The sequence below is a fragment of the Curtobacterium sp. MCLR17_054 genome (genome assembly GCF_003234335.2).
GTDB lineage: Bacteria > Actinomycetota > Actinomycetes > Actinomycetales > Microbacteriaceae > Curtobacterium > Curtobacterium flaccumfaciens.
This window is the reverse complement of the sequence record NZ_CP126263.1, coordinates 2,272,188-2,387,530: the sequence shown is the minus strand read 5'-3', so window position 1 is coordinate 2,387,530 and position 115,343 is coordinate 2,272,188. Positions and strand designations below refer to the sequence as shown.

At 70.8% G+C, this 115,343-nt stretch carries 103 protein-coding genes, 1 other RNA gene and 1 pseudogene (2 of these 105 cut by a window edge); 59 read left to right on the top strand and 46 right to left on the bottom strand.

Annotated elements, in window-relative coordinates:
* Positions 1-274 carry the 3' portion of a TerC family protein gene (locus DEJ08_RS11335; protein WP_110859106.1) on the top strand. 752 nt of this gene lie to the left of the window's left edge, so the window shows 274 of its 1,026 coding nt (coding positions 753-1,026); its start codon lies beyond the left edge, outside the window; it ends in the stop codon at positions 272-274.
* Between the two features lie 78 nt (positions 275-352).
* On the opposite strand, the gene lipA is transcribed toward DEJ08_RS11335, so the two are convergent.
* Together lipA and lipB are read right to left on the bottom strand one after the other, a co-directional pair.
* Entirely contained in the window at positions 353-1,336 is a 984-nt protein-coding gene (gene lipA / locus DEJ08_RS11330; protein WP_111029146.1) for a lipoyl synthase, read from the bottom strand.
* Entirely contained in the window at positions 1,333-2,064 is a 732-nt protein-coding gene (lipB, locus tag DEJ08_RS11325; protein WP_111054742.1) for a lipoyl(octanoyl) transferase LipB, read from the bottom strand. The genes lipA and lipB overlap by 4 nt, the downstream gene beginning before the upstream one ends.
* An 84-nt stretch (positions 2,065-2,148) precedes the next feature.
* Between lipB and DEJ08_RS11320 the strand changes: the two genes are divergently transcribed.
* Together DEJ08_RS11320 and ffh are read left to right on the top strand one after the other, a co-directional pair.
* Positions 2,149-2,832 carry a VOC family protein gene (locus DEJ08_RS11320; protein WP_181439005.1) on the top strand — a complete coding sequence of 228 codons (684 nt, stop codon included), beginning with the start codon at positions 2,149-2,151 and terminating at the stop codon, positions 2,830-2,832.
* A gap of 44 nt (positions 2,833-2,876) precedes the next feature.
* Entirely contained in the window at positions 2,877-4,427 is a 1,551-nt protein-coding gene (gene ffh, locus DEJ08_RS11315; protein ID WP_027465889.1) for a signal recognition particle protein, read from the top strand.
* Positions 4,428-4,502: 75 nt separating this feature from the next.
* Here the strand turns inward: ffh and DEJ08_RS11310 are convergent, their stop codons facing one another.
* The 3 genes from DEJ08_RS11310 to DEJ08_RS11300 all read right to left on the bottom strand — a co-directional run bounded on the left by DEJ08_RS11310 (position 4,503) and on the right by DEJ08_RS11300 (position 8,294).
* Positions 4,503-5,750, bottom strand: coding sequence for an ATP-binding protein (locus DEJ08_RS11310; RefSeq protein WP_111054695.1), 1,248 nt, complete (start codon positions 5,748-5,750; stop codon positions 4,503-4,505).
* Positions 5,751-5,836: 86 nt separating this feature from the next.
* Positions 5,837-6,940: a tetratricopeptide repeat protein gene (locus DEJ08_RS11305; RefSeq protein ID WP_146248502.1), complete on the bottom strand. Its 1,104-nt coding sequence runs from the start codon at positions 6,938-6,940 to the stop codon at positions 5,837-5,839.
* A 214-nt stretch (positions 6,941-7,154) separates the two neighbouring features.
* On the bottom strand, positions 7,155-8,294 hold the full coding sequence (locus tag DEJ08_RS11300; protein WP_175330811.1) for a glutamate--cysteine ligase: 1,140 nt from the start codon (positions 8,292-8,294) through the stop codon (positions 7,155-7,157).
* 119 nt (positions 8,295-8,413) lie between these two features.
* Between DEJ08_RS11300 and aroA (DEJ08_RS11295) the strand changes: the two genes are divergently transcribed.
* The 8 genes from aroA (DEJ08_RS11295) to trmD all read left to right on the top strand — a co-directional run bounded on the left by aroA (DEJ08_RS11295) (position 8,414) and on the right by trmD (position 18,038).
* Positions 8,414-11,695, top strand: a complete 3,282-nt coding sequence (gene aroA, locus DEJ08_RS11295; RefSeq protein WP_111054696.1) for a 3-phosphoshikimate 1-carboxyvinyltransferase — start codon at positions 8,414-8,416, stop codon at positions 11,693-11,695.
* Positions 11,692-12,870: an acyl-CoA dehydrogenase family protein gene (locus DEJ08_RS11290; protein WP_111054697.1), complete on the top strand. Its 1,179-nt coding sequence runs from the start codon at positions 11,692-11,694 to the stop codon at positions 12,868-12,870. The genes aroA (DEJ08_RS11295) and DEJ08_RS11290 overlap by 4 nt, the downstream gene beginning before the upstream one ends.
* Before the next feature lie 83 nt (positions 12,871-12,953).
* Positions 12,954-13,817, top strand: a complete 864-nt coding sequence (locus DEJ08_RS11285; RefSeq protein WP_111029153.1) for an SDR family oxidoreductase — start codon at positions 12,954-12,956, stop codon at positions 13,815-13,817.
* Between the two features lie 4 nt (positions 13,818-13,821).
* The gene (locus DEJ08_RS11280; protein ID WP_111054698.1) at positions 13,822-15,957 is read left to right on the top strand and encodes an oxidoreductase; all 2,136 of its coding nucleotides are present in this window, start codon (positions 13,822-13,824) and stop codon (positions 15,955-15,957) included.
* A 164-nt stretch (positions 15,958-16,121) separates the two neighbouring features.
* Positions 16,122-16,535 (top strand): 30S ribosomal protein S16, encoded by a 414-nt coding sequence (gene rpsP / locus DEJ08_RS11275; RefSeq protein WP_027465884.1) that lies wholly within the window; start codon positions 16,122-16,124, stop codon positions 16,533-16,535.
* Between the two features lie 3 nt (positions 16,536-16,538).
* Positions 16,539-16,775, top strand: coding sequence for an RNA-binding protein (locus tag DEJ08_RS11270; protein ID WP_017888258.1), 237 nt, complete (start codon positions 16,539-16,541; stop codon positions 16,773-16,775).
* Between the two features lie 19 nt (positions 16,776-16,794).
* Positions 16,795-17,340, top strand: a complete 546-nt coding sequence (gene rimM, locus DEJ08_RS11265) for a ribosome maturation factor RimM (protein ID WP_171907871.1) — start codon at positions 16,795-16,797, stop codon at positions 17,338-17,340.
* A 5-nt stretch (positions 17,341-17,345) separates the two neighbouring features.
* Positions 17,346-18,038, top strand: a complete 693-nt coding sequence (trmD, locus tag DEJ08_RS11260; RefSeq protein WP_027465882.1) for a tRNA (guanosine(37)-N1)-methyltransferase TrmD — start codon at positions 17,346-17,348, stop codon at positions 18,036-18,038.
* Between the two features lie 149 nt (positions 18,039-18,187).
* Here the strand turns inward: trmD and map are convergent, their stop codons facing one another.
* The gene (map, locus tag DEJ08_RS11255; RefSeq protein WP_111054699.1) at positions 18,188-18,979 is read right to left on the bottom strand and encodes a type I methionyl aminopeptidase; all 792 of its coding nucleotides are present in this window, start codon (positions 18,977-18,979) and stop codon (positions 18,188-18,190) included.
* Positions 18,980-19,147: 168 nt separating this feature from the next.
* Here map and rplS point away from each other — a divergent pair, with 168 nt between their 5' ends.
* From rplS to DEJ08_RS11215, 8 genes are all read left to right on the top strand, one after another.
* The gene (gene rplS, locus DEJ08_RS11250; RefSeq protein ID WP_017888254.1) at positions 19,148-19,504 is read left to right on the top strand and encodes a 50S ribosomal protein L19; all 357 of its coding nucleotides are present in this window, start codon (positions 19,148-19,150) and stop codon (positions 19,502-19,504) included.
* A 123-nt stretch (positions 19,505-19,627) separates the two neighbouring features.
* Positions 19,628-20,371, top strand: a complete 744-nt coding sequence (gene lepB, locus DEJ08_RS11245) for a signal peptidase I (protein WP_027465880.1) — start codon at positions 19,628-19,630, stop codon at positions 20,369-20,371.
* A complete protein-coding gene (rnhB, locus tag DEJ08_RS11240) occupies positions 20,368-21,075 on the top strand; it encodes a ribonuclease HII (RefSeq protein ID WP_111047084.1) in 708 nt (235 codons plus the stop codon). Before lepB ends, rnhB begins: the two co-directional genes overlap by 4 nt.
* Positions 21,076-21,120: 45 nt before the next feature.
* Positions 21,121-21,444 (top strand): DUF2469 family protein, encoded by a 324-nt coding sequence (locus tag DEJ08_RS11235; protein ID WP_017888251.1) that lies wholly within the window; start codon positions 21,121-21,123, stop codon positions 21,442-21,444.
* A gap of 117 nt (positions 21,445-21,561) precedes the next feature.
* Positions 21,562-21,912, top strand: coding sequence for a histone-like nucleoid-structuring protein Lsr2 (locus DEJ08_RS11230; RefSeq protein ID WP_017888250.1), 351 nt, complete (start codon positions 21,562-21,564; stop codon positions 21,910-21,912).
* A 151-nt stretch (positions 21,913-22,063) separates the two neighbouring features.
* Positions 22,064-22,453 (top strand): YraN family protein, encoded by a 390-nt coding sequence (locus DEJ08_RS11225; RefSeq protein WP_111054700.1) that lies wholly within the window; start codon positions 22,064-22,066, stop codon positions 22,451-22,453.
* Positions 22,450-23,973, top strand: coding sequence for a YifB family Mg chelatase-like AAA ATPase (locus DEJ08_RS11220; RefSeq protein WP_111054701.1), 1,524 nt, complete (start codon positions 22,450-22,452; stop codon positions 23,971-23,973). The genes DEJ08_RS11225 and DEJ08_RS11220 overlap by 4 nt, the downstream gene beginning before the upstream one ends.
* A complete protein-coding gene (locus tag DEJ08_RS11215) occupies positions 23,973-24,779 on the top strand; it encodes a DNA-processing protein DprA (RefSeq protein WP_111054702.1) in 807 nt (268 codons plus the stop codon). The genes DEJ08_RS11220 and DEJ08_RS11215 overlap by 1 nt, the downstream gene beginning before the upstream one ends.
* A gap of 581 nt (positions 24,780-25,360) precedes the next feature.
* Here the strand turns inward: DEJ08_RS11215 and DEJ08_RS11210 are convergent.
* From DEJ08_RS11210 to DEJ08_RS11175, 8 genes are all read right to left on the bottom strand, one after another.
* Positions 25,361-26,971 (bottom strand): hypothetical protein, encoded by a 1,611-nt coding sequence (locus DEJ08_RS11210; RefSeq protein WP_111054703.1) that lies wholly within the window; start codon positions 26,969-26,971, stop codon positions 25,361-25,363.
* A gap of 481 nt (positions 26,972-27,452) precedes the next feature.
* The gene (locus DEJ08_RS11205) at positions 27,453-27,824 is read right to left on the bottom strand and encodes a DUF7169 domain-containing protein (protein WP_111054705.1); all 372 of its coding nucleotides are present in this window, start codon (positions 27,822-27,824) and stop codon (positions 27,453-27,455) included.
* 72 nt (positions 27,825-27,896) lie between these two features.
* Positions 27,897-28,235, bottom strand: a complete 339-nt coding sequence (locus DEJ08_RS11200) for a hypothetical protein (RefSeq protein ID WP_111054706.1) — start codon at positions 28,233-28,235, stop codon at positions 27,897-27,899.
* The gene (locus DEJ08_RS11195) at positions 28,232-28,630 is read right to left on the bottom strand and encodes a hypothetical protein (RefSeq protein ID WP_146248504.1); all 399 of its coding nucleotides are present in this window, start codon (positions 28,628-28,630) and stop codon (positions 28,232-28,234) included. Before DEJ08_RS11195 ends, DEJ08_RS11200 begins: the two co-directional genes overlap by 4 nt.
* Before the next feature lie 917 nt (positions 28,631-29,547).
* Positions 29,548-29,814: a hypothetical protein gene (locus tag DEJ08_RS11190; protein ID WP_111054708.1), complete on the bottom strand. Its 267-nt coding sequence runs from the start codon at positions 29,812-29,814 to the stop codon at positions 29,548-29,550.
* The gene (locus DEJ08_RS11185) at positions 29,811-30,488 is read right to left on the bottom strand and encodes a hypothetical protein (RefSeq protein WP_146248505.1); all 678 of its coding nucleotides are present in this window, start codon (positions 30,486-30,488) and stop codon (positions 29,811-29,813) included. The genes DEJ08_RS11190 and DEJ08_RS11185 overlap by 4 nt, the downstream gene beginning before the upstream one ends.
* Before the next feature lie 943 nt (positions 30,489-31,431).
* Positions 31,432-32,070, bottom strand: a complete 639-nt coding sequence (locus DEJ08_RS11180) for a hypothetical protein (protein ID WP_111054711.1) — start codon at positions 32,068-32,070, stop codon at positions 31,432-31,434.
* 655 nt (positions 32,071-32,725) lie between these two features.
* A complete protein-coding gene (locus DEJ08_RS11175) occupies positions 32,726-33,376 on the bottom strand; it encodes a DUF308 domain-containing protein (RefSeq protein WP_111054712.1) in 651 nt (216 codons plus the stop codon).
* A 135-nt stretch (positions 33,377-33,511) separates the two neighbouring features.
* Between DEJ08_RS11175 and DEJ08_RS11170 the strand changes: the two genes are divergently transcribed.
* Complete coding sequence (locus DEJ08_RS11170) at positions 33,512-34,342, top strand: TIR domain-containing protein (RefSeq protein WP_111054713.1); 831 nt, start codon at positions 33,512-33,514, stop codon at positions 34,340-34,342.
* Between the two features lie 26 nt (positions 34,343-34,368).
* Here DEJ08_RS11170 and DEJ08_RS11165 read toward each other — a convergent pair whose 3' ends face one another.
* Positions 34,369-35,853: a recombinase family protein gene (locus DEJ08_RS11165; protein WP_111054714.1), complete on the bottom strand. Its 1,485-nt coding sequence runs from the start codon at positions 35,851-35,853 to the stop codon at positions 34,369-34,371.
* 28 nt (positions 35,854-35,881) lie between these two features.
* Here DEJ08_RS11165 and DEJ08_RS11160 point away from each other — a divergent pair.
* The 3 genes and pseudogenes from DEJ08_RS11160 to DEJ08_RS11150 all read left to right on the top strand — a co-directional run.
* Positions 35,882-36,085, top strand: a pseudogene (locus tag DEJ08_RS11160) (DNA-processing protein DprA); the annotation flags it as partial.
* A complete protein-coding gene (locus DEJ08_RS11155; RefSeq protein ID WP_349775360.1) occupies positions 36,083-36,343 on the top strand; it encodes a DprA-like winged helix domain-containing protein in 261 nt (86 codons plus the stop codon). The pseudogene DEJ08_RS11160 and the gene DEJ08_RS11155, both read left to right, overlap by 3 nt.
* Before the next feature lie 25 nt (positions 36,344-36,368).
* Positions 36,369-37,301 carry a tyrosine recombinase XerC gene (locus tag DEJ08_RS11150; protein ID WP_111054716.1) on the top strand — a complete coding sequence of 311 codons (933 nt, stop codon included), beginning with the start codon at positions 36,369-36,371 and terminating at the stop codon, positions 37,299-37,301.
* A gap of 66 nt (positions 37,302-37,367) precedes the next feature.
* Here the strand turns inward: DEJ08_RS11150 and DEJ08_RS11145 are convergent, their stop codons facing one another.
* On the bottom strand, positions 37,368-37,943 hold the full coding sequence (locus tag DEJ08_RS11145) for a murein hydrolase activator EnvC family protein (RefSeq protein WP_181439007.1): 576 nt from the start codon (positions 37,941-37,943) through the stop codon (positions 37,368-37,370).
* Between the two features lie 319 nt (positions 37,944-38,262).
* Here DEJ08_RS11145 and DEJ08_RS11140 point away from each other — a divergent pair, with 319 nt between their 5' ends.
* The 10 genes from DEJ08_RS11140 to DEJ08_RS11095 all read left to right on the top strand — a co-directional run bounded on the left by DEJ08_RS11140 (position 38,263) and on the right by DEJ08_RS11095 (position 47,076).
* A complete protein-coding gene (locus DEJ08_RS11140) occupies positions 38,263-39,705 on the top strand; it encodes a sugar porter family MFS transporter (protein WP_258367097.1) in 1,443 nt (480 codons plus the stop codon).
* 322 nt (positions 39,706-40,027) lie between these two features.
* Positions 40,028-40,945, top strand: a complete 918-nt coding sequence (rpsB, locus tag DEJ08_RS11135; protein WP_027465874.1) for a 30S ribosomal protein S2 — start codon at positions 40,028-40,030, stop codon at positions 40,943-40,945.
* 88 nt (positions 40,946-41,033) lie between these two features.
* Entirely contained in the window at positions 41,034-41,861 is an 828-nt protein-coding gene (gene tsf / locus DEJ08_RS11130) for a translation elongation factor Ts (RefSeq protein ID WP_027465873.1), read from the top strand.
* Between the two features lie 127 nt (positions 41,862-41,988).
* The gene (pyrH, locus tag DEJ08_RS11125; protein ID WP_071406376.1) at positions 41,989-42,708 is read left to right on the top strand and encodes a UMP kinase; all 720 of its coding nucleotides are present in this window, start codon (positions 41,989-41,991) and stop codon (positions 42,706-42,708) included.
* Positions 42,709-42,755: 47 nt separating this feature from the next.
* Complete coding sequence (gene frr / locus DEJ08_RS11120) at positions 42,756-43,310, top strand: ribosome recycling factor (protein ID WP_027465871.1); 555 nt, start codon at positions 42,756-42,758, stop codon at positions 43,308-43,310.
* 65 nt (positions 43,311-43,375) lie between these two features.
* Positions 43,376-44,320 (top strand): phosphatidate cytidylyltransferase, encoded by a 945-nt coding sequence (locus tag DEJ08_RS11115; RefSeq protein ID WP_111054744.1) that lies wholly within the window; start codon positions 43,376-43,378, stop codon positions 44,318-44,320.
* An 84-nt stretch (positions 44,321-44,404) separates the two neighbouring features.
* Positions 44,405-44,953, top strand: a complete 549-nt coding sequence (locus DEJ08_RS11110) for a DivIVA domain-containing protein (RefSeq protein ID WP_071406375.1) — start codon at positions 44,405-44,407, stop codon at positions 44,951-44,953.
* A gap of 186 nt (positions 44,954-45,139) precedes the next feature.
* Positions 45,140-46,015 (top strand): aggregation-promoting factor C-terminal-like domain-containing protein, encoded by an 876-nt coding sequence (locus DEJ08_RS11105; RefSeq protein WP_258367099.1) that lies wholly within the window; start codon positions 45,140-45,142, stop codon positions 46,013-46,015.
* Between the two features lie 12 nt (positions 46,016-46,027).
* The gene (locus DEJ08_RS11100; protein WP_111054717.1) at positions 46,028-46,330 is read left to right on the top strand and encodes an Rv1322 family protein; all 303 of its coding nucleotides are present in this window, start codon (positions 46,028-46,030) and stop codon (positions 46,328-46,330) included.
* A complete protein-coding gene (locus DEJ08_RS11095) occupies positions 46,327-47,076 on the top strand; it encodes an alpha/beta hydrolase (protein WP_111054718.1) in 750 nt (249 codons plus the stop codon). The genes DEJ08_RS11100 and DEJ08_RS11095 overlap by 4 nt, the downstream gene beginning before the upstream one ends.
* A gap of 87 nt (positions 47,077-47,163) precedes the next feature.
* On the opposite strand, the gene DEJ08_RS11090 is transcribed toward DEJ08_RS11095, so the two are convergent.
* Positions 47,164-49,005 carry a coiled-coil domain-containing protein gene (locus DEJ08_RS11090; protein WP_111054719.1) on the bottom strand — a complete coding sequence of 614 codons (1,842 nt, stop codon included), beginning with the start codon at positions 49,003-49,005 and terminating at the stop codon, positions 47,164-47,166.
* A gap of 184 nt (positions 49,006-49,189) precedes the next feature.
* Here DEJ08_RS11090 and DEJ08_RS11085 point away from each other — a divergent pair, with 184 nt between their 5' ends.
* Positions 49,190-50,932 (top strand): DUF8094 domain-containing protein, encoded by a 1,743-nt coding sequence (locus tag DEJ08_RS11085; RefSeq protein ID WP_111054720.1) that lies wholly within the window; start codon positions 49,190-49,192, stop codon positions 50,930-50,932.
* A complete protein-coding gene (locus tag DEJ08_RS11080; protein ID WP_111054721.1) occupies positions 50,929-51,939 on the top strand; it encodes a tetratricopeptide repeat protein in 1,011 nt (336 codons plus the stop codon). The genes DEJ08_RS11085 and DEJ08_RS11080 overlap by 4 nt, the downstream gene beginning before the upstream one ends.
* A 211-nt stretch (positions 51,940-52,150) precedes the next feature.
* On the opposite strand, the gene glgB is transcribed toward DEJ08_RS11080, so the two are convergent.
* The 3 genes from glgB to DEJ08_RS11065 all read right to left on the bottom strand — a co-directional run bounded on the left by glgB (position 52,151) and on the right by DEJ08_RS11065 (position 58,983).
* Positions 52,151-54,712: a 1,4-alpha-glucan branching protein GlgB gene (gene glgB, locus DEJ08_RS11075; protein ID WP_111054722.1), complete on the bottom strand. Its 2,562-nt coding sequence runs from the start codon at positions 54,710-54,712 to the stop codon at positions 52,151-52,153.
* Entirely contained in the window at positions 54,709-56,709 is a 2,001-nt protein-coding gene (locus DEJ08_RS11070) for an alpha-1,4-glucan--maltose-1-phosphate maltosyltransferase (RefSeq protein ID WP_171907870.1), read from the bottom strand. The genes glgB and DEJ08_RS11070 overlap by 4 nt, the downstream gene beginning before the upstream one ends.
* 174 nt (positions 56,710-56,883) lie before the next feature.
* On the bottom strand, positions 56,884-58,983 hold the full coding sequence (locus DEJ08_RS11065; RefSeq protein ID WP_111054723.1) for a glycogen debranching protein: 2,100 nt from the start codon (positions 58,981-58,983) through the stop codon (positions 56,884-56,886).
* Positions 58,984-59,042: 59 nt separating this feature from the next.
* On the opposite strand from DEJ08_RS11065, the gene DEJ08_RS11060 reads away from it, so the two are divergent.
* From DEJ08_RS11060 to DEJ08_RS11050, 3 genes are all read left to right on the top strand, one after another.
* On the top strand, positions 59,043-60,224 hold the full coding sequence (locus tag DEJ08_RS11060; RefSeq protein WP_111054724.1) for a cysteine desulfurase family protein: 1,182 nt from the start codon (positions 59,043-59,045) through the stop codon (positions 60,222-60,224).
* Positions 60,225-60,366: 142 nt separating this feature from the next.
* Positions 60,367-61,131, top strand: coding sequence for a hypothetical protein (locus DEJ08_RS11055; RefSeq protein ID WP_146248506.1), 765 nt, complete (start codon positions 60,367-60,369; stop codon positions 61,129-61,131).
* Positions 61,132-61,757: 626 nt separating this feature from the next.
* Entirely contained in the window at positions 61,758-62,255 is a 498-nt protein-coding gene (locus DEJ08_RS11050; protein WP_111054726.1) for a hypothetical protein, read from the top strand.
* On the opposite strand, the gene DEJ08_RS11045 is transcribed toward DEJ08_RS11050, so the two are convergent.
* Positions 62,248-62,883: a hypothetical protein gene (locus DEJ08_RS11045; protein ID WP_111054727.1), complete on the bottom strand. Its 636-nt coding sequence runs from the start codon at positions 62,881-62,883 to the stop codon at positions 62,248-62,250. The two genes, DEJ08_RS11050 and DEJ08_RS11045, sit on opposite strands and share 8 nt — an antisense overlap.
* 151 nt (positions 62,884-63,034) lie before the next feature.
* Here DEJ08_RS11045 and DEJ08_RS11040 point away from each other — a divergent pair, with 151 nt between their 5' ends.
* Positions 63,035-63,529: a GNAT family N-acetyltransferase gene (locus DEJ08_RS11040; RefSeq protein WP_209050578.1), complete on the top strand. Its 495-nt coding sequence runs from the start codon at positions 63,035-63,037 to the stop codon at positions 63,527-63,529.
* Between the two features lie 143 nt (positions 63,530-63,672).
* Here DEJ08_RS11040 and DEJ08_RS11035 read toward each other — a convergent pair whose 3' ends face one another.
* On the bottom strand, positions 63,673-64,695 hold the full coding sequence (locus tag DEJ08_RS11035; protein WP_111054729.1) for a LacI family DNA-binding transcriptional regulator: 1,023 nt from the start codon (positions 64,693-64,695) through the stop codon (positions 63,673-63,675).
* 68 nt (positions 64,696-64,763) lie between these two features.
* Between DEJ08_RS11035 and DEJ08_RS11030 the strand changes: the two genes are divergently transcribed.
* The 8 genes from DEJ08_RS11030 (at position 64,764) to DEJ08_RS10995 (ending at position 71,682) form a co-directional block, all read left to right on the top strand.
* Positions 64,764-65,651 (top strand): sugar phosphate isomerase/epimerase family protein, encoded by an 888-nt coding sequence (locus tag DEJ08_RS11030; protein WP_111054730.1) that lies wholly within the window; start codon positions 64,764-64,766, stop codon positions 65,649-65,651.
* A gap of 2 nt (positions 65,652-65,653) precedes the next feature.
* Positions 65,654-66,649: a Gfo/Idh/MocA family oxidoreductase gene (locus tag DEJ08_RS11025; protein ID WP_111054731.1), complete on the top strand. Its 996-nt coding sequence runs from the start codon at positions 65,654-65,656 to the stop codon at positions 66,647-66,649.
* A 45-nt stretch (positions 66,650-66,694) separates the two neighbouring features.
* Positions 66,695-67,804 carry a peptide chain release factor 2 gene (gene prfB, locus DEJ08_RS11020; protein WP_110863996.1) on the top strand — a complete coding sequence of 370 codons (1,110 nt, stop codon included), beginning with the start codon at positions 66,695-66,697 and terminating at the stop codon, positions 67,802-67,804.
* Positions 67,805-67,865: 61 nt separating this feature from the next.
* On the top strand, positions 67,866-68,621 hold the full coding sequence (gene ftsE / locus DEJ08_RS11015; protein WP_017888215.1) for a cell division ATP-binding protein FtsE: 756 nt from the start codon (positions 67,866-67,868) through the stop codon (positions 68,619-68,621).
* Positions 68,618-69,532 (top strand): permease-like cell division protein FtsX, encoded by a 915-nt coding sequence (gene ftsX / locus DEJ08_RS11010; RefSeq protein WP_027465852.1) that lies wholly within the window; start codon positions 68,618-68,620, stop codon positions 69,530-69,532. Before ftsE ends, ftsX begins: the two co-directional genes overlap by 4 nt.
* 130 nt (positions 69,533-69,662) lie before the next feature.
* The gene (gene smpB, locus DEJ08_RS11005; protein WP_027465851.1) at positions 69,663-70,139 is read left to right on the top strand and encodes an SsrA-binding protein SmpB; all 477 of its coding nucleotides are present in this window, start codon (positions 69,663-69,665) and stop codon (positions 70,137-70,139) included.
* A 95-nt stretch (positions 70,140-70,234) separates the two neighbouring features.
* Positions 70,235-70,611, top strand: a transfer-messenger RNA (tmRNA) gene (ssrA, locus tag DEJ08_RS11000).
* A gap of 162 nt (positions 70,612-70,773) precedes the next feature.
* Positions 70,774-71,682 (top strand): hypothetical protein, encoded by a 909-nt coding sequence (locus DEJ08_RS10995; protein WP_284180462.1) that lies wholly within the window; start codon positions 70,774-70,776, stop codon positions 71,680-71,682.
* Between the two features lie 16 nt (positions 71,683-71,698).
* On the opposite strand, the gene DEJ08_RS10990 is transcribed toward DEJ08_RS10995, so the two are convergent.
* From DEJ08_RS10990 to DEJ08_RS10970, 5 genes are all read right to left on the bottom strand, one after another.
* Positions 71,699-73,003: an LLM class flavin-dependent oxidoreductase gene (locus DEJ08_RS10990; protein WP_111054733.1), complete on the bottom strand. Its 1,305-nt coding sequence runs from the start codon at positions 73,001-73,003 to the stop codon at positions 71,699-71,701.
* Positions 73,004-74,389, bottom strand: coding sequence for an O-acetylhomoserine aminocarboxypropyltransferase/cysteine synthase family protein (locus tag DEJ08_RS10985; RefSeq protein ID WP_111054734.1), 1,386 nt, complete (start codon positions 74,387-74,389; stop codon positions 73,004-73,006).
* 88 nt (positions 74,390-74,477) lie between these two features.
* Positions 74,478-75,191: a M50 family metallopeptidase gene (locus DEJ08_RS10980; protein WP_181438148.1), complete on the bottom strand. Its 714-nt coding sequence runs from the start codon at positions 75,189-75,191 to the stop codon at positions 74,478-74,480.
* 162 nt (positions 75,192-75,353) lie between these two features.
* A complete protein-coding gene (gene glmS, locus DEJ08_RS10975; protein WP_071406356.1) occupies positions 75,354-77,168 on the bottom strand; it encodes a glutamine--fructose-6-phosphate transaminase (isomerizing) in 1,815 nt (604 codons plus the stop codon).
* 491 nt (positions 77,169-77,659) lie between these two features.
* Positions 77,660-80,359: a helix-turn-helix transcriptional regulator gene (locus tag DEJ08_RS10970; protein ID WP_111054736.1), complete on the bottom strand. Its 2,700-nt coding sequence runs from the start codon at positions 80,357-80,359 to the stop codon at positions 77,660-77,662.
* Between the two features lie 525 nt (positions 80,360-80,884).
* Here DEJ08_RS10970 and DEJ08_RS10965 point away from each other — a divergent pair.
* Positions 80,885-82,471: an MFS transporter gene (locus DEJ08_RS10965; protein WP_111054737.1), complete on the top strand. Its 1,587-nt coding sequence runs from the start codon at positions 80,885-80,887 to the stop codon at positions 82,469-82,471.
* Positions 82,472-82,489: 18 nt separating this feature from the next.
* Here DEJ08_RS10965 and DEJ08_RS10960 read toward each other — a convergent pair whose 3' ends face one another.
* The 4 genes from DEJ08_RS10960 to aroA (DEJ08_RS10945) all read right to left on the bottom strand — a co-directional run bounded on the left by DEJ08_RS10960 (position 82,490) and on the right by aroA (DEJ08_RS10945) (position 87,250).
* Positions 82,490-83,278 carry an inositol monophosphatase family protein gene (locus DEJ08_RS10960; protein ID WP_084741405.1) on the bottom strand — a complete coding sequence of 263 codons (789 nt, stop codon included), beginning with the start codon at positions 83,276-83,278 and terminating at the stop codon, positions 82,490-82,492.
* A gap of 19 nt (positions 83,279-83,297) precedes the next feature.
* Positions 83,298-84,470 carry an ABC-2 transporter permease gene (locus DEJ08_RS10955; RefSeq protein ID WP_146248507.1) on the bottom strand — a complete coding sequence of 391 codons (1,173 nt, stop codon included), beginning with the start codon at positions 84,468-84,470 and terminating at the stop codon, positions 83,298-83,300.
* 344 nt (positions 84,471-84,814) lie between these two features.
* Positions 84,815-85,861, bottom strand: coding sequence for a ribosome small subunit-dependent GTPase A (gene rsgA / locus DEJ08_RS10950; protein ID WP_071406353.1), 1,047 nt, complete (start codon positions 85,859-85,861; stop codon positions 84,815-84,817).
* Between the two features lie 3 nt (positions 85,862-85,864).
* Positions 85,865-87,250 carry a 3-phosphoshikimate 1-carboxyvinyltransferase gene (gene aroA / locus DEJ08_RS10945; protein ID WP_111054739.1) on the bottom strand — a complete coding sequence of 462 codons (1,386 nt, stop codon included), beginning with the start codon at positions 87,248-87,250 and terminating at the stop codon, positions 85,865-85,867.
* A gap of 81 nt (positions 87,251-87,331) precedes the next feature.
* Here aroA (DEJ08_RS10945) and DEJ08_RS10940 point away from each other — a divergent pair, with 81 nt between their 5' ends.
* Both DEJ08_RS10940 and DEJ08_RS10935 read left to right on the top strand, forming a co-directional pair.
* Positions 87,332-88,183, top strand: a complete 852-nt coding sequence (locus DEJ08_RS10940) for a sigma-70 family RNA polymerase sigma factor (protein WP_110864006.1) — start codon at positions 87,332-87,334, stop codon at positions 88,181-88,183.
* Entirely contained in the window at positions 88,180-88,422 is a 243-nt protein-coding gene (locus tag DEJ08_RS10935; RefSeq protein WP_027465838.1) for a zf-HC2 domain-containing protein, read from the top strand. Before DEJ08_RS10940 ends, DEJ08_RS10935 begins: the two co-directional genes overlap by 4 nt.
* Before the next feature lie 50 nt (positions 88,423-88,472).
* Here DEJ08_RS10935 and DEJ08_RS10930 read toward each other — a convergent pair whose 3' ends face one another.
* Together DEJ08_RS10930 and DEJ08_RS10925 are read right to left on the bottom strand one after the other, a co-directional pair.
* Positions 88,473-89,921: a LamG-like jellyroll fold domain-containing protein gene (locus DEJ08_RS10930; protein ID WP_111054740.1), complete on the bottom strand. Its 1,449-nt coding sequence runs from the start codon at positions 89,919-89,921 to the stop codon at positions 88,473-88,475.
* A gap of 74 nt (positions 89,922-89,995) precedes the next feature.
* Entirely contained in the window at positions 89,996-90,577 is a 582-nt protein-coding gene (locus DEJ08_RS10925) for a hypothetical protein (protein WP_111054023.1), read from the bottom strand.
* Between the two features lie 114 nt (positions 90,578-90,691).
* Between DEJ08_RS10925 and DEJ08_RS10920 the strand changes: the two genes are divergently transcribed.
* Positions 90,692-91,132, top strand: coding sequence for a GNAT family N-acetyltransferase (locus DEJ08_RS10920; RefSeq protein ID WP_027465835.1), 441 nt, complete (start codon positions 90,692-90,694; stop codon positions 91,130-91,132).
* A gap of 76 nt (positions 91,133-91,208) precedes the next feature.
* On the opposite strand, the gene DEJ08_RS10915 is transcribed toward DEJ08_RS10920, so the two are convergent.
* Positions 91,209-94,985 carry a multifunctional oxoglutarate decarboxylase/oxoglutarate dehydrogenase thiamine pyrophosphate-binding subunit/dihydrolipoyllysine-residue succinyltransferase subunit gene (locus tag DEJ08_RS10915; protein ID WP_181438939.1) on the bottom strand — a complete coding sequence of 1,259 codons (3,777 nt, stop codon included), beginning with the start codon at positions 94,983-94,985 and terminating at the stop codon, positions 91,209-91,211.
* 178 nt (positions 94,986-95,163) lie between these two features.
* Here DEJ08_RS10915 and guaB1 point away from each other — a divergent pair, with 178 nt between their 5' ends.
* Entirely contained in the window at positions 95,164-96,603 is a 1,440-nt protein-coding gene (guaB1, locus tag DEJ08_RS10910; protein WP_111054022.1) for a GMP reductase, read from the top strand.
* Positions 96,604-96,767: 164 nt separating this feature from the next.
* Here guaB1 and DEJ08_RS10905 read toward each other — a convergent pair whose 3' ends face one another.
* From DEJ08_RS10905 to DEJ08_RS10890, 4 genes are all read right to left on the bottom strand, one after another.
* Positions 96,768-97,805 (bottom strand): hemolysin family protein, encoded by a 1,038-nt coding sequence (locus DEJ08_RS10905; protein WP_111054021.1) that lies wholly within the window; start codon positions 97,803-97,805, stop codon positions 96,768-96,770.
* Positions 97,802-99,184 (bottom strand): hemolysin family protein, encoded by a 1,383-nt coding sequence (locus tag DEJ08_RS10900; protein WP_027465831.1) that lies wholly within the window; start codon positions 99,182-99,184, stop codon positions 97,802-97,804. The genes DEJ08_RS10905 and DEJ08_RS10900 overlap by 4 nt, the downstream gene beginning before the upstream one ends.
* 156 nt (positions 99,185-99,340) lie before the next feature.
* On the bottom strand, positions 99,341-100,423 hold the full coding sequence (locus DEJ08_RS10895) for an NADH:flavin oxidoreductase/NADH oxidase (protein WP_111054020.1): 1,083 nt from the start codon (positions 100,421-100,423) through the stop codon (positions 99,341-99,343).
* 9 nt (positions 100,424-100,432) lie between these two features.
* Positions 100,433-101,065: an HAD family hydrolase gene (locus DEJ08_RS10890; RefSeq protein ID WP_071244826.1), complete on the bottom strand. Its 633-nt coding sequence runs from the start codon at positions 101,063-101,065 to the stop codon at positions 100,433-100,435.
* A 24-nt stretch (positions 101,066-101,089) separates the two neighbouring features.
* Here DEJ08_RS10890 and DEJ08_RS10885 point away from each other — a divergent pair, with 24 nt between their 5' ends.
* Entirely contained in the window at positions 101,090-101,950 is an 861-nt protein-coding gene (locus tag DEJ08_RS10885) for an ADP-dependent NAD(P)H-hydrate dehydratase (protein ID WP_111054019.1), read from the top strand.
* 264 nt (positions 101,951-102,214) lie between these two features.
* Here the strand turns inward: DEJ08_RS10885 and DEJ08_RS10880 are convergent, their stop codons facing one another.
* Positions 102,215-102,925, bottom strand: a complete 711-nt coding sequence (locus DEJ08_RS10880) for a YceI family protein (RefSeq protein WP_111054018.1) — start codon at positions 102,923-102,925, stop codon at positions 102,215-102,217.
* A gap of 83 nt (positions 102,926-103,008) precedes the next feature.
* Here DEJ08_RS10880 and DEJ08_RS10875 point away from each other — a divergent pair, with 83 nt between their 5' ends.
* Complete coding sequence (locus DEJ08_RS10875) at positions 103,009-104,322, top strand: glycosyltransferase 87 family protein (protein ID WP_111054017.1); 1,314 nt, start codon at positions 103,009-103,011, stop codon at positions 104,320-104,322.
* Positions 104,319-104,627: a thiamine-binding protein gene (locus DEJ08_RS10870; RefSeq protein WP_017888186.1), complete on the top strand. Its 309-nt coding sequence runs from the start codon at positions 104,319-104,321 to the stop codon at positions 104,625-104,627. The genes DEJ08_RS10875 and DEJ08_RS10870 overlap by 4 nt, the downstream gene beginning before the upstream one ends.
* Before the next feature lie 3 nt (positions 104,628-104,630).
* On the opposite strand, the gene DEJ08_RS10865 is transcribed toward DEJ08_RS10870, so the two are convergent.
* Positions 104,631-104,819, bottom strand: a complete 189-nt coding sequence (locus DEJ08_RS10865; protein ID WP_146248451.1) for a hypothetical protein — start codon at positions 104,817-104,819, stop codon at positions 104,631-104,633.
* Positions 104,820-104,947: 128 nt separating this feature from the next.
* Between DEJ08_RS10865 and DEJ08_RS10860 the strand changes: the two genes are divergently transcribed.
* Together DEJ08_RS10860 and DEJ08_RS10855 are read left to right on the top strand one after the other, a co-directional pair.
* Positions 104,948-105,127, top strand: coding sequence for a hypothetical protein (locus DEJ08_RS10860; protein WP_111054015.1), 180 nt, complete (start codon positions 104,948-104,950; stop codon positions 105,125-105,127).
* A gap of 124 nt (positions 105,128-105,251) precedes the next feature.
* Positions 105,252-106,517: an MFS transporter gene (locus DEJ08_RS10855; protein ID WP_111054014.1), complete on the top strand. Its 1,266-nt coding sequence runs from the start codon at positions 105,252-105,254 to the stop codon at positions 106,515-106,517.
* A gap of 168 nt (positions 106,518-106,685) precedes the next feature.
* Here the strand turns inward: DEJ08_RS10855 and DEJ08_RS10850 are convergent, their stop codons facing one another.
* The 6 genes from DEJ08_RS10850 to DEJ08_RS10825 form a co-directional block, all read right to left on the bottom strand.
* On the bottom strand, positions 106,686-107,357 hold the full coding sequence (locus tag DEJ08_RS10850) for a response regulator transcription factor (protein ID WP_017888182.1): 672 nt from the start codon (positions 107,355-107,357) through the stop codon (positions 106,686-106,688).
* A gap of 87 nt (positions 107,358-107,444) precedes the next feature.
* A complete protein-coding gene (locus tag DEJ08_RS10845; protein WP_111038591.1) occupies positions 107,445-108,767 on the bottom strand; it encodes a hypothetical protein in 1,323 nt (440 codons plus the stop codon).
* Positions 108,764-109,921 (bottom strand): sensor histidine kinase, encoded by a 1,158-nt coding sequence (locus DEJ08_RS10840; RefSeq protein ID WP_111054013.1) that lies wholly within the window; start codon positions 109,919-109,921, stop codon positions 108,764-108,766. The genes DEJ08_RS10845 and DEJ08_RS10840 overlap by 4 nt, the downstream gene beginning before the upstream one ends.
* 132 nt (positions 109,922-110,053) lie before the next feature.
* The gene (gene metX, locus DEJ08_RS10835; protein WP_111054012.1) at positions 110,054-111,256 is read right to left on the bottom strand and encodes a homoserine O-acetyltransferase MetX; all 1,203 of its coding nucleotides are present in this window, start codon (positions 111,254-111,256) and stop codon (positions 110,054-110,056) included.
* A 271-nt stretch (positions 111,257-111,527) separates the two neighbouring features.
* Complete coding sequence (locus DEJ08_RS10830; RefSeq protein ID WP_111054011.1) at positions 111,528-112,859, bottom strand: bifunctional o-acetylhomoserine/o-acetylserine sulfhydrylase; 1,332 nt, start codon at positions 112,857-112,859, stop codon at positions 111,528-111,530.
* Positions 112,860-113,139: 280 nt separating this feature from the next.
* The gene (locus tag DEJ08_RS10825; RefSeq protein ID WP_111038592.1) at positions 113,140-114,228 is read right to left on the bottom strand and encodes an acyltransferase family protein; all 1,089 of its coding nucleotides are present in this window, start codon (positions 114,226-114,228) and stop codon (positions 113,140-113,142) included.
* A 122-nt stretch (positions 114,229-114,350) separates the two neighbouring features.
* Here DEJ08_RS10825 and DEJ08_RS10820 point away from each other — a divergent pair, with 122 nt between their 5' ends.
* Positions 114,351-115,124 carry an SDR family oxidoreductase gene (locus DEJ08_RS10820; RefSeq protein WP_111038593.1) on the top strand — a complete coding sequence of 258 codons (774 nt, stop codon included), beginning with the start codon at positions 114,351-114,353 and terminating at the stop codon, positions 115,122-115,124.
* Positions 115,125-115,251: 127 nt separating this feature from the next.
* On the top strand, positions 115,252-115,343 hold the beginning of the coding sequence (locus tag DEJ08_RS10815; RefSeq protein ID WP_051596753.1) for a phosphoribosyltransferase. It continues 436 nt past the right edge of the window; only the first 92 of its 528 coding nucleotides appear in the window; its start codon is at positions 115,252-115,254; its stop codon lies off the right edge, out of view.

The window sequence follows — 115,343 nt, the reverse complement described above, 5'->3', positions numbered from 1 at the left end:
CATCTACCTGGGTCAGGGCCTGGCCGTCATCCTGGCGTTCATCGGTGTGAAGCTCGTCTTCCACGCCATGCACGTCAACGAGCTGCCCTTCATCAACGGTGGCGAGCACATCGAGTGGGCACCGGAGATCCCGATCTGGTTCTCGCTGGGCTTCATCGCGCTGACGATCGCCGTCGCCACGACCGCGTCGCTGGTGGTCTCGAAGCGCCGCCAGGAGCGCGGGCTCACCCCGACCGGCCAGCCGAAGGAGTCGGTCGAGGCCGACGCGAAGTAGTCGTCACCACCTGACGGACAGGAGGCGCGGTGCCAGCTGGCACCGCGCCTCCCGTCTGTCCGGGTGTCGTCCGGAGCGTCAGACGGCCTGGCGACCAGGGGTCGCGTCGAGCAGGTGGGCCAGGTGCTCGGGAACCGAGCCGCCGCGGGCCACCGTCGCCCGTGCCCAGAGCCGGCCCGCCCGGTACGACGACCGGACCAGCGGTCCGGCGAGCACTCCGGCGAAGCCCATCTGCTCGGCGACCTGGCGGAGCTCGACGAACTCCTCCGGCTTGACCCAGCGCGCGACCGGCAGGTGCCGGGGCGACGGGCGGAGGTACTGCGTCAGCGTGATGATGTCCGTGCCCGCGTCGAACAGGCGCTGCAGGGCGTCCTCGATCTCGATGCGCTCCTCGCCCATGCCGAGGATCAGGTTCGACTTCGTGACGAGTCCGGCGTCGCGGCCCTGGGTGATGACGTCCAGGGAGCGTTCGAACGTGAAGGCCGGCCGGATCCGCTTGAAGATCCGCGGGACGGTCTCGACGTTGTGGGCGAAGACCTCGGGGCGGGCGTCGAACACCGGGCCGAGCTGGTCCGGTCGCCCGTTGAAGTCCGGCACCAGGATCTCGACGCCCGTGCCGGGGGAGTGCTCGTGGATCGCGCGGATGGTCTCGGCGTAGAGCCAGGAGCCGCCGTCGGGCAGGTCGTCGCGTGCGACGCCGGTCACGGTCGCGTACCGCAGCCCCATCTCCGCCACGGAGTCCGCGACCCGGCGGGGCTCGTCGCGGTCGAGCGGTTCCGGCTTGCCGGTGTCGATCTGGCAGAAGTCGCAGCGACGGGTGCACTGCGAGCCGCCGATCAGGAAGGTGGCCTCGCGGTCCTCCCAGCACTCGAAGATGTTCGGGCACCCGGCCTCCTGGCAGACGGTGTGCAGCTGCTTGTCGCGCACCAGGCTCGACAGCTCGCGGAACTCCGGGCCCTGCGTGGCACGGGTCTTGATCCACGCGGGCTTCGTCTCGATCGGGGTCTCGGCGTTCCGGGCCTCGACCCGGAGCATGCGGCGGCCTTCGGGGGCGAGGGTCATACGAGGGTCTCCTGTCGGGCGGGCGCGGTGCTGGTGCTCGTGCTGGTGCTGGGGGTCGTCGTGCTGATCCGGTGGCCGCTGTGCATGCCGTCGACGGCCTGTTGGACGCCGTGCGCGACCAGGGGTGCGAGGTCGTCGACGGTCACGGGAGCGAGCCCCACGTGCGCCGCGGCGGCGCTCAGCGTCGTGACCCCGGCGTCCGCGATGCCGCACGGGACGATCGCGGCGTAGGCGTCCAGGGCGTTGTCGCAGTTGATCGCGATGCCGTGGCTCGTCACGCCCTCGGCGACGTGCAGGCCGATGGCGCCGACCTTGGCGGCGGGGGTGCCGTCCGTGCCCGGCACCCAGGCGCCGCTGCGACCCGCGACCCGTTCGGCGTGCACCCCGACTGCGGCCGCGGCGTCGATGACGACCTGCTCCAGGTCGCGTACCCAGGCGACGACGTCGAGTGGTTCGGCGAGCCGGACGATCGGGTAGGCGACCAGTTGCCCCGGCCCGTGCCAGGTGATGCGTCCGCCACGGTCGGTGTCGACGACCGGGGCGCCGTTCGTCGGCAGGTCGGACGGTTCGGTGCGGCGTCCGGCGGTGTACACGTACGGGTGCTCGCAGAGGACGAGGGCCCCGCGGGAGCGGCCGGCGACGACGTCGGCGTGCAGGTCCCGCTGCAGGGCGAGGCCGTCCGCGTAGTCGAGCAGGCCGTGGTGGCGGACGATCTCGAGTTCCGGCATGCGGCGAGCGTACGACAGTTTCTGGACGGCGTCCAACAACCGGGTGCTTGACCTCAACAATGGTTGAGATGGTCCGATGAGGACATGGACATCCGACAGGTACAGCTCGCCACCCGATCGCTCTCCGACACCGCCCGCTTCTACGAACGACTGGGGTGTCCGGTCGAGATCGTCGACGCCACGGTGCGCGTCGTGGTGGGTTCGTCGCTCCTCGTGTTCCGCGAACTGCCGGAGATGACCGGAGCCCTGCACCTGGCGATCACGATCCCCACGGGGACGTTCGACGCGGCCAAGGCCTGGATCGCCGGACTGACGACGGTGCTCGGTACGGACGACCAGGACGAGTTCGAGGGGCCGCCGAACTGGAACTCGCGGTCGGTCTACTTCGAGGGGCCCGACCAGCAGCTCCTCGAGCTCATCGAGCGGCGGGACCTCGAGTCGGGCGCCCGGCGCGCCGGCGACGGTTCCGGCACCGGCACCGGCACCGGCGCCGTCGTCCCGCTCGTCTCCGTCAGCGAGGTCGGCGTCCCCGTCCCCGACGTCCTCGGCGCCGTCGAGGCCCTGCGACGCGCCGGTCTCGAGCCGTACGCCAACCCGCCGGGGGAGTCGTTCGCGGCGGTGGGCGACGTGGACGGTCTCGTGATCCTGGTGTCGCCCGACCGGCGCTGGTTCCCGACCGGTGACGGGAGCCCGTCGAGCGCCCCGGTGGTCATCGACGTGGGGCTCGGGGCGCCGCTCGAACTGACCGAGGGTGTCCTCCTGCGGTGAACGGGCCGGTGTCGTCGGCGGGAGCCTTGTAGAATCGACGGATCATGGCGCAATTCGGTTCACTCTCCGATCGGCTGACCGAGACCTTCCGCAATCTGCGGAGCAAGGGTCGGCTGACTCCGTCCGACGTCGACGGCACCGTCCGCGAGATCCGGCGGGCGCTCCTCGACGCCGACGTCGCGCTCGAGGTCGTCAAGGCGTTCACCGCATCGGTGCGCGAGCGTGCCCTCTCCGACGAGGTCAACCGCGCGCTCAACCCGGCGCAGCAGGTCGTCCAGATCGTCAACGAGGAACTCGTCGGCATCCTGGGCGGGCAGCAGCGACGGCTCGAGTTCGCGAAGAAGCCGCCGACGGTCATCATGCTCGCGGGTCTGCAGGGTGCCGGTAAGACCACCCTCGCGGGCAAGCTCGGCAAGTGGCTCAAGAAGGACGGCCACACCCCGATGCTCGTCGCGGCGGACCTCCAGCGTCCGAACGCCGTGCAGCAGCTGCAGGTCGTCGGCGAGCAGGCCGGCGTGCACGTGTTCGCGCCCGAGCCCGGCAACGGTGTCGGCGACCCGGTCAAGGTCGCGAAGAACGCCATCAAGGCCGCGATCGACCAGCAGTACGACACCGTCATCGTCGACACCGCCGGTCGACTCGGTGTCGATGCCGAGCTGATGAAGCAGGCCGCGAACATCCGCAAGGCCGTCGACCCGGACGAGGTCCTGTTCGTCATCGACGCGATGATCGGCCAGGACGCCGTCAACACGGCCCGTGCGTTCCAGGAAGGCGTCGACTTCACCGGTGTCGTGCTCTCGAAGCTCGACGGTGACGCCCGCGGTGGTGCCGCCCTGTCGGTGGCCAGCGTGACCGGCCGTCCGATCATGTTCGCGTCGACGGGTGAGTCGCTCGACGACTTCGAGCCGTTCCACCCGGACCGCATGGCGAGCCGCATCCTCGACCTCGGCGACATCCTGTCCCTCATCGAGCAGGCGCAGGGCGCCTTCGACGAGGAAGAGGCGCGCAAGGTCGCGGACAAGATCGCGACCGACAACTTCACGCTGAACGACTTCCTGCAGCAGATGCAGCAGCTCCGCAAGGCCGGCTCCATCAAGGGCATGCTCGGCATGCTCCCGGGAGCCAAGGGCATGCGCGAGGCACTCGACAACTTCGACGAGCGCGAGATCGTCCGCACCGAGGCGATCATCCAGTCGATGACGCCCCAGGAGCGCGAGCTCCCGAAGCTCCTGAACGGTTCGCGTCGTCTGCGCATCGCGCGCGGTGCCGGATCGACCGTCACCGAGGTCAACGCGCTGGTCAACCGCTTCGAGCAGGCCGCCAAGATGATGAAGACCGTCGCCCGCGGTGGCGTGCCGCAGATGCCGGGCATGGGTCCGATCCCGGGCATGCACGGCGGCAAGAAGCAGCAGCAGGGCGGCAAGAAGAAGTCGAAGGTGGGCAACCCCGCCAAGCGCGCAGCCCTCGCGGCCGGCGCGGCGGCTGCGCCGCAGCAGGCCCCGCAGGGGTCCGGCCTCGGCCTCGGGGGCGCCAAGGGCGGCAAGGCACCGACCGAGGAAGAGCTCGCGTCGCTGCAGAAGTTCCTGGGTCGCTAGTCGCGACTCGCGATCCCGACCACCTGACGGACAGGAGGCCCGGTGCCAGCTGGCACCGGGCCTCCCGTCCGTCACTCAGCGCTTGGACTTCTTGAGGTACGCCCGCAGGTCGGCGTACGTCCCGTCGTCCTCGCCGAACAGGACGACGCTCCGCGCCGTCTCGAGCCAGGCGCTCGTGGAGGGTCGGACCTCACCCAGGGCGGCGAGCAGATCCGGCATCCCGATGAGCCGTGCAGTGCCCGTCGTGATGCTGTCCATGAGTGCGTGCTCGGCGGCGACCTCGCACACGTAGGCGATGTCCGCACCGGAGAAGCCCTCGGTCCGCTTGGCGAGCGCTGCGGCGTCGATGCCCTCGACCGGTCGGTCGCGGAGGTGCCCGCGGAAGATCGCTTCGCGTGCCGGGACGTCCGGCGGCAGGACGAGCACCGTCCGGTCCAGCCGACCCGGACGACGGAGCGCGGGGTCGACGTCCCACGGCTGGTTCGTCGCAGCCAGCACGAACACGCCCTCGTTCCCGCCGTCGACGCCGTCGAGTTCGGTGAGCAGCTGGTTCACCATCCCGCGCACGTGCGAGCTGCGGGTCTGGCTCCGTCGCTGGCCGAGCGCGTCGACCTCGTCGAAGAACACCACGCATGGAGCCGCGGCGCGTGCGGCCTCGAAGACCGCCCTGATGTTCTGCTCGCTCGCGCCGAGGTAGGGGTCGAGGACGTCGGTGATGGAGACGCTCATGAAGCGTGCGCCGAGCTCGCCGGCGACAGCCCGGGCGATGAACGTCTTCCCGCACCCCGGAGGGCCGTACAGCAGCAGACCGCCGCGGAGGCTCTTGCCGTACAACGCCCGGAGCTCGGGGTTCGCGAGCGGGGCGAGGAACGCGACGGTGAGCCGCTGCTTGACGGCCTCCATCCCGCCCACGTCCGCAAACCGGACCTCCGACGGCTCGACCGAGAACGCCGACGGCAGGTCCGGGTCGGGAGCCGAGTCCTCGGCGAAGGACGGTTCGACGATGTGCTCGACCTGCTGTTCCGCGGCGTGCCAGTCGAAGTCGGACGGCGCACCAGCGGCGGGAGCGTCGGTCGGCGCGTCCGCGGGGAGTGCCGTGGCGGCACCCGGGCGCAGCACCGCCAGCATGAGCGCGCCCGCCGCGGCGTCGGTCGGCGCGATGGCGAGTGCGGCTGCCGCTTCGGCGGTCGCCTCAGCCGGACGTCCGGCTTCGAGGAGCAGACGACCGAGGTGGACACGCAGTGCGACGTCGTGGGGTGCGCTGTCGACCGCGCGTCGGAGCGCGCCGATCACCGGGTCGTCGTGGACCGGGTCGTCGTTCATCGGGAGTCCTCTCGGAGCGGTCGGTTCGGTGGTGTCGCGCGACGCGGCGTCAGGCCAGGCGCAGTTCGGTCGCGAGGGCGAGCTCGTCACCCGTCGTCATCGTCGTCCTCGTGCACCGCTGGGCGGGTCCTCGGGAAGGCGCGCAGGATGCGCTTCATCAGGACGGACGCGATGACGACCCCGACGAACACGAGACCCTGCGCGACGAGCGCGGCGACCGGTGGGAGGAACAGCCCGGTCGCCGAGATCGCGGTTGCTCCACCGAGGACCAGCGTCACGAGTCCCCAACCCGGTACCGCTCGTCGAGCGACCGAGACGAGGAAGGCGAGGCGAGGCCGTGCCTCGGAGGTGAACCGGAGGGCGATGAAGGCGATCACGGCGAGGGCGGTCACCGGCGGGAAGGTGGTCGCCCAGCGCTCCATCCCCGGATCCCCGCTGTCGATCGTCGCCAGGAAGCCGAGGGCGGTGATCACTGCCGCGCCGCCGAGGGCCACCCTGATGCGGGCGAGTGGGTTGACGACGCCGATCATGAGGTTCCGCAGTGCTGTGGCGTCCGTCGGGTTCGTCGACAGGATGCCCGCGAAGGCCAGCGCGGACTCGCTCTCGTGGCCGTGCCGCAGCCGTGCCACCGCCAGGTTGTGCCGTGCCCCTCGGTCCTCCGGAGCGAGCGCGAGCCCCCGGCGGTACGCGTCCTGCGCTTCCCGTTGCCGTCCGACGGCGAGCAGGAGGTCGCCGTGCTGGCGGTGCACGAACGGTTCGGTGGGAGCCAAGCGGACGGCCTCGAAGCTCGCCCGCATCGCCTCCAAGCGGTTCTGCTCGCCGAGCCAGAGGGCATCGACTCGCGCAGCGTGCGCCTGCCACGATCCCGGGTCCGCGGCGACCGAACGACGGGCGGCCTCGACGGCTCCGATCCGGTCCCCAGAGCGGAGCAGGGCGGTCGACAGCACGCGGAGGGAGGTACTGTCACCCGGCGCGAGAGCGACCGCTCGTCGAGCAGCTTCGCACGCCGCGTCCGGCTGGTCGAGCGCGAGCAGCGCCAGGGCGCGTACGCGCTGTCCGGCGATCGATTCGCCTTCGTCGTGCTCGGCCGCCCTGACCTCGGCGAGTGCCTGTTCCGGTCGACCGGCGTCGACGAGCGCGCCGGCACGGATCACCGTCGCCGGTCCGCGCTGTGCTGCCTCCCCCGCCACAGGGGAACTGTAGCGTTCGCCGTGGACTGCCGATGCCCCCAGGACGGGAGGCCCGGTGCCAGCTGGCACCGGGCCTCCCGTCCGTTCGTGGTCGCGCCGCGACGTTCCTTCCCATCGCACGCGCGATGGAAAGTGGAATCGGGCGTCCCTGGTCGGGAGGAACGACCAGGTACGCCCGATTCGACCAGGTACGCCCGATTCGGGCCGGTCGCGGCTAGAGCGCTTCGCGGAACTCGGTCACCAGGTGGCGGACCACGGCGCGCAGGTCGCCGCCGTTCTCCTGCGCGACCTGCAGCTGCCGCTGGTACGAGGCGCCGCGCTCGATCATCGTGTCGAGGTGGTGCAGTTCGTCCTGGCAGCCGAGCCGTTCGGCGATCGGGTCGAGCCGCTGCACCAGGTCGTGCACCTCGTCGGTCACGAGCCGCTCGTCGCCGGCGACGTTCGTGATGATCTCGGCCTCCATGCCGTAGCGGGCCGCGCGCCACTTGTTCTCGCGGATGAACCACGGCTGCATGGTGGGCAGGGTCTCACCGGCGTCGAGCCGGTCCGAGCAGGCGGTGACCAGGCACTGGACGAGTGCGGTGACGGCGCCGACCTCGTGCAGGGTCGAGATGCCGTCGGAGACCCGGTTCTCCAGGGTGCCCCAACCCGGCGACGGGCGGATGTCCCAGCGCAGGTCCTTCACGCCGTCGATGACGCCGGTGTGCGTGAGGTCGCCGACGACCTCTTCGAAGTTCGCCCAGGCACCGAGCTGCGGCGGGAGCCCGCCGGTCGGGAGCTGCTGGAACATGAGGGCGCGGTTCGAGGCGTACCCGGTGTCGGTGCCGCCCCAGAACGGGCTCGACGCGGTGAACGCCTGCAGGTGCGGGACGTAGGCGAGCATCGCGTTCATGATCGGGACCGCCTTGTCGCGGTCGTCGATGCCGACGTGCACGTGCACGCCCCAGATGAGCATCTGGCGTCCCCACCAGCGGGTGCGGTCGATGAGGGTCGTGTAGTGCTCGCTGTCCGGGGTGATCTCCTGCTGGTCCCACACCGCGAACGGGTGCGTGCCCGAGCACATCACCTGGGCGTCGAGCGGTTCGGCGGCGTCGATGACCTCGCCGATGATGCCGGACAGCTCGCTCGTCGCAGCCCCCACGCGGTCGTGGACGCTCGAGACGACCTCGACCGTGTTGGTCAGCAGCTCCTCGGTGACGCGGTCGTGGTCGCCGAGCCGCTCGTGCACGGCGGCGATGACGGCGGGGGCGCGGGGAGCGAGGTCGCCGGTCGACCGGTCGACCAGGGGGAGTTCCCACTCGACGCCGATGGTCGACGGGCGGGACTCGGTGAAGCGGATGTCCATGCCGTCCATCCTGCCCGGGTCCTTGTCGGACACGCACAACGAAGCGTTGTCCCGATCGTGCGGATCGTCCTGCAACTAGTTCCACTGTGGGCGTACCGTTGAAATGTTCCTACAGGGAAGAGGTACGCATGCAGTTGGTGGTGCGCGGGACGAACGCCCCGCTCGTCGGAGAACTCGACATCCCGGTCTCGAAGTACCACGCGCACCGCGCGCTGGTGCTCGCGTCGCTCGCGAAGGGGACGAGTGTCGTCTCCGGGGTGAGCGCGACGCGACAGGTGGAGTGGACCGTGGGCACGCTCCGCGCCCTCGGCGTCGACGTCAAGCGTCGCGGGAACGCGTACCACGTGACCGGGCTGGGCGGCCGGTACCAGGCGACCGACGTCGTGGACCACGGCTCGCGCGGTGCCGACGGACTGCTCAACATGGGGTCCTCGGGCACCACGCTCTACTTCATGACCGGGCTCGCCTCGCTGGCCGACCGCCCGATGACCCTGTCGGGCATGAAGTACTTCCAGCGCCGGCCGATCAAGGCGCTGCTCACCTCGCTGACGCAGATGGGGGTGGAGCTCGAGGCGACGAACGACTGCCCGCCCGTCACCGTGCAGCCGAAGCGTCCGCGTGGCGGTGACGTGACGATCGCAGGCACCCTGTCGCAGTGGGTGTCCGGGCTGCTGCTCGTGGCGCCGTTCGCCGAGCACGAGACCCGGATCCACATCACCGGCGGGCGGCTCAACGAGCAGCCCTACGTCGAGCTCACCGTGCGGATGATGCGGCAGTTCGGCCTGACGGTGGAGGTCTCCGACGACTGGCTCGAGTACCGGATCCCGGCGGGCCAGCAGGCCACCCCGCACGACTACGTCATCCCGCCCGACATCGGCTCCGCAGCGTTCGGCATCGCGGCGGCCGGCACCCGCGAGTCGAACGTGCTGCTGCGGGGCATGACGGCCACGACGACGGCCGAGACCGACCACCCGGAGAGCGAGTTCCTGGACCTCGCGACCGCGATGGGCGTCCCGATGCGGATCGACGAGGAGACCGGCTTCGTCCGGATCGAGCACGACGGGTCCCCGCTCCGGCCGCTCGACGTCGACTGCCGTCCGATCCCGGACCTGCTGCCCGTGCTGTCGACGATGGCCACCTTCGCCGAGGGCACGAGCCGACTGTGGAACGTGGCGCACATCCGGCTGAAGGAGTCCGACCGCGTGGCGGCGATGCTCCAGCTCAACCGGATGGGCGGCCGTGCCGAGCAGGGTGCGGACGAGCTGCGGGTCACCGGTGTCGGTGCGGCCGGGTTGCACGGTGCGCCGATGTCCTCGTTCAACGACCACCGTGTGCTGATGTCCCTCGCGGTCGCGGCGTCGAGTGCCGACGGGGTGTCTGGCCTGACGTACCCGCGTGCCTACCGGATCTCCTACCCGACGTTCCTCGAGGCGATGAACTCCGTCGGGCTCGACATGTCCGTCGGCGACCGGCTCGCGGCCCAGGCGGCCCGGGACGACCGGATCGACGCCGCCGAGGCCGACGGGGTCCGCACGCACCTGGGCGCGCCCCCGGTCAGCGCGGCAGCCGAGGACCTCGAGACGTCTGCGGCGCCCGAGCCAACAGAGCAGCCGCTCGCGCAGCCCACCGCGCAGCCCACCGCCGCGCAGCCCGCCGCTCCGCAGGCCACCGCCCCGCAGCCCGCCGTCGCCGTGCCCGAGCTCGCCGGCGTCGACGCCGACCCCCTCGTCCTGAGCGAGCGGGTCCGTGCCCTGTCCCAGACCGACCCCGACGGCCTGGCCGTGATCGAGGTCGGCGGTGCGACCCCCGCGAACACCACGTGGAAGGAGCTGCAGGACGAGGCCGACCGGGTCTCCGCCCTGCTGCTCGAACTCGGCGTGCGCACGGGTGAATCCGTCGCGATGCAGCTGCCGAACTGGCGCGAGTTCGTGTCGATCACCCTCGGTGCGATCCAGATCGGCGCCGTCGCGACCCCGATCATGCCGGTGTTCGGCCCCCGCGAGACCACGATGACGCTGGCGCGTTCGAAGGCGCGCGTGGTCTTCCTGCCGAACGTGTTCCGGAAGCGCCGTCCCGCGCTCGAACTCCTCGACGTCATCGACGAGGCCGCCGCGCAGGACCGTCGCCTGTCGCTCGAGCACGTGATCGTGCTCCGCGCCGAGGCCCGCGGGCAGCGGGACACCCCGACGAACCAGCCGCCGCTGCCCGCCGACGCCCTGGAACGGGTCGTGGCGAGCGACTGGCACTGGCGCTACTTCGAGAACGCCCTCGCCGCCGTGCACGTCGACGTCGACGAGATCGCGTCGCACGCTCCCGGCCCGGACGACGTGTGCCAGCTGCTCTTCACCTCCGGCACCACGGGGGAGCCGAAGGGCGTGCAGCACCCGCACCGCACGCTCGGGCTGGCGACCGCCATGCACGTGGCGCAGTCCGGGCTGACCAGCGCCGACCGCATCTACATCCCGTCGCCGCTCGCCCACCAGACCGGGTTCCTGTACGGCATGCTGCTGGCGTTCCGGCTCGGTGCCCCGCAGGTCATCCAGCCGGTGTGGGACGGCCGCGTCGCACTCGAGCAGGCGTTCGGCGTCGCACGGGCGTCCTTCGTGCAGTGCGCGACGCCGTTCCTGACCGACCTCGTCGACCTGGTCGAGGCCGGTGCTCCGCAGCCCGAGTCGCTCCGGATCTTCGTGCCGACGGGCGCCGCGGTGCCCCGCGCACTGGCCCAGCGAGCGAGCACGGTGCTCGGCAGCGCCATCCTCGGCGCCTTCGGGACGAGCGAGACGTGTCTCGGAGCCCTGTCCAGCCCGAGCGACGACCCCGCCGACGCGTACGGTCACGACGGCCGGGCGCTGCCGGGCATCGCGATCCGCATCGTCGACGACGCGGGGATCGAGCTGCCCGCCGGGACCGAGGGCAACTTCGAGCTGCACTCGCCGACGATGTTCGCGGGCTACCTCGACCGCCCGGACCTGACCGACGACGTGTTCACCGCGGACGGCTGGTACCGGACCGGCGACTTGGCGAAGGTCGACGACAAGGGCTTCCTGTCGATCACCGGGCGCGTGAAGGACGTGATCAACCGCGGCGGCGAGAAGATCCCCGTCGTCGAGATCGAGAACCTGCTGTACCAGCACCCGCTGGTCACGGACGTCGCGATCGTGGCGATGCCGGACGAGCGGCTCGGCGAGCGTGCCTGCGCCTGGGTCGTGAACGCCCGCGCGGAGGAGCCGCTCGACTTCGCCGGGATGCAGCAGTACCTCGACACGGCCGGCGTGAGCAAGTACTACTGGCCGGAGCGACTCGAGTACACCACCGAGCTGCCGCGCAACGCGGTCGGCAAGGTCCAGAAGAACATCCTGCGCGAGCAGGCGGCCGCGCTCGTCGCGACGAAGGAGAACGAGACACGATGACGATCGTCGAGCAGACGAGCACGGGCTTCGACGAAGCCGCCTTCCAGCAGCTCAAGGCCGAGGTCACCGAGTGGGTGCGCGGCCCCGGCGAGGAGTGGGCGGACGAGATCGAGCGCACGGGCCGGGTCGCCCCCGAGCTGTTCCAGGAGCTCAAGGAGAACGGGTGGCTCAGCCTCGCCGCCCCGACGGAGCTCGGCGGACGGGCGATCCCGTTCTCGCGCTACCTCGAGATCATGGAGGTCGTCTCCCGCTCGCACGCCTCCATCCGCATGCTCGTGCACGTCATCAACGGCACCTGGCGCGCGATGGCCCCCTACGCGACGCCGGAGCAGATCGAGCAGGTCGTCAAGCCGTCCGTCGCCGGTGACACGCTCGTCGCGTTCACCCTGACCGAGGCCACCGCGGGCACCGGAGCGGACATCCGCACGACCGTCCGGCGCGAGGGCGACACCTACGTGATGAACGGCGAGAAGCACCTCATCACCTTCGGCGTCAAGGCCGACTACTGGCTCATCGCCGCCCGCCTCGAGGGGACGAGCGGCCAGGACGGCACGGTCGCGTTCCTCATGCCGAACAACGGGCTGCCGGGTGCCGAGGTGATCGACGACTCCGACACGATGGGCATCCGCGGTACCGACCACGCCATCCTGCGCTTCACCGACGTGCCCGTGCCGGCGAGCGCACTGCTCGGCGCCGAGGGGCAGGGGCTCGAGGTCGCGCTCGGCGGCTTCCTGCTGCCGAGTCGCGTGTCCGTCGCGATGAGCGCCGTCGGCCTGGCCGAGCGGGCGAACGAGCTCGCCGTGGAGTACGCGAACAAGCGCGAGACCTTCGGCAAGCAGCTCTCCAGCCGACAGGCGATCCAGTTCTACCTGGCCGAGAACTACGCCGACATCGCCGCAGCACGCGCCCTGGTGCTCGAGGCCGCTCGCGCCTACGAGGACGACCGTCCCGACGCCGGCACCCTGTCCAGCGCCTCGAAGATGGTCGCCGTCGACATGCTCGCCCGGGTCACCGACAAAGCCCTGCAGGTGCACGGCGGGCAGGGCTACTGGAAGCGCAACGCCATCGAGCGCGTCTACCGCGACGCACGCGCGCAGCGCTTCGAAGAGGGCACCAACGAGATCCAGAAGCTGATCGTCGGCCGCGCCGTCGTGACCGGCCAGGCCGGGTTCTAGACCGCACCCAACCACCGGACTGGAGGCCCGTGGCGGGCCCGCCCCGCGCCTCCCGTCCGTCCCCACGCACGCAAAGGACCGCAGTGACCGACAGCACCAACGCACCCATCGCGCTCAGCTCGCCCATCGCACTGATCACCGGCGCTTCGCGCGGCATCGGCCGCCTGCTCGCGCAGAAGCTCGGCCAGCGCGGCGTCACCGTCGTGGTGACGTACAAGGGCAACGCCGACCTGGCCGAGGAGTCCCTGGCCGACGTCAGGGCGGCCGGCGGCGACGGCATCACGGCGCAGGTCGACATCGAGCAGCCGGAGTCGATCGACGCCCTGTTCGACCTGGTGCGCGACACCTACGGACGCCTCGACATGTTCGTCGCGAACGCCGCCGCCAGCGCGTTCAAGCCCGTCGCCGACCTCAAGCTGCACCACCTCGACCGCAGCTACGCCACGAACGCCCGCTCGTTCGTGCTCGGCGCCCAGCGCGCCGCGGAACTCATGGACCGGGGTGGCCGCATCGTCGTCGTGACCTCGTACGGATCGCTCCGGGCATTCCCGACCTACGCCGCACTCGGTGCCGCCAAGGCCATGAGCGAGGCGTACATGAAGTACATGGCGGTGGAGTTCGGTCCGCGTCAGATCACGGTCAACGCGGTGAACGGCGGCCTCATCGACACCGACTCGCTCGAGTACTTCTACACGAAGGTCCCCGGCCAGGCGCCGATGGACACCGTGCTCGAGAAGCTCCCGCTGCAGCGCCCCGGGACGGCCGATGACATGGCCGACGCCGTCGACTTCCTGCTGTCGGACAAGGCCGGGTACATCACCGGGCAGGTGCTCTCGGTCGACGGCGGGCTGACGGTCATCGCACCGCCGTACTGGTCGGACACGACGTCGCCCCTCCGCGACGCGGTGCTGCCGGCCGACGCTCCGGCCGCGGACACCGCAGAATAGGCGCATGAGCAGCGTCGCTTCCGCCCCCGTCGTGCCGGAGTCCCTCCGGACCGTCGCGTCACCCTGGACCCTCGGCCCCCTGCACCTGGCGAACCGGGTGGTGATGGGGTCGATGCACACCGGGCTCGAGGTGCACGACGACGGCGGAGCCGGCATGGCCGCCTTCTACCGCGAACGGGCGGCCGGCGGGGCGGCGTGCATCATCACCGGCGGGATCGCGGTGAACGACGAGGCCCGCGGCGGTCCGGACTTCGCGGTGTTCGGCGTCGGGGGAGCCGACGAGCGGTTCCGGGTGGCGGTCGACGCCGTGCACGACGAGGGCGGGACGATCCTCGCGCAGCTGTTCCACGCCGGGCGGTACGCGCTCGCGTCGGGCATGGTCGACCGGCACGGAGACCCGCAGCGGGTGGTGGCGCCCTCGGCCCTGCCGTGGGCGGCCGCCCGCGGTGTGGTGCCGACCGAGCTGACGTCGGCCGAGGTCGAGCGGACCATCGAGGAATTCGCCGCCGCGGCCCGCACCGCCCGCACGATCGGGTTCGACGGCGTCGAGATCATGGCGTCCGAGGGGTACCTGATCAACCAGTTCCAGTCACCGCTGACGAACCTGCGCGACGACGAGTGGGGCGGTGACGCGGAACGGCGTCGGCGCTTCGCGATCGAGGTCGTCCGGGCCGTGCGCGCCGCGGTGCCCGAGCTCGCCGTGACCATCCGGCTGTCCGGCGCCGACCTGATGCCCGGCTCGTCGACCGAGGACGAGGTCGACGCGCTCGTGCACGACCTGCTGCCGCTCGGGCTCGACGGCATCTCGGTCGGCATCGGCTGGCACGAGTCCCGGACCCCGACCGTGCAGGCCTCGGTTCCGCACGGGGCCTGGCTGGCGTACGCGACACGGATCGCCGCGGTGGTGCGCGCGTCCCCGTACCCGGACGTCCGCGTGATCGCCTCGAACCGGATGACGGACCTGCGCGACGGCGAGGCCGTCCTCGCCGACGGGACCATCGACGCCGTCGCCCTCGCCCGGCCGTTCCTCGCCGACCCCGCCATCGTGTCGCGCTCGCTCGCGGGCGGGTTCGCCCTGGTGAACACCTGCATCGGCTGCAACCAAGCGTGCCTCGACCGTTCGATCATCGGCGCACCGGTGTCCTGCCTCGTGAACCCCCGTGCCGCCCGCGAGGTGGCATTCCCCGCCCGCCCGACCACCGACCCGAAGCGCGTCGACGTCGTCGGTGGCGGACCGGCCGGGCTCGCCGCCGCGGTGGACGCCGCCCGCCGGGGCCACGACGTCACCGTCTGGGAGGCGTCCGACCGCCTCGGCGGCCAGTTCGGCCTCGCCGCACTCGTCCCGGGGAAGGAGGACTACGCCGCCACGGTGCGGTCCGCCCGTGCCGAGCTCGCGGAGCGGGGCGCCACGATCCACCTCGGACGCCCGGCCACGGCTCGGGACCTCGTCGACAGCGACGCCGTCGTGCTCGCGGCCGGGGTGGTTCCGCGGAGCATCGACGTCCCCGGCAGCGACCTGCCGCACGTGCTGTCCTACGAGCAGGCCCTGCGGAACGGCGTACCCGAGGGCACCGTCGCGATCATCGGCGGCGGCGGCATCGGCGTGGACACCGCGGCGTTCCTGACCGAGTCGCCGGACGAGGTCGTCCGGGCCGCCGAGTTCGCGGCCCGGTGGGACCTCGACGTGTCCGAGGAGCTCGTCGGCGACGTGCCGCAGCGCCTCCCCGCGGCACGGCGCACCACCCGACCGGGGTCGCAGGTGACGGTGCTCCGGCGTTCGGGCAAGTTCGGCCAGGGGATCGGCATCACCTCGCGCTGGGTCGCGATCGGTCGGCTGCGGGACGCCGGGGTGCGGATGGTCGGCGGCGTGCAGGAGTACCTGCGCATCGAACCCGGGGTGCTCTGGATCCGCGACGAGCACGGGGACGAGGTCGGCGTCCCGGCGGACACCGTCGTGGTCTGCGCCGGGCAGGAGCGCGCGACCGACGCCGAGGGCGACGCGCCTGACGGACTCGTGACGGGCCTCCAGGCCGCAGGCGTGCCGTACGCCGTCGTCGGCGGCGCGCGTGACGCACGGAGCGTGGACGCGGTCCGGGCGACGTCCGAGGCCCTCGAAGCAGTGCGGCGCCTCGCGCCGTAGCGAGTCGGCTCGCATCACGGCCGGGAATCTGCAAGAATGAACGGTCGAATCGCCGCAGCTCGACCCTCTATCCAGCTGTGAGCGATCTCTCTCGAGCTTTCGCCGTGTGTGCCCCCACGCCCGCGGTTCCAGTTCAACCACAACGAAAGCAAACAGGAGCAATTGTGGCTGTCAAGATCCGTCTGAAGCGTCTCGGTAAGATCCGTGCGCCCTACTACCGCATCGTCGTCGCCGACTCGCGCACCAAGCGCGATGGTCGTGTCCTCGAGGAGATCGGTCAGTACCACCCGACCGAGGAGCCCTCGGTCATCAAGATCGAGTCCGAGCGTGCGCTCTACTGGCTCGGCGTCGGCGCGCAGCCGACCGAGCAGGTCGCGGCCCTCCTCAAGCTGACCGGCGACTGGGCCAAGTTCAAGGGCGAGAAGGACACCGAGTCCAAGGTCAAGGTCGCCGAGCCGAAGCCGGCCTTCCAGGTCGACTCCTCGAAGAAGGCCGTGCTCAAGCCGAAGTCGGAGAAGACGGCTCCCGCCGCCAAGGCCGACGACGCCGAGACCGCCGACGAGACGACCGAGGCGTAGTCCTTGCTCGAATCCGCGCTGACGCACCTCGTCAAGGGGATCGTCGATCACCCTGACGACGTGCGCGTCGCCAGCTCCACCTCCCCACGCGGCGAGGTCCTCGAGGTGCGCGTGCACCCCGAGGACCTCGGCCGCGTGATCGGTCGCGCCGGGCGCACCGCCAAGGCGCTCCGCACGCTCGTCACGGCCCTGGCCGACGGCAAGCGCGTGCGGGTCGACGTGGTGGACACCGATTCCTAGGGAGACGACCCAGCTCCGGGTGGGTCGAATCACGAAGGCGCACGGGCTCAAGGGCGGCATCAAGCTCGAGCTCTACACCGACGACCCGGATCGTCGGTTCACCCCGGGCGCCACCTTCACGCTCCAGGTCCCCGACGACTCACCGTGGTCGGGCAAGACCCTCGAGCTGGACGAACTCCGCTGGTACAACGGTCACCCCGTCGCGTTCTTCGCCGGGATCGACGACCGCACCGCGGCCGAGTCCCTGGCGCGCATCATCCTCTGGGTCGAGCAGGACGCCGACGCAGAGACCGGTGAGGACGACGCCTGGTACGACCACCAGCTCGTCGGGCTCAAGGTCCTGCGTGACGGCGTCGAGGTCGGCACCGTCGCCCGCGTGGACCACATGCCCGCACAGGACCTGCTCGCGATCGACACGCCGTCCCGCGGCGAGGTCCTCGTGCCGTTCGTCTCGGCCATCGTGCCCGCGGTCGACATCGCGGCCGGCACCGTCACGGTCACGCCCCCGCAGGGCCTGTTCGAGGACCCCGAGGACACCTCGCGCCCCGAGACGGTCACGGACTAGTCCCCGTGCGGATCGACATCGTCACGATCTTCCCGGAGTTCTTCTCCGTGCTCGACGTGTCCCTGCTGGGCAAGGCCCGCTCCGGCGGGCTGCTCGACCTGCACGTGCACGACCTGCGGTCGTGGACCACCGATCGACACCGCACCGTCGACGACACCCCGTACGGCGGTGGCGCCGGCATGGTGATGAAGCCGGAGCCGTGGGCGCAGGCGCTCGAGGCGCTCTTCCGCCCCGACGGCTCGTCGACCCTGGTGGTCCCGACGCCGGCCGGCACGCCCTTCACGCAGTCGATCGCGCGGTCGCTCGCGTCGACGTCGGAGCACCTCGTGTTCGCCTGCGGGCGGTACGAGGGCATCGACGCCCGCGTCTTCGAGTGGGCGTCGTCGCGCGCCACCGTCGTCGAGCTCTCGCTCGGCGACTACGTGCTGAACGGCGGCGAGGTCGCCGCGATGGCGATGATCGAGGCCGTCGGTCGACTCGTCCCCGGCGTCGTCGGCAACCCCGAGTCGCTGGTCGAGGAGTCTCACGAGGACGGCCTGCTCGAGTACCCCTCGTACACCAAGCCCGCGTCGTGGCGCGGCCTCGACGTCCCCGACGTCCTGCTCAGCGGGCACCACGCCCGCGTCGGTGCCTGGCGGCACGAGCAGCAGCTGGAGCGGACGCGGCGCGTCCGTCCGGACCTGCTGCCGCCTGCCTGATCTGCTGGCGCGTCTGCCGGCTGGACGAGTTTCGGGCTGAGCGACACTCCTCGCGGTTCGTTCCGCGTGAACTGTCGCTGAGCACGAAAACCGGCCCCGCCGTGTCTGCCTGGAGGCACGGGGCGGGCCCGCACCGTGCCTCCAGTCCGTCAGACGGTCAGGTCGGCGCGCTGGGCGCGACGCAGGGTCAGGACCTCGGGGCCGGCCTCGGTGACCGCCACGGTGTGCTCGACGTGCGCGGCACGCGAGCCGTCGACACTGCGCAGCGTCCAGCCGTCGTCGTCCTGGTAGAGCTCGTCGGTGGTCTGCATGAGCCACGGCTCGATCGCGACGACCAGACCCGGCCGGAGCTTCAGGCCGCGACCCGGACGGCCGTCGTTCGGCACGTGCGGGTCCCCGTGCATCGTGCGACCGACGCCGTGCCCACCGAACTGCAGGTTCACGTCGTGACCGGCCTGGTGCGCCACGTGACCGATGGCGTGCGAGACGTCGCCGAGCTTGTTGCCGGGAGCCGCCTGGGCGATGCCGGCGGCCAGTGCCCGTTCGACCGTGGCGATCAGTGCCTGGTCCTCGTCGCGCGGCGTGCCGACCTGGACGCTGACGGCGGAGTCCGCGACCCAGCCGTCCACGCTCGCGGCGAAGTCCAGGCTCACCAGGTCGCCGTCCTGCAGGGTGCGGTCGTGCGGCAGGCCGTGCAGGGCGGCGTCGTTGACCGAGGTGCAGAGGTTCTTGCCGAACGGCGACATGCCGAACGACGGGTGGTAGTCGACGTAGCAGCTCTCCGCCCCGCGTTCGGCGATCATCCGGGCCGCGACGCGGTCGAGGTCGAGCAGGTTGACGCCGACGTCGACGGTCTCGAGCAGCTCGTCGAGGACGTCGGCCACGAACCGACCGGCGACGCGCAGTCCGTCCAGCTCTGCGGGGGTGCGGAGTTCGATCATGGGTCCATCCTCGTCGTTTTGTCTCCCGCGCTCTCTGTGGCAGTATTGAACGCTGTGCCCTGGCTGGACTCTGCCACGGGGGAGTCGCCGACACCGGGCACGCACCACCACTTTCCGAACCTTCGATCCGCGGCGACCCGTGCGCGTCCGCAGAGAGTGAAACCCACCATGAGCCAGCTCCTCGACAACGTCGACGCAGCATCGCTGCGTACCGACGTCCCGGACTTCCGTCCCGGCGACACCATCAAGGTGCACGTCAACATCATCGAAGGCACGCGCTCGCGTATCCAGGTCTTCCAGGGAGTCGTCATCGGCCGTCAGGGCCACGGCATCGGCGAGACCTTCAAGGTCCGCAAGGTGAGCTTCCAGGTCGGCGTCGAGCGCTGGTTCCCGGTGCACTCGCCGATCATCGACCACATCGAGATCGTCACCAAGGGTGACGTCCGTCGTGCGAAGCTCTACTACCTGCGCGAGCTCCGCGGCAAGGCGGCCCGCCGCAAGATCAAGGAGAAGCGCGACGCCTGATCGCCTTCACAGTGAACGTCCGCGAGCCGGACGCCGCTGCGAGCCCCTCGTCCATGTACGGTTGTGCATCGACGGGGGGCTCTTCCCATTTGCGGGGAGTCAGTGGTTCGAACGAGAGCGGAAATGACGGACACGACAGAGGATTCCGGGCGCAGGCCACGTGCCGAGAAGCAACGGAACGGTGTCCTCACATTCCTCCGCGACCTCGTCATCATCTTCATCGCGGCACTGCTCGTGTCGTTCCTGGTGAAGACGTTCCTGATCCGGTCGTTCTACATCCCGTCGGCGTCGATGGAGAACACGCTCCAGATCAACGACCGCGTCATCGTCAACGAGCTCGTCCCCGGCGCCGTGGCGCTGAAGCGGGGAGACGTCGTCGTCTTCAAGGACCCGGGCGGTTGGCTGACCGGGTCCGAGGTGCCGAGCGTCACGCCGGACACCCAGCCCGCGAAGGCCATCGACTGGGCGCTGACCCAGGTCGGTCTCGGCACCGGTGACAGCGACGACCACCTGATCAAGCGCGTCATCGGTCTGCCCGGTGACAAGGTGTCCTGCTGCAACGACCTCGGGCAGATGTCGGTGAACGGTGTGCCGATCAAGGAGCCGTACCTGAAGCTCCCCGCCGGCGCCCCGGCCTCGGCGACCGACTTCTCGGTCACCGTGCCGAAGGGCACCATCTGGGTGATGGGCGACAACCGGAACGACTCGAAGGACTCCCGGTACAACGGCGACACCCCGTCGAAGGGCTTCGTCCCGATGTCCGACGTCACGGGCCGCGCGTTCGTCATCTCGTGGCCGGCGAGCCGTTGGACGTGGCTCGACGACCACCCCGAGGTGTTCGCCGGCGTGGAGGAGCGCGACGAGTGACCGCCGTCCGTCCGTCGCTCCGGGTCGAGAAGCGTCTGCTCGCCGAGGGCCGCGTGACGGTCATCGGCATGGACGAGGTCGGCCGTGGCGCCATCGCCGGTCCGGTCGGCGTCGGTGTGGCCGCGGTGACGCTCGACATCGGTCGTGTGCCCCAGGGACTCGCTGATTCCAAACTGCTCTCCGAAGCGCGCCGCACCGACCTCGTGCCCGTCGTGCAGCGCTGGGCACGCACGGCGGTCGGCATGGCGTCGGCGGACTTCGTCGACCAGCAGGGCATCGTGCCCGCTCTCGGTGCAGCCGGTGCGCAGGCGCTCGGCTCCCTGGTCGCCGACGGGGTGTCCCTTGACGGCGCGGTGGTCGTGCTCGACGGCTCGTTCGACTGGTTGAGCCGCGCCCTGCCCACGTCGCTCCGTCCGGCCGCCGATCCGCTCGAGGTCGTCGTCCGGGTCAAGGCCGATCGCGACTGCGCCTCGGTGGCCGCGGCGTCGGTGGTGGCGAAGGTCGCTCGTGACGCGCTCATGATCTCCGCGCACGACGAGGCTCCGCACTACGGATGGGTGTCGAACAAGGGCTACGGCTCGACGGCGCACTACGACGCGATCCGGGCGATCGGGGCGCACGCGCTGCACCGGAAGTCCTGGTTGCACCAGGCCTCGAGCGTCGCGCTGGACGGGTTCGACGAACTCGACGCCCTCGCCGGTTGAGCCCGTCGTCCGCACGGGCCTCCGTCGCCGTAGACTGTGGGCGCAATGGATGAGGACGAATTCGACGACTACGACCGCGAGGTCGAGCTGGCCCTGTACCGCGAGTACCGCGACGTGGTGTCGCAGTTCCGTTACGTGGTCGAGACGGAGCGCCGTTTCTACCTGGCGAACGAGGTCGAACTCGTGCGCCGTGACACGGAGCACGACTTCTACTTCGAACTGACGATGAACGACGTCTGGGTCTGGGACGTCTACCGTTCCGACCGGTTCGTCAAGGGTGTCCGGGTACTCACGTTCAAGGACGTGAATGTCGAGGAACTCACGACGCGCGAACTCGAACTGCCGAAGGAACTCGCACTCGACGAGTGATCGTCAATTTCCTTTCTCCTGCTTCTTTCTCGGTGAATCGCCGCTGATCCGGACCGTCAGTGAATTGTGCGCGCTATTCTGATGGGGAAATAACCGCCCCACGAACAGGAGCACCCCATGGCACAGAAGGTCACCGTCCAGCTCGTCGACGACCTCGACGATTCCCCCATCACCACCGGTGAAGGCCGGACGGTCGAATTCGCGTTCGACGGCTCGTCGTACGAGATCGACCTGTCGAACGACAACGTCGACAAGTTCCGCGAGGCGATCTCCGACTACATCGCCGCAGCGCGCAAGGTCTCCGGTCGTCGCACCGGCGGCGGTTCCGCGCCGAAGTCCGCCCCGAAGCGCGGCAACTCCGAAGAACTCGGCAAGATCCGCGAGTGGGCCAAGGAGAACGGGTACGAAGTCTCCTCCCGCGGGCGCATCTCGACGCAGGTGCAGGAAGCCTACGCAGCAGCGCACTGACGCTCGTCGCAGCAGGACCCGGGTGATCTCGATCACCCGGGTCCTTCTTCTTTCCTCCACAGGGGCAATTCGCCCGCGCTGATTCCACAGACTCTCCGACTCCGCCGATCGGTGTGTTCGTTCCGGAGATCGTTGTCGTGGAGGCAACGACATGGAACAAGACGTGCAACGAGCACCGGGGCGGTCGCTCCGGAACGGCCGACTCGGACGATTCGGTGAAGAACGAGCGGTGGCCTGGCTCGAAACCCGGGGATTCCGCGTGCTCGAGCGGAACTGGCGATGTGCCCGCGGTGAGATCGACATCGTCGCGTGGGATTCCTGCACGCTCGCATTCATCGAGGTGAAGACCCGTTCCGGTGCCGCCACCGGTCACCCGTTCGAGGCGATCACGGCGGCGAAGCTCACCCGGATGCGACGACTCGTGCCCGAGTGGTTCGACGCGCATCCCGAGGTCTCGGCGCGCGCGGTCCGGGTGGACGTCGTCGCGGTCCACGTCGACGGGCCCCGCACGGTCGTCGAGCACCTGGCTGGTGTCCTGTGACGGGCATCGGTCGCGCTGCCGCGGTCGCGCTGCTCGGGGTCACCGGTCGGCGGATCGAGGTCGAAGCGCACCTGACCAGTCAGCTCCCGGCGTTCAGCATCATCGGTCTGCCCGACACCTCGTTGGGTGAGGCACGGGAACGTGTGCGATCAGCGGCGGCGAACGCGGGGTGTCCGCTGCCCGCCCGCCGGATCACCGTGAACCTGACCCCTGCGGCGATCCCGAAACGCGGTTCGGGGTTCGACCTCGCCATCGCGATGGCCGTGCTCGCCGGTGCCGGTCTCGCGCCGGACGTCTCGGAGCGCATCGTCTACATCGGCGAACTCGGCCTCGACGGGCGGGTGCGTCCGGTCCCCGGCGTGATCCCGATGCTGATCGCCGCGCGCGACGCCGGTGTGGACCGCGTCGTGCTGCCCGTCGGCAGCCTGACCGAGGCCCGTGTGGTCGGCGGGGTCCGGATCCGGGGCGTGGATTCGTTGCGGGCGGCGGCGATCGACGCCGGGGCGCTCCTACCGACGGTCGAGGTCGACCCGGTGCTGCCGGTCCCGGTCACCGCTGTGCCGCGTCCCGTAGCCGAGCTGTCGGACGTCGTGGGGAACCCGGTCGGCGTCCGAGCACTCATCGCCGCGGCGGCCGGGGGACACCACGCACTGCTGCTCGGGCCACCGGGCGCGGGCAAGACCATGCTCGCCGAACGGTTGCCCGGGTTGCTGCCCGACCTCGACGACGAGACCGCGCTCGAGGTCGCCGCGGTCCGGTCCGTCGCCGGGCTGGGTCCCGCGTCGTGGAGCACGAAGCCACCGTGGGAAGCCCCGCACCACTCCGCGTCGGCGGTCTCGCTCATCGGCGGCGGATCCGGGGTCCTGCGCCCCGGAGCCGTGTCGCGCGCCACCGGGGGCATCCTGTTCCTCGACGAGGCACCGGAGTTCCCGCGGGCCGTGCTCGACGCGCTCCGGCAACCGCTCGAGTCCGGGCGGATCACGATCCACCGTGCGGCGGGAGCGGCCGAGTTCCCCGCACGCTGCCAGGTCGTCCTGGCGGCGAACCCCTGCCCGTGCGGCAACGCCGGTGGTGCGCACGGGCAGCCGTGCGAGTGCTCGCCGAGCACCGTCCGCCGGTACCTCGGCCGCATGTCCGGGCCGCTGCTCGACCGGATGGACATCCGGGTGCTGGTGCCCCGGGTGACGACGGGTCGGATGCGGGACGCGGACGGCAGCACCCCGACGACGGCGGTCGCGCGTGCGGCGGTCGCGGCAGCACGAGCCCGCATGGCGGAGCGACTGCACGGCACAGGATGGACGCGCAATGCCGAGGTCACCGGGACGTGGCTCCGAGCCGAGGGGCGCATCGAACCCGGGTCGACGGCTGACCTCGACCGCGCACTCGACCTCGGGACCCTGACGATGCGCGGGTGGGACCGTGTGATGCGACTGGCGTGGACGCTCGCCGACCTCGACGCGGTGGAGCGGCCCACGGGTGCGCACGTCCGCGGCGCCTTGGCCCTGCGGAGCGCGCTGTGATGCCGGCGGGCACGGAGCTCCTCGACACCGTGGCGCGCCTGCTCGGGCCGAGCGGTGCCGCGGTGGATCCGGTGCAGGCCGCGGCGCGGGTCGCGTGGTCGGCCATCGTCGAACCGGGGGACTCCGTCGCCGGAGAGCTCCTCACCGGCCTCGGACCCGAGCGTGCGCTCGGTGCGGTGCTGCTCGCCGCGGACGGAGACTTCGATTCGCTGCTGGGATGCTGCGTCGACGCCGAGGTGCCGGGGGCGGAGGACCCAGCGGTGCTGCTCGGCGTGCTGCAGACCGCGGTGGAACGCTGGCGGCCCCGATTGGCCGCTGTCGAGGTGGGCGACGTGCTCGCGGCGGCTGGCGCGGTCGGTGCCGGACTGCTGGTCCCCGAGAGCGACGGGTGGCCGCCCGCGATGGACGACCTCGGGCCACACGCCCCGGTGGTCCTCTGGACGCGCAGCACGGGTGCACGCCTCGGCGACGGGATGCCGGCGCTCGGGGTCGTGGGGTCCCGGGCGAACACGGTGGCCGGTGCCGAGGCCGCGGCGGAGATCACCTCGACGGCGGCGGACGCGGGATTCCTCATCGTGAGCGGGGGCGCCTACGGGATCGACGCGGTGGCGCACCGTGTCGCCGTCGCCGCCGGGACGCCCACGGTCGCCGTCCTGGCCGGTGGCATCGACCAGCTCTACCCGGTGGGGAATGCGCAGCTGCTCCACAACGTGGCGCGGCAGGGAGCGTTGCTCGCCGAGTCGGCTCCGGGGACGCGACCGACGCGGTGGCGTTTCCTCGCAAGGAAACGCGGGTTAGACGGTTAGCCGCCGGTCTGCCCTTTGCGGTACAGCTGCGAGCTGGCTGCAGCGCTCCGGAAGGCGTGCGAGCTTGCGCCGTTCAGGCGCGCGACACGCCCGACGTGAGGACTAATTTTGAGGCACTTTTTTCGACATGCCCTGTGGCATCGAACAGCGCTCGGAATCAACCAGTAACGCCCAATGTGCTCGCATGGTGCTGTGCGGACGTTTTTCGTGCGGGGTGTGTGGGATCTGCCGCCGCGCAACTTTGACATGGGCATGTCTAAGCGGTCGCGGACGCTACTCAGCCGGACCTAACGTAAGAGAGCCGAACCAACCGGTCCGGCTCTCATACAGGGACCACCGCCTGCCAGCATCAGGTCCCGCAAGCACTCCTGGAGAACGCTTGGGACGTTACGTTACCTCACCCGCACCCCGCTGGGCCGTAGTGCTCGGCGCGGCTACCGCGCTGATGCGCCTGACCGCGTCCGTCGTTGCCCTCGTCGCGGTTCTGCTGCACTAGCAACCCAGCAACGACGAAAGGGCCCCGGCTCGTCGCCCGCATGTAGCGGAGGACGGCCGGGGCCTTTGTTTGTGCGCGGGAAGGGTTACGAGTCCAACGGCCAGGACACGGCGAAGTTGGGGTTGCGCGAGGTGTTGGCTGCGAGCGTGCCGTCCGCACCGACGGGGAAGTCCATCCACACTCCAGACGAGCCGGTCCCGTTCGTCGCCGGCACGCGGATGTTCTGCGACGGCGTGTACTGGGACGGGATGGTGGCGAACGTCGTGGCCGTGGCGTTGGCGCTGTTCAGGTAGCCCTGGAGATAGAACACCCCGGCCTTGATGCGGTATCGCAGGCGCGTGCCGGACTGGTTCGCCCAGCCGTTCTGGAGGGTGAGGTTCTTCCATCCCGTGTCCGAGCTGATTGAACTACCGTCCGCGGTGCGGAAGTCGTCAGCGGTGACGACAACGCCGGAGGAAGTGCCGTCGATCACCAGGACGGGGAGAATGCTGGACGTACGGGTGAATACCCGCGTCGCGAATACGTGCGTCGCGTTCAGACCGTAGTCAAGCGTCATGTTGTACGTGCACGACGGGCCACTGAGCGGCGTGAACGTCACCGCACCGTGCACATTCACGGCTGCAACAGCACTCGTCGAGTCGCGCGCAGTGAGCTGAATTGCACTGGTGTTGTTGTCGGCGCCGGGGATACCGACAACCGACGCGGCAACCGACGCGCCCGCGCCGTAGACGTCAAGTCGCGTCCCGCGCATTTCGAGACGCTGCCCCGAGGCGGCAGACTTGATGACAGCACCAGTGATGGTCTTACCATTCAGCGTGTCCAGGTTGATCTGCGTTGCGGTGATCGTACCAGCGGCGATCTCATTGGCGGTGATCGTGCCCGCTTTGATCTCGCCGGCCGTGATAGTGCCCGCGGCAATCTGCCCGGCGGTAATGGTCTTCGCGGCAATGTTTCCCGCTGCGATCGTTGCGGCGGCGATCTTCGTGCCGGTGATTTCCGCGGCCTTGATGTTCCGCGCGAGAATAGCGTCAGCGCCGATCTCGCGAGAGGTCAGGGTGTCAGCAGCGAGAACCGCGGCGGTGAGTGAGGCCGCGGCGATGCGCTCGGCACCGAGGTAGCCGGACGTGATCGACCCCGCGGAGATATTGCCGAGAACGGAGTCCGTGATCGCTGTCTGGACCCAAGTCGAGGTTGGGCCGTCATAGACGTAGTAGGCAGTGATCTTGTAGTTGCTGTCCCATACGAACCACTGCTGCCCGGGCGTACCGGGGGTGCCGGGCGCGGGCGCAGTGCCGGAGTAGGTCGCACCGCCTCCCGCGGCAGCGGCTGCGTCCAGGGCTTCCTGCGCCTTTTCGAGAGCGTCGTCGGCAGCGGCTGACGCTTCCTCGCCCGCGGCGATACCTGCTGCTTCGGCTGCGTTCGCGAGCTCCATCGCAACGTCGACCGCGTCGAGCGCGGCAGCGACGGCCTCAGAGTTCTCCTGGAGTCGCGCCGTGTTGAGGTCTAGTGCCTCTTGAAGCCCGGGGATTGCGACGGTGGCGACCTCATTGGCCGCGGCCATAACGTCGGAGACAACGAGGGAATCGTCATCGCCGACGTCAATGGTCGAGCTGTCAAGCTGGGTTGCGTTGCGCGAGCCGATCCGGTCTTCGAGCGATTGGATCTTGCGGGCGAGTTGCTCTAATTCGTTAGGCAAGGTTGACTGACCTTTCGGGCATAGGAAACGCCCCTGTGCGGCCCGTAGGGGGCATTTGCACAAGGGCGTGAGTAGTTGGGTGGGACGGCCGGGAAAGGCCGTTAGAGAGCGTCTGAGTCGGTGTCTGACGCCGCGTAGGACTCTGGCCAGGGCTCGCCGGTGCTGTCGTCAATGAGCATTGCGGCGATTTCCTGGAGCGTCGCGTCGCCGGGTTCGGTGGCGAGGATGGCGCGCAATTTGTCGCCAAGGACGGCGTAGAGGAATGTGGCCGGTGGATATCCGGCCTGTGCCATCGGGAGTGCGCGGACGAGTGCAGCGGGGTCGACGTCAATGCGACGACCGCGAACGAATAGCGTGGGCAAGGTTTTGCCCCTTTCGGTACGACAAAGCCCCTGTATCGACGCGTGGGGGCCGATTACAGGGACTTTGATATGGTTTGTTATGGTGGCCGTGAAATGGCCGGAGAATGGCGCTGAGGGCGCTACGCGCCACCGTTCCAGCGGGTCAGGGCAGCGTCGAGAATCGCGGCGGCTTCCTGCATCGCAGCGTGCTGCTTTGCCATCACCCGTTCGGCGTCCTTGACAGCGGCGCGGAGCGCGAGCCGAGCGGGATCAGTCGCCGCGTCGAACGTGGGATCGGTGACGCTGCCGATCACGTGACGCGAGCTTGCAGGCGCTGCGTCGATGATGACTTCCGCGGACGCGTGGTCCGGTGAGATCGTGCGCGAGCGCTGCCACTGCACTTCGGCAGCAGTGCCGAGCAGATAGTGCAGGTTCATGACGAGGTTGGCCGACTGGTGCAGTGTCGGGTTCGTGAGCTTGCCGGGGGCGGCAGCGGTGTCTGTGTTGGTCAAGTGTGTTGGCTCTCTGATGTCTGTACGGTAATATGTTGGCTGGCGCCGTCGAGACAATGCCCCGGCAGCAGGTCAGTGGGTCGCCAGGGCCCGGTCGATGGCGGACGGCTCGCGGCGCATGCGCGCCTGCAAGTCAGCGAGCCCGATGCCGTAGGACGGGTACTCGACGGCTCGGCCGCTGATCATCGCGGCACCGTCGTGGGCGACGAGCGCGCGGTACGCGGCGCGGGCGGTCGCTTCCCAACGCGCGGGTGACGGCGCGTGCTCGTCGGCGTAGGCGAGCGCGGCGGCTGCGGCCTCGTCGCCGCTTCGCGGCTGACGTGCGATCACGAGGTCGGGCAACGGCCCCTTGTTGTCGAGGACGTGGAGCGTAATCGCTCGCTGCGGCAGGGGCCGCTCGTCGCGGATCATCTGTCACCGCGCTGCGGGCCGCGGACGAGGTTGGCGGCACGTCGTGCCTGTGCGGCTGCGGCGTTCGCCGGGTTGAGCTTGGCCAGGATGGCGGCGGCAGCGGTCCGGGCCAAACGAGCTTCGGTGACGGCGGGGTGCACGGTCACCTGCCCGGTGCTGCCGGTGGAGACGAGCCCTGCGGCGCGAGCTACGTCAGCTAGGCCGTCAGCTAGGCTAATTAGCTCGCCGGCCTGCTCTAGCGCGCCAACGTCGCCGCCGTCGAGGTCGGGACGCGCCTTGAGGACGTTGTGCACGGCGTCACGCGCGGCAGGAGTCCAGTGCTCCGGCAGCTGCCACTCGTCCGCGTTGAACACGGCTTCTGGTGCGCCGTCTGTGATGAGAAGTGAGTCGGTCAAGACGTTCCGTTCGGGTGAGGGGTGCTGTGTGCAGGGTTGGGGGCGGCTCGCGGGCCAAAAATGGGCTGCGCTTCGGTGCACACCGGGGCATGCTGTGCCGCTTCGGTCGCGAAGGGGGTGGCCAGGGGGTGTCGCCGGGAATGCCGCCGGTGCAGCCGTGCACAGCGACGCTCATCGTCACGAAGACGATTGATCATTGATCGAATGATGCTTAGGCATCGCCTCTCGCGGTCGCATGGCACCGGCCCACCCCCTATGCCCTATGGCCTAGAGCCCGGCCCCCTGCCTCAGCATGTGACCCACGGCACTGGCCACGTGGTACGCGGTGGCGGGGGTAGTGGGTAGTGCCCGGTGTGGGTGGTGCCGGGGTGTGCACCTGTGTGCACAGGCCACGCACCCCGGGCCCCGACTACCCACGCCGCGGGGATGCGGGGCAGTCGGGGATACGGGGCAGTGCCCGGGGTATGCCGGGGTACCCCGGTGCAAGGGCGTGGGGCCTGACACCGGGGTACCTCGTGTCTAGATGTAGGCGTGGACCTCGGCATCGGGGGCCACCCGTCGTCGCTGCCGCTTGACCGGCGCGGGTCCACAGGTGGCGCACCGCGGGCGACGCACTGGCTTACTCGACGGTGCGTCGGTGAAGCGCCCGCATGCCTCGCACTCGACACGCCAGCTAGTGCGCATCGCGCGCGCACGTGCACGGCCAACCGACTCCGGCTCGGGCTGAGGCTCGGGCTCGGGCTCGGGTGCTGCTGCCTCAGGTCGCGTGCTACGTGCCAGGACGGCAGCGAGCACGTCCGCCGGCATCGCAGGTGCCAAGCCGTTGGGGATGACGTGACGGAGCCGCGGGTCGGACGCTCGGTCCTCTGCGGTGCGCTGGCGCTGCTTCAATGGAGCCCCGTTGCGGTCTGTGCGGCTCACCGGTTGCCTCGAATCTTCGCGACGAGGGCGGCGGCGTCGTCGGAGGCTGCGGACTCAGCGACCGCGCGGTCGTGCTCGGCGCGAGCCTCCGCGACCATCTCGGCGTAGTACGTGTCTACGTCCTTGTCCTGCGCGGCGGCCTGCCCAGCGATGACCTGCTGAGCGCCGTAGCCAAGCGAGGTGAACGGCTTGGGTTCGGCGTACTCGGCCTGCGCGAGAACGGCCCGTGCAATGGCCGCGGCGCGGCTGTTGTCGGCGGTCACTTGCCCATCTCCGATTCGATGCGGCTGCGGCGCGCATACGCCGTCACGAGGGCGTCCTCAACCTTGGGGACAATGTCGGTGAGCGGCTGGAGCACGTTAGTACCTCCACCGAGCACGAAGTCGATGCCCTCGCCGATGGCCCCGCTGAGCACCTGGAGCCGCTGTGCGGCGGCGGCGGCTTCTGCGATCTTGTCGAGGAAGTCCGCGTGCGCGGCATCGCGAGCTGCCTCGATGTCGGCACGAGCCTCGGCGGCGGTCTTGCTCACGTTCCGGCCCTCCCTGAAGGCAGTCCAGGCGGCGCCGTGAGCGCTCGATGCTCGGCGCACTGCGTACTCGGCAGCCTTGTGCTCCTGCACTGCCTTGTCGAACTCCAGGGGATCGACGCCGGGACCGCGCAGCGGCACATGCGGGCCATCGCCGCTGCGGTCGAACTGCGCCGGGTTGCCCTGGAGGGCACGCACCTTGCCGAGCGCGATTCGTTCGGTAGCGTTCGCCGCGTCCAATGCCGCCTTCGCGTCATCGAAGGGCTTGCGGGAGTTGCCGCGCAGGTCTTCCAGCTCGATGGTCGCTTCTGCGCGTGCGTTCGAAATGGTCTCGCGGTAGGCCCGCTTGTTCTGGGTCGCGAGCTTGTCGCGGTCGGCTGCGGTCATGGGCTTGTCGTTGGTCTGAGTCACGGTGGTGACCCCTTTCGCTGGCGTCGCCTCTGTGGGTCGATTCGCCTAGTGGCTCGCAATGGAGTTGCGCGGGAGCACGTCCGCGGCGAGCTGCGCGGACGTGCGGGGAAGGGAAGAGAGAGGGCCGGTGAACCTGTGGGACGACAATCCAAAGAGCACAGGCGCACCGGCCGGGCGGTGGCTGCCTTACCGACGAGACGGCAGCTACCGCGGTGCTAGGCATCGGGCCTGTCAGCGATGCCCAGCGGGTCTTAGGGCTTTCGTCGGGCCTTCTGCGCTGCCGCTGTGCACGCGCGGCACTCGCTAGACGAGCCATCCGGCATCGCGCGGTTGCGGGCGAACGCTTCACGCGGCTTGGCGGTGTGGCAGACAGTGCAGACCTTGAGCCCGCCGGTCGGGGTCCGGAGTCGGAGCCAATCGGCGTCGATCTGCGCGGGCGTGCGCTGGCGGTACGCCGAGCGTGCAGCGGGCACCGTGGCGGCGTTGCGTTCACGATGACAGCGGCGGCACGTGGTCGTGTGACCGGTCAGTTCGCGGCGGCTGCGCACCAGGTCGTCCGGTGCAGTCTCGGTGCCACAGATGCGGCAGACAGCGCCGACGAAGGTGCCGTCGGGCAGGTAGGCACGCCCGCGGGTGACCGTGGCGGTTGAGGGGAATGGCACGGCGCACCTCCGGGGGCGATGTGTTGGGGTTGGGTTGGGTTGGGTTGGGTTGGGTTAGGCGGTGGTCGCGGCCATGCGGTCGGCCAAGCGCTTGTCGCGCTTTGTGAGCCGCTTGTAGCAGGTCGGGCACACCCACATGGGTCCGTGGGCGACCTCGACGCCAGCGAGCCAGATGGAGCCGCTGTACGTGCGCGTGGCCGTGTTGGCTGGCTGCCAGTCGCCGCCAGGCCTCTCGAAGCAGGCCGCGCAGTCGATGTACTGCTCTGAGATGGTGGGTCGGCTCACCGGTCAGTCCCCCAGATCACGAGGTGGATGCCTGCGGCTCGGCGTGAGCGCGAGCACTGCGGTGCGAGGTCGAGCGCGTCGCGTATGTCGCGGCGGCTCGGTCGCACGCCGTAGTTCGCGGCGTAGCTGTCTGCGATCGTGGCGTAGAGGCGGGACAAGAGGATCGGCCGGTCTTTCGGCTGGCGGGCCCGCTCAACAGTTGCGCGGACGTACTGCGTGAGCGTGGGCCGGGGCGCGGGTGCCGCTGCGGTGTCGATCGGTGCGAGGCGGAGCCAGCGGCAGCCGTCACGCCAGAACAGTTGGTACTCACGGTCCGGGTGCGACTCGTGGTCGGTGCCGGCGAGAGCTTCTAAGCGTCGGGTGCGCTCGGCGGGCGAGTAGGCCGCTCGGTGGCCTGCCTGCTGCGTGATGAGGTCTTCGCGCGGGAGCTGGTTGTGCGGACTGTCGAGCATGTCCCGGACATACGACGAGTCGGATGACCACGTGTGCCGTGGGCTGCGGACAAACGCGGCGTTCAGGTTGGCGACCTTCACGACGATGTCCGGGTCATCCTCGAAGTAGTCATCGATGAAGTCCTCGTAGACCATGCGGGCCTCGGCCGCGGCGGTTGCGTCGGCGATCGTCATCGCGGTCATCGGGTGGCACCGATGGTCGCGAGGCGGGTCAGGTCCGCGGCCAGGCGCTGGTCGAAGGCGGCGAGACGAGCGTCAAGCTGTTCGAGGCGTGCGTCTAGGGCGTCAAGTTGGTTCACGGTGGCTGCTCTCTTATGTGCGCTCTCTGGGAAACGCCAAGTAGCCCCGGCTCGCGGATCAGTGCGAGGGGGCTACTTGGCTACGCGGATTGCCGGAGAGCAGACGGCAACCTGCGGTGTGGGCGGCCGCGGCTCGAAGGCCGAGGCAGAACGCCCGCTGACAGGTGAAGCTAAACGCATCACCTATGCACTAATATACTACACCGAGGGGGCCATTACCCTGGGGCCACAGCGAACCCGAGATGGTTGCGCCAGGTGGCGCGGTCGTTGGCGGCGGTCCGGCGCGCTGGAAGTGTAGTTCTCCGGAGGAAGTAGAACCTATGCCCTACTCTTGAAACTTTTTCCTAGAAAGTGGAGACAGGTAGAAAGAGTTTTAGAGTGGTCGGGATAGATACTATGTGGGGGCCAAAACTACACTCCCTCAGGCTCACCCCGCGGATCGCAACCCGCCGCACCGGCAGGCACACCCCGGCGCAACGCGACAAGGCCCCCACGCTCAGTGATGAGCATGAGGGCCTTGTGCTAGCGATTGTACTGATCTAGTCGTTGTAGTCGCAGGACGCGCTCGCGTACTCGCCGCTCGACGTGTTCTTTGAAACCTGCTTGCCATCCACGGAGACCGTGCAAGTGACGGTGCTCCCGGTCTGACCGTTGGTCACAGTGGCCGAACCGAAGGTGCTTCCCTTGACGGTGAACTCCTTGGAGAACGGCAGCGTGGGGTTGGCCACCTCTTCCGACCCGCCATCGGTCGTGTAGCTCAGGTTCGCGTCGGTCGAATCACCCTCGATCTTGATCGTGACCGTGTGCTCCTTGTCGAACGATTCGGCGGACGCCGACGAGAACGCCTCGCCCACGCCGTCCAGCATCGATGAGTACAGCGCCTGCGTCGACAGGCCGACCACGACGGACAGGACGCCGAGCACGAGTCCGGCGATCGCGAGGCCGCGTCGGCGGTACTTGACGATCAGGCCAACGATGGCAAACACCACGGCGATGACGCCGAGGACGATGGACACGTTGTTGACGATCGGGATGGCGCACCCGATGATCGCAACGATTCCGATGATGAGTGCGACGAGCCCAAAGGGGTTGCCGCGGCGGTGCTGGTCCGGGACATGCCCGGGCGGCGGCTGGTACGGGTTCGGCTGTCCGTTCTGGGGGTACTGGTACTGCTCGGGCGCGTTGCTCATGCCGACAAAATGTCAGAGATATGCGAATCTGTGAATCCCCTAAGTAGGGGGCAACCCAGTTGTACCCCGTTGCTCCTGCTATCCCGCCCGCATCGGGGGCCGAGTGCCGGTCATGCCTGAGCTAGAGTCCGTGACGTGCGAGTTTTCGTCAGTTGGTCCAAGAGTGCGAGCAAGACCGTCGCGGAGGTGTTCGCTGACTGGTTGCCGCGGGTGATCCAGGAGTGCGAGCCCTTCATCTCCAGTGACACGGAGAAGGGCGACGTCTGGTTCGACGCCATCGAACGGAACCTCGCAGAAGCACGGGTTGGCGTGCTGTTTCTCACGCCGCAAAATCAGAACTCTGCCTGGTTGAACTACGAGGCCGGAGCGCTTCGAACTCTCCGGCACGGCAACATGAAGAAGCTATGCGCCGTGTTCGTAGGCATGAAGACGGCCGACTATGACGGCCCGATCAAGAACTTCCAGATGACGAACTTCACTGATCAAGCTGACATGTTGAAGCTGTTGAAGGCCATCAACAGTGCGGCTGACAGGCCACTGGACGATCGCCGTCTAGAGGACGAGTTCAACGAGAAGTGGGAACGTCTTGCCACGGACACCGCCAAGGCGGTTGCGGCGGCAGAATCCGGCGGCGAGCCGGCTGCCACCACTCCCAAGAAGACTCGCAGTGCTGACGCGAAGCTTGACGAAGTGCTCGACATGCTGCGAGAGATGCGCTTCGGACAGTCGGTCGTCTCATCTGGTCATCAGGAGCGGGCAGCACGAAACGTGGATCGTCCAAGCCCTATTTCAGAGCTGGAGACAGAGTGGGTCGGGCAGTACTTCCTTGACGAGGGAGGCGTCCGTGGAGAGATAGTCGACGTTTCGCACGAGGGTGGGCGAATTTGGCTCACCACGAACACGGGATTTCGCGTAGTTGGAACGAGGTTGAGTCTGAAGGACTCGATCAGTCCTGCCCCGTTCTAGGCTCGATGCTTGGTTCGCTGAGTCAGTCAGTTGCCAACAACCGCGTCGCTGGGATTGAACTGCTCGGCGAGCAGGTGTTGCACCCGCACCCGTCCCGTGCCGCGCCCGCGGTCGACCTGCACCGTCACGGCGGCACGCACAACCTCGCGTTGCTGATCTAGGTCGAGCGCATCGAAACGCTCCGCTACCTGCTGGCGGATATCCGCCCCCTGGCGGCCCAGCGCTGCGTACGCGGCCGGCAGCCCGTCGAGTAGTTCGGTCGCCAGGCCCACTAGAACCCCCGCGGCGGACTGTTCAGTCCGGAGGCGTTCTAGCGTCACCGTGAGGGCGTCCCGTTCCTCTCTTAATGCGATCAGCTCTTGGACGGCGACAGCCTTGGACAGGAGGCCCATGCGCTCGCGTTCCTGCACCTCGGTCTGGCGGGCCTCGTTGTCGCGCCAGGCTGCAACGGCTTGGGTGAGGCCGGAGGCGTCCGCGGCGCCCTGCACGATGCCCGGGCCACCGGCCGCCATCGCGTAGACGACCTCAGCCCGGACGAACGTTTCGAGCATGGCGGCGCGGATCGTCGGGTGCGCGGAGGCGACTGAGCACCGATAGTCACCGTGGACCTGCTTGAGCCCCGCCCCGCATTCGCCACACACAGCGATGCCACTCAGTAGGTGCCGCCGTGCCGGTCCCGGCGTTGTCCTGCGCGTTGGGTCGCTCAGCACCGCCCGCGCCTGCTCAGCGGTCGTATCGTCGACGAGCGCCGGCACGTTGCCCGCGATCCACGCGGTGGGATCGCGCCGCTGCTGGACACGCTGCCAGCCTTTGAGATCTTCGGTCGTGCCGACGGGAGCGAACACCTGCCCGCTGTAACGGCGATTGAGGATCATGTCCCGCACGCGGGCGGGAAGCCATGACTCGGCGCTGCCCGTTGTGAACGGCACGCCCTCGTCGCGGAGCGCCTTCGCTATGCCGTAGACGGAGCGACCCTCGGCGACATGTTCGTAGACGCGGCGGACGATGGCCGCTTCGGCATCGCGTGGCGTCGTGCCGTCGGTCTCATAGCCGTACAGTCGCCGCCCCGGCGTAAGCCTGCCTTTGAGCCGCCGGTCCTCGTTTGCGCGGCGAGTGCGCTCACCCTTGCGGCGCACCTCGAACCGTGCGAGCGACGCTCCCAGGGAGGCGCGGAACTCGCCGTCGGCCGTGGACAGATCGATTTCACCGTCGACCGTCACGACGGCGAGTTTCAGTTCCATCAGCCGAATGAGGTCGGCCTGGGACCGCACGAGCCGGTCGAGGTCCACGGCGACGACGTGTGTAAACGCTCCGGCCTCTGCGGCAGCGAGCATGGCAGCCCAACCAGACTTCGGCCCGCGGGGCTTAGATGCGCTTACGTCGTTGTCGCTGTACTCCGCCGCGATCTGCCAGTCGCGAGCCTCGGCGAGGGCGCGGGTGCGCCGCACCTGGCGGTCGATGCCTTCGTCGTTCTCCTTGGACTGACGGGCGTATAGAGCGGCGAGGGGCATGGGATCAGCGTAGCCGTCTGTTCGCCGGTTCCTTGCGCGGAACCGGCTGATCGCCGCGCTGGCCGACGTCACGGTCGTGGTCGAAGCGGGCGCCCGGTCCGGGGCGCTCAACACCGCCCACCACGCAGCGCAGCTCGGCCGGCCGGTGTTCGCGGTCCCGGGAGCGTTCGCGTCCTCGGCATCGGTCGGGTGCCACCGGCTCATCGCACAGGGACGGGCGCAGATCGTCGTGCACCCCGGGGATCCGGTCGCGGCGGCGAGACCGGCGACCGGGACGAGCGGGGGAGCGGTGCCGAACGAACCGCTCCTGTCCGGTCGGCAGGACCCCGAGGTGCTCCGGGTGCTCGACGCGCTCGGTCGTCGCGCTCTGCCCGAGGCCGAGATCGCCCGTCGGGCGGGCATGTCGACTGCCGACGTCGCCGACGCGCTCGCCCTGGCGCAGCTGCAGGGACTCGTCGTCGCGAGCGGCGGCGGGTGGGGCCGGGCATGACGGTCGACAGCCGTACGCTGACGTCGTGGTTGCGCGGACGGACGGTCGACTGGTGGTGGCGGTGGACGCCTTCCTCGGGCACGCCCGGCACGCGCGGGGCCTCAGCGAGCAGACCCTGCGCGCGTACGCCAACGACCTCGAGCAGCTCGTGGCCTTCGCGGAGGGTCGCGGCGTTGACCGCATCGCCGACGTCGAGCTCGAGCTCCTGCGTGACTGGCTGTGGGACGCCGACCACCGGGGGCTCGCCCGGTCGACGATCGCTCGGCGGTCTTCGTCCGTGCGGGCGTTCACGCGCTGGGCGAGCGAGACCGGGGTGACCACGACCGACGCCGGGGTCCGGCTCCGTGCACCGAAGGGCGGGGCGCACCTTCCCCGCGTCGTGTCGGCCGACCAGGTGCGCGTCCTGCTCGACGGGCTCGGTGCACGAGCGGCGACGGACGACCCGACGGCGCTGCGGGACCTGGCCCTGGTCGAGCTCCTGTACGCGGCGGCGATCCGGGTCAGCGAACTCGTCGGGATCGACGTGACCGACATCGATCGCGGACGCCTGACCGTGCGGGTGCTCGGCAAGGGCGGCAAGGAACGCGTGGTGCCGTTCGGGGTTCCGGCGCGGGACGCACTCGAGGCGTGGCTCGAGCGCGGACGGCCCGCCCTCGCAGCACGGGCGGAGGGACCGGTAGGCGCGGCGCTGTTCCTCGGCGACCGTGGCGCCCGACTCGGCGTCCGCAGTGCCTACCGCGTGGTGGCGCGCTTGCTCGGTGATCTGCCGGGCGAGGGCCCGAGCGGGCCGCACACCTTCCGGCACACCGCGGCGACGCACCTGCTCGACGGGGGAGCGGACCTGCGCGCGGTGCAGGAGCTCCTCGGTCACGCCAGCCTCGGCACGACGCAGATCTACACGCACGTGTCGTCGGCCCGGCTGCGCGAGGTCTACCGGACGGCGCACCCGCGCGCCTGACGGTGGGCCGACGTGCGTCCCGGTCGGTTCCCGGTCAGCTTCCGATCGGTTTCCGGTCGGCTCGACTCACCCGGGCCAGGCCGACTCGGGCAGGAGCACCGGCCACTCGGCTGGTGGCAGGTACGCCATCGGGTCGACGTAGCGACCGTCGACGCGAGCACCGAGGTGCAGGCACGGTGCCGAGGCCGGACAGTGCCCGACCGAGACACGGCCGACCGGCGCGCCCTGCACGACCTCGTCCCCGGCGGCGACCAGGGGTGTCACCGAGTCGAGCGTGCTGACCAGTCCGTCGCCGTGGTCGATCGTCACGACGGTGCGGCCTCCGACCGCGCCGGCGAACGCCACGGTGCCGTCGTCCACCGCCGAGGCAGTGCTGCCGAGGGCTGCCGGAACGTCGAGGCCCCGGTGGCCGGCGGTGTAGTCCGAGGACGGTGCTTCCCAGGCGCGCTCGACCACCCGCGATCCCGTGGGCCAGATCCAGCGAGACTCGACCCGGCCCGAATCGGTGGCAGTGCCCAGCGACGCCCCGGCGCCCACCGACACCCCGGCTCCCGTCGACGGCGCGGCACCGAACACCGCCGTCCCGCCCAGCACCGCCGCGCACACCACGGACAGCAGGACGGGACGCGCACTCGATCGCATGTCCCCAGCCTGGGCAGTGGAACCCGGCCCCGGGGCGGACGGGGGCGATCCGTGGAGGGGGAGTCGCGCCTCCAGGCCTGGGGAGGAACGTGCCGAGGACGGAAACGAAAGAACCGACGTCGTACGACGGCGACAGTGTCGTTCCGCGTCGGCGCGCAAGCCCCGCGCCGTCCCGATCACGCCCCGGTTATGACCAGATCCCGAGCGAGGAGTACAGTCGGGGCCGCTCCGGAACACGCAACGCCGCTCGGACGGCGAACCAGCCGACCGCCGGGGCACCGTGCTGCACAACTGCACGGCGGCAGAACCCAGGAGCATCGTGTCCACCACGACCACCGGGCACGGCGAAGACCGTGCGTTCAAGGGGAAGGTCACCCTGTTCGCCATCGCGGCGGCGGTCGGTGGCTTCCTGTTCGGCTTCGACTCGTCCGTCATCAACGGCGCCGTCGACGCGATCAAGGGTGAGTTCAACCTCTCCGACGCGGCCAGCGGCTTCGCGGTCGCATCGGCCCTGATCGGTTGCGCGTTCGGCGCCTACTTCGCCGGCCGCCTCGCCGATCGTTACGGCCGCACCCGGATCATGTTCTGGGCCGCCGTGCTGTTCTTCGTCTCGTCGATCGGTTCGGCGTTCGCGTTCGCGACGTGGGACCTCGTGATCTGGCGTCTCGTCGGCGGTCTCGGCATCGGTACCGCCTCGGTCATCGCACCGGCGTACATCTCCGAGGTGTCCCCGAAGGCGATCCGCGGGCGGCTGGCCTCGTTCCAGCAGCTGGCGATCACGCTCGGTATCTTCGCCGCGCTCCTGTCCGACCAGCTCTTCGCCGTCACCGCGGGCAGCGCCTCGGCCGAGGTCTGGGGCCTGGCCGCCTGGCGCTGGATGTTCCTGGTCGGGGTGATCCCCTCGGTCGTCTACGGCGTCCTGGCGATCACGCTGCCGGAGTCCCCGCGCTACCTGCTCACCAAGGGCCGTGCTGACGATGCGCGCGTCGTGATGGGCAAGATCGTCCCGCGCGACACCGTGAACACGAGCCTGGAGGAGATCCAGGACGGCATCAAGAAGGAAGCGAACGAGAAGAAGGGCTCCATCCGGGGCAACCGCTTCGGGCTCCAGCCGATCGTCTGGGTGGGCATCATCCTGGCCGTGCTGCAGCAGTTCGTCGGCATCAACGTGATCTTCTACTACTCGACGACGCTCTGGCAGGCCGTCGGCTTCAAGGAGGAGGACTCGTTCCTCATCTCCACGATCACCTCGGTGGTCAACGTCGCCGTCACCTTCGTGGCGATCTTCCTGGTCGACAAGGTCGGCCGCAAGCCGCTGCTCGTCGCCGGTTCCGCGGGCATGTTCGTCTCGCTCACCATGGTCGCCATCGCGTTCTCGCAGGCGACGATCGTCGACGGCAGCCCGAGCCTCCCCGGCTCGTGGGGCGTCATCGCGCTGATCTTCGCGAACCTCTTCGTGGTGTCCTTCGGCGCAACGTGGGGTCCGCTCATGTGGGTCCTGCTCGGCGAGATGTTCCCGAACCGCATCCGCGCCACGGCGCTGGGCATCGGCTCGGCCGCCAACTGGATCGCGAACTTCATCGTGACGATCTCGTTCCCGGTGCTCTCGGGCTTCAACTTGACGGTCACCTACGGCATCTACGCGCTGTTCGCGCTGCTGTCGCTGTTCTTCGTCATCGCCAAGATCCCGGAGACCAAGGGCCGCTCGCTCGAGGAGATGGGCATCTCCGCCGACGGCGACACGGTGGACGCCAAGGCCTGATCGGCCGGTCGCGTACCGCGTCCGTCCCGCACGGATCGCCGGACAGGAGGCCCGGATCACGTCAGCCGCGAGGCGCGCGTGATCCGGGCCTCCCTTCTGTTAGCATCTATCCAGCAGCGTGCTGATGCGCGCTGACTTCGCGTGTCCACCAGGCCCTCACGGGCTCGGTACCCGACCACCGGTCCCGCTCTCACGAGCGGGCGGTCGCGTGCCAGGACACCAGGGACCACGACCGACGGTCGTGATCGACACAACCGCAACAGGTCCGCAGCGACGTGCGAGAGCACGGCTGCGCGCCGAGAACACAGAAGGAGGACGGCACATGGCCGTCGTCACCATCCGCCAGCTGCTCGACAGCGGCGTCCACTTCGGACACCAGACCCGTCGGTGGAACCCGAAGGTGAAGCGCTTCATCCTCGCCGAGCGCTCGGGCATCCACATCATCGACCTGCAGCAGTCGCTGGCCTTCATCGACCGCGCGTACGACTTCGTCAAGGAGACGGTCGCGCACGGTGGCACGATCCTCTTCGTGGGCACCAAGAAGCAGGCGCAGGGCTCCATCGCCGAGCAGGCGACCCGCGTCGGCCAGCCGTACGTCAACCAGCGTTGGCTCGGCGGTCTGCTCACGAACTTCCAGACGGTCTCCAAGCGCCTCGCGCGCATGAAGGAGCTCGAGGAGATCGACTTCGACGACACGACGAAGGGCTTCACCAAGAAGGAGCTCCTCATCAAGAAGCGCGAGCTGGACAAGCTCCACAAGACCCTCGGTGGTATCCGCAACCTCACGCGGACCCCGAGCGCGCTCTGGATCGTCGACACCAAGAAGGAGCACCTCGCCGTCGACGAGGCGCAGAAGCTCGGTATCCCGATCATCGGCATCCTCGACACCAACTGCGACCCCGACGAGATCACGTACCCGATCCCGGGCAACGACGACGCGATCCGCTCCGTCGGTCTGCTGACCCGCATCGTCGCCGACGCCGCGGCCGAGGGCCTGAAGACCCGCCACAACGGTGGCGACGAGGACGAGGCCAGCGAGCCCCTCGCCGAGTGGGAGCAGGAGCTCCTCGGTGGCGAGACCGCCGCCACGACCGAGGCGCCCGCCGCCCCGGTCGAGGAGAACGACGCTGACGCGCAGGTCGCCGCGAAGGAGATCGGCGAGCCGATCGCCGACGAGGCGAAGAACGCGGAGCCGACGGCCGAGGCCGAGGCAGCCGCGGAGACCACCCCCGCCGAGTGAGTCGCCGGGGCGCCGGACCCCACCGGGTCCGGCGCCCCGACTGCACTCCACTCTCCACACACGTACAGTCCAGAAAGGACTCCAGTCAATGGCAAACTTCACCGCTGCTGACGTGAAGAAGCTCCGCGAGGACCTCGGCGCCGGCATGATGGACGCGAAGAACGCGCTCGTCGAGGCCGACGGCGACTACGACAAGGCCGTCGAGCTGCTCCGCATCAAGGGTGCCAAGGCCGTCGCCAAGCGCGACGACCGTGCCACCTCCGAGGGTGTCGTCGTCGCGACCTCCGAGAACGGCGCCGCCACGGTCGTCGAGCTCGCGAGCGAGACCGACTTCGTCGCGAAGAACGAGAAGTTCACGACCCTCGCCGACAAGGTGCTGGGCGCGGTCGCCGCTGCCGGTGCCGCCGACGTCGCTGCCGCCAACGCCGCACCGCTGGACGGCAAGACCGTCCTCGAGGTCGTCAACGAGTCGGCTGCCGCGCTGGGCGAGAAGCTCGAGGTCCGCACGGTCCGCCGTGTCGAGGGCTCGGCCTTCGAGATCTACCTGCACAAGACCAGCCAGGACCTGCCGCCGCAGATCGCCGTCGTCATCGCGTACGAGGGTGACAACGCCGCCGAGGCACGTTCGATCGCACAGCACGTCGCGTTCGCGAACCCGACGTACCTGACCCGCGACGAGGTCCCGGCCGAGGCCATCGAGAAGGAGCGTGCGACCGTCGAGGCGATCACGCGCGAAGAGGGCAAGCCCGAGGCTGCGCTCCCGAAGATCGTCGAGGGCCGGGTGAACGCCTACATCAAGCAGGTGTCGCTCCTCGACCAGGACTACGCGAAGGACAACAAGATCTCCGTCGCGAAGGCCGCCGAGAACGCCGGCATCACGATCCAGGGCTTCGCCCGCGTCAAGGTCGGCGCGTAACGAACCCGTGACGGGGTCAGGAACCAACCAGGTTCCTGGCCCCGTTTTTCGCGCGCGCCGGCACGACACGCGCGCGACACATCCGCGAGTACATTTCCACGAGACCACGACGAAGGGTGCGGACCAGATGACCGACGAGAAGACCGGACGACGCCGCGTTCTGCTGAAGCTGTCGGGAGAGGCGTTCGGCGCCGGCTCCCTGGGGGTGAACCCCGACGTGATCGGCACCATCGCCAAGGAGATTGCCGTCGCCGCGCGCGAGGTCGAGATCGCGATCGTCGTCGGCGGGGGCAACTTCTTCCGCGGAGCCGAGCTCTCGCAGCGCGGCATGGACCGCGGGCGAGCCGACTACATGGGCATGCTCGGCACGGTGATGAACGCACTCGCGCTGCAGGACTTCCTCGAGCAGGCGGGCGCTGCGACCCGCGTGCAGTCCGCCATCGCGATGACCCAGGTCGCCGAGCCGTACATCCCGCGGCGCGCCGAGCGGCACCTCGAGAAGGGCCGGGTCGTCATCTTCGGCGCCGGGGCCGGACTGCCGTACTTCTCCACCGACACGGTGGCGGCGCAGCGTGCGCTCGAGATCAAGGCGGACGAGGTCCTCGTCGCCAAGAACGGCGTCGACGGCGTGTACACCGCTGACCCGAAGAAGGACGCCACCGCCGAGAAGCTGCACCACGTGACCTACCAGGACGCGCTGCTCAAGGGCCTCAAGGTCGTCGACGCCACCGCGTTCTCGCTCTGCATGGACAACGGCATGCCGATGCACGTCTTCGGCATGGAGGGCGACGGCAACGTCCAGGCCGCGATCCGTGGCGAGCGCATCGGCACCGTCGTCAGCAACTGACCCCCGGCGCTGACTAGACTCGACGCCAGTACCGAAGGAGTAACACCGTGATCAGTGATGTCCTGACCGAAGCCACCGAGAAGATGGCGAAGGCTGTCGAGGTCGCCAAGGACGACTTCTCGACCGTCCGCACCGGCCGCATCAACGCGGCGCTCTTCCAGAAGATCCCGGTCGAGTACTACGGCACGCCGACGCCGCTCGCGCAGCTCGCGTCGCTGCAGACGCCCGAGGCCCGCACGCTCATCGTGACGCCGTACGACAAGACGGCGCTCAAGGAGATCGAGCGCGCGATCGCGACCTTCCCGAACCTCGGCGCCAGCCCGACGAACGACGGCGACATCGTCCGCGTGACGATCCCGGAGCTCACCAAGGACCGCCGCAAGGAGTTCGTCAAGCTCGTGCGGACGAAGGGCGAAGACCACAAGGTCGTCGTGCGGAACATCCGCCGCAAGGCCAAGGACGACCTCGACGCACTCAAGGGTGAGATCTCCGACGACGAGATCTCGCGCGGCGACAAGGACCTCGAGGCCCTGACGAAGAAGCACGTCGACCAGATCGACGAGTCGCTGAAGAAGAAGGAAGCCGAACTCCTCGAGGTCTGATGCGGCGCTCCGACCAGGGCGATGACCGCCCCACAGCAGAGCACGGGCCCGCGTCGAGCGGGCCCGTGAAGAAGGGGCTCCGTCAGGACTTCGATGCGCGCGCACGAGCGGCGCGCACCGACTTCGAGGCGCAGCTCCGCCAGCGCAAGGCCGACTTCGGCGCGCGCAACGAAGCGCTGACCGCGCGGACCGGGCGCAACCTGCCGGCGGCGATCGGCATCGCGCTCGCGTTCGCGGTCGTGATGCTCGGCACGCTGCTCCTCTGGCCGCCGTCCTTCATGGTCGTCGCGGCGTTCCTGCTGGGCGTCGGCGTCTACGAACTCACGAGCGCGATGCGGTTCGCCGGCCGCGACGTCCCGCGGATCCCGAGCGTCGCCGTCGCGATCGCGATCGTGCCGGCGGCGTTCCTGCTCGGCCAGGTGGCGGCGCTGTTCACCCTGCTCGGCGGCATCGTCCTGATCAGCGTCTGGCGACTGCTCGAGGTCGCCGTCGCGCGGCAGAAGCCCCCGGCCGGCAACGTCGCCCGAGACCTCACGAACGGGTTGTTCGTGCAGGCCTACATCTCCCTGCTCGGCGCGTGCGTCGTGCTGCTCTCCGCCCAGCCGGACGGCAACCTCTGGGTGATCGGGTTCATCCTCGTCGTCGTCGCGGTCGACACCGGCGCGTACGCCACCGGGCTGAACCTCGGCAAGCACCCGATGGCTCCCCGCATCAGCCCCAAGAAGACGTGGGAGGGCTTCGCCGGGTCCGTGGCGGCGAGCATCATCGTCGGCATCCTGGTGGCCGTGTTCATGCTCGGGCTGCCCTGGTGGACCGGTGTCCTGCTCGGTGTGCTCATCTCCGGTTCGGCCACGCTCGGCGACCTGACCGAGTCGATGATCAAGCGCGACCTCGGCATCAAGGACATCTCGTCGTTCCTGCCCGGACACGGCGGCCTGCTCGACCGCATCGACAGCATCCTGCCGTCCGCCGCGGTGGCCTACGTGCTGTACCTCGTCGTCAACCACTGACCACTGACCGCTGTCGGGCCGGGCTGAACGCCGCACTCAGCGCGTCCAGGTTGTGCCACGGTCGGGGACTGGCAGAATGACGCCGTGGCCACCACCTTCCCGACCGCAGCCCGTTCCGCCCTCGGTTACGACGTCGACGAAGTCGAGCGTTTCCTCGAGGACGCCCGGCGCGCGTACTCCGCCGACGACAGCGCCCCCGGCATCGAGGCCGCGAAGATCCGCGCCACGGCGTTCTCGATGCGCAAGGGCGGCTACTCCACGTCGCACGTCGACGCCGCACTCGAGCGACTCGAGGACGCCTTCGCGGCCCGCGAGCGTGAGCGGGAGATGAGCGAGGTCGGCAAGAAGGCCTGGTACGCCGAGGCACGGACGAAGGCCTCCGACGTCGTGGCGCGGCTCGAGCGGCCCGACGGGCAGCGGTTCAGCCGGGTCAGCGTGCTCGGTACCGGCTACCACCCGAAGGACGTCGACGCGTTCGCCGCCCGACTCGCCGGGTACTTCCGCGAGGGCAAGCCGCTCAGCCTCACCGAGGTCCGCTCGATCGTCTTCCGCCCGAAGCACGGCGGGTACCGCGAGGCGCAGGTCGACGCGCTGCTCGACGCCGTCGTCGAAGTGATGCTCGCTGTCCGGTGACGACGCGCTGTCCCCAGGTGCTTCGCTTTCCGTGATCGTTCCGTTACCCTGGTCCTACTCATGGGCAGGCACACGGCAGACTCAAGCTCCGACCGCGATACCCGCGAGCACCTCAGCCTCCAGGCTTCCGGTGAGCGCCGCGCGGCAATGCAGCGAACCCGCACGACGGAGACGTCGGCGTTCGGGGTGACCCCGCAGGCAGTGCCCGCGACGACGGGTCCGGTCGCCACGCCGAAGTCGGTGGCGGCGAACCGCGTCTCCGACGAGCGTGTGGCGTCCTTCGCCCACGATGCGCTGGTCGAGGCCGACCAGCGTCCCGCGAAGCAGCGCACCGCGACGGTGCAGCGCCGTGCGACGCCGAAGCTCGCCAAGCCCACCGCGTCGTCGGTGAACGCCGTCGCACGCAAGCGCGCGGTCGCCCCGATGATGTCCTTCGTCGGCGTGTTCCTGTTCGTCGGCGGCTCGCTGTTCAACCCGCTGCAGGCCGACGTGGCACAGGCCGCCGTCGACACCCCGGTGCTCGTGAAGACGCCGCCGGCGCCGCAGCAGTACACCGCGCACGGCACCTACGCCGTGGCCGCTGCCGACCGTGACGGCTACGACGTCACCGTCCCGGCCCCGAAGGTCGTCAAGCCCGTCGTCGAAGAGGACGAAGCCGACGCCGACGCCGAGACCACCGACGACAGCGCGGACGCCGCGGCCACCGAGAACCAGCCGGTCTCGGCCGCCAACACGCTCGCCGCGACCGCTGCGACGCCCGACCCGGGCAGTGCGCAGGCGATCGCCCTGCAGCAGGTCACAGCTCGTGGCTGGGGCACCGACCAGTACAACTGCCTGGTCTCGCTGTGGAACAAGGAGTCCGGCTGGCGGGTGAACGCCTACAACCCCAGCGGTGCGTACGGCATCCCGCAGGCCCTCCCCGGCAGCAAGATGGCCACGGCCGGCGCCGACTGGCAGACCAACCCGGCGACGCAGATCACCTGGGGTCTCAACTACATCGCCGGCGTCTACGGCACCCCCTGCGGTGCCTGGGGACACAGCCAGGCCAACAACTGGTACTGATCGGCTGCTCGGGTGCCGCGCAGCAACCGACCGCGGCACCCCCGTGGTCGCGACGTCGAGCCTGACGAGGAGACCACCCTCGACCGGCTGATGAGCTCGTGGAAGCGCACCGAGGTCCGCCACGGTCGCGAGTACCAGGTGCAGCCGATCTCGGCCGCGTCGGCGCAGAAGGAGTACATCTGCCCGGGGTGCGGCGGAAGCGTCCTGCCCGGCACCGCCCACGTGGTGGTCTGGCGTGCGGACGGCGTGCTCGGCGATGCTGCCGACCTGGCGTCGCGCCGGCACTGGCACAACCACTGCTGGAGCATCGCATGACCGAGCACGACGTGCCGCACGACACCGAGATCCGGTCCGCCACCGTGCTGCCGGCCCGTCGTACCGATGTCGAGCTCGACACGGACGACCACCTGACGCTCGTCGGTGAACTCGCCGAGCCGGCCGACACCCCGGCTCGCGGGACCATCGTCACGCTCCACCCCCTGCCGACCGCGCACGGGTTCATGGACTCGCACGTCCTCAAGAAGGCCGCGGCACGGCTGCCCGCCCTCGCCGACATCGCGGTGCTGCGGTTCAACTTCCGGTCCGTCACGTCGCCGCGCGGCACGTCCGAGGGTGTCTTCGGCGAGGGCGTGTCCGAGGGCTTCGACCTGCGCGCCGCCGTCGCCGAGGTCGTCGACCGCGGCTTGCCGACCCCGTGGCTGGTGGGGTGGTCCTTCGGCACCGAGGTGATCCTCAAGCACGCGCTCGAACACGTCGAGGCCGGCACGGTCGCCGGTGTCGTCCTGCTGTCCCCGCCGCTGCACCGCACCTCGGACGAGGAGCTCGCCCGCTGGGCTGCCGTCGGGGTCCCGGTCGTGGCGCTCGTCCCCGAGCACGACGACTTCCTGCAGCCCGAGGCCGCGGCGGCACGGTTCGCGCTCGCCCCGAACGTCCGGGTCGTGCCCGTCGACGGTGCGAAGCACCTTTGGGTGGGGGAGCGGTACGTGCGGATCGTCCTCGACGCGATCGCCGACCTCGTCGTGCCGGGCAGCGCCCCGTTGCCGACCCACTGGCCCGTCTGAGCACGTCTGTACGACGCCCTGCGGCCTGCCACCTGCACCAGGTGGGACGGCCTGGAGGCGCGGGTCGCGCCTCCAGGCCGTGGACCGTCAGCGGTCGGTCGCGTCCACGTCGTCGTCAGCGTCCGCAGTGGACGCCGCGGCGGGTGCCGTGCCGAGCAGGCCCGTGGCGTTCGTGAGGACCCCGCGGAGGTTCTCCAGGTAGCCCGCGACGGCTTCGCGTTCGGTGCGGATCGCCGCCAGGCGGTCCTCGGCCTCGGCGATGACGCCGGCGGTGCGCTCCTCAGCGTCGGCGACCATCCGGTGCACGCGGTCCTGCGCGTCGGCGACGATGGTGCGGGCGTGCTCCTGGGCCTCGGCCGTGCTGGTGCGCTCGAGGTCGTCGGCATCCTGCTGCAGGCGTTCGGCGCGTTCGCGGGCCTCGGTCGCGCGGCGCGTGGCCTCGGCGAGCTGCAGGTTGGCCTCGTCCAGGTACTTCTGCGTCTCGGTCACCGTCTCGTGGTGCTTCCGCAGGTAGTCCTGCTCGGCGTCGTCGCGGCGGGAGGCGAGTTCCGACTCGAGCGTCGTGCGGGCCTCGTCGCGCTCCCGGGCGATCTCGGCACGGACCTCGTCGCGCTCCTTGACCAGGGCGGCGCGCGCGGTGTCGATCTCCTGCCGCAGGGCGGTGCGCTCGGCCTCGAGCACCCCGAGCTCGGCGGTGCGGCGGTCGGCGATCTCGGTGTCGACCTCGGCGTGCTCGCGCTCGCGTCGAGCGGCGATGGCGTTCTCGTGCTCCCGGACGGCACGCTCGGCTGCCGCATCGGCCTCGGCGCGCTCCTGCGCGATCCGGGCGTCGTGCTCCTCGAGTTCCCGGGCGATCCGGTCGGCGGTCTCCTGCACCAGGCGCGCGTTCTCGACGCGGGTCTGCTCCTCGTCGACGCGGAGCTGCGCCTGGGCCGCCTCGATCTCCTGCTCCAAAGCGGTGCGGGCTGCGGCGAGTTCGCGGTCCCACTGGGCGCGGGCGGCGGCGAGTTCCTCGTCGAGCTCGCGGCGGCGGTCGGCGACCTCGGTGTCGAGCTCGGCGCGTCGGCGCGTGACCTCGGACTCGAGTTCGGCGCGACCGGTCTCGAGTGCCAGCGCGTGTGCCTGCTGCTCCTCGTCACGCTCACGGTGCCAGGCGGCACGGCCCTCGGTGACCTCGCGCTCCAGGGCCTCTCGCCGGGTCGTCTCCTCGCGGTCGAGGTCCTCGGTGCGGCGGGCGTGGTCGGCCTCGAAGACGGAACGGCGGTGCTCGGTCTCGCGGTCGAGCTCGGCGGCAGCGGTGCGGGCGTCGGCGGACTCGCGCTGGGCGATCTCGCGCAGCTCGGCGACCTCGTGCTCGACGTGGGCGCGCAGAGCGTTCGTCTCGCGGATGGCGACGGAACGGACCTCGGCGGCCTCGGTCACGGCTGCCCCGCGGATCGCGGCGGCTTCGTTGCGGGCGTCCTGCGTGAGGAGACCGGCCTCGGCGCGGGCACGTTCGACCGTGTCGGCTGCCTCGGCGCGGGCGCGGGTCAGTTCGTTGGTGGCGCGGGTGCGGGCGTCCTCGAGGGTGTCGCGCGCTTCCTCCTGGGCCTCGCGGACGGTGCGCTCGGCTTCGGAACGGCTCGAGGCACGGAGGCGCTGGGCGTCGATGTCCGCCTGGCTGATGAGACGGGTCGACTGCTCCTCGGCCACGCGCAGGGTGGACTCGAGGCGGGTGCCCAGTCCGCTGTACGTGGGGGTGCCGGCTTCGTCGAGCTCGCCCTGCAGTTCGGAGACCCGGGCCTGCAGGAGACGGATCTCCTTCGCGGCGTCGGCGCGGTCGTTGTTCGACTTGATGAGCTCGCGGCGCAGGTCGTTCAGCGAACGCTCCACCTCGTCGCGGCGGTACCCCCGCAGCTCGGTCCCGAACTCGGCCTCGTCGTTCGCCACGTGTCGCTCCTGGGTGCTCGGCGGAGGGCCCGGATCGGCCCGCGGTCGATTGTAGTGGCGGCCGGAGCGGGTCGTCTGAGTCCGGCGACAGCGCGGATTGATGCGCTGTCCAGCGTTGCTCGCTATCCTGAGTCGCTGATTCGCGCGCCGACATCCCCACCCCGGCGCGGTAGGGAGAGAGTTCGTGCGATTCGTCCTGGCGATCGTCAGTTTCGTCATCGGTCTGCTGCTCGTGGCGCTGGCGGTGGGACAGCGGACCGTGTTCGCGCCGCCGTCCTCGCTCGTGGCCGAGAGCTCGACGACCAGTTCCGCCCCGGTGACCGTGATCCCGGGGACGACGCTCAACGCCAACCCCGGCTACCAGCGCATCAACGTGTCCGGCTCCGGCAAGGTCTTCGCGGCCTACGGCAAGACCGCCGACGTCGACGCCTGGATCGGTGACGCCGAGCACACCACGCTCCGCTTCGACGCCGAGAAGGGCTCGCTGGTCGGGTCGACCTCGGGCAGCGAGACCAGCGTCCCGTCGCCGAAGGGCAGCGACCTCTGGTACCAGGAGTACGACGGTGCCGGGCAGTTCACCGTCCGCCTGCCGCAGGACGTCTCGGTCCTCGTCGTGAGCGACGGCAAGGCCGCAGCACCGAGCGACGTGTCCGTCACCTGGCCGCAGGACACCGCGACGCCGGCGGTCGGTCCGCTGCTCGTGGCCGGCGGCGTGTTCGTCCTCGGAGGCCTCGTGTTGCTCGTCCTCGCCTTCCTGCACCAGCGCCGTGGCCGCGGTCCCCGCCGTCGCAGTGGTGGCAGCCGCCCGCCGCGGGTGCGTGCGTCCCGTCGAGCCGCCGCCGCCGGAGCGCAGGTGCCGCGCCGCGGTCGTCGCGGCACGCGCGCCCTCATCGGCGTCCCGGTGCTGCTCGTCGGTGCCCTGACCCTCGCCGGCTGTTCCTCGGACTACTGGCCGCAGGGCGGCGACCCGTCGCTCGCCACGCCGACCCCGACGGCCACCGCCACGGGGGCTGCTGAGACGACCGAGCCGACGGCTGCGACCAAGCAGCAGATCACCCGCATCGTGCAGCGCACCGCCGCTGTCGCCAAGCAGGCCGACGGGGCGCGCGACCGTGACCTGGTCCGGACCCGGTTCTCCGGCGCGGCGCTCGACCTCCGTCTGGCGAACTACTCGATCCGCGGCAAGGACTCGGACGTCAAGGCACCGCCGGCGATCTCGGCCGCGCAGGTGTGCGTCGCGCTGCCGCAGCAGACCGACACCTGGCCCCGAACGGTCTTCACGATCGTCGCCGAGGACTGTGACGCGAAGTCGGCACCGCAGGCCCTGACCCTGGTGCAGGACACCGCCCGCGATCCCTACAAGGTGGCGTACGACGTCTCGCTCGAGGCCGACGCGAAGATCCCGAGCCTCGCCCCGACGACGATCGGTGCCGCACTGCTCGCGCCGGAGTCGAAGCTCCTGACGATCCAGCCCGACCAGGTCGCGACCGCCTACGGCGACATCCTGTCGAAGGACACCGCCAGCGAGTACGCCGACCTGTTCGCGACCGAGGGCGATGCGCTCCGCACCACCATCGGCAAGGCGTACAAGGACAAGAAGGCCAAGGCCCTGCCGGACACGGCGAAGATCGAGTACTCGTCCGAGGTGCCCGCCGACTCCGCCGTCGCGATCGCGACCGACGACGCCGGCGCCCTGGTCTCCGCCGACCTGGACGAGATCGAGAAGGTGACCCCGACCGCGTCGGGCGCCGAGGTGAACACCGAGGGTGCCGTCAAGGCACTGTCCGGCGTGGACACGAGCAAGAAGGGCATCAGCGCGACCTACAGCGTCCAGCTGCTCTTCTACGTGCCGCCGGTCGCCTCGGATGGCAAAGTGGTCCTGCTCGGGTTCACACAGGGCCTGACCGCAGCGAGTGAGGTGCAATGAGCAACATCCCCCCGACCCCGTCCGGGCTCCGCGGAGCCGTGGACCTGTCGTCCCTCGTCGACCGCGCACAGCGGCCGCCCCAGCCGTCCGGTGCTCCGGCGCCGGCGGGTTCCGCCGGCGGAGCCGTTCCCGGCACCGAGGCTGGCACCGCGAACGGTGCCGACCTGACCGTCCCGTCGCTCGTGATCGACGTCACCGACGCGACCTTCCAGGACGTCCTGGAGCTGTCGAACGTCGTCCCGGTCATCGTGGACATCTGGGCCGAGTGGTGCGGGCCGTGCAAGCAGCTCTCGCCGATCCTCGAGCAGCTCACCGCGGAGTACGACGGCCGCGTGGTGCTCGCCAAGGTGGACGCCGACACGAACCCCCAGCTCGTGCAGGCGTTCCAGGCGCAGTCGATCCCGACCGTCGCAGCCGTCATCGGCGGACGCCCGCTCGGGCTCTTCGTCGGGGCCCTGCCCGAGGCGCAGGTCCGCGACGTCTACGAGCAGGTGCTCCAGGCCGCCGAGCAGAACGGCGTGGCCGGTCGCGTGAGCGTCGACGGCGCTGCGACCGAGGTTGACGCTGAGCAGGGCGAGCCGGAGCCGGAGCCGCTCCCGCCGCACCACCAGGCCGCGTACGACGCGATCGAGCAGGGCGACTACGCCACCGCGATCGAGGAGTACAAGACCGCGATCCTGCAGGACCCGCACGACCAGATGGCCGTGGCCGGGCTCGCACAGGTGTCGCTGCTCGACCGGCTGAACGGCCGGACGGCCGACGAGATCCGTGCGGCCGCTGCCGCCGGCCCGCAGGACGTCCAGGCGCAGCTCGCGGTCGCCGACCTCGACATCTCCGGCGGGCACGTCGACGACGCCTTCGGACGTCTCCTGGACCTGGTGCCGACGGTGTTCGGCGAGGACCGTGAGGCCCTGCGCGTCCGGCTCGTCGAGTACTTCGAGCTCATCGGCAGCGAGGACCCGCGCGTCGTCGCGGCGCGTCGCCGCCTGGCGAACGCGCTGTACTAGACCTGCGGGGTCCGTACGGCGAAGAAGACGCCGTCGTCGCACCGAGACGCCGCCGAATCCGGCGGCGTCTCGGCGTCTCGGGGGCGTCTCGAGGACACGACGGCGTCCCGAGCACAACCGCTCGCCCGGGGCGAGACAGACGGGAGGCCCGGTGCCAGCTGGCACCGGGCCTCCCGTCTGTCCGTCGGTCGCGTCGCGGACGCTGGCCGGGCTACTGGGCGAGGTTGAGCCAGACGGCACCGAGCGGCGGCACCACAAGGTGCGCCGAGGCGGGGCGGCCCGCCCACGGGGTGTCCTCGGCGGTGACGACGCCGAGATTGCCGACTCCGGAGCCGCCGTACTCGGCAGCATCGGTGTTGAGGACCTCGTGCCACTCGCCGGCGGTCGGCAGCCCGAAGCGACGCTCCACCGGCACGCCGGAGAAGTTCACGAACACCGCGACCCGGTCGTCGCCGTCCTTCCGCAGGAACCCGAGGGTCGAGTGCGGTGCGTCGCCGCCCTCGAGCCACTCGAAGCCGTCGGCCGTCGAGTCGTGCGTCCAGAGCGCAGGGGAGTCCTTGTACACGCGGTTGAGCTCCGCGACGAGGTCCTGCACACCGCGGTGGCCGGGCTGGTCGAGGAGCCACCAGTCGAGGCCCTTCGCCTCGGACCACTCGGCGGGCTGCGCGAACTCCTGGCCCATGAAGAGCAGCTGCTTGCCGGGGTGCGCCCACATGAACGCCAGGTACGCACGCACGTTGGCGAGCTTCTGCCACTCGTCGCCGGGCATCTTGCCGTACAGGGAGCCCTTGCCGTGCACGACCTCGTCGTGGCTGATCGGCAGGGTGAACTGCTCGCTGAACGCGTAGACGAACGAGAAGGTGATCTCGTCGTGGTGGTAGCTGCGGTACGCGGGGTCGCGCTGCACGTACTCGAGCGAGTCGTGCATCCAGCCCATGTTCCACTTCTGCCCGAAGCCGAGTCCGCCGGCGCTCGTCGGCTGGGTCACGCCCGGCCACGAGGTGCTCTCCTCGGCGATCATGACGATGCCGGGGTAGCGCTTGTACGCCGTCGCGTTCGTCTCCTGCAGGAACGAGATCGCGTCGAGGTTCTCGCGGCCGCCGTGGACGTTCGGCAGCCAGTCGGTGCGGGAGTAGTCGAGGTAAAGCATCGAGGCCACCGCGTCGACCCGCAGGCCGTCGATGTGGAACTCCTCGAACCAGTACAGCGCGTTCGCGACCAGGAAGTTGCGCACCTGCGGCTGTCCGAAGTCGAACACGTAGGTGCCCCAGTCGAGCTGCTCGCCGCGGCGGGGGTCCGGGTGCTCGAACAGCGCGTAGCCGTCGAAGCGACCGAGCGCCCATTCGTCCTTCGGGAAGTGCCCGGGGACCCAGTCCATGATCACGCCGATGCCGGCGGAGTGCAGGCGGTCGATCAGGTAGCGCAGGTCGTCCGGCGAACCGAAGCGTGCGGTCGGCGCGTAGTACCCGGTGACCTGGTAGCCCCACGAGCCGCCGAACGGGTGCTCGGCGAGCGGCAGGAACTCCACGTGGGTGAAGCCGGTGTACTCCATGTGCCCGATGAGCTGGTCGGCGACCTCGCGGTACGACAGGCCGGGGCGCCACGAGCCGAGGTGCACCTCGTAGACGCTCATCGGGGCGTCGTGCGTGGTGGTCTGTGCGCGGCGCTCCATCCACGCGGCGTCGCCCTCGGACCACGTGTACGTGGACTCGGTGACGACGGAGGCCGTCGCCGGGGCGATCTCGGCCTCACGGGCGAACGGGTCGGCCCGCTCCACCCAGCCGGAGTCGGTGAGGATCTGGAACTTGTAGCGCTGCCCGACGACGGCGCCGGGCCAGAACAGCTCCCAGACGCCGAGGTCGCTCAGACGGCGCATCGCGGTGGTGCGGCCTTCCCATCCCTCGAAGTCGCCGATCACGCGGACGGCGGTGGCCCGGGGTGCCCAGACGGCGAACGCGACACCGTCGACACCGTCGACCGTGCGGGCGTGTGCGCCGAGGTGGTGCCAGAGCTGCTCGTCACGGCCCTCGCCGAACAGGTGCAGGTCGAGCTCGCCGAGCGTCGGGGCGAACCGGTAGGCGTCGTCGGTGGTCCAGGTGGCGTCGTCTTCGTCCGTGGACTCGTCGTAGTCGTACTCCGACTCGACGCGGTAGCGACCGAGGGTCTCGGCAGTGGCGCCGGCCCAGAGCCCGTCGCCCTCGTGCGTGAGTTCGATGTCGTCGCCGTCGGGGCGCACGAGGCGCACCGCGCGGGCCAGGTGCCGGACGACGCGGACGCTGGTGCCGCCGTCGACCGGGTGCGGGCCGAGCACGTCGTGCGGCTGGGACCAGCGGCCTTCGGCCACCTGCAGACGCAGCCAGTCCTCGATCGGAGCCGGACGCGGATCCGTGGCCGTACCGGTGGCGGCAGCGGCGGCCGGAGCCGAGGCAGCAGCCGACGCCGGAGCAGCGGCGCTGGGGGCGACCGGCGCGTCGACGGAGGCCGGACGGACCACGGGTGCAGCGCCGCCGGTCGGGGCCGTCGGGGAGTCGGAAGTCGAGGCGGCTGCGACGGGCGGCTGCCGCGGGTGCGTCGGGTCGGCGGGGTGCCCGGCGAGCGTGGCGGACTCCGCCACGCCGCGGTCGGGCGCCTCGCGCTGCGCCGGTGGAGCGCCGGGCAGGTCCTCGTCGGGCGCGGACACCTTCGGCTCGTACCGCGGCACGGCCGGCGGCGGAGGCGGCACCGGCGGGACGGCCGGTCCGCGCTTCGTGGGGTCGGTCGGTTCGGGGGTCATCGGTGGGGTCCTTCCACGACGAGCAGGTGCACGGGCTCCTGGAACGCGTCCAGGCGGACGTAGTTCGACGCGCCCCAGGTCCAGCGCTGACCGGTCACGACGTCACGGACGTCGAACAGGCCCTCGGTCGGCAGACCGAGTGCGGCGAGGTCCAGGTGCACGGTGGTCTCACGGGCGGAGTGCGGGTCGACGTTGGCGACCACGATCACGGTGTCGGGGCGCCCTGACCGGATGTACTCGCCCGACAGGTGCTTCGAGTAGACGACGATCGCCGGGTCGTCGGCGGCGTGCACGTGCAGGTTCCGCAGCTGTCGCAGCGCGGGGTGCGCCGCACGGAGGCGGTTGAGCATCGTCACGTACGGCGCCAGGGACGCACCTTCGGCCTCGGCCAGGGCGAAGTCGCGCGGCTTGTACTCGTACTTCTCGTTGTCGATGTTCTCTTCCGAGCCCGGTCGGGCGACGTCCTCGAACAGCTCGTACCCGGCGTACATGCCCCACGTCGGCGCACCGGTGGCGGCGAGTGCCGCGCGCACCTTGTAGCCGGCACGGCCGCCGAACTGCAGGTACTCGGTGAGGATGTCGGGCGTGTTCACGAAGAGGTTCGGGCGCAGGTAGTCGCTCGTCTCGTGCGAGAGCTCCGTGAAGTAGTCCTCGATCTCGTCCTTCGTGTTGCGCCAGGTGAAGTACGAGTACGACTGCTGGAACCCGGCCTCGGCGAGCGCGCGCATCATCGCCGGGCGGGTGAACGCCTCGGCGAGGAACACGGTGTCGGGGTGCTCGTCGCGGATCTCACGGATGACCCGTTCCCAGAACCAGAGCGGCTTGGTGTGCGGGTTGTCGACGCGGAAGATGCGGATGCCGAAGGCGATCCAGTGGCGCAGGACCCGCTCGACCTCGGTGACCAGGCCCTCGGGGTCGGTGTCGAACTGGATCGGGTAGATGTCCTGGTAGCGCTTCGGCGGGTTCTCGGCGGTCGCGATGGACCCGTCGGCGCGCTGCGTGAACCACTCCGGGTGCTGCGTGACCCAGGGGTGGTCGGGGGAGCACTGCAGCGCGAAGTCGAGCGCGACCTCCATGCCGGTGTTCTTCGCCGTCTCGACGAAGTCGCGGAAGTCGTCCTCGGTGCCGAGGTCGGGGTGGATCGCGTCGTGCCCGCCCTCGGGGGAGCCGATCGCCCAGGGGCTGCCGGGGTCGTTCGGCCCGGGCGTGAGCGTGTTGTTCGGCCCCTTGCGGGCGGTGGTGCCGATGGGGTGGATCGGCGGCAGGTAGATGACGTCGAAGCCCATCCGGGCGACGGCGGGCAGCCGGCGGGCCGCGGTGCGGAAGTCGCCGCTCTTCCAGGAGCCGTCGGGGTTCTTCTTCGCGCCTTCGGAGCGGGGGAAGAACTCGTACCAGGCGCCGACGCCGGCGCGGGTGCGTTCGACGTCGAGCAGCTGGGTGGCGGAGTGGGTCCGGAGTGAGGTGAGCGGGGCTTCCTCGACCTCGGCGACGATCCGCGGGTCGTCGACGGCGGCCAGGCGCTCGGCCGGGTCGAGGTCGGTGTCGCGGACGCGTGCGGCGGCGCGGGTGGCGGCGGGGGAGTCGGTCTCCTCGGCCAGCCGGTCGAGCAGCACGGCACCGTCGAGCAGGGTCGCCTCGGTGTCGACGCCGGCCGCGATCTTCAGGCGTGCGCCGTGCAGCCAGCTCGCCCAGTCGTCGGAGTACGACTCGACGTGCCACGTCCAGACGCCGACGTGGTCGACCTGCACCGTGGCTTCGTAGCGGTCGGTGCCGGGGGCACCGAGGGTCATGGGGACGGTGCGGGTTCCACCGTCTGGGCGTTCGAGGACGAGGTCGGCGCCGATGATGCCGTGTCCTTCTCGGAAGACGGTTGCACCGAACGTGATCACCTCGCCGTCGAATGCCTTGCCGGGGAAGCCGTTCGGCGTCCTCGGGGCGAGCTCGGTGATCGGGATGCGCCCGATCTTCGGGCGGCGGGGTCGGTCTGCGGTGGCCACGGAAGCGACGCTACCCGGCGAGCGGCTCCGCGTTCCCCGGAATCGGCCCGCTGTGGAGGGCCGGGCGCGCCGTGGAGCCTGTTGAGGACCGGACGGGAGGCCCGTGGCGGGGCCGCCACGGGCCTCCCGTCCGCCACCCGGTCGCGACGCCGGGCCGCACCCGCCTGCTCGGCGCTACGCCACCTCGAACAGGTGGATGCCGGGGCCGTAGGCGGTGAAGACCTGCCCGGCGGGACGCAGGCGCTCGTGGTCGCGGTGCTTCTCGCTCGACCAGGCCAGGCGGTACCCGAGGACGTCCTCGCGCACCGGCAGGGTCAGGTCGCGGGTGCGGCCGCTGCCGTGCACGACCACCAGGACGCGGTCGAAGGGCTCGTGCTCCGGCGTCGACTCGACGAAGTACTGCAGGGCGCGATGCACCGGCTGGTCCCAGCCCTCGATCGTCATCGGGTGCCCGTCCGGCCCGTACCAGGACATCCGCGAGGCCCCGGGGGTCTCCTGCCCCTCGACGCCGAAGCGTGTGGGGCGGAGCGACGGGTGCGCCTGCCGGAACCGGGCCAGCGCGGCGACGGCCTCGGTCATCGTCTCGGCGTCCTCGTCGTCGGACCAGTCCACCGGGGTCAGGTCGTCGGACACCACGTAGGCGTTGTTGTTGCCGTGCTGCGTGCGGCTCCGCTCGTCGCCGGCGGTGAGCATCGGCACCCCGGCGGAGAGCATCAGGGTCGCCACCAGGTTGCGCATCGACCGGCCGCGCGCGGCGCGGACCCCTCGGTCGGCGGTGTCACCCTCGATGCCGTGGTTGAACGAGCGGTTGTCGTTCGAGCCGTCGCGGTTGTCCTCGCCGTTCGCCTCGTTGTGCTTGCCGTCGTACGACACCAGGTCGAGCAGGGTGAAGCCGTCGTGCGCGGTGACGAAGTTGACGCTCGCCAGCGGGCCGCGGTCGGCGCCGAAGACGTGACGCGACCCGGTCAGGGCTCCGGCGAGCGCACCGATCCCGGTCTGCGGCAGGCCGGTGCGGCGCTCCTCAGCGATGTCGGTGAGCCAGAACTGGCGGACCGTGTTGCGGAACCCGTCGTTCCACTCGCTCGTGCGGTGCCCGGCCGCGCCGAACTCCCCGGTCTTCCAGCCGTCCGGGCCGACGTCCCACGGCTCGGCGATCACCAGGGTGTCCTGCAGGTCCGGGTGGTTCCGGATGCGCTCGAGCAGCGGGTGCGACGGGTCGAACCGGTGCTCGCCGTCGCGGGCCAGGGCGGCCATCAGGTCGAAGCGGAACCCGTCGACCTGCACCTCGCGCGCCCAGTACGCCAGGCTGTCGAGGATGAAGTCCGCCGTCGCCTCGACCGAGGTGTCGAGCGTGTTCCCGCACCCGGTGGTGTCGTAGTAGGTGTCCCGGCGGGGCGGGTCGGTCTGCGCCCAGCGGTAGCGGTTCGCACCGTCGATGCCGCGCAGGCTCGTCGTCGGACCACCCAGGCCCTCTTCCGCGGTGTGGTTGTAGACGACGTCGAGGACGACCTGGATGCCGGCCTCGTGCAGCAGCCGGACCATGCCCTTGAACTCGCGCAGGACGGCGTCGGCGCCCTCCTGCTGCGCCGGTGCCGAGGCGTGCGCGGCGTGCGGGGCGAAGAACCCGAGCGTGTTGTAGCCCCAGGCGTTCTGCCGGCCGGCCTCGCGGAGCCACCGCTCGGTGTCGAACGCCTGCACGGGCAGCAGCTCGAGCGTCGTGACACCGATGCGGTGCAGGTGCGCGATCGTGCTCTCGTGGGCGACCCCGGCGTACGTGCCGCGCAGGTGCTCCGGCAGGTGCGGGTTCGCGGCCGTCAGGGTGCGGACGTTCGCCTCGTAGACGACGGCACGGTCGAGCGGGACCTGCGGCTTCACGACGCCGCCCCAGTCGAACGCGTCGTCGACGACCACGCTGGTCCAGCGGGGGCCGGACGCTTCGTCGTCGCCGGTCGGCAGGATGCCCCGCGCGTACGGGTCGAGCAGCGGACGCGTCGGGTCGAACTCGTGCCGCGGCCCGACCGGCCCGTCCACGAGCAGGTGGTAGCGGTCGCCGGGCACGACCCCGGGGACCTCGCCGGTCCACACGTCGGTGTCCGGCACCCGCTCGAGCGCGTACCGTGTCGGCCGCACGTCGGAGGGGTCGGCTCCGTCGGCGCTCCCCGCGCTCGCCACGACCAGGACGACGTCCGTCGCCGTCGCGGACCGCAGGGTGAACCGGGGGACGGTCCCGCCCAGGGAGAACCCCGGCGTCAGGTCGATCGCTGTCTCGTGCACGCGACAAGGGTACGAGGACCGGCGCGTATCCTGGACACTGCTCGATCCAGGGGGTGCATTTGTCGGTCTACCTCGACCACGCCGCGACGACGCCGATCCTGCCGGAGGCGCTCGCCGCCTTCACCGATGCCCTGGGCACCGTCGGCAACCCGTCGTCCATCCACAGCGCCGGTCAGCGCGCCAAGATGCTGCTCGAGGACGGCCGCGCCGCCGTCGCCCGCTCGCTCGACGCCGACCCGGTGGAGGTCGTGTTCACCTCCGGCGGCACCGAGAGCATCAACCTCGCCGTGAAGGGCCTGTTCTGGGCTCGCCAGCGCGACCGCCAGCGGCCCCGCATCGTCGTCCCGGGCGGCGAGCACCACGCCACCGTCGACACCCTGACCTGGCTGGAGACGCACGAGGGCGCCGTCATCGACGTGGTCCCGTTGGACGCGCAGGGTCGCGTCGACCTCGCCGGACTGGAGGCGCGGCTCGCCGACGCCTCGGACGTCGCCCTGGTCACGTTCCTGTGGGCGAACAACGAGGTGGGCACCATCCAGCCCGTGTCACGGATCGTGGAGCTCGCGCACGCCGCCGGCTTGCCCGTGCACAGCGACGCGGTCGCCGCCTACGGGCAGGTGCCGGTGTCGTTCGCCGGGTCCGGCCTCGACGCCCTCAGCGTCTCCGCGCACAAGATCGGCGGGCCCGTCGGCATCGGTGCACTCGTGCTCGGGCGGAAGGCCACCGTCGAACCCCTCATCCACGGCGGTGGGCAGCAGCGGCAGGTGCGGAGCGGCACGCAGGACGCCCCGGCGGCTGCGGCCTTCGGTGTCGCGGCCAGCGCGGTCGTCGCCGAACCGATGCCGCACCCGTCGCTCGTCGCCCTGCGCGACCGCCTGGTCGCCGGGGTGCGCGCGGCCGTGCCGTCGGCGGTGCTGATGGGGGACCCGGTCGACCGGCTGCCGGGCAACGCGCACTTCACGTTCCCCGGCTGCGAGGGCGATTCGCTCCTGTTCCTGCTCGACGCCGCCGGGGTCGCGGTGTCGACCGGGTCGGCGTGCCAGGCCGGCGTGCCCGAGGCGTCGCACGTGCTGCTCGCGATGGGGCTGTCGGAGCAGGACGCCCGTGGTGCGCTCCGGATCACGCTCGGCCACACGACGACCGATGCCGACGTCGACGCGTTCCTGACGGCGCTGCCCGATGCGGTCGCTCGGGCCGGTGCAGCTGGGATGGCGTCGCGGGAGCCGCTGCTCGGGCGGTAGTGGTTGGCTCCGGCGCAGTCGTTGCGGGTTGCGCCTGGGTGGGACACCGGCGATCTCGGCTGCGACGCTGACGCCGGTCCCCTTCCAGGGCATACTGCTGCTCGTGGTGCCGGGGCCGGACGACGTACACGACGCAGAGGACGTGCGTCGTCCAGCGCGCGTCCGACCGCCGCGGGACGACAACTGGTACCGCTCGACCGAGTGGGACGACGAGATCGCTGCGGCGTTCGAAGCGAAGCTCGCACGAGCGAGATCGTCCAGGCTCGAGTACATCCGCATCCAGGGGGCGACCCTCGCCCTGCAGGGCGAGGCAGACGAGGGCGTCCGCGAGGTCGGTCGGGGGCTGCTCGTCCGGTTCATGGCGGAGATCGAGGCCGTCGGCGGGTCGCAGGCGCGCGTGAACGGCGGCGGGGAGGTGCTCGCGATGTCACTGGCGTTGTCCGGACGTCTGCGTGACGCCGCTGACGAGTACTGGAGCGTCCTCCGGCGCATCGCCGAGTGCGGCTCCGACTCGTTCACCACCGGCATGTCGGAGGTCCTCCTGGCCGAGGTGCTCCTGCAGCTCGGCGATCCCTCGTCGCTCGCCGAGGCGGACGCACTGCTCGCCGGCGCCGAGGACTCGATCCGGAGGACGGCGTTCTTCCGCGACCGCGTCGTCCGGTACCTGACTGCGCGCGCCCGCGTCGCGAGCCGGCTCGGAGACCCGGAATCGGCATCCGGGCACGCCCACGCCGCACTGACCGTGCTCGGGATCGAGGGCAACCCGTTCCCTCGGCACCCGGGTGTCGGGGTGCCGACCGTTGATGCGGACCTGCGTGTGGAGCTGACGCGATTGGCAGAAGGGCTTCGGCCCGTGGCGGTTCGGCGACGGTCGTTCCGGTTTCCGTTCCGGAAGGGACGACCGTGACGGCGTGCATCCCGGAACCTCGAACGCCGCACACTCGGGGGACGGGCGCCACGCACGACGTCGAGGGCGGCCCCGGATGGCGAATCCGGTCCGCCGATCTCCGTCCGGTCATCACCGACCTCGCTGCGTTCCGCGCAGGATCGGCAGACGACCCCCTCCGTGAGGAGATCGAGTTGCTGTGGACCGGCAAGGCGGGTGATGCGCTTCGTCGCCTCGAACGGGTCGCCTCGACGCAGCGTGTCCGAGCATTGCGGGCCGACTGCCACCGTGACCTCGGTGACACCCGCACCGCTGTGCGCGAGTACGACCTCCTCGTCGCCGAGTGCATCGGCACGACTCGCGAGGCCGTGATGCGGCAACACCGAGGCAAGGCGCTCCTCGCCGCCGGGAGCGTCGACCGTGCCGTCGAGGACTTCACACTCGCCGTCGCGCTCAGACGGGCCAGTGATCCGGTGCTCCTCGCGTCGGCTGACCAGGCACTGGCGGTTGCGCGGTCTCGGGCACGTGACGGCACTGCGGAAGCAGTCACCGGGAGCGGCGAGGTGGACGGACGTCCGCCAGTAGCCTGAGCCCGTGACCACTCCGAGCCCACAGGGCAGCGCCGATCTGCGCCGGGAGCGCTGACCGTGGTCACGAGTGGCGGCGAGCACCACCCGCGGAACGGCACTCGGCGGGACAGCCGCTGCGCCGTCCCGATCCGTCGGGTCTTCCCCTGGTGGTACCTCGGCGGTGCGGTGGCGACGCTGGCGATCCTGATCCTGGTCGATCCCGGCGGCAGCCAGGCCACGGTGGCGTTCTGGGGGCCGATGATCGGGATCACGATCCAGGACCGCGAGCGAGCTGCGCGTGCTCGACTGGACCGCGGCCTCCCGGTCGACCGACGGTCGCTCCTGTCGCCTCCGTGGCTCGAACCGACCTGCGCGGTGTTGCTCACCGGCGTGGCTGTCGGACTCGGCATGCTCATCAACGCGCTCTTCGGGCACGGCACGTCCGTCACGACGTGGGTCGGGGCGGGGGTGTTCCTCGGGAGCGCCGCGTCCTTGGTCGGTCTCCTGCTGGTCCTGAGGAGCCGACGCCGCCGACGGTCGAGCGGTGCGGGCGGCCAGCCGGACGACGTCAGCTGACGGGGCGCTCCGAGAGGAACCGCCCGGCTCGTCGGTACTGCACGGCCAGTTGCACGACCCCGAGCACCACCGCGAACGACGCGACGAGCTCGATCAGCTTGATGGGCAGACTGTCCGTGCTCACCGCCGTCGAGGCGGCGAACAGCATCACGGCGCCGAAGATCGGCAGGATCCCGAGCGTGGCTCGACGGTTCTGCGCGGCCACCGCGGCGACGATGTCCGCGTGCTCGTCGTCGATCGGCTCCTTGCCGGCGATCTGACGCCGCACCGACCGCTGCTCCGCGCGGGAGAGTGGGCTGCTCACCGATCGCCAGCGAGTGACGTAGTGACCGGAGCGGTAGGCCCACACGAAACCGACGATGCCGACGACCAGCCCGAGCAGCAACAGCAGGAGCTGGACGAGCAGCTGCACGCCATCGCCGCCACTCGCGTGGCTGCTCCCGGTGGCCGGCACCAGCACCAGTGCCAGGACCACCCCGACCGCCCACGACACCAGGACGAGTGCCCCCGCCCACACGAACACGCGGGCCCGGCGGCGGCGGAGCCCGTCGTCACTCTGGCCGTCGGCGAGCCGGGCGGCGGCTGCCCACCGCTCGGCTCCGGCTGGGTCGGTTGCGGGGCTGGTCATCGTTCGGGTCCTGACGTCGAGAGTCTCTCGACTCTACGGGTCACGGTCGGTGCGGGTCGCGCGTGCGACCCCGGAAGCGACTGCGGTCGAATCCGCACGAGGGGATCGCCACCGACCCGCTTCGTTGTGATACTTGGACATGCTCGAGTTGGTGAGGCCGCAGACGGCGTTGTACGAGGCGTGGGCCGAAGCGCATGCCGAGTGGGGGCCGGGTGTGCACGAGGACGGATTCGGGATCACCGCCCAGGACGACGTCGGCGACGAGGACGGGTTCCGCACCTGGGTCGGCCGACTGCACGCCAGACCCGGGGCCCTCTGGTGGATCGTCGAGGACGGCCGCGTCCTGGGCGGGATCGCACTCCGGGCGCCGGGAGACGCGGCCGGCGTGCAGCGGTTCGGCCACGTCGGGTACGGGATCCGCCCGTCGGCGAGGGGCCGAGGCGTGGCGACCTGGGCGCTGGGCCAGGTGCTCGCGCACGCATCGCGCGTCGGGATCGACCCGGTGGTCGCCGTCTGCCGCGATGACAACGACGGCTCCATCGGGGTGCTCGAGCACTACGACGCCGTCCTGCTGTCGACCGAGCGCCGCGGGGGCGTGCGGCTGCGACGGTACGCGATCGCCAGGTCGCACCGGAGGCCCGGATGACGGGGCCGGGGCGGGGGTGCGAGGCGTGCGGAGGAAGACCGCGACAAGCGGGACGGACCTGCGCCGGGCCTCCCGGTCGGCCTTCCGGGTGCGCGCCGGACAGGCGGGCGCGCTGGGACCCGGGACCGTCGGCGACGTCGTCGTCAGCGGTCGCCGTCGGTCGGTCTCGGACCGCTCGTGGTGCGCCGCACCACGAGTGACACCGGTACTCGGTGCACCCGCGGCTCCGGGTCTCGCCCCTGCACGCGTTCACCGAGCCATCGTGCCGCCTGGGCCCCGATGGCGAACGTCCCGTTGTCGACCGTGGTGAGCGAGATGTGCCGGATTCTGCCGAGGTAGGTGTCGTCGTACCCGACGAGGGACACGTCGTCCGGGACGACGAGGCCGAGGTCGTCGGCCGCGGACAACGCGCCGATGGCGACGAGGTCGTTGTAGGCCACGAGCGCGGTCGGACGGTCGGCCGTGCCCAGGACTCGTCGGGCCGCCGCGTACCCGCTCTCCTCGCTCATGCCGGCCGGCACCACGACGGCGTCGGCACCGTGGCGGGTCATGGTCGCGCGGAAACCCTGCTCGCGGAGCTCTCCGACGCGCCCCGGGCCGACGAGGTGACCGATCCGGGTGTGTCCGAGCGCGAGGAGGTGCTCTGTCGCGATCGACGCGCCGGCATGGTCGTCGTTCACGACCACGTCGGCGTGCAGGTCGTCAGGCTCGTACGTCCCGGCGAGGACCACCGGGACCTCCTGGACCGCCCGACGGAGCGCGGCGTCGTCCTCTGTGGTGCCGACCACGACGATGCCGTCCACCTGTTGTCGCAGGAGCATGTCCACGGGCGAACCGCCCACGCGCCGTGTGGTCGCCGAGTCGACCAGGATGGGTGCCAGTCCGACGGTGTCGAGCGTCGCGGTGAGTCCGGCGAGCAGGTCGACGAACCAGGGGTTCCGCAGGTCGTTCAGGAGCACTCCGACCGTGCCCGTCCGCTGCTCGCCGAGGCTCCTCGCTGCGCGGTTCGGTCGGTAGCCGAGTTCGTCGACTGCTCGTTCGACGGCCGCCCGACGGGCGTCGCTGACTCCTGGGTCGCCGCGGAGCGCGAGTGAGACCAGCGACTTCGAGACCCCGGCGCGCTCGGCGACGTCCCGGATGGTCGGAGCGTGGTGCGGTCTCGACATGAGAGCAGGCTAGTCCTATTCTGGACCGGTCCAGTTTGTTCCAGTGCTGTCCAACGAAGCGAGCGCAGATGCCCCCGAAGATCTCCATGAACGTCACGACGACGTTCCACGGCAACGTCGTCCAGGACGTCCGCCTCGCGAAGGAAGCCGGCTACGGCGGCATCGAGCTGCAGAGCCCGAAGCTCTACCGGTACCTCGATGCCGGCTACGACGTGCAGACACTGCCGCCACTGCTCGAGGGTCTCGAAGTGACGGGGCTCGGTGCCGTGCTCGACATCGAGCGTCAAGGTGCCGGTCGCGACGACTTCATCGCGGAGGTCGAGCGCATGTGCGGTGTGGCGACCGCCGTCGGTGCGCCCATCGTGCAGCTGTGCACCGGGCCGGTCGATTCCGCCGTCGTCCGTGACCACCGCGCTGGCCGGCTGGCCGACGACGACACCCGGTACCGGGCGACGCTCGGACTCGACGAGGACGCAGCGGTCCGCATCACCGGTGCGAACGTCCGTCTGGCGGCGGACATCGCCGCGGACCACGGGCTCGAGGTCTACCTGGAGCCCCTCGCCTGGGCGCACCTCAACCGATGCCGGCACGCGCTGGACATCATCGAGGAGGCCGGGCGCGACAACGTGGGGATCGCACTCGACACCTGGCACTTCTGGACGACCGGGGACACGCTGGCCGAGGTCCGAGCGCTGCCCGCGTCCATCATCAAGGCCGTCCACCTGTCGGACGGGTTCGACCTGGACCGCGACCGGACGGTTCCCGACCAAGCCGTCCACCGGAACGTCGTCATCGGTGGCGGTGCGATCCCGCTGCAGCAGTGGGTCGACGCGATCAAGGCCACCGGGTACGACGGATGGTGGGTCACCGAGATGTTCTCCGACCGGGCGAACGAACAGGATCCCGCCGTCGTCGCACGCACCATGCACGACCTGACCGCGATCCTGGTGGGCTGATCATGACGCAACGCTTCGCACTCGTCGGTGCCGGCTTCATCGGCGCCGTGCACGCCGCGTCCCTCGCAGCGCACCCCGACGTCGAGTTCGTAGGGATCCACGACGTCGACCGTGACCGCGCTGCATCGCTGGCGGCACGGCACGGCACGCGGGCGCTCACCCGGGACGAGGCGTTCGATGCGGCGCAGGTCGACGCGGTCTTCGTCGCTTCCTCCACCGACACCCACGCGCAGCACCTGCACGCTGCCGCCGACGCCGGGATCGCCGTGCTCTGCGAGAAACCCATCGCTGCCGGGTACGCCGACGCGGTCGCGGTGGTGGAGCACGTGCGTGCCAGCGGCGTGCCGGCGATGCTCGACTTCAACCGGCGATGGGACCGTGACCACGCCGAGTTGCAACGCATCGTCGCCACGGGGGAGATCGGTGCGGTCGAACTCGTCCAGCTCAGCTCCCGCGGCCCGTCCCTGCCGCCGCTCGACTACCTGCGGGTCTCGGGCGGCCAGCTCCGCGACCAGACCGTGCACTTCTTCGACCTCGTGCGGTGGATCACCGGCGAGGACCCGGTGACGGTCGCGGTGGCGGGTTCGGCGCTCGTCGACCCGGCCATCCGCGAGTTCGGCGACGTGGACACATCGGTCACGACCCTCACGATGCCCTCCGGCGCGCTCGTGCAGATCGACAGCGTGCGGCGCACCGGCTACGGCTACGACGAGCGCATCGAGGTCATGGGATCGTCCGGACTCGTCGAGTCGCGGCGGAACCACCGCGGGAACGTCGCTCGTTACACCGATGGGCAGATCGTCGCGGACGGACTCCACGACGGCTGGTTCGAGCGTGTGCAGCCCACCTACGCCGCGACGCTCGCCGCCTTCGTCGCGTCGCTCGAGTCCGGATCCGAGCCGCCGGTCTCCCTGGAGGACGGGCTCAGGGCCCAGGCCATCGCCGAGGCGGCCACTCGTGCACTGTCGTCGGGACGGACGGAGCACATCGACTACTGACCCCCGGTCGGCCGAGTCGGACTCGCGCCGGTAGGATCGATGACCATGGTCGAACTGGACTTCACCGAGCAGCTCTCCGCCCTTCGCGAGACCTTCGGCAACATCCGCTCGGTGGTCGACGTCGACCGCCTGCAGCGTGAGATCGCCGACCTCAGCGAGCAGGCCGGGGCCCAGGACCTCTGGGACGACGTCGACCACGCGCAGCAGGTGACGAGCGCGCTCTCGCACCGCCAGTCGGAGCTGAAGAAGATCACCGACACCGAGCAGCGCATCGACGACCTCGAGGTGCTGGTCGAGATGGCGAACGAGGGCGACGACCAGGAGTCCGCCGACGAAGCGCTCGCCGAGCTCAAGGCGATCCAGAAGATGATCGGCGACTTCGAGGTGCAGACGCTCCTCGACGGCGAGTACGACGACCGTCCGGCGGTCATCACGATCCGCGCCGGTGCGGGTGGTGTCGACGCGGCGGACTTCGCCGAGATGCTCCTCCGCATGTACCTCCGGTACGCCGAGCAGCACAACTACAAGACCACCGTGATGGACACCTCGTACGCCGAAGAGGCGGGCATCAAGTCCGCGACGTTCGAGATCGACGCCCCGCACGCGTTCGGAACGCTCTCGGTCGAGGCCGGCACCCACCGCCTGGTCCGGATGTCGCCGTTCGGTGCCGCCGGCAAGCGCCAGACGTCCTTCGCCGCGGTCGAGGTCATCCCGCTCATGCCGGAGACCGCCGTCATCGACATCCCCGAGAACGACATCCGCGTCGACGTGTTCCGCTCGTCGGGCCCCGGCGGGCAGTCCGTCAACACGACCGACTCCGCGGTGCGCCTGACGCACATCCCGACCGGCACCGTCGTCTCGATGCAGAACGAGAAGTCGCAGATCCAGAACCGTGCGGCCGCCATGCGCGTCCTGCAGTCGCGCCTGCTCCTCCTGAAGAAGGAAGAGGAGAACGCGAAGAAGAAGGAACTCGCCGGCAACATCACGGCGAGCTGGGGCGACCAGATCCGCTCCTACGTCCTGGCGCCGTACCAGATGGTCAAGGACCTCCGGACGGAGCACGAGGTGAACAACCCCTCAGCCGTGTTCGACGGCGATCTGGACGGCTTCATCAACGCGGGCATCCGCTGGCGCAAGCAATCCGCTGCCGAGTAGGGGTTCCTGAGCCGCGCGCCTCGCTTGCTTTCCAAGCGGGGCGACCTACCCTGATCCGGTCATGATCAAATTCGACCAGGTCACCAAGGTCTACTCGGGCAACCCGAGTCCGGCGCTCGACAACCTCACCCTCGAGATCCTCAAGGGCGAGTTCGTGTTCCTCGTGGGCGCGTCCGGTTCCGGCAAGTCCAGCTTCCTGCGCCTCGTGCTCAAGGAGGAGAAGCCCACGAGCGGGCAGATCCACGTGCTCGGGCAGCGCCTCGGGTCCCTGGCGTCGCGGAAGGTCCCGTACTTCCGCCGCAACCTCGGCGTGGTGTTCCAGGACTTCCGTCTGCTGCCGAACAAGAACGTGTTCGACAACGTCGCGTTCTCGCTGCAGGTCATCGGCAAGAGCAAGGGCTTCATCAGCGAGGCCGTGACCGACGTGCTGAAGCTCGTCGGGCTCGCCGGCAAGGCCACTCGCATGCCGCACGAACTCTCCGGTGGTGAGCAGCAGCGTGTGGCCATCGCCCGCGCCGTCGTGAACAAGCCGGCGATCCTGCTGGCCGACGAGCCCACCGGGAACCTGGACCCCACCACGTCCGCCGGCATCATGGCGCTCCTCGAACGCATCAACCAGGGAGGCACCACCGTGCTGATGGCGACGCACGACGCCAGCATCGTGAACCAGATGCAGCGGCGGGTCATCGAGCTCTCGAACGGCACCGTCCTGCGCGACGAGCAGTCCGGCGGCTACCAGACCCAGGCCGTCCCGATCCAGCGAGGCACCGTGTCCAACACCACCGGCATCCAGACGATCCCGGGGCTCATCCGATGAGGCTCGGGCTCGTCATGTCCGAGGTCGGCTCGGGCCTGCGGCGCAATGCGTCGATGGTCGTCTCCGTCGTCCTCGTGACCTTCATCTCCCTGACCTTCGTCGGCACGGCGATCCTGCTCCAGATGCAGATCAACCAGATGAAGGGGTACTGGTACGACCGGGCGCAGGTCGCCGTCTACCTGTGCACCGACACCGACACCACGGGGAACTGCACCGGCGCGAAGGCCACCGCCGACCAGCGCGAGCAGGTCCAGGCGCAGCTCGACTCGTCGACGCTCAAGCCGTACATCGAGAAGACCTACTACGAGAACCAGGACCAGGCCTTCACCCGGTTCAAGGAGCAGTTCAAGGACTCGGCCGCGACGGAGTTCGTCAAGCCGGAGTACCTGAACGAGACCTTCTGGGTGAACCTGAAGAACCCGTCGCAGGCAGACGTCCTGGTCGAGAGCCTGTCGAAGGTCGCCGGCGTGCAGAGCGTCGTCGATCAACGCGGGTACCTGCAGCCGATCTTCAACCTGCTCAACGCCTCGTCGTACACGGCGATCGGCATCGCGGCGCTCATGCTCGTGGCCGCGGTGCTGCTCATCGCGACGACGATCCGCCTGTCGGCGTTCAGTCGACGGCGAGAGCTCGGCATCATGCGGCTCGTCGGTGCGTCGAACCGGTTCATCCAGACACCGTTCGTGCTCGAGGGGGTGATCGCCGCCGCCATCGGAGCCGTCCTGGCCGGAGGTGCGATCACCGCGGTGGTCTGGTTCTTCGTCCGGAACTTCCTGGCGGAGCGCTTCACCGGCACGGCGTTCATCGGCATGGGGGACGCGGCCATCGTGGTCCCCGCGGTGATCGTGATCGGGGTGCTCCTCGCCGCGGCATCGGCGTCGATCGCCATCCGCCGGTACCTCAAGGTCTGACGCACACAGCATCCGCGAACGGGCGGCGCGCCGGGAAGGTGCGCCGCCCGCTTCGTGTTGAGTAGTCTGTAGGGCTGCGCGGAACCACCCGAGCAGCGCACTGCACCGGTCACCATCAAGAGGAGTCGTCATGGCGAAGGAACGCGGGGAGAAGATCGTCGCGACGAACCGTCGCGCCCGGCACGACTACCTCATCGAGGACACGTACGAAGCGGGCATGGTCCTGTCCGGCACCGAGGTGAAGTCCCTGCGGATGGGACGCGCGTCCCTGGTCGACGGGTACGCCTACATCGACGGTGGCGAAGCGTGGATCGACGCCGTGCACATCCCGGAGTACACCGAGGGCACGTGGAACAACCACTCGCCGCGGCGGAAGCGCAAGCTGCTCCTGCACAAGCAGCAGATCGTGAAGATCTCCCACAAGACGGCGCAGGGCGGCTACACCCTCGTGCCGCTGCAGATCTACTTCCACGACGGTCGGGCCAAGATCGAGATCGCCGTCGCGAAGGGCAAGCGCGAGTTCGACAAGCGCCAGGCGCTGCGCGAGAAGACCGACAAGCGTGAGGCCGAGCGGGCCATGCGCACCCGGAACCGCGTCGGAGAGTAGCGCCGACGCACCTCCTCGGCTAGACTGAGGGACTGCTCCGACAGGGGCATTGGCAACTCAACAGCGTGACAGCGGCTCGCACGTCCGGCCCGCATGGGGATGATCGGTTTCGACATTGCCTGTGTGCCGACGGGAAGCGGGCCGAGGACCCACGGTTATCTCGTAAACGATCCGTGGAAAACAACAAGTGCCAATTCCAAGCGCACTGACTTCGCTCTCGCTGCGTAAGCAGCCCAGCACATGAAGTCCGTCGGCCAGGTGACCGTCTTCTAACCTGATCCCGACGTCATCCAGAGGACTTGCTGCACGGTTGCGCCTCAGGGCCGTGCGGGACTTGCACTGAGACTGGGCCCGTCGTCCTAGAAGCCGGTAGCAAAGGACGGGGCCGAGCAGAACGAACTATCCGGATACGCCCGTAGAAGACGTCGAATTGCAGCGATGGACGGGGGTTCGATTCCCCCCATCTCCACCATTCGCCGAACGACGAACCGCTGTCACGCTGCGCCACCTGAACGCCCCGACACCGTCCCCTGGACAGTGCCGGGGCGTTCGCTGTTCCGCCACGTCCGAGGACTACGCTCCGGAGCAGGCGCGCAGAACACGCTCGCGTCGAACCCGAACGAGAGGTCAGCACGTGGTGCAGGAGATCGCGATCCGTGTCCGTCTGCGGGAGCAGGAACGAGTGGTGCTCAGCGAGTACGAGCGGATCGTGGGCTCCGTCGCCACGGTCGCCGCTCTCGCCGCATGGCTGCCGAACCCCGACACCCGTCTGGTCGTTCGCGGCCGCGGCGCGGAGCCGGTTCGCCTCGAGACCGTCACCTACGGCTCGGTGGTCGAGATGCTCGTCGTGCTCGACCAGCGCTCCGCCGGGGTCGAACGTGCCGCCGCAGCCATCGCCGCGCTCATCGAGTCGGTCCGCCACGAGCACGTCGCCGACGACGTCTCCGGGGTCGCCGGGGAACTCGATCGGCTCGATCGCGCTGCCCCGCGCGGACGCTCCGCCGTGGAACGCGCGCTGCGCACGTTCCTCGAGGGGGCACGGTCCGACGTCCTCGAGCGCAGGACGACCACCCGGGTCCGGACCGCGCAGGCCCTGCTCCGGCTCGCCGAGGCGGACGCGGTGCTGACGGTCGAGCGGGTCGCCGACGCCCTGGCACCGGTGCTCGAGGAGCACGCGGTCGACGTCGAGCTGGACACCGGCTCGGCCGTGGTCGTCGAGCCGATCGACGGGGTGGAGTCGCCGGAGACCGAGGCTGCTGACGCTGACGCTGACGCTGACGCCTCGCAGACGGAGCCGGAGGCCGTGTCGGCCGTCCTGCCGCTGCCGACGGGTGCGAGCAAGGCCAAGTCGAAGAAGGACGACGGCAAGAAGAAGTCGAAGAAGGACGACGACGGCAAGAAGAAGTCGAAGAAGGACGACGACGGCAAGAAGAAGTCGAAGAAGGACGACGACGGCAAGAAGAAGTCGAAGAAGGACGACGACGGCAAGAAGAAGTCGAAGAAGGACGACGACGCGAAGAAGAAGTCCAAGAAGAAGAAGTAGCTCGCAGCAGCCCCCGCTAGAAGTCGAACAGGTTCGCTCGGATCCCTCCGGCGCCGTACTCCCGTCGCAGGAGCCCTCGGCGCCGGAGCACGGGCACCAGGTCGCCGAACATCCGGTGGATCTGCGCCGGGTGCAGGTCGCCCGAGAAGATGATCCCGTCGTTGTCGGCGTCGCTGCCGAGCTCCTCGATGAAGTCCGCGAACTCGTCCGCGGTCCCCACGAACCCCGAGCGTGACGCGATCCGCCCCTGCCGCGCCTTGCGGGTGAGCAGCTCCCGCAGCGGTGCGTCCGGGGTGTCCCCGAGCAGCCCGCGGATCGTGCCGGCCGAGACGTGCTCCCCGAAGGTCCCGTCGGGCACCGGGGCATCCAGGTCGAGCGCGAGCAGGTCGGTCTCGGAGTCACTCGACCACGCGATCGCCGCCGCACGCAGCGCGTCGTCGGTGGGGTGCTCGGACGCCGCGACGATGCGGTCTGCCTCCTCCGGTGAGGACACGATCACAGGCTTGAGCACGAACAGGATCCGCAGGTCCGCGGTGGACCGCCCTGCGGCCTCGGCTGCCGCGATCACCCGGGCGCGGTAGTCCGTCACCGCGGCGGCGGACAGCGGGGCGAGTGCGAGCTGCACGTCCGAGTGGGTCCCGGCGAACGCGAGCCCTCGGCCCGAGCCACCGGGGGAGACGACCACGGGGTCCGACGCCAGCGGCAGGGCGTTGAGCGGACCGTCGGCGGTGAAGTGGGCGCCCTCGTGGTGGAACGCGTCGAGGGCGTCGCCGTCCGCGAAGTGCCACGAGTCCGGTGCGCCGACGTACGCGTCGCCCCACGAGTGCCAGAGCCGGCGGAGCAGCGTGATCCACTCCTCGGCGCGGTCGTACGCCTGGTCGTGCGGCAGCGGCGGCAGGCCGGCGTGGCGTGCGCTGCCGACGTCGGTGACGACGTTGATGCCCAGGCGGTCCGAGGACAGGTGCGCCAGGGTCGCGAACTGCCGTGCCGCCAGGTACGGCGGGGTGATGCCGGCGTTGACGGTCGGCGCGATGCCGATGTGCGAGGTGGCGGCGAACAGGTACGGGGCGAGCAGCAGCGGGTCGTGCTTCGGGCCGCCGTACGCCTGCCGGATGCGCAGGTCGAGGGTCGTGGGGGAGCCGAGCGAGACGGCGTCCTCGGCGATCACCAGGTCCATGCCGGCCTGCTCGAGCGTCCGGACGGACTCCTGGTACAGGTCCGGCTTCGTCCAGTCGTGGCCCCAGTCCCAGTCGGACCGGCCCCAGGCCTGCGGGCCGAAGCCGCGCGAGAAGAAGTACCCGAAGTGCTGCAGCTCGGCCATTCAGCGCTCCTGCCGGTCGAGGGCCGGCCCACCGACTGCCGTGCGCTGCGCGTCGGACGCTCCACGTGCCTCCAGGCCGGCGGCGGCGTCTGCGGACCGCACCGCGACGAGCCCGCGTTCCAGGTCGCGGAGCAGGTCCGCGACGTCCTCGATGCCGACCGACAGCCGGATCAGGCCGTCGTCGATGCCCTGCTCGGCTCGCTCCTCCGGCGTGCGGCCGGCGTGCGTGGTGGTGGCCGGGTGCAGGATCAGCGAGCGGACGTCGCCCAGGTGGGTCATCCGGCTGAACAGCTGCACGGCGTCGATGAACGCCCGCGCGGCGGCTTCGCCGCCGGCGAGCGTGAAGGCGAAGACGGACCCGGCCCCGCGGGGCAGGTAGCGCTGGGCGAGGTCGTGGAACGGACTGGAGGCCAGGCCCGCGTGGTCGACGCTCGTCACCTCCGGCTGCTGGTCCAGCCAGGACGCGACGGCCAGCGCGTTCGCGCAGTGGCGTTCCACCCGCAGCGACAGCGTCTCGATGCCCTGGCGGAGCAGGAACGCGTTGAACGGCGACGGTGCCGGGCCGATGCGTGCGGCGACGACGTCGCGGGCGAACACGGCGAAGGCCCGGTTGCCGTACCGCTCGACGTAGCTCTCGCCGCCGAGGGACCGTTCGGGGCTGGTCAGGTGGGTCCAGCGCTCGGGGGCGGCGGACCAGTCGAACCGGCCGCCGTCGACGACCACACCGCCGAGTCCGGCGCCGTGCCCGGAGAGGAACTTCGACGCCGAGTGCACGACGATGTCCGCACCGTGCTCGACCGGGCGCACCAGGTACGGCGTGGCGAGGGTGTTGTCGACGATCAGCGGGACGCCGGCGCGGTGTGCGGTCTCGGCGACGCCGGTGATGTCGAGGACGTCGTTCTTCGGGTTCGGGATCGTCTCGGCGAAGAACGCCTTCGTGTTCGGTCGGACCGCGGCGGCCCAGGCGTCGAGGTCACGGGCGTCGGTGACGAAGTCGACCTCGATGCCGAGCCGGCCGAGGTTCTGCAGCAGCAGTCCGCGCGTGCCCTCGTAGATGCTCCGGGCGCTGACGACGTGGTCGCCGGCCTGCAGCAGGCCGAGGAACGCCACGGTCGCCGCCGCCTGACCGCTGCCGACCAGGATCGCCTGCACACCGCGTTCGAGCAGCGCCACGCGACGCTCGACGTCGGCGTTCGTGGGGTTGCCGAGGCGCGTGTAGGTGTAGCCGTCGTCGGTGTCGGCGAAGCGGTCGCGGGCCTGGTCGAAGTCGTCGAACAGGAACCCGGAGGACATGTGGATCGCGGGGACCCGGGCGCCGTGCCCGGTGTCGGGCACGAAGCCGCCGTGTACCTGCTCGGTCGCGAAGCCGTGGTCGTCGGTCGCCATGGGACACCTCCGGGGGTCGTCTGGCGGTAGCCTCGCAGCCGCTCGGCGCGGACAGGCGATTGCGGCCCCCGGTTACGCGAGCGCAGCCTCAGACGAGCGCGCGGACCCCGGCGACGACGGTGTCCCAGACCTGGAGCAGCGGCTCGCGCGCCAGCCACACCGCGACGGCGTTCACGGCGACGAACAGCACGAACCAGAGGGACGCCGGCACCCGCATCTCGGCCGCGGCGATGTGGAAGTCGGTCTGCACCCGGGCGCCGGTGACGATCCAGCGACCGACCTGCACCACCGAGCGCAGGCCGTCGACGACGAAGAAGGCCCCGACGGCGGCGACCACCAGGACGGTGGCCTCGGACGGGCGGACGGCCACCCACAGGGCGAGCGCGTCGAAGCCGAGCACGACGAGCAGGCCGAACCAGTTCCGGACGAACGCCAGCGCGACGAGCCCGATGACCGCGAGCACCACCACGGGCAGCCAGCGGGAGCCGTGCAGCACCCCCGTCACCAGGAGCACGCCCGCCCACAGGGGTGCGCTGTACCCGGCGTACAGGTTCAGGATCCGGACGAGCCACCGGATGCCGCCGGGCACCCGGCCGAGCTGGACCCAGGCCTCGCCGGACCCGTCCGGGTGCAGCTCGATCCGCTGGATCCGCCCGCCGAACGGCACGACGACGATCGCGTGCCCGACCTCGTGCGCGATGGTCGCGGCGATGCGGGCCACGCGGCCGACGAACGGCACGAACGGCAGGACGGCGCCGACGAGGAGCGCGACGAAGACGAGGGGCGGGGCTGCGGTGGTCAAGTGACCAGCATCGCAGCCCCGCCCAGGAAGACCCTGCGGGATCCGGTCAGGGGAGCCCGGGCATCGTCAGCACCACCGTGACCAGGACCACGGTGCCGGCGATCGCCAGGGCGGTGAGGACGGCGAGGAAGACCGTCAGGCGGTTCACGCGTCGGCGCCCGGCTATTCGACCGTCACCGACTTCGCCAGGTTCCGGGGCTTGTCGACGTCGCACCCGAGCTGCAGGGCGAGTTCGCGGGCCAGCATCTGCAGCGGCACGACGGCCTCGAGCGGACCCCACGGCGCGGTCATCGCACCCCAGGCCAGGTCGCCGGTGCCACGGCGGCCGAGCGCGGGGATGTCCGCCGACTCGCCGCCGATCGTGATGACGAAGCCACCGCGTGCCCGGACCTCGGCGATCGCCGACTGGATCTTCGGCTCACCGTGGTCGATGACGACCACGGGGGTGCCGTCGTCCACCAGCGCGAGCGGCCCGTGCTTGAGTTCGCCGGCGGGGTAGGCCTCGGCCCAGCGGTAGCTGAGCTCCTTGAGCTTCAGGGCGCCCTCGGCGGCGTACGGCAGTCCGGCACCGCGGCCGAGGAACAGGAAGCCCGTCGCCTCCTTGACGCTCGACACCAGCAGCGGCATCCGCTCGGCGGACACCCGCGCGGCGTGCTCGATCCGTGCCGGCAGGTCGAGCAGTTCGTCGACGAGCACCTGCGCGCGGGACGGTTCGATACGGCCGGAGGCCACCATCGCGGAGATCATCGCCGCGACGCCGACGACGACCTGCGCCGTGAACGTCTTCGTGGCGGCGACCCCGATCTCCGGGCCGGCGTGGCAGTCCAGCACGGCGTCCGCTCGTCGGGCGAGCGAGGAGTGCATGTTGTTCGTCAGCGCGAGCACCGGGTGGCGGTCCTCGAACCGGTCCAGGGCGCGGAGCACGTCCGCGGTCTCACCGGACTGGCTGATCGCGACGACCAGGGTTCCCGGACCGAGCACGGCCTGGTCGGCCTCGCTCGCGACGACGATGTCGGTCGGCACCCCACCGATCCCGCGCAGTGCGGTCGCGATCACCTGGCCCGCGTTCAGCGACGTGCCGCAGGCGACGATCGCCAGCCGGTGGAAGCCGGCCAGGCCGAGGCCCACCCACATGCTGCCGTCGGCGGTGCGGCGGGTCACGCGGTCCAGGATCGTCGCGACGACGTCGGCCTGCTCGTCGATCTCCTTCGCCATGTGGTCGGTGTGGTCGCCGAGGTCGAGCGCTGCGGCGGCGAACGGGGACGGCGTGGGGAACGGCACGGGCACCGTGATGCCGTCGGACGACCAGGTCCATGCCTCACCGAGCTCGACGACGTCGCCGTCGCGCAGCGCCACGAACGTCTCGCACCACTCGGCGATCGCGCCGATGTCGCTCGCCACGAAGTCGCCGCGGCCGGAGCGGGCGACGACGAGCGGCGAACGGTCCGCCGCCACGACCATGCGGCCGTCCCGGGCGTCCAGGACCACGATCGCCCACGAGCCCTCGAGCTGCGCCGTCGCGATCTGCACCGCGAGCATCAGGTCCGGGTCGACCGCCAGCGCCCGCTCGACCAGGTGCGCGATGACCTCGGAGTCGACGTCGGACCGGAAGCGGTGGCCCTGCGCCTCGAGCGTCTGCCGCAGCCGGTCCGCGTTCTCGACGATGCCGTTGTGCACGATCGAGATCCGGCCGGTGCAGTCGGCGTGCGGGTGCGCGTTCGCCTCGCGCACGGCGCCGTGCGTGGCCCAGCGGGTGTGACCGATGCCGACGCCGGTGAGCGCGTCACCGGAGCGTGCCGCGACGAGCGTGCGCAGGTCGCCGACGCGGGAGACCGAGCGGATCGTCTCGGTGCGGCCGACGGCCGTCCGGACGGCGATGCCGGCGGAGTCGTACCCGCGGTACTCGAGTCGTTCGAGTCCGTCGAGCAGGTAGGGGGTCGCGTCGTCAGACACGCGGGCCGCGATGATGCCGCACATCGGCTGTCCCTTCGGGGGAACGAGGGTGGGTGGAACGGGGAGGTGGGACTGGAGCGGCACCGACCGCCGTCGGGTCTGCCGCGCGTCCGGGGCCTCCCGGCCCGGGAACCGACGCCCGTCCTCGGATCAGGCGAGGACGGACGTCGGTGTCGTTGGGCCGAGGGGTTCGGGTACCGGACGGGGTACCGCGGGCTGGCCCCCGGGGGAGGGGCACGGCGGTCGGTGCAGGAGAAGCCTCACCCGCCGCCGACCACACGGCAACACCCGTCGGACGCTCTTGCGGTTCCCCGCGTGCGGGGGCACACCGCGCTGCGGTCGCGTGCGGACTCCCGCAAGCGCGCGCGCTTCGCGTGGAGCGACGCGCCAGCGGCGCGCGGCGCCAGCGCCGACCGAGCCTGCGAGGTCGGTTGCGTGAAGACGTGGAGGGACGACGGACGGGAGGCCCGGTACCAGCTGGTACCGGGCCTCCCGTCCGTCCTGTGGTGCGTCTCCTACGTGAGGAGCGCGACCAGGTGCGATCGCGACCGCGCGCCGACCTTGCGGTAGATCTGCGTGAGCCGCAGTTCCACCGTGCGCTGCGACATGAACAGCGACGAGGCGATCTCGCGGTTGCGGTAGCCCTCGGTGACCTTCTGCACCACCGCACGCTCCTCGGCGGTCAGTGACGTGAGCACCGCCGACGCGTCGGGGGCGCTGCGCGGCGTCGCGGGGAACGCCGGCGAGAGCACCGGTGCGGACCGGATCGACGACGAGCCCGTGCCGAACTGCGGCATCGCCGCAGCCGGCGCCGGCGTCACGAGCGGTCGACGCAGGCCGGCCGCCTCGTACGCCGCTGCGGCCGCCGCACCGAGGCGCGGCCGTTCCGCCGGGTTGCCGACCGCGGCCAGCGCCGCGAACGTGCGAGCCCGCTCGTACTGCGAGTCGTGCGGCTGGAACAGTTCCAGCGCACGGCGACGGGCCGGCTCGCGGGTGGTGTCGTCGGCGACGAGCGCGAGGCTCCGCGCCAGCACCAGGGCACCCCAGCGCCCCGGACGGGCGTGGTGGTCCGCCGCCAGGCGGGCCGTGATCGTCCGCGCGTCGTCCATCCGTCCGAGGCGCACGTACGCCTCGACCAGGTCGCCGAGGTGCCGGAGCACCGCGGGGTTCCGGAGCGACCGACCGATGGCGTCGGCGGCCTCGAGCGCGGTGGCTGCCTCGTCGAGGCGGCCGTCGAGCAGCAGGACCTTGCCGCGGAGCGCGTGCAGCTTCGCCGTCGCACCCCAGAGCCGACTCGTCGAACGGTGCTCGAGGCACCGGTCCACGACGTCGAGCGCCTCGGCGGACCGGCCCTCGGCGAAGTGCCGCCACGCGACGGCGATCGCCCGGGAGGGCTCACGCAACCGCTCGGCGACGGACGAACCGGACTCCCACACGTCGATCGCACGGAGCGCCTGCCGGAAGTTGCCGGAGCGCACCTCGTTCTCGGACGTCAGGTAGCGGGCCGCCTCGGTCCACACCGCCGCGGTCTCCGGCCCCCGGGCGAGCACGAGTGCGAACACCCGGCGCGCGCTCCGGTAGCGCTCGCCGATGCTCAGCGCGTGGGCGAGGAGCAGCAGGGCCGGGTCGGACATCGCCACGAGCTCCGACGTCGCGAGCCCGTCGTGTAGCTCGGTGTCGGGCGGCAGCACGCCGTCCACGGCGGCGATGAGCTCCCGCGCGGTCGTCGCGATCTCGAGGGTGTGCGCGGACGCCGACCCCTCGAGCGGTTGGATCCGGTGCAGCAGGTCCTTGGCCTGGTCGAGCTCCCACGCCTCGGCACGGAAGCAGGCCACCATGGCCATCAGCCCGGCGACGGCGTCCACCTCGGCCGGGTCGGTCGCGTCGACGGGGACGAGCAGCTCGTCCGCGTGCACGGCGTCACCGCTGAGGTACTCGGCCGAGTACTGCAGGCGGAGCCGGCGGACCTCGTTCGGCGTCGTCCGGAACGGACGGAGCGCCGCGAGGTACCGCGCAGCGAAGCCGAGGAGGCGCTTGCCGAGCATGGCCTCCGCGACCCCGAGGAGCGCGACGTGCTCGTCCTCGGTCCCGCCACCGATGTGCAGGGCACGCTCGGTCAGCGCGATCGCGGCGTGCACGTTGCCGTCCACGACGTACGACCGCGCAGCCTGGAGCAGTGCGACCACGTCGGGGACGTCGTCGACGAAGCTCCGGTGCCACGCGGCCGACCGCGGGTCGCTCTCCGCGCTCGCCGTGGCCAGCTCGGCGTGTGCCGCACGACGGTCACGGGCGGGCATCCGCCAGTAGAGCGCGGAACGGACCAGCGGGTGCCGGACGGTGACGCTCTGGCCGCGGACGGTCGCGAGACCGGCCCCGACCAGGTCGTCCAGCTCATCGCGGTCCCACGCCGTGGTCTTCGCGACGGGCACCAGGGCGAGCTTCGCGAGGACGTCCAGATCGCGTCCCGCGGCGGGCCCGAGTGCGAGTGCCGCGATGGCCTCGGTCGTCGGAGTGGGTCGGAGCGGGAGCACGATCGGCTCCGCGCCGGTGAGCTGCTCCCGGGTGAGCACCGCGAGCTGTTCGCGGAGCGCGCCGGGGTTGCCACCGGTCTCCTCGGCGAGGACGGCGAGGACGCCGTCGTTCGCCTCGGCGGGTGCCATGGCCCGGGCGAGGATCAGTGCCTCGTCCGAGGGCAGCGGTTCGATGCGCAGGGTCGGCAGGGCCGCGAGCGGCCCGTCCGACGGCACCGAGCGGACCGTCGCCACGACACGCAGGGCGGTGCCCGCGAGTCGTCCGGCGAGGAACGCGATGAGTTCCTGGCTCTCCGAGTCCATCCGGTCGAGGTCGTCGATGAGGACGAGCGTCGGCGGGAGGGTCAGGGCGTGCACGGCGTCGAGGAAGTCGTGCGCCGCCGCCAGCCCGGCCGTCACGGCGGCCGCGGTCCCGCCTGCCTGCAGCAGGTGGGCGATGTGTGCGGTCGCTCGAGGATCGTCGAGCGCGGTGAACAGGGAGGTCACCCCGGCCAGTGGCCAGCGGGATTCACTCCCGTTGACACCGACCCGGACGACGGGGAGGGAAACGCGGTTCGAGACCGCGTCGAGGACGCTGCTGCGTCCGGAACCAGGGTCGCCGACCACGACCATCGCGGACTCCCGTGGGAGCACTGCGAGGGTCGCGATCCGGTCGACCTCGAGACGTCGACCGGTGAGTGCCATGACTCACCGGCCTCCGGGTCCGGAGGCGGATGCTGCGAGGAGGGCGTCGGCGAACACGGGGGTCGCTGCGACGGGGCGCACGGAGGCGGACCGGACTGCTGCACGGCGGGTGACCGTGGCGGAGTGCGGACGAGCGGCGGCGACTGAGCGCGCGCCGGAACTGTCGTGGATTGGATGCGGTCGACGAGTGTGGGTGCACTCGGTTCCGCTCGGGAACGATGATGTCATCGTCTGTATCACCCCTCGGGTTAGGGTCTTCGGACGAACACGACCGGTCTGTTCCGCCGTCCGGATCTAGGGAATCCGAGAGCGTCACGTGACCTGCCGTCTGGAGCACGATAACTCAGGTACCGGCCCGCCGAGCGGACTCCGGCTCGCAGATGTCCAGAACGGTGCCCCCAGTACGGGGGGCCACGAGGGGGGCGTGGCACCCGCCCTCTGCACCCCGATCCGGGTCCGCCTGACGGAACCGGGGTACAGCTCTGTCCGGACCTCGTTCGTCGTCGCAGGTGTAGCCAGGACGGGATGTCCAACGCTGAACCGACCGACGCCCGCCTCGATGACCGCACCCGGTGGCGCGCCTTCGCCGTGTGCGTCGCGGTGGCGGCCCTGACGATCCTCGACCTGTCCAAGGTGAACGTCGGGCTGCCCTCGATCGAGCAGTCCCTCGGGGCCACCAGCTCGTCGCTCCAGCTCATCGTGGCGGGGTACGCGCTGGCGTTCGGCCTCGCCCTGGTGCCCGCGGGTCGGCTCGGGGACCTGAAGAGCCGGCGCGTCATGTTCATCGTGGGGCTCAGTGCGTTCACCGGATCGAGCCTGCTGTGCGCCGTCGCACCGAACATCGAGGTCCTGATCGTCACCCGGATCCTGCAGGGATTCGCCGCCGGGATCCAGATGCCCCAGGTCATCGGACTGGTGCAGCAGCTGTTCCGCGGACCGGAGCGGGGCCGCGCGTTCGGGCTGTTCGGGGCGATGATCGGCATCTCCACGGCCCTCGGGCCGACCATCGGCGGTGGCCTCATCGCGATTGGCGGCGAGGAGTCCGGCTGGCGGCTGCTGTTCTGGATGAACGTGCCCCTCGGGATCGCCGCACTGCTCTTCGCCGTCCGCCTGCTGCCGAAGGGTGCCCAGGGGAAGGCGCAGGACCGTGAACTGGACGTCGTCGGCATCCTGCTGCTCGGCGCGGCGATCATCACCCTGATGCTGCCGTTCGTGCTGACCAGCGGCGGTGGTGGTTCCGCGACCCGCTGGTTCTGGCTGGTCGGCTTCGCGGTGTTCCTCGTGCTGTTCGTGCTCTGGGAGCAGCGGTTCAAGCGGCAGGGCAAGTCGCCCGTGGTGCACTTCGAGCTCTTCCGGCTGTCGTCGTACCGCAACGGGCTGTCGATCGTGGCGGTCTACTTCGCGGCGCTGCCGGCGTCGTTCCTCATGGTCACGCTGTACCTGCAGGAGGGCCTCGGGCTCTCGCCCCTGTTCGCCGGCATGGTGAGCATCCCCTTCGCCGCGACGAGTGCCGTCGGCTCGTACATCGGCGGACGGATCGTCGACCGGGTCGGGCGGGCGTTGGTCGTCGCCGGGCTCGGGATGGTCGTCGTCGGCTTCCTGCTGCTCATGGTCGCCGCCGTCGCCACCCCGCCGGAGGTCACCCCGTGGGCGATGGCGGGCGCGTTCCTGGTGGGCGGACTCGGTGGCGGATTCGTGGTGTCGCCGAACCAGACCCTGACCCTGGCCGAGATCCCCGTCGAGCAGTCCGGCGTGGCGGGGTCGATGCAGCAGCTCGGGCAGCGTGTCGGTACCGCGATCGGCACCGCGGTCGCGACGAGCATCTTCTACGGGATCGTGCGGAGCGAGGCGGCGGGCTCGGGTTCCGGTGGCTCCGGCGCTCGTCTTGACGCGTACCACGACGCGTTCCGCAGCGGCACGACGTTCACGGTGTCGCTGATGGCGCTGGCGCTCGTGCTGGCCGGTGCGGACCTGGTGGCGCGTCGGCGGGCGGCGCGGCGGTCGGACGGGGACGCCGGGCACTCGGACGCGGCTGCGGGGTCCGCCGAGCGCGCCGGGGCGAACGGATCCGCCGAGCGGACCGAGGCGCCGGGGTCCGCCGAGCGGGGCTGACCTGCCCGCCGACCGTGCCTAGGAGTCGCGGCGGATGACCTCGACGACGGCGTCGTGCACCAGGCCGTTCGAGGCGAGCGCGCTGCCGTGCCACGGCCCGGGATCGCCGTCGAGCGAGGTGAAGCGGCCACCGGCCTCTTCGACGATCGGGACGAGGGCCGCGATGTCCCACGGCTTCAGGTCCGGTTCGCCGGCGACGTCGAGGACGCCCTCGGCCACCATCATGTACGACCACATGTCGCCGTAGGCCCGGGTGCGCCAGACCCGGCGCGACAGGTCGACGAGCGGCTCGAGGCGGTCGTCGTCGTCCCACTGCTGGATGCTGTTGTAGCTCAGGCTCACGTCGGCGAGCTCGGACACCCCGGAGACCCGGAGCGGTCCGTCCAGCGAGAACGCGCCGGAGCCCTCGGCCGCCCACCAGCGCTTGCCGAGGGCGGGAGCGCTCACGACGCCGAGCACCGGGCGGCCGTCGACCGCGAGCGCGATGAGGGTCGCCCACACCGGCACGCCGCGCAGGTAGTTGGCGGTGCCGTCGATCGGGTCGACCACCCACTGGCGGTGTCCTTCGCTGACGGCCTCGGCCCCGGTGTCCGCCGTCGTCTCCTCGCCGAGGAACGCGTCGTCCGGTCGCTCGGCGGCGAGCCGCTCGCGCAGGGCCCGTTCGACGGCCTGGTCGGCGTCGGTGACGTGCGTGCTGTCGGCCTTCTTCGTCACGTGCAGGTCGGCGGCACGGAAGCGCTCGAGGCTGATCGCGTCGGCGGTGTCGGCGAGGGAGCGGGCGAAGTCCAGGTCGGCGCTGAGGTCCACGTCGCCCAACCTACCGTCGCTACGCGGCGACGACCTCTTCCTCCTCGAGCCGGGTGACCTCGCGCTCGCGGGCGATGCGGGTCCGGCGGGCGACGAGCCCGTGCACCACGACGCAGAGCAGGAGCGCGGCGGCCAGCCAGAGGGCGAGCACGAGCGACGATCGGCCGAGCGACGCGTCCGGGAAGTACTGCAGGTCCTGTGCGGCCTGCAGCCACGCGGCACCGCTCCAGAAGGTGTGCAGGGCGGCGAAGAACCCGGGCTGGAACGCCGGCTGGAAGATCCCGCCGGACGACGTGAAGTTCAGCATCACGAACAGCATCGTGAGGATCGGGGTGGTCCACCGTCCGAGCACGGGGTGCAGCCCGACGCCGAGTGCGACGATGATCGCGTCGTAGAGCCAGGCGAACAGGAACACCTGCCAGTGGTGGGTGGTGATGACGCCGTAGATCGGTCCGGCGACGATCACGCCGATGCCGGCGACGACCCCCGCGGTGGCGAGCCCGATGACCGCGGTCCACACGGCACGGAGCTTCGTCGCGACCGAGGCCACGGCGATCGCGGACGCGTACCCGCCGACGCTCAGGGCCACGAGCAGGAAGAACAGCCCCTGGCCGGTGGTGTCCTGGTCGCCCGTGGGCACGACGTCGACGACCCGGAACGGCAAGTGCTGGTCGTAGGCGATCGGCAGGAACACCTTCTGCGCGGCGCTCGCGGTGGTCTCCGACGCGGCGGTCGAGACGTAGAGCGTGGCACCCGTCGCCGTCGGTGCGTACACGGCGGCGAGGTCGCGGTCGCGCACCTGCTGCTCGGCCGCCTTCGTCGATGCGACGACATGGGCCACGAGGGCACCGTCGGACTGGTCGGTCACGGTCTGGGCGAACACCTGGGTGGCCGCGCCCTGGCCGACGATGCCGACCGGCAGTTCCTGCGGGGCCGGGGCGTGGAAGGCACCGAGGTAGGCCAGGCCCATGCCGGCGGCCAGGAACAGCGGCACGAGGATGTGCGAGGCGAACGTCAGCAGCACGCGACCGAGGCCGGCGGGGCGCAGGACGCTGTCGGACCGCTGCGGCTTCGGGGCTCGCGGAGACTTGTGGGTGGGGGAGTGGTGCGCGTGCGACGTCGTCGTCGTGCTCGGGGACGGGGCGTCGACAGCGGGGGTCGGCGCAAAGTTGTACTTTGCAACTTCAGACACGACCGCAACTGTACAACCCCGATGCGCGCTTGTCGACGCCGGCCCGGTGCCGAGGCACTGTCCGGTGCGAGGTTGCCCACTCCGTGCGAGGCCCGCGAGCCCGCACGGAGTGCACGACCTCGCACCGTTCAAGCGCCCCTCGCACGGTGCGAGGTCTGCACCGTGCGAGGGGCGCGGGAACCGGAGTGGTCACGACTCACCGCGCGCCGGCGCTCGAGTGGTCACGAACTGTCGGGTGCCGCACCTCCAGCCGACAGTTCGTGACCCCTCGACGCACACACCGCGGGGTGTCGTGACCAGCCGCCGACAACCGCCGACGACCCGGCCGGCACCACCCCGACGCGCTACTCGGAACCGGGGTCGGACGCACCCATCCCGGTCAGCAGCGCCCGGAACGAGTCGAGCCGCTCGACGCCGGTCGGCCCGAGCTCCCCGTCCTGCACCCGGTCGACGATCTCCCAGTCGTGCGCCTGCGCCAGCGGGATGCCGTCCCGCGCGGGCCGCACCGGCACGGCGTGCGACGCGAACGCCCGGAAGACGTTCGCGGGGTCGACGTGCCCCAGGCCGAACGACCGCACACCCGGCGTGTCGATGATCCACCCGCCGTCACGGACCTGCAGCGCGATCGACGACGACGACGTGTGCCGCCCCCGCCCGGTCACCGAGTTCACGACCCCGATCGCCCGCGTCGAGCCGGTCAGGGCGTTCACCAGCGTCGACTTGCCCACGCCGGAGTGCCCGACGGTCACGGTCACCTTGTCGTCCAGGAGCTCGTGCAGCGCCTCGAACGGGACGTCGTCCGATCGGCTCGTCACGATCCGCAGATCCAGGCACGCGAAGTGCGCCAGGAACGCAGCCGGGTCGGCGAGGTCGGTCTTCGTGATGCAGAGGATCGGGTCGAGGCCGGCGTCGAACGCGGCCACCAGGTACCGGTCGATCAGGCGGGTGCGCGGCTCGGGGTCGGCGGCGGCCACCACGATGAGCATCTGGTCGGCGTTCGCCACGATGACGCGCTCGACCTCGTCGGAGTCGTCGGCACTCCGTCGCAGCAGGGTGGTGCGCTCGGCGACCTTCACGATGCGCGCGAGCGACCCGGGGTCGCCCGAGACGTCCCCGACGAGCGACACGTGGTCGCCCGTGACGACGGACTTCTTGCCGAGCTCGCGGGCCTTCGTCGCGGTGATGACGTGGTCGTCGATCAGCACGCCGAACCGCCCGCGGTCGACGTTCGTCACCCAGCCGACGGGGGCGTCGTCGTACGTCGGACGGGTCTTCGTGCGCGGTCGGTTGCCCTTCGGGTTCGGACGCACCCGGACGCTCGACTCGTCGTACTGCCCGTACGGTTCGTCCGCGTCGGAGTCGTCACCGTCGACGTCGTCCCACCAGCTCATGCGTCAGTCCCCACTCACCGGTGCAGCGGTCACCGAGGACGCCACGAGCGCGGCCCACAGCTCCGGGAACTGCGGCAGCGTCTTCGCGGTCGACCCGATGTCGTCGACGGCGACGCCGTCGACGACGAGGCCCACGATCGCCCCCGCGGTCGCCATCCGGTGGTCGTCGTACGCGCCCCAGGCGCTGCCGTGGAGCGGCGCCGGCTCGATCCGCAGGCCGTCGTCGAGTTCGTGCACCGCGCCTCCAGACCGGTTGAGGTCCGCCGCCAGCGCGGCCAGGCGGTCCGTCTCGTGCCCCCGCAGGTGACCGATCCCGGTGATCTCGCTCGGGCCGTCCGCCAGCGCGGCCAGCGCGACGAGCGCCGGGGCGAGTTCGCCGCCGCGGCTCAGGTCGAGTTCGAGACCCGGCAAGGAGGCCCCACCCCGGATCCCGACGCCGCCGTCGACGACCAGGTCGTCACCGTCACGGGCCACGCTCGCCCCCCACAGGGGCAGGAGCGTCTCGAGGTCGGCGCCGACCTGCGTCGTCTCGGTGGGCCAGGTGCGGATGCGGACCGTGCCGCCGGCGACGAGCGCGGCGACCGCGAACGGCGCGGCGTTCGACAGGTCGGGCTCGATCGTGACGTCACGCGCGCCGATCGGGCCGGGGTGCACGATCCACTCGCCGACCGACGGCTCGTCGACGCGGACGCCGCGGGCACGGAGCGCCGCGACGGTCATCTCGATGTGCGGCATGCTCGGCAGGCGTTCGCCCACGTGGGTGAGGTGCAGGCCCTCGTCGAAGCGGGGGGCCGACAGCAGCAGGCCGGAGACGAACTGCGAGGACGCCGAGGCGTCGATGGTCACGGCGCCACCGCGGACCGAGCCGGTGCCGGTGAACGAGAACGGCATCGAGCCGCCGCCGTCGTCCGTGACGTCGACGCCGAGGTCGACGAGTCCCTGCACGATGGCGTGCATCGGCCGCTTGCGGGCGTAGGGGTCGCCGTCGACCGTGACGGGCCCGACGGCCAGGGCGGCGAGCGGCGGCAGGAAGCGCATCACGGTGCCGGCCAGCCCGCAGTCCAGGCGGACGTCGCCGTGCATCGGGGCGGGCGTGATCCGGAGGTCCGGGCCGTAGGGGTTCGGGGCGGTGCCGGCTGCCGGCTCGAGCTCCGCGATGCCGACGCCGAGCGCACGGAGGCCCGCGATCATCAGCGCCGAGTCACGGGAGTGCAGCGGGAGCCGGATCGTCGATGGGCCGTCCGCGAGGGCCGCGAGCACGAGCTCCCGGTTCGTCAGCGACTTCGACCCGGGCAGCGCGACGTCACCGCGCAGCGGACCCCCTGCGACCGGGGCGATCCAGGGGTCGGCGGGCTGGGCCCCGCTGTGGGAATGCGTCGTGTCTGCCATCGGTTCACCAGGGTACTGAACGCACCGGGAGGATCAGTGGCGACAGCAACACTCGCACGAGAGCGGACCGGCACGGCGACCGTGCTGACCGCGGTGCCGACGACGCTCGGCACGCTCGGCCTAGACTTGGCGGCGATGACGACCGACGAACCGCAGGCAGCTCCGCACCACCTGGTCGACGAGACCGAGGTGCAGCTCGACGCCGTCGAAGAGGAGCACGAAGCCCTCGACGACGCCGCAGACGAGCCGGTGGACGCGAAGACCGTCTCCGAGGGGGAGCTGCGGTCCCTCTTCGAGGACCAGGCCCTGCCCTTCATGGACCAGCTCTACGGTGCGGCCATGCGGATGACCCGCAACCCGGCCGACGCGTCGGACCTGGTGCAGGAGACCTTCGTCAAGGCCTTCGCCGCGTTCCGCCAGTTCAAGCAGGGCACGAACCTGAAGGCCTGGCTGTACCGGATCCTCACGAACACGTTCATCAACACGTACCGCAAGAACCAGCGGAACCCGTACCAGGGCACCATCGACGAGCTCGAGGACTGGCAGCTCGGCGGCGCGGAGAGCGTCACCCAGTCGATCTCCGCCCGGTCCGCCGAGGCCGACGCGATCGACCACCTGCCGTCCTCCGCCGTGAAGGACGCCCTGCAGGCCATCCCGGAGGACTTCCGGATGGCCGTGTACTTCGCCGATGTCGAAGGCTTCTCGTACCAGGAGATCGCCGACATCATGAAGACCCCCGTGGGGACGGTCATGAGCCGCCTCCACCGTGGCCGCCGGCTCCTCCGTGGGCTCCTGGCGGACCACGCCCGTGAGACCGGCATCGTCCCGGACGCAGCGTCGACGGCGACGATGCGTGGACGGGGACGAGGCGCGGCACAGACGACGAAGGCAACCGCGGCCACGGGTCGCACCGGACGGAAGGACGCACGATGAGCGGCTGCGACTGCTCGAAGGCGAAGGCCGAGCTCGAGGAGTTCCTGCACGACGAGCTCCGTCACGAGGACGCCGCGGACATCCGCGAGCACATGGACGGGTGCGAGGACTGCCAGACCGAGCACCGCGTCGGCGTCGTGCTCATGGAGACCGTCCGTCGCGCCTGCAAGGAGACCGCTCCCGACCAGCTGCGCAGCGAGATCCTCGCGCGCATCCGGGTGGAGCAGGCGACGCACTGACGACACGCCGGGCTGGGCTTCGCTGGGCTGCGACCTGGCACGGTCTGGTGTCAGCGCCCGGCCTGGAACGCCTGCGCGACCTCGGTTGCGTCGAGGACGGTGTCGTGCACCCGGACGGTGTCCACGTCACCGGTGAAGGCGTAGCCCGCTGCACCGGGCCAACCGGACAGCGTCTGCCGTCCGGCCCGCCAGTGGCCGGGGTACTGCCGCAGCGTGACGGCATCGGATCGGCTGCCCTGTAGCGAACCGTCGACCCAGAGCGTCATCGACCGTGCCTCGAAGGTGGCCACCACGTGGTGCCAGGCGCCGTCGTTCACGGGCGCGGTGGACCCGATGGTGAACTTGAACTGCGATCCGGAGCCCTCGACCCCGAAGCGCAGGACTCCGTCGGCGCCGATGTACAGGTGCCGGTCGCGGTAGGTCGACGCCGCCGATCGGTCCGAGCCGAAGCCGAACACCCGGCCACCGTCGGTGTCGTCGGTCCGGAACCAGGTCTCGATCGTGAAGGTGTTCGGCGCGTCGACCGCGGTGTCCGTGACCGCCCACCCTTCGGCGCCGTCCTCGGTCCAGAACGTCGCGTAGGGGTTCGTCGCGCAGTCCGCGTCGACCCGGGCGGCAGCGGCGGGCGTGAAGGCCCCGTCTGCCCCGGACCCGCTCGAGTCGACGACCTGCGGACCGTTCTTCTCGGCGAAGTCCCACGCGAGTGACGTGCCCGGCGCCGGCTGGTGGAAGCACCCGAAGCCGCCGGTGCCGAGCGCCGAGGCGGTCCCGGTCGAGCCGCTGAACCCGGCGCCCGCGCCAGCTCCGGCTCCTGCTCCGGCGAGCAGGGTGAGGGTGATGGCCGCCGCCGTGAACACCGCGACCGGAACGGTGGTCGACGTCGGGGCGGTGACGGCCGCCGTCCGGGGCTCCGCGACCACGGGCGAGTGGAGATCACGGCGCGGCGTGCCGCAGGTGCGGCAGGGGCGACCGGCGACGATGTCCCGATCAGCACGCCCGGCGACGACGAGCACGGCGGTGACGACGCCGGCCAGCAGCAGGGACGTCCAGTCGCCCCCGCGGATCCAGACGCCCGGCAGCCCGATCCACGGGAACCGCAGCACCCCGACTCCGAGGACCGCCGCGGGTTCGACGGCCGTGCGGTCGGCCGTCGGGTTCGCGTCCCCGCGCAGACGCAGGCCCCCGTCCGGTTCGATGCGCTCGAGTCGGTGCAGACGGAGTCGATCCCGGTGGTCGGGGTCCTCGACGAGCAGCACCCGTCCGGCCTCGAGGTCATCGCGTCCGACGGGCATCGCGGCGACGACGTCCCCGGTGCGGATCCCGGGGGCCATCGAGTCGGAGACGACCGTCGTGACGTGCCACCCGAACGCCGCGGGGAGCGACGCCCACAGTGCGAGCAGCAGCACCGACCAGAGGACCGTCCGTGCCGAGACCGCGAGGAGCAGCCGGGGCAGGTCGCCGACGCAGCGGACGTGACGGCGGGTGGCGACGTTCGGCATCGGCTGCTCCTCGGGTCGGGCGGGTCGGGTGGGTCGGGTGGGTCGGGTGGGACGGATCGGGACGGGGACGGGGATCAGTCGGTCTGCGCTTCCCACACGAACGTGGTGCCGGCCTCGGACGACTGCACCTTGTTGGGCGCTCCCTCGCTCAGGTCGTAGCTGAAGCGGTAGGTCGTGCTTGCCGTGCCCGTCGCCGGCTTCCACGCGTCGACGCCGGTGCCGAAGGAGTCGGACGCCATGAGGTCGGCGAGCGTGCCGTCGTGCACGGTCGTCCCCGTGGTGAAGGTGCTGCAGTCCCCGGCGGTACCCAGGGCGCCGCGCTCGACCTTCATGCCGACGTACTGCGCCAGTTCGTCGGCGTCGGCTGCGTCTGCGGCGTAGAGCTTCACGGTCGAGGCGTTGGTGGTGTTCGCCGTCACCGTGATGCAGTTCGAGCCGGCGGACCCGGGCACCAGGTCGTCGACGTCGAACAGCGCGACGCCCTGGTCGTCGTCGGTGAGGGAGACGGCACCGGTGCGCCAGCTGTTCGCGGCGTTGTCGGTGCTGCTCGAGAAGGCGGCGTACGAGGCCGTGGCGATGAGTGCGCCGCTGGCGACGACGGCGAGGGGGAAGGCGATCCAGGCGGCGGTGCGGCCGTGGCGGGAGGTGATGTGCATGGCTGTCCTGTCGGTCGGTTCACCCGGCGGGTGATATGACAGCAGCGTATATGAATATCAGTTGTTATGGAACCCCGTCGCAACACGACCGACGGCCCGGGTAGGTTGGCCGACATGACCCTCTCCGTCGAGTCGACCACCACCTGGTCCGACACGGACGTCGCCGACGTCGCCGCCCTCGTCCGCCTGCTCGGTCACGACGTCGACGATGCGTCGATGCGCGCCCGCCTCGACCGGCTCACCCCCGAAGCCGGGCACCGCACCTGGGTGGTCCGTGGTGACGACGGCCGGGTCGTCGCGGTCGCCGGCGCGCAGGTCACGTGGGCGTACGCCAGCGACGAGCCGACGGCGCAGCTGCTGCTGCTGGTCGTCGACGACACGGCCAGGAGGCTCGGCACCGGTTCGGCGCTCATCGGCACGTTCGAAGCATGGGCGGTCGAGCAGGGCGCGCGTCGCCTCAGCGCCGTCAGCGCGGCCGCGACGGACAGCGCGCACCGGTTCTACCAGAAGCGCGGGTACCACGACGCCGGGGTGCGGTACACGAAGATCGCGTAGCGTCGCTTTCCTGGCGAACGTCGAAGCGCCCCGTGCAGGAGTCCCTCGGACTCCCGCACGGGGCGCTTCCCCGTGACTAGGCCGACGCGCTCAGCGCCGTGTCGATGACGTCGGCGGCCTCCTGCGCGGAGCGCTTCGAGGACCCCGTGGCCGGTGCGGCACTCGCCGAGCGGGCCGCGACGGACAACGGTCGGCCGCCCAGGTGCGGCGACAGGTTCATGCAGACGAACGGCCAGGCGCCCTGGTTCTCCGGCTCCTCCTGCGCCCACACGACGTCGGCGTCCGGGTAGCCCGCCAGGACCTCGAGGATGCGGTCGAGGGGGAGCGGGGCGAGCTGCTCGAGGCGGACGAGTGCGACGTCGGTGATGCCGCGCTTGTCGACCTCGGCACGCAGGTCGTGGTGCACCTTGCCGGAGTGCAGCACCACGCGACGCACGGCGCCCTTGTCGGTGATCCGCGCGTCGTCCAGCACGGGCTCGAACGTGCCCGTCGTGAAGTCCTCGACCGCGCTCGTCGCCTGGCGGAGCCGGAGCATCGCCTTCGGGGAGAACACGACGAGCGGCTTCTGCGGACGGGCCCAGGCCTGCCGGCGGAGCAGGTGGAAGTACGACGCCGGGGTCGACGGGCGCGCGACGATCATGTTGTCCTCGGCGCACAGCTGCAGGTAACGCTCGATGCGTGCCGACGAGTGGTCCGGCCCCTGGCCCTCGTACCCGTGCGGCAGCAGCAGGACGAGGCCGGAGCGCTGCCCCCACTTCTGCTCGGCGGACGAGATGAACTCGTCGATGACGATCTGGGCACCGTTCGCGAAGTCGCCGAACTGTGCCTCCCAGAGCACGAGGGACTCGGGTCGTTCCACCGAGTAGCCGTACTCGAAGGCCATCGCCGCGTACTCGCTCAGCAGCGAGTCGTACACGTAGAACCGGGCCTGGTCCTCGGTGAGGTTCGACAGCGGCAGCCATTCCTGGCCGTTCACCCGGTCGTGGAACACCGACTGGCGCTGGACGAACGTGCCGCGTCGGGCGTCCTGTCCGGCGAGGCGGACGGGCTTGCCCTCGACCAGGATCGAGCCGATCGCCATGAGCTCGGCCATCGCCCAGTCGATGCCCCCGTTGCGCGTCATCTCGGTGCGCTTGGTCAGCAGCTGCTGCAGCTTCGGGTGGATGGAGAACCCGGCGGGCGGGTTGCTGTGCGCGTCGCCGATCGCCCGGACGAGTTCCTCGGACACGGCGGTCTCGTGCACCTCGACCTCGGAGTCGTCGCGCTGTGCGGCCGGGCGTTCGAGCCCCTGCACCGCACCGTCGTCGTCGACCTCGATGACCGGGATGGTGCCGGTCTGTGCCTCGTGCGTCTCGGCGAAGGCGCGTTCCAGGCGGTCCTGGAAGTCGCGGTGCGCCTCGTCGTACTCCTCTTGCGTGATGTCACCACGGCCGACGAGGGCCTCGGTGTACAGCGTGCGGACGGAGCGCTTCGCCTCGATGAGGTTGTACATCAGCGGCTGCGTCATCGAGGGGTCGTCGCCCTCGTTGTGCCCACGACGGCGGTAGCAGATCAGGTCGATCACGACGTCGCGGTGGAACTCCTCGCGGTACGCGAAGGCGAGTTCGGCGACGCGGGCGACGGCCTCGGGGTCGTCACCGTTCACGTGGAAGATCGGTGCCTGGATCGTCTTCGCGACGTCGGTGGAGTACACCGAGCTGCGCGCCGACTCGGGCGGGGTGGTGAACCCGACCTGGTTGTTGATGACGAGGTGGACCGTGCCGCCGGTGCGGTACCCGCGGAGCTGCGACATCTGCAGCGTCTCGACGACCACGCCCTGGCCGGCCATCGCCGCGTCGCCGTGCACGAGCACGGGGAGCACGCCGAAGCTGCCGGGTGCCTCGCGGTCCTGCTTGGCGCGGACGATGCCCTCGAGCACGCCGTCGACGGCTTCGAGGTGGGACGGGTTCGCGGCGATCGTCACCGGGATGCTCGAGCCGTCGGACGTGCGGAACACGCCCTCGGTGCCGACGTGGTACTTCACGTCGCCGGAGCCCTGACCGGACACCGTGCCCGGCAGCGAGGACCCCTCGAACTCACGGAAGATCTGCCCGTAGGTCTTGCCGGCGATGTTCGTCAGCACGTTCAGTCGGCCACGGTGGGCCATGCCGATCGCGACCTCGGCCAGTCCGGCTCCGGCGGCGTGCTGGATCAGGGTGTCGAGGAAGGCGATGGTGGACTCGCCGCCCTCGAGCGAGAAGCGCTTCTGGCCGACGTACTTGGTCTGCAGGAAGGTCTCGAACGCCTCGGCTTCGTTGAGCTTGCCGAGGACGCGGAGCTGCTCGTCCTTCGACGGCTTCGAGTACGGCACCTCGATGCGCTCCTGCACCCAGCGACGCTGTTCCGGGTCCTGGATGTGCATGTACTCGATGCCGACCGTGCGGCAGTAGGCGTCGCGCAGGATCCCGAGGACGTCCCGCAGCGGTGCCGAGGTGGTGCCGGCGAGCCCACCGGTGACGAACTCGCGGTCGAGGTCCCAGAAGGTCAGCCCGTGGCTCTCGATCTCGAGGTCGGGGTGCGTTCGCTGGCGGTACTCGAGCGGGTCGATGTCGGCCATCAGGTGCCCACGGACGCGGAAGCTGTTGATGAGCTCCTGCACACGCGCGGTCTTGTTCACCCGGTGCGCCAGGTCGACGTTGATGTCGTTCGCCCACTGGATCGGCTTGTAGGGGATCCGGAGTGCGGCGAAGATGCCGTCGTAGAAGCCGTGCTCACCGATCAGGCGCTCGTGCACGTGCTTGAGGTACTCGCCCGAACCGGCGCCCTGGATGACGCGGTGGTCGTAGGTGCTGGTCAGGGTGATGGTCTTGCCGATGCCGAGCTCGACCAGGGTCTTCGACGCCGAGCCCTGGAACTGCGCCGGGTACTCGAGGGCACCGGCGCCGATGATCGAGCCCTGCCCCTTCGTCAGACGGGGGACCGAGTGCACGGTGCCGATGCCGCCCGGGTTGGTGAGCGAGATCGTCGTGCCCTGGAAGTCCGCCGGGGTGAGCTTGTTGTCGCGGGCACGCTTGACGAGGTCCTCGTAGGCGGAGAGGAACTGGCCGAACGTGAGGGTCTCCGCGCGCTTGATGCTCGGCACCAGGAGCGAGCGGGTGCCGTCCTTCTTCGGGACGTCGATCGCGATGCCGAGGTTGACGTGCGCCGGGGCGACGACGAACGGCTTGCCGTCGCGCTCCTCGTAGTAGACGTTCTGGCTCGGGAAGTCCTTGAGCGCCTGCACCATCGCCCACCCGATCAGGTGCGTGAAGGAGATCTTGCCGCCGCGGGCGCGTCGCAGGTGGTTGTTGATGACGATCCGGTTGTCGATCATCAGCTTCGCCGGGATCGTCCGGACGCTCGTGGCGGTCGGGACGGTCAGCGAGGCGTCCATGTTCGACGCCAGCGTCTTCGCCATGCCCCGGAGCGGGGTCGCCACGTCCTCGTGGGTCTCCTCGTGGTCGTCGGCGGCGTCGTTCGCCTCGGCCGGGATCGGCTGCGGTGCCGGCTGACGCGAGGTGGTCTTCGCCTGGATCGGGCCCGACTTCGCCTCGCCCGGGGTGTCCCCGGTGGCCGGCTGCTGCGTCGACGACTGCTGCTGGGCGGATGCCTGCTGGGCCGGTGCCTGCTGCGCCGGCGCCTGCTGCGCGGGGGAGCCCGCCGGAGCCGGAGCGTCACCGACCTGCGTGCGGTGGTAGCTCTCGAGGACCGGCCACCAGGACTTGTCGACCGACTCCTTGTCCGCGACGAACTGCTCGTAGAGCTCGTCGACGAGCCACTCGTTCGCCCCGAATTCGCCCGCGGTCTCGTCCGTTCCGGTCAGATGGCTCGACACAGCCGATCGCCCACTCTCCGTCGATAGATGCTCGTGTGTGTCGTGCGGAGCAACCCTGCGCCGCACAGGTGCCAAGCCTAGCCGCTCCGACATGTCCGTTCCGTGTCAGCCGCGGCGCGAGTCGGCAGCCCCCGGAGCACCCGGTCGGGGCCGTGACGGGAGCCGTACAGTGGAGCGCATGAGGTTCTACGAGACGCGGCCGACGCACGACCTGACCTACTCCGACGTCTTCCTCGTCCCGAGCCGTTCCGGCGTGACGAGCCGCTTCGACGTCGACCTCGCGGCGAACGACGGCAGCGGTGCCACGATCCCGATCGTCAGCGCCAACATGAACTCCGTCACCGGCCCCCGGCTCGCCGCCACCCTGGCCCGCCGCGGTGGTCTGGGCGTGCTGCCGCAGGACATGCACCTGCAGGACCTCGACGCCGCGATCCGCTGGGTGAAGGACCAGCCGGTCGACTTCGACACCGCCTACGACATGGGTGCGCAGACCACCGTCGCCGAGGCCCTCGAGCAGCTCCTGCCGGTTGCCGGCCGTGGTGTGGTCGTCCGCGACGCCGACGGGGAGTACCTGGGCTGCGTGCCCGCGACCCGCCTCGGCACCGCCGGCCCCGACGCCGTCCTCGGTGACCTGCTGCACGGCGCCTCGACCGCGATCGACGCCGAGGACGCCGGCACGCCCCGCCACGTGTACGACGTGCTCTCGGCCGCCGAGGTCGACTTCGCGCCGGTCATGCGGCACGGCCGGGTCGTCGGGACCACGAGCCAGACGAGCGCGATCCGCTCCGACATCTACACGCCCGCCGTCGACGCTTCCGGCCGGCTCCGGGTCGCCGCCGCGCTCGGCATCAACGGCGACGTCGCCGCCAAGGCGAAGGCGCTGGCCGCCGCGGGCGTGGACGTCCTGGTCCTCGACACCGCGCACGGCCACCAGGACGGCATGCTCCGCGCACTCCGCACGGTCGCGTCGCTGCAGCTCGGCATCCCGCTCGTCGCCGGCAACGTCGTCACCGCCGACGCCGTCGCGCACCTGGTCGGGGCCGGAGCGGACATCATCAAGGTCGGCGTCGGACCGGGCGCCATGTGCACCACCCGCATGATGACGGCCGTCGGTCGTCCGCAGTTCTCCGCCGTGCTCGAGACCGCCGCGGCGGCCCGCTCGCTCGGTGCGCACGTCTGGGCGGACGGCGGGGTGCGCTACCCGCGCGACGTCGCCCTCGCGCTGGCAGCCGGGGCGTCGGCCGTCATGATCGGCTCGTGGTTCGCCGGCACGCTCGAGGCCCCGGGCGTCCTGCGCCGTGACGCCGCGGGCAAGGCGTACAAGGAGAGCTGGGGCATGGCCTCGGCGAAGGCCGTGCGCGAGCGGTTCGAGCGGCTCGACCCGTACGAGCGGGCCCGCAAGGCGCTCTTCGCCGAGGGGATCTCGTCGTCCACGATCTACCTCGACCCGGAGCGCCCGAGCGTCGAGGACCTGCTCGACATGATCACCACCGGCGTCCGCAGCTCCGCCACCTACGCGGGCGCGTCGTCCCTTGCCGAGTTCTCCGAGCGCGCGCTGGTCGGCATCCAGTCCGCCGCCGGGTACGAGGAGGGCAAGCCCCTGCCCGTCAGCTGGTAGCGCGCGCCGGACTTTCGCGCTGAGCGACAGCTCACGGGCGGCGCAGCGCGTGACGTGTCGCTGAGCGCGAAACGCACGCCGACGCCGTGGACACGCGACCACACGGCGGACGGGAGGCGCGGTGCCAGCTGGCACCGCGCCTCCAGTCCGTCCTTCCGCTGCGGCTACCGGCGTCGGGTCGCGTCCTCGACCTCGCCCACCAGTTCTTCGAGGATGTCCTCGAGGAACAGCACGCCGATCGTGTGGCCGTCCGCGTCGAAGGCGCGGGCCACGTGGCGGCCGGCGGCCCGCATGGTCGCGAGCGCGTCCTCGAGGTCCATCTCGGTGTAGAGCGAGATGAGCTGGCGGATGCGCTTCGGCGGCACCGGGTCGTCGAACTCGTCCGGCCGCAGGTCGATGACGTCCTTCACGTGCACGTAGCCGGTGGGGGAGCCGTCCTCGCCGACGAGCACGTAGCGGGAGAACCCGCGCTGCGCCACGGCGTGCTCGACGTCGGCCGGGGTGGCGTCGTCGGGCAGGGTGACGAGCTCGGCCATCGGCACGGCGACGTCACGGACCTTCTTCTCGGTGAACTCGAACGCCAGGGCGAGCTTGCCGTCGTCGGTCAGGGTGCCCTCGCGGCGGGACTGCTCCACGATGGTCTGCACCTCCTCCACCGTGAACGCGCTCACCGCTTCGTCCTTGGGCTCGACGCGGAACAGCCGCAGCACGGCGTTCGCGACCTCGTTCAGGCCGACGATGACCCAGTGCAGGCCGTGACCGATGTACCAGAGCGTCGGCACGAGCAGCAGCGCGGCGCGGTCCGGCATCGAGAACGAGATGTTCTTCGGCACCATCTCGCCGAACACCACGTGCAGGAACGACACGAGCAGCAGCGTGAACACGAAGGCCACGGTGCCGATCACCTCGGCGCTCCAGCCGGTCAGGTGCAGCGGGACCTCGAGCAGGTGGTGGATCGCCGGCTCGGACACGTTCAGGATGAGCAGCGAGCAGACCGTGATGCCGAGCTGGGTCGTGGCGAGCATGCGGGTGGCGTGCTCCATCGCCCACAGCGTCATCTGCGCGGCCTTCGAGCCCTCTTCGGCGCGAGGCTCGATCTGGGAGCGGCGTGCGGAGATGACCGCGAACTCGGCCGCGACGAAGTACGCGTTGCCCATCAAGAGGACGACGAGCCAGAAGATCCCCCACCAATCGGAGCTCATCGGGTGCTGCCCTTCGTCGTGGTGGTCGGGGTGCTCTTGGTGGACGGGATGATGATCGCGGTCGCCGCCGTGTCGGTCGACGGGCGCGTCGGGGTCCAGCGGATGCGGTCGATCCGACGGCCGTCCAGCCGCTCGACGCGGAACACCCCGCCGTCCAGGGGCACCTCGTCACCGACGACGGGCAGACGGCCCAGCGTCGACATGACGAACCCGCCGACGGTCTCGTACGGGCCCTCCTCGGGCACCTTCACGCCGGCGCGGTCCTCGAGCTCGTCGGGACGCAGCAGACCGGGGAAGGTCAGCCAGTCGCGGGAGCGGACCACGTCGATGCGGGCACGGTCGTGCTCGTCGGAGACCTCGCCGACGATCTCCTCGATCAGGTCCTCGAGCGTGACGACGCCGGCGGTGCCGCCGTACTCGTCGACGACGATGACCATCTGGTAGCCGCGGCCGCGGACCTCGGCGAGCAGGGTGTCGCCGGGCATGGTCTCCGGCACGCGTTCGGCGTCGGTCATGAGTGCCCCGACGGGGACCTCCGGACGCTTCTCGCGCGGCACGGCGACGGCCTGCTTGACGTGCACGATGCCGACGACGTCGTCCGCGTCCTCCTCGATGACGGGGAAGCGGCTGAAGCCGGTCTTGCGGGCGAGGGCGATGACGTCCTCGGCGGACTCGGACACGCGGATGGTGGAGAGCCGCGGGCGCGGGGTCATCACGTCGCTGGCGCTCAGCTCGGAGAACGAGATGGTGCGCTCGAGGAGCGTCGCGGTGTCCTGTTCGAGCGAGCCCTCCGACGCCGACCGGCGCAGCAGCGAGGTGAGTTCCTCGGCGCTGCGGGCACCGGAGAGTTCCTCCTGCGGCTCGATGCCCAGCGACCGGAGCACGGCGTTCGCGGTGCCGTTCAGCAGCGCGACGGCGGGCTTGAAGACCGTCGTGAACGCGATCTGCAGCGGGACCACGAGCCTGGCGGTCTGCAGGGGCAGCGCGAGCGCGAAGTTCTTCGGCACGAGTTCGCCGAGGATCATCGACAGCAGGGTCGCGATGACGAGCGCCACGATCGAGCCGACGGTCTCGACGATGCCCTCCGGCAGGTTCATCGCCAGGAACGGCGCCTCGAGCAGCTTCGCGATCGAGGGTTCGAGCAGGTAGCCGGTCAGCAGCGTGGTCAGCGTGATGCCGAGCTGTGCGCTGGACAGGTGCGTCGAGGTGACCTTCAGCGCGCCGATGACCGGTGCGAGGCCGGCTTCACCCCGGTCGCGCCGCGCTTCGACGTCGGCGCGGTCGAGGTTGACCAGCGCGAACTCGGACGCGACGAAGACACCCGTGCCGAGGGTCAGCAGGATGCCGCCGATCAGCATGACGATGTCGATCGGACTCATGATTCACCCCCGTTCGCGCACAGGGATGACGTGCAGCTCACCGAGTGAGCGGCGGATGAGTGAGGCGAAGAACTATTCGGGGGATCGTCCACAGTGCTGCCAATCGTACTGCCTGCGCGGTCGCCGGACCGTGAATCCGTACAGAACCGACCGCGCCTAGGCCGTGATCCGCGCGCGGTGGTACTGCTGCGGCTCGTAGTCGACCGGCACGCGGAGTTCGACGGCGGCACGGAGCGCGAACGACGGGTCGCGGAGCATCTCGCGACCGATCATCACGACGTCGGCCAGGCCGGTCGCGACGATCTGCTCGGCCTGGAACGCCTCGGAGATCATGCCCACGGCGATCGTCGGGATGCCGGCGTCGCGCTTGATCGCCGCGGCGTGCGGCACCTGGTAGCCGGGGCCGACCGGGATCGGCGCGCTCGCGACGTTGCCGCCGGTCGACACGTCGGCCAGGTCGGCACCGTGCTCCGCGGCCCAGCGGGCGACGACGGTGGTCTCGTCGAGCGTGAGCCCGCCGTCGACCCAGTCGGTGGCCGAGAAGCGGACGACGATCGGGAAGCCCTGGCCGACCTCGGCGCGCACGGCATCGACGACCTCGAGCAGCGCGCGGGCACGGTTCTCGAGCGAGCCGCCGTACTGGTCGGTGCGCTGGTTGCTCAGCGGCGAGAGGAACTGGTGCAGCAGGTAGCCGTGGGCCGCGTGGATCTCGACCAGGTCGAACCCGGCCTCCACCGCGCGGCGGGCGGACTGCGCGAAGGCGAGGGCGACGACCCGGATGTCCTCGACCGCGAGCTCGCGCGGGACGTCGTAGCCGTCGAAGGCCACGGCCGACGGCGCGACCGTGGTCCAGCCGCCCTGGTCGGCGGGGACGGTGCCGTGCGTGGTGTCCCAGGGGCGGTACGTCGACGCCTTGCGGCCGGCGTGCGCCAGCTGGATACCCGCCGCGGCGCCCTGCTCGTGCAGGAAGTCGACGATCGGCTTGAACGCGTCGCGCTGCTGGTCGTTCCACAGCCCGAGGTCCTGCGGGGTGATCCGTCCCTCGGGCACGACGCCCGTCGCCTCGACCACGACCGCGCCGGCGCCGCCCTTGGCGAAGCCGCCCAGGTGCACGAGGTGCCACGTCGTCGGGACGCCGTCCTGCTGGTCCACCGAGTACTGGCACATCGGGGAGACCCAGATGCGGTTGCGGACGGTCAGGTCACGGACGGTGATCGGGTCGAACAGGGCGTGCGTCACGCGGGCTCCTCAGAGGACGGGTGCCGGCGCCTCGGCCAGTTCCGTCAGGAACGACCGCAGTGACGCCGGCGACGTGTAGTGGTGGCCGACCGCCCCGATCGCTTCCGCACCGGTGGCGTTCTCGGCCCTGTTGTCCACGAACACCATCTGACCCGGGTCGATTCCCAAGCGCGCACAGGTGTCGCGGTAGATGGATGCCGCGGGCTTCAGGACGTGCTCCTCGGCGCTCACCACGACGGTCTCGAACAACGAGCCCATCGGGGAGCGGCGGTACGGGTCGCCGAAGTCGAAGCCCGCGTTCGAGAGCAGGGCGACACGGGTGCCGGCGTCGTGCAGCTCCTCGACGATCTCGAGGGTCTCCGGCTCGACCTCGAACCACCCGGTGAAGTCGATTGCCCAGAACCGGTGGATCTCGGAGATGCTCCAGGTCCGTCCGGTCCGTTCCGCGATCGCACGCCAGTACGCCACGACGGACAGGTCGCCGCGGTCCAGGTCGTGCCGGAGCTCCTGGTACACCGGGAACAGCTCGTCGGCCGGGACCCCGGTGGCGGCCACGAGGGCGTCCCGCGAGGCGTGCGGCGTCCGGCTGATCACCTCGCCGTAGTCGAAGACCACCACGCGACCAGGCAGGAACAGGCTCATGTGCTCCACCGTAACGTGGGGCCGGTGAACGACTTCGTGCCCGTCCGACCGTCCGATGCCGCCGCGTGGGCCACCGCGCCGACGGGGGAGTCCACCAAGTACCGCCGCGGGGTGCTCGGCATCGCGACCGGGTCCGACCAGTACCCCGGCGCCGCGGTGCTCGGGGTCGACGCCGCCGTGCACACCGGCGTCGGCATGGTCCGGTACGTCGGACCGTCACGCGCCACCGACCACGTGCTCACCCGCCGCCCCGAGGTCGTGTCCGGCGTCGGTCGGGTGCAGGCCTGGCTCGTCGGCTCCGGGATCTCGGCGCCGTCGCTGGGTGACCTGGACGAGACGACGGCGGCGGGCTTCTCGCACGCGTCCGACGACGGCGTCCCGGTCGTCGTCGACGCCGGGGCGATCCCGCTCGTCGACCTCGGGCCGCTCGCCGTGCTCACCCCGCACGCCGGTGAACTCGCTTCGTTCCTGGGGGCCGACCGCGCCGAGATCGAGCAGGACCCGGCCGCCGCGGCGCTCCGTGCGGCGGAGCAGACCGGCAGCGTCGTGCTGCTCAAGGGGGAGCGGACGCACGTGGTCACCCCGGACGGGTCGGTGCGGCTCGTGGCGTCCTCGGCGACGCCGTGGCTCGCGGCGGCCGGTGCCGGGGACGTGCTGGGCGGGGTCCTCGGGGCGCTCGTCGCCGCGCGGCAGGGCTCCGTCGAGGCGGCCGGTTCGTCGCTCACGCCGCCGGACCTCGCGCACCTGGCCGCGTCGGCCGCGGTGGTGCACGGGATCGCGGCGCGGCGGGCCTCCGGCGGCGGGCCGTTCCCGATGACGACGCTCATCGCCGAGCTGCCGGGGGTCGTGCGGGACCTGGTCGTGGACGGGGACGCGCGCGGCTAGCGGTCGGTGCGCGTGCACCTTCCGACGATCCACGAGGTGATCGACGCGTGTTCTGTCGAAGGATGCGCACGCAATGGGTTCGTGCGCATGTTCCGACGGGACACCACGGGTTCGACAGGTGCAAGGTCGCAACATGCGCACGCATCAGCCAGCGGGTGCGGCTTCAGACCGCGACGACGGACGGACGGGAGGCGCGGTGCCAGCTGGCACCGCGCCTCCAGGCCGTCGGCGGTCACGTCACGGACGTGACGCGCGTCGCGGACGTCAGCTCGCGGGGGTCGCGTGCACCAGGAACTCGACGGAACCCGCGTCGTCGACCTTGACGAACCCCAGGCTCGGGGCCTGCACGCCGTAGTCCGAGAAGGTGATCGGGACCGAACCGGAGATGTCGACGCCGTCGCCGTTCAGGCCGACCTGCAGCTTCGCGGTGACGTCCTTCGTGACGCCGTGCAGGGTGAGCTTCCCCGGGGCCGTCACGGTCGTCGTGTCGGAGCCGCTCGGGACCGCGTCGGCGATCGGTCCGGTGAGTTCGAAGGTGGCCTCGGGGAAGGCCGCCGCGTCCATCGCGGAGTCGCGGAAGTAGGCGTCGCGCTGGTCGGAGTCGGTGGTGATGTCGGCGACCTGCACCGTGATCTTCGCGGCGGTGATGCTCGTGCCGTCGACGGTCGCGGTGCCGGCGACGCTGTCGGTGCGGCCGGTGACGGTGACGTCGGAGCCGTTCAGGACCTCGTGGACGCGGTACCCGGCTTCCGAGTCGCCGCCGACCGTCCACTCGCCGGACAGGTCCGTGGCGTCGAGGGTGGAGGCTTCGCGGGTGGCGGCGACGGACGGCGCGGCCGAGGCCTTCGCGTTCTCGGTGCTCGTGTAGACGTTCGTGAAGACCACCGCGCCCACGACGCCGAGGACGACGACGGCGGCGATGACGGAGATCCAGATGACGGCCTTGCGGCGCTTGCGCGGGGTGTCGGAGGTCACGAGCAGAACGGTGACACGTCATGCTCGGGAGACCCTGAGTCCGTGGCAGCGATCGCCCCCGCTCCGGCCGCTACGCTCGTCCGGTGCAGAGGACCTCGACCCGGTGGCTCGAACTCGCCGGCTTCGTCCTGGCGTTCGTCGCCGTGCACGGGTTCCTGTGGTGGCTGACCCTCGTGTCGGCGAACCTGCCGCTCGGTGACGTGACCATCACCTACAGCCGCTGGATCGAGACCGGGCGGACCGCGGACTTCTGGGTCGGCATCGACGGCGCCTGGGTGTACCCGATCCTGGCGATCGTGCCGATGGCCGCGGCGGCCCTCGGGGGCGTCGCGTCGATCGGCACGGGCTGGCTGCTGCTGATGGTGCTGCTCGATGCCGCGGCGTGCGCGTTCCTGTGGCGGTTCCGGGCGCGTGTGGGGTCGTCCGACCGCTTCGGCGTGCACGGCGTGCGGGTCGTCTGGTGGTGGTTGCTGTTCCTGCTCGCGCTCGGGCCGATCGCGCTCGGTCGGATCGACACCGTCGCGACGGTGTTCGCGCTGGTGGGCGTGGCGTTCGTGGCCTCGAGGCCGGCCGTCGCCTCCGCGCTCTTCACCGCCGGTGCCTGGACGAAGGTGTGGCCCGCGGCGCTCGTCGCGGTGCTGCTGCTCCTGCGCCGCGGACACCGCCGGGGTGTGCTCGCCGGAGCCCTCGTGCTGAGCGCCCTGATCGTGCTCGTCGACGTGCTGTGGGGCGGTGCGCCGTACCTGCTGTCCTTCGTCGGTGAGCAGACCGGCCGTGGGCTGCAGATCGAGTCACCGCTCGCGACGCCCTTCATGTGGGCCGCAGCGTTCGGCGTCCCGGGTGCAGCGGTGTTCTACGACCAGGAGATCCTGACCTTCGAGGTGTCCGGTGCCGGCACGTCCGCCGCCGCCGCGGTGTCGACGCCGCTGATGGCCGTCGTCGTGGTGGCCGGGGTCGTGCTCGCGCTCTGGGCCACGCGCCGCGGTGCCCGTCGGGCCGAGCTCGCGCCGGTGCTCGCGCTGCTGTTCGTCGCGGCGCTCATCGCGACGAACAAGGTGGGGTCGCCGCAGTACATCGGCTGGTTCGCGGTGCCGATCGTGTGGGGGCTCGCGGCGGGCACCCCGAGTGCGCGCCGGTTCGTGCCGATCGCGGTGACCGCGCTGCCGATGGCGCTGCTCACGCAGGTGATCTACCCGGGCTACTACGACCAGTTGCTCGGCGTGCAGCCGTGGATCCTCGTGGTGCTCACGGTGCGGAACGTGCTCGAGGTGGCGATCCTGGTGTGGAGCGTCGTCGTGCTGGTGCGGATGGGGCGGGCTGCGGGGTCCGGACGGGTGTCGGCGCGCTCGTCGCCGTCCGTGCGCGACCAGACCGAGCCGGGCAGGATGGACGCATGATCGTCGCCTTCTCCGTCGCTCCGTCCGGTGGTCCCGCTGCAACGTCCGACGGGTCCGTGCACGACGCCGTCGCGGCCGCCGTGCGCGTGGTGCGCGAGAGTGGGCTGCCGAACCGCACCTCGTCGATGTTCACCGAGATCGAGGGGGAGTGGGACGAGGTCATGGACGTCGTCAAGCGCGCCACCGAGGCCGTCGGTGCGTACGGCACGCGGGTGTCGCTCGTGCTCAAGGCCGACATCCGACCCGGGCACACCGGCGAGATCGACGGCAAGCTCGAACGGCTCGAGGCCGCGCTCGGCGAGTAGCGGTCAGCGGCGCCGACGCGGACGCCTGCGGCGACGGGGGTCGGTGCCGAGGACCGCGGCGACCGTCAGCAGGACGAGGCCGGCGACCGCGAACACCACGACGACGACGATCCCGAGCGGGTCGGTGACGTCCTCGCAGTTCGCGGGCGCGCCGGCGGCGCAGGAGGCCAGGACGGTCGTGATGGTGGGCACGTCGTCATCCTGCACCGCAGCGTCGACCGACACGCCGGAGCGGTCCCTCGGATGTCGGTGGCCGGGTGTCTCATGGTGTGCATCGAGCCACTTCCGGTGGCCTGCGAGACGACGATGAGGAGCGCGTGATGATGCACGACGGCTGGTGCCCCGACTGCGACCTGCGAACGGTCGTCATCGACACGGACGAACACGGCGAGAACGCCTGGGCGAGCTGCGCGGAGTGCGGCACCGGATGGGTGCACCGCGACGAGCTGCCCGAGCAGGCCCCGGCACGGACCCGCACCCCGGAGCGCCAGGCGGCCTGAGCTCCCGCGGGCTTTCGTTGGTCCGTTGGAGCGGTCTACACTCGACGGACCAGGACATCACGGCCGCCCCGTCCGGTGGGGTGCTGCACCGTCGTCCCGCTCCGCCCGCACGAGAACAGGCCCCATGTCACAGCTCACGCCTGCGCGTCGCACCCTCGCGCTCATCTCGCTCGCCCTCGGCGGGTTCGCCATCGGCTCGACCGAGTTCGTCGCGATGGGGCTGCTGCCGAACATCGCGCAGGCCCTGCTCCCCGAGCAGTACGGCATCGACCCCGACGCCGGGATCGCCCACGCCGGCTGGCTCGTCAGCGCCTACGCCCTCGGGGTCGTCGTCGGCGCGCCGACCATCGCGGCGATGTCCGCCCGGTTCCCGCGCAAGGGCCTGATCCTCGTGCTGCTCGTCGGGTTCGTCGTCGCGACGATCGCGAGCGCGCTGCTGCCCTCGTTCGGTCTGGTGCTCGTCGCCCGCTTCGTCGCGGGTCTGCCGCACGGCGCCTACTTCGGCATCGCGTCGATCGTCGCGGGCGACATGATGGGCCCGGGCAAGCGCGGCAAGGGCATCGCCATGGTGCTGCTCGGCCTGTCGGTCGCGAACGTCGTCGGCGTCCCGGCGATCACGTGGGTCGGACAGGTGGCCGGGTGGCGGGTCGCCTACGGTGTCGTCGCCGCGCTGTTCGCCCTGACGTTCCTGGCCGTCGCGGCCTTCGTGCCGAAGAGCGCCCGCGACGAGCACGCCACGATCGGCCGAGAGCTCCGGGCGTTCCGCGTGCCGCAGGTGTGGATCGTCATGGGCCTCGGCGCCGTCGGGTTCGGCGGGTTCTTCGCGGTGTACTCGTACATCTCCCCGCTCGTGCAGAACGTCACCGGGATGCCGGAGTCGTTCGTGCCGATCGTGCTCGTCGTCGTGGGCATCGGCATGGTCGTCGGCGGGGTGCTCGGCGGACACTTGGCCGACCACAGCGTGAAGCGCACGATCTACGTCGGCATGTTCTCGCTCATCGGTGCACTGCTCGTCACCGTCCTGACGGCGCAGTGGCTCTGGGGCATGCTGCTCGGCGCGTTCCTGCTCGGTGCGACCTCGTCGGCGATCCCGCCGGCGGTGCAGTCGCGCCTGATGGACGTCGCGGGGGATGCCCGCACGATCGCGGCGGCTCTGAACCACTCGGCGTTCAACATCGGCAACTCGATCGGTGCGGCCCTTGGTGGCGCCGTCATCGCCGCCGGCTTCGGGTTCCTCGCACCGGGCTGGCTCGGCATCGGCCTCGCGCTGCTCGGCGTCCTGGTGACGATGGTCAGCTACGCGGTCGAGCGGCGGAGTACCCGTCGCGCCGCGGTCCGCTCCTCGTCACCGTCCACCGGCCCGATCACCGCACCGGTCCCGACGGCCTGACACGCGGGGTGCGCGCATGCACCCACCGGACGGGAGGCCCGTGGCGACGCCGCCACGGGCCTCCCGTCCGTCACGTGGCGCGGAAGACCGCCCCGAGTGAGCAGAAGACGTCGGGTTCCGTGACGGGACCCGACGTCTTCTGCTCACTCGATGCGCGACGCACGCGCGCTACAGGCCCAGGGGGCTGCCGTCCTGCACGATGATGCCGTCGGTGATCGCACGCTTCCGCAGCGCGACCTTCGTGCCCACGTCGAAGCCGGCGACGCGGTACTTCTCGCGGATGCGCTTGAGGTAGCTCTTCGCGGTCTCCTCGGAGATGCCGAGCTGGTAGGCGACGCTCTTGACGGGCTCGCCACCGCCGTACAGGGCCATCACGCGACGCTCCTGGGCGCTGAGCTTCGGGACACCGCCGACGTCGCCGCTGTTGATGGCGAGGTCGAGCTCGGCCGAGACGTACTGCTCGCCGCGCTGGGCGGAGCGGATCGCCTCGACGATCATGTCGGCGTCCTCGCTCTTGACGAGGTACCCGAGGGCACCGGCGCCGAGGGCCTCGCGCACGACGTTCGGCTCCGAGTACGTGCTCATCACGACGGTCTTGACGCCCGCGGTCTTGAGCGTCGAGATCTTCAGCGACACCGGGATGGAGTCCTTGAGGTCCAGGTCCAGCAGCACCACGTCGACCGGGAACGCCGGGCTCGTCAGGAGCTCGGGCCAGGTCGTGACGGCGGCCACCAGGGTGATGTCGTCGGCCGCGTTCCGGATCCACTCCGTGAGCGCGCCGAGGAGCATCCTGTGGTCGTCGACCAGTGCGAGTCGGATCGGTTCCTCTGGAGTCGCCATGCTGGCGTCCTTTCTCGGTGCGGATTGCTCGGCCGATCCTAGGAGGATGCGGGCCGGAAGTCGGTCAGGCGTGCGGGTGTCCGGCGGCTACATCGACGGATGTCGGTTCACGACGCAGTGCGCGACGATGTGCAGCGCGCCGTCGCGGACGGTCTCGGTGTACGGGCCGATGCGCTGCAGGGCACTCCACGCCGTCGGGCCGAGGCTGCGACGGGGCACCCCGCGGGACTCGATGACGACGGGGACGTCCATCGTGTCGTCGCTGACCGGGTGACCGTCGGAGCCGATCGGACCGAGGGTGACGGAGACGACGGGCATGCCGGGCTGCGCGGTGCGGCCGTCGCCGACCATCTGCCAGATCGCCTGCAGCAGCCCGTCGCGCTGGGTGGGGGAGAGGTGCCCCGCCAGGGCGGTCGGGTCGGCGACGCTCACCGAGCGACCGAGGTGGTCGGACTCGGTGATCGCGTGGTAGAGCCAGGTCTCGCGGCGGCCCTCGATCAGGTGCAGGCGGAGCTCGGTGGCGAGCGATGCGGCGACGGAACTCGAGGCGTCGGACAGCGGCAGCGGGTCGGTGCCGTTGGCGACGGCGTCGAGCAGCTTCTCGGCGGCCAGGTCGAGCCGGGCGAGCTCGTCCGAGGCGAGCATGCCGACGGCGAACTGCGGCGCCTGCACGTTGCTCTGCACGAGCACCCGGTCGAGTTCGCGCTGCACGAGCTGGCGGAACCGCTGCACGACGTACAGCGCGAGCGCCGGCGGCACGACGACGAGCGACAGCAGGGACACGATGCCGGGCATGGTGTCGTGCGTGATCGGCGTCGACGCGACGGCCATCACGATGAACGCGATGCCGAGCGCACCGATGGCGACGGCGACCTCGCGGGCGGGTCGGAGCGTGGCGATCGGCAGCAGGGCGAACCCGGCGGCCATCGACGCGGTCGCGGTGTGGGCGATGTCGTGCTCGGGCCAGATGCCGATGAAGTCGAGGGTGACCACGCAGGCCAGCACGACGCAGATCAACGCGAAGGCCGGACCCGTCAGCCGTTCGCCGTAGGTCAGGACGCTGAGTCCGACCCCGACGGCGGCGACGACGTAGAGCCCCCAGGCGACCGCGGGCAACCACGGGTCGGAGTACTCGTTCCAGCGCACCAGGAAGAACGCGATGCCGGCGACGGCCTCGATCGCCGTGAGGACCGCGGCGCCGAGGCCAAGGTAGCCGGCACCGAGCGAGGCACCGGGCTTGGCGGCCTGCCGCAGGGACCGGGCACCGGTCGACGTCGACGGGAGCCCTCTGGCCTGCCGGCGCTCGCTCGTCCGGTACCGCTCGCGCGCCTCGCGGCGGGTCCGGGGTGCAGGCGGAGCGGTCTCGCCGGGCAGGCTGCGGCCGATGGTGTCCTCGGGGACCCGGGTCATCGCGGTGCCTCCAGGACGACGGTGGTGCCGGAGCCCGGCGCGGAGAAGAGCTTCGCGTCGCCGCCGACCTCGCGCAGGCGGTTCACGACGCTCTCCTTGAAGCCGAGTCGCTCGGCACTGACGGTGGTGAGGTCGAAGCCGACGCCGGAGTCGGTGACCATCGCACGGACGACCTCGTTGTCGTGGACGATCGTGACGTGCGCCTCGCCGACGCCGGCGTGTCGACGGACGTTCTCGAGGCACTCGCCGAGCGCGAGGAGGAACGCGTCGAGCACGTTCGACGGCAGCAGGACCTGCCCGGTGCCGTGCCAGCTGACCTCGAGCCCCATCCGACCGAAGCGCTGCTTGACGGACTCCAGGGTCTGCCCGAGGGGCGATTCCTCTTCGCGGGTGAGCGAGTAGTCACCGGACTGCGAGGGCTGCGGGGTCGCACCGAGGCGCAGGTGCCGCAGCAGTCGGGCGTCCTCGGCGGCCTGCTCGCGCATGGCCTGCTCGGAGACGCCGACGCCGGAGTGCGCCAGCAGCGTCAGGGTCGCGAGCACCGTGTCGTGCAGCAGGCGGGCACCCTGGCGGCGCTGCGCCTCGGTCTCGCTGGCCTGCCGTTCGGCGCGGTGGGCGGTGCCGATGCTGTAGATGCGGCGGGCGACGCGGGGGATGCTGCGCGAGATCCAGATCGCCACGACGGTCATCAGGACCCACCCGAGCAGTGCGCCGCTGACCGGGGTCGACAGGAGCGAGCCCGATCCCCAGACCATGAGCACCACCACGGCGCCGCCGCCGGCGATGGTGATGCCGAGACCGACCGGGTGCCCGCGCTGGGCCATCAGCGGTGCCGAGAGCCCGCCGGCGGCCAGGGGCATGACGGCGCTGGCGACGAGGGGCCGCGCCGAGTCGTCGACGCCGGTGAAGAGCAGCACCATCGTGGCGAGCCCGGCGACGACGATGGCGGCGGTCCACCACACTTCGCCGCCGCGAGCGAAGCACACGAGGGCGGTGATCATCGCGGCGATGCAGAGGAGTGCGCCGATGAGGGGCAGCGTGGGCACGGCGGCGGCGGAGAGGATGCCCACGACGCTGACCAGCGCGCAGACGATGCCCACGACACGGGTCGCCGACCGCAGCAAGCGGTCGCGTTCCTGTGCGATGAAGTCCATCGATGTCCTGGTTGGTGACGATCTGGCGGTGCGGGAAACCGAGCGTCGGTCAGTGCCGAGCTCCACGCCATCATTCCACGCGCGCCACCCGTTGGGGGGTCTTCGGCGCGCCGTGGTGGCAGGCGGGCCCGTTCAGGAGTCGAGCAACCGCCGCAGGTGCGCCCCGACCTGCTCGTGCTCGATGAGGAACCCGTCGTGTCCGAACTCGCTCTCGATCACCGCTGCGGTGTCCCCGTCGAGTGCATCGGGCACGCCCGCGGCGATCCGGTGCTGGTCCTCGACGGGGAACAGCCGGTCGCTCGAGATCCCCACGACCAGGGTCCGTGCGGTGACCAGCCCGAGTGCCGCCGACACCCCGCCGCGCCCGGCGCCGACGTCGTGCGAGTCCATCGCGTACGTCAGCGTCACGTAGCTCGAGGCGTCGAACCGCCGGGTGAACTTGTTGCCGTGGAAGTCGAGGTAGCTCTCCACCGAGAACCGGCCGTCGTCGCCGAGTGGGGAGACGTCGCTCTGCCAGGACCGCGCAAAGCGGCTGTTCAGCTCGTCCGACGCCCGGTAGGTCATGAGCGCCATCCGCCGGGCCAGCGAGAGTCCGCGGTGCGGGCCCTCGCCGACGTCGGCCTCGTAGTAGTCGCCGCCCGCGAACGCCGGGTCCATCTGGATCGCCGCTCGCTGCAGGGAGTTCGCCGCGATCTGGTCGGCGGTGGTCTGTGCCGTCGACGCGAGGACCGCCAGCCGCTGCACACGCGCAGGGTGCGAGACCGCGAACTCGAGGGCGTGCATGCCGCCCATCGACCCGCCGACGACCGCCGCGAAGGTCTCGATGCCGAGTCGGTCGGCGAGCTGCGCCTGCACCTCGACCTGGTCGCGCACCGTCACGAACGGGAACCGCGAGCCCCACTCCGCGCCCGACGGCGACACCGACGACGGCCCGGTGGTGCCCTGGCAGCCGCCGAGCATGTTCGGCGCGATCACGAACCACCGGTCGGTGTCGATCGCCCGCCCGGGCCCGACGACGTCGCCCCACCAGCCGGCGGTGCGGTGGCCCGGGCCGGCGGCACCGGTGACGTGCGAGTCCCCGGTCAGTGCGTGCAGGACGAGCACCGCGTTGTCGCGGGCGGCATTGAGCGTGCCCCACGTCTCGTAGGCCACGCGCACGGACGGCAGGCGGCCGCCGCGCACCCACTGCTCGCCGAGCGACTCGAAGTGGCGTGCACCCGGGTGGTCACCGGGACGCCATGCACCGGTCACGGGCGGCTTGCCGAGGGTGCCGAGTTCGGTGCCGGGCACCAGGGTGGACGGCACGGAGTCCTCGGGGGTCGTCTGCCAGTCCATCGTGCGTCCAGTCTGCCGGGAGGCGCGGGTCGCCGCCGCCGTGTTACGTCACGCCCGGCGCGTGGCCGGCCTTCGGGCCGTGCTCGCCGTTCCGTGCGCGCGCATGTTCCGACATCGTGCGCGTTGTTCGACTCGTGGATCGTCGCACCATGCGCACGTACCGGATGCGTGTGCAACGAGCGACGTCCCACGCGTCGATCGACACGTGGGACGTCGCAACATGCACGCGCATCGGCAGGCAGGCAGCCAGGCAGGCCCGGCCGCGCGAGCCCTACGCGCGCTGGCTCTCCTGCGCGATCGCCCGGGCCGCGGCGAGCCCGGCCTCGAGGTCGGCCTTCAGGTCGGCGATGTTCTCGATGCCGACCGACAGCCGCACCAGGCCGGGCGTGACCCCGGTGGTCAGCTGCTGCTCGGGGGTCAACTGCGAGTGCGTGGTCGACGCCGGGTGGATGACGAGCGAGCGGACGTCGCCGATGTTCGCCAGGTGCGAGAACAGCTGCAGGTTGTCCACGAACGCCTTGCCCGCGGTCACCCCGCCCTTGAGCTCGAACGACAGCACGGCGCCGACGCCCTTCGGCGCGTACCGGTTCGCGGCCGCGTACCAGGGCGACGTCGGCAGCCCGGCGTAGGCGACCGTGGCGACGTCGGGGTGCTGGTCGAGCCACTCCGCGATCTCCTGCGCGTTCGACACGTGCCGCTCGATGCGGAGCGACAGGGTCTCGATGCCCTGCAGCAGCGCGAACGCCGTGTCCGCCGAGTTCGACGCACCGAGGTCGCGGAGCAGCTGCACCCGGGCCTTCACGATGTAGGCGAGCTCGTTGCCGACCGCCTCGGCGAAGACCGCACCGTGGTACGACGGGTCGGGCGTGTTGAACTCCGGGAACCGGTCGGCGTGCTGCGACCAGGCGAACGTCCCGCCGTCGACGATGATCCCGCCGATGACCGTGCCGTGGCCGCCGAGGAACTTCGTGGCCGAGTGCACCACGATGTCCGCGCCGTGCTCGAACGGACGGATCAGGTAGGGCGTCGCGATCGTGTTGTCGACGATCAGCGGGACACCGGACTCGTGAGCGACGTCGCTGACGCCCGTGATGTCGAGGACGTTGATCTTCGGGTTGCCGATGGTCTCGGCGAAGAACAGCTTCGTGTTCGGTCGGACCGCGCGGCGCCACTCCTCGAGGTCGTCCTGGTCCTCGACGAACGTCGTCTCGATGCCGAGCTTCGCCAGCGTGTACTTGAACAGGTTGTACGTGCCGCCGTAGATCGACGACGACGACACGATGTGGTCACCCGCCCCCGCGATGTTCAGCACCGCGTAGGTCTCGGCAGCCTGGCCGGACGCGACGAGCAGGGCCCCGGACCCGCCCTCGAGCGCGGCGATCCGCTGCTCGACGACGTCGTTCGTCGGGTTCATGATCCGGGAGTAGATGTTGCCCGGCTTGGCGAGCGCGAACAGGTCGCGCGCTTCGTCCGAGTTCGCGAAGACGTACGAGGTCGTCTTGTAGATCGGCGTCGCCCGAGCCCCGGTGGTCGGGTCCGGCTGTGCGCCGGCGTGGACCTGGGTGGTCTCGAACTGCCACTGCGCGGCGTCGTGCTCGGTCATCTTGGTGCTCCTGTCCGGTGCGGCTGGTCGTCGGGTCGCCCTGCGCTCGGCCTGGAGGCGCGGCGCGGCTGTGCGTCGGGTGTCACGGTACGCAGGTGGCCGGGCCCGCACCACCGCACCCGCCTCGGGACGTAACGCGCGCGCCGGTCCCGCCCCGCGCCTCCCGGCCAGGATGGTGCCCGGGGCTGACGGCGGCGACCACGGGGGATCGGTCGCGGCCTGCCGCGACGTCGCGCGCTGCCGACTGAGCGCAGCGAAGACGACTGCTTGCGCGGAAATGTCACGCGTCGCGGCGGAACAGCCAGTCGACCTTCGGCTCGAGCAGCCACCGCATCCCGCGCCGCACGAAGGGCTGCGCCAGGAAGAGGCTGACGGCGCACGCGATGACGACCATGAGGAGCACGAACGGCCATGCCGAGTGCTCGCCGGCCAGGACGCCGGACTCCCGGATCGGGTAGAGCACGAACGTGTGGAGCAGGTAGACGTACATCGTCGCCGCGCCGAACCGGGTGATCCAGATGTTCCGACGGGGGATGAGCACCAGGAACGACGCCGTCAGCAGGGTCGCGAGCAGCATCAGGCCGAAGCGCACCGCACCCGCCCACCAGGCGTCCTCGCCGAGCCCTGAGTAGGAGTCGTCGTAGAAGAACCAGTGGTGCAGGTCGAACTCCTTGAACTGCGGGATCCAGACCGCGCACGACACCGCCCACGCCGCGAACACCACGACGGCGGCGATCCGCACCCGGACGACCGTGCGGCGGGACGCCTCGTACCAGCGGTCGAAGACGCCCCACTGCTTGACCTGCCAGCCGAGCAGGAAGAACGGCAGCAGGCTGATCGCGCGGGACAGCGAGAGCGTGGAGTCGACGTTGTCGAAGTAGCCCACGCCGATGCTGAACACGACCGCCCAGAACAGCGGCCACCGCAGCTGCGCCAGGTACGGCAGGATCAGCTTGAAGATGCCCAGGGCCAGCAGGAACCACAGGGTCCACGTCGGCTTCGTCGGGTTGAAGTCCTTGCCGCCCTCGACGATGCCCTGCACCACGGTCCAGATCGTCTGCATGATGATGTACGGCACGACGATGTCCGTGATCGTCCGGCGCATCCGCCTCGCCGTCGGGGTGTCCGCCGACGAGAAGTAGCCGCTGATCACGCCGAACGCCGGCATGTGGAACGCGTAGATGAACGTGTAGAGCGCCAGGGCGTGTTCGCTCGCCGGCGTCTGCCGCTGGATCGCGTGGCCGATCACCACGAGCGTGACCGCGACGAACCGCGCGGTGTCCCACATCGGGATCCGGCGCGGGGCTCGACCGGGCTCGAGCTGCGTCGCCGGGGCCGAGGGGGCGGGAGGGGCGGCATCCGTCGTCATCGCCGGTCACGTTACCGGATCGTGACCTGGACGGCCCGGTGCGGTGCCGGAAGCGTCCCGCTCGGTACGGTGGGCGGACCGGGCAACCACGCGCCCGGTCACCGACGCAGGAGGCAGATCACATGGCAGCACGGCGCGCAGTCGTCACCGGAGCGAGCTCGGGCATCGGGGCGGCCACCGTCCGGCTGTTCCGGTCGCGGGGCTGGGACGTGCTCGCCGTGGCCCGCCGCGCCGCGAAGCTCGAGGCGCTCGCCGCGGAGACCGGGGCCGACACCCTGGTCGCCGACATCACGGACGCCGACGACGTGGCGGCGCTCGCCGCACGGGTCGCGGACCTCGGCGGTGCCGACGTGCTCGTGAACAACGCCGGTGGGGCGTTCGGCTCGGCGAGCGTCGAGGAGTCCGACGTCGACGACTGGCGCGCCATGTTCGAGGTCAACGTGATCGGCACGAAGCGGGTCGTCTCCGCGCTGCTGCCGCACCTGCGCGACCGCGCTCGGGAGTCCGGGAGCGCCGACATCGTCACGGTGACCAGCACCGCCGGGTTCGTCGCGTACGAGAACGGTGGCGGCTACAACGCCGCGAAGTTCGCCGAGCACGCCCTGGTCGGCGCGCTCCGGCTCGAACTGAACGGCGAGCCGATCCGGGTCGTCGAGATCGCGCCGGGCATGGTGAAGACCGACGAGTTCGCGCTCACCCGGTTCCGCGGGGACGAGCAGAAGGCCGCCGCGGTGTACGACGACGTGCCGGAGCCGCTCGTGGCCGACGACGTCGCCGAGGCGATCGTGCACGCGGTGGAGCTGCCGGCACACGTGAACCTCGACCTCGTGACGATCCGGCCGGTGGCGCAGTCGGCGCAGCACAAGCTGGCGCGTGGCCCGCTGACGCCCCGCTGAGCCGACCCGCGCCGGACTCGCGACCGACCCCGCACCGCCCCCGCACTGCCCCCGCGCCGGACCCGCGCAGCGCCCGGGCTGCTGCCGCGGGTCGCGGGCGCGGGCTCCCTGCCGGTACCGTGGTCGGATGCCGATCAGCAGCGAACCCGAGCCCGCGGCTCCGTCCACCGTGACCGTGACGAGCGGGCCCGAGGTACTCGGCTGGCTCGAGTTCGGTGA

Bases quoted from the DNA above. Each gene is read 5' to 3' on its own strand.
- lipA (WP_111029146.1), bottom strand. From the start codon at position 1,336: ATGACCCTCGCCCCCGAAGGCCGCCGCATGCTCCGGGTCGAGGCCCGG.
- lipB (WP_111054742.1), bottom strand. From the start codon at position 2,064: ATGCCGGAACTCGAGATCGTCCGCCACCACGGCCTGCTCGACTACGCG.
- DEJ08_RS11320 (WP_181439005.1), top strand. From the start codon at position 2,149: ATGGACATCCGACAGGTACAGCTCGCCACCCGATCGCTCTCCGACACC.
- ffh (WP_027465889.1), top strand. From the start codon at position 2,877: ATGGCGCAATTCGGTTCACTCTCCGATCGGCTGACCGAGACCTTCCGC.
- DEJ08_RS11310 (WP_111054695.1), bottom strand. From the start codon at position 5,750: ATGAACGACGACCCGGTCCACGACGACCCGGTGATCGGCGCGCTCCGA.
- DEJ08_RS11300 (WP_175330811.1), bottom strand. From the start codon at position 8,294: ATGGACGGCATGGACATCCGCTTCACCGAGTCCCGCCCGTCGACCATC.
- aroA (WP_111054696.1), top strand. From the start codon at position 8,414: ATGCAGTTGGTGGTGCGCGGGACGAACGCCCCGCTCGTCGGAGAACTC.
- DEJ08_RS11290 (WP_111054697.1), top strand. From the start codon at position 11,692: ATGACGATCGTCGAGCAGACGAGCACGGGCTTCGACGAAGCCGCCTTC.
- DEJ08_RS11280 (WP_111054698.1), top strand. From the start codon at position 13,822: ATGAGCAGCGTCGCTTCCGCCCCCGTCGTGCCGGAGTCCCTCCGGACC.
- map (WP_111054699.1), bottom strand. From the start codon at position 18,979: ATGATCGAACTCCGCACCCCCGCAGAGCTGGACGGACTGCGCGTCGCC.
- rplS (WP_017888254.1), top strand. From the start codon at position 19,148: ATGAGCCAGCTCCTCGACAACGTCGACGCAGCATCGCTGCGTACCGAC.
- lepB (WP_027465880.1), top strand. From the start codon at position 19,628: ATGACGGACACGACAGAGGATTCCGGGCGCAGGCCACGTGCCGAGAAG.
- DEJ08_RS11235 (WP_017888251.1), top strand. From the start codon at position 21,121: ATGGATGAGGACGAATTCGACGACTACGACCGCGAGGTCGAGCTGGCC.
- DEJ08_RS11230 (WP_017888250.1), top strand. From the start codon at position 21,562: ATGGCACAGAAGGTCACCGTCCAGCTCGTCGACGACCTCGACGATTCC.
- DEJ08_RS11225 (WP_111054700.1), top strand. From the start codon at position 22,064: ATGGAACAAGACGTGCAACGAGCACCGGGGCGGTCGCTCCGGAACGGC.
- DEJ08_RS11215 (WP_111054702.1), top strand. From the start codon at position 23,973: ATGCCGGCGGGCACGGAGCTCCTCGACACCGTGGCGCGCCTGCTCGGG.
- DEJ08_RS11200 (WP_111054706.1), bottom strand. From the start codon at position 28,235: ATGATCCGCGACGAGCGGCCCCTGCCGCAGCGAGCGATTACGCTCCAC.
- DEJ08_RS11180 (WP_111054711.1), bottom strand. From the start codon at position 32,070: ATGACCGCGATGACGATCGCCGACGCAACCGCCGCGGCCGAGGCCCGC.
- DEJ08_RS11175 (WP_111054712.1), bottom strand. From the start codon at position 33,376: ATGAGCAACGCGCCCGAGCAGTACCAGTACCCCCAGAACGGACAGCCG.
- DEJ08_RS11165 (WP_111054714.1), bottom strand. From the start codon at position 35,853: ATGCCCCTCGCCGCTCTATACGCCCGTCAGTCCAAGGAGAACGACGAA.
- DEJ08_RS11145 (WP_181439007.1), bottom strand. From the start codon at position 37,943: ATGCGATCGAGTGCGCGTCCCGTCCTGCTGTCCGTGGTGTGCGCGGCG.
- rpsB (WP_027465874.1), top strand. From the start codon at position 40,028: ATGGCCGTCGTCACCATCCGCCAGCTGCTCGACAGCGGCGTCCACTTC.
- tsf (WP_027465873.1), top strand. From the start codon at position 41,034: ATGGCAAACTTCACCGCTGCTGACGTGAAGAAGCTCCGCGAGGACCTC.
- pyrH (WP_071406376.1), top strand. From the start codon at position 41,989: ATGACCGACGAGAAGACCGGACGACGCCGCGTTCTGCTGAAGCTGTCG.
- DEJ08_RS11095 (WP_111054718.1), top strand. From the start codon at position 46,327: ATGACCGAGCACGACGTGCCGCACGACACCGAGATCCGGTCCGCCACC.
- DEJ08_RS11080 (WP_111054721.1), top strand. From the start codon at position 50,929: ATGAGCAACATCCCCCCGACCCCGTCCGGGCTCCGCGGAGCCGTGGAC.
- glgB (WP_111054722.1), bottom strand. From the start codon at position 54,712: ATGACCCCCGAACCGACCGACCCCACGAAGCGCGGACCGGCCGTCCCG.
- DEJ08_RS11045 (WP_111054727.1), bottom strand. From the start codon at position 62,883: ATGACCAGCCCCGCAACCGACCCAGCCGGAGCCGAGCGGTGGGCAGCC.
- DEJ08_RS11035 (WP_111054729.1), bottom strand. From the start codon at position 64,695: ATGTCGAGACCGCACCACGCTCCGACCATCCGGGACGTCGCCGAGCGC.
- DEJ08_RS11030 (WP_111054730.1), top strand. From the start codon at position 64,764: ATGCCCCCGAAGATCTCCATGAACGTCACGACGACGTTCCACGGCAAC.
- DEJ08_RS11025 (WP_111054731.1), top strand. From the start codon at position 65,654: ATGACGCAACGCTTCGCACTCGTCGGTGCCGGCTTCATCGGCGCCGTG.
- prfB (WP_110863996.1), top strand. From the start codon at position 66,695: ATGGTCGAACTGGACTTCACCGAGCAGCTCTCCGCCCTTCGCGAGACC.
- ftsE (WP_017888215.1), top strand. From the start codon at position 67,866: ATGATCAAATTCGACCAGGTCACCAAGGTCTACTCGGGCAACCCGAGT.
- ftsX (WP_027465852.1), top strand. From the start codon at position 68,618: ATGAGGCTCGGGCTCGTCATGTCCGAGGTCGGCTCGGGCCTGCGGCGC.
- smpB (WP_027465851.1), top strand. From the start codon at position 69,663: ATGGCGAAGGAACGCGGGGAGAAGATCGTCGCGACGAACCGTCGCGCC.
- DEJ08_RS10990 (WP_111054733.1), bottom strand. From the start codon at position 73,003: ATGGCCGAGCTGCAGCACTTCGGGTACTTCTTCTCGCGCGGCTTCGGC.
- DEJ08_RS10985 (WP_111054734.1), bottom strand. From the start codon at position 74,389: ATGGCGACCGACGACCACGGCTTCGCGACCGAGCAGGTACACGGCGGC.
- glmS (WP_071406356.1), bottom strand. From the start codon at position 77,168: ATGTGCGGCATCATCGCGGCCCGCGTGTCTGACGACGCGACCCCCTAC.
- DEJ08_RS10970 (WP_111054736.1), bottom strand. From the start codon at position 80,359: ATGGCACTCACCGGTCGACGTCTCGAGGTCGACCGGATCGCGACCCTC.
- DEJ08_RS10965 (WP_111054737.1), top strand. From the start codon at position 80,885: ATGTCCAACGCTGAACCGACCGACGCCCGCCTCGATGACCGCACCCGG.
- rsgA (WP_071406353.1), bottom strand. From the start codon at position 85,861: ATGAGCTGGTGGGACGACGTCGACGGTGACGACTCCGACGCGGACGAA.
- aroA (WP_111054739.1), bottom strand. From the start codon at position 87,250: ATGGCAGACACGACGCATTCCCACAGCGGGGCCCAGCCCGCCGACCCC.
- DEJ08_RS10935 (WP_027465838.1), top strand. From the start codon at position 88,180: ATGAGCGGCTGCGACTGCTCGAAGGCGAAGGCCGAGCTCGAGGAGTTC.
- DEJ08_RS10930 (WP_111054740.1), bottom strand. From the start codon at position 89,921: ATGCCGAACGTCGCCACCCGCCGTCACGTCCGCTGCGTCGGCGACCTG.
- DEJ08_RS10925 (WP_111054023.1), bottom strand. From the start codon at position 90,577: ATGCACATCACCTCCCGCCACGGCCGCACCGCCGCCTGGATCGCCTTC.
- DEJ08_RS10920 (WP_027465835.1), top strand. From the start codon at position 90,692: ATGACCCTCTCCGTCGAGTCGACCACCACCTGGTCCGACACGGACGTC.
- guaB1 (WP_111054022.1), top strand. From the start codon at position 95,164: ATGAGGTTCTACGAGACGCGGCCGACGCACGACCTGACCTACTCCGAC.
- DEJ08_RS10905 (WP_111054021.1), bottom strand. From the start codon at position 97,805: ATGAGCTCCGATTGGTGGGGGATCTTCTGGCTCGTCGTCCTCTTGATG.
- DEJ08_RS10900 (WP_027465831.1), bottom strand. From the start codon at position 99,184: ATGAGTCCGATCGACATCGTCATGCTGATCGGCGGCATCCTGCTGACC.
- DEJ08_RS10890 (WP_071244826.1), bottom strand. From the start codon at position 101,065: ATGAGCCTGTTCCTGCCTGGTCGCGTGGTGGTCTTCGACTACGGCGAG.
- DEJ08_RS10870 (WP_017888186.1), top strand. From the start codon at position 104,319: ATGATCGTCGCCTTCTCCGTCGCTCCGTCCGGTGGTCCCGCTGCAACG.
- DEJ08_RS10860 (WP_111054015.1), top strand. From the start codon at position 104,948: ATGATGCACGACGGCTGGTGCCCCGACTGCGACCTGCGAACGGTCGTC.
- DEJ08_RS10855 (WP_111054014.1), top strand. From the start codon at position 105,252: ATGTCACAGCTCACGCCTGCGCGTCGCACCCTCGCGCTCATCTCGCTC.
- DEJ08_RS10850 (WP_017888182.1), bottom strand. From the start codon at position 107,357: ATGGCGACTCCAGAGGAACCGATCCGACTCGCACTGGTCGACGACCAC.
- DEJ08_RS10845 (WP_111038591.1), bottom strand. From the start codon at position 108,767: ATGACCCGGGTCCCCGAGGACACCATCGGCCGCAGCCTGCCCGGCGAG.
- DEJ08_RS10840 (WP_111054013.1), bottom strand. From the start codon at position 109,921: ATGGACTTCATCGCACAGGAACGCGACCGCTTGCTGCGGTCGGCGACC.
- metX (WP_111054012.1), bottom strand. From the start codon at position 111,256: ATGGACTGGCAGACGACCCCCGAGGACTCCGTGCCGTCCACCCTGGTG.
- DEJ08_RS10830 (WP_111054011.1), bottom strand. From the start codon at position 112,859: ATGACCGAGCACGACGCCGCGCAGTGGCAGTTCGAGACCACCCAGGTC.
- DEJ08_RS10825 (WP_111038592.1), bottom strand. From the start codon at position 114,228: ATGACGACGGATGCCGCCCCTCCCGCCCCCTCGGCCCCGGCGACGCAG.
- DEJ08_RS10820 (WP_111038593.1), top strand. From the start codon at position 114,351: ATGGCAGCACGGCGCGCAGTCGTCACCGGAGCGAGCTCGGGCATCGGG.